General features: G+C 74.2%; 89 protein-coding genes, 2 pseudogenes and 2 riboswitches (2 of these 93 running past the window's edge). Of the genes and pseudogenes, 43 read left to right on the top strand and 48 right to left on the bottom strand.

Going from position 1 to position 115,343, the window contains the following annotated elements:
• Window positions 1-714, bottom strand: partial view of an aldose 1-epimerase gene (locus tag AC4H2G_RS02115; protein ID WP_494364092.1) — the 5' portion only. 312 nt of this gene lie to the left of the window's left edge; only the first 714 of its 1,026 coding nucleotides appear in the window; it begins with the start codon at window positions 712-714; its stop codon lies beyond the left edge, outside the window.
• Window positions 715-841: 127 nt separating this feature from the next.
• Entirely contained in the window at window positions 842-3,880 is a 3,039-nt protein-coding gene (locus tag AC4H2G_RS02110) for a UPF0182 family membrane protein (protein ID WP_494364091.1), read from the bottom strand.
• Window positions 3,881-4,015: 135 nt separating this feature from the next.
• On the opposite strand from AC4H2G_RS02110, the gene AC4H2G_RS02105 reads away from it, so the two are divergent.
• Window positions 4,016-4,603 (top strand): PPA1309 family protein, encoded by a 588-nt coding sequence (locus AC4H2G_RS02105; RefSeq protein WP_494364090.1) that lies wholly within the window; start codon window positions 4,016-4,018, stop codon window positions 4,601-4,603.
• Window positions 4,604-4,648: 45 nt separating this feature from the next.
• Here AC4H2G_RS02105 and AC4H2G_RS02100 read toward each other — a convergent pair whose 3' ends face one another.
• Both AC4H2G_RS02100 and AC4H2G_RS02095 read right to left on the bottom strand, forming a co-directional pair.
• Window positions 4,649-5,773 carry a YlbL family protein gene (locus AC4H2G_RS02100; protein ID WP_494364089.1) on the bottom strand — a complete coding sequence of 375 codons (1,125 nt, stop codon included), beginning with the start codon at window positions 5,771-5,773 and terminating at the stop codon, window positions 4,649-4,651.
• Between the two features lie 90 nt (window positions 5,774-5,863).
• On the bottom strand, window positions 5,864-6,841 hold the full coding sequence (locus tag AC4H2G_RS02095; protein WP_494364088.1) for a Rossmann-fold NAD(P)-binding domain-containing protein: 978 nt from the start codon (window positions 6,839-6,841) through the stop codon (window positions 5,864-5,866).
• A 198-nt stretch (window positions 6,842-7,039) separates the two neighbouring features.
• Here AC4H2G_RS02095 and AC4H2G_RS02090 point away from each other — a divergent pair, with 198 nt between their 5' ends.
• The gene (locus AC4H2G_RS02090) at window positions 7,040-8,593 is read left to right on the top strand and encodes a zinc-dependent metalloprotease (RefSeq protein ID WP_494364087.1); all 1,554 of its coding nucleotides are present in this window, start codon (window positions 7,040-7,042) and stop codon (window positions 8,591-8,593) included.
• Here AC4H2G_RS02090 and AC4H2G_RS02085 read toward each other — a convergent pair.
• Window positions 8,590-9,165: a YgjP-like metallopeptidase domain-containing protein gene (locus AC4H2G_RS02085; protein WP_494364086.1), complete on the bottom strand. Its 576-nt coding sequence runs from the start codon at window positions 9,163-9,165 to the stop codon at window positions 8,590-8,592. The genes AC4H2G_RS02090 and AC4H2G_RS02085 overlap by 4 nt on opposite strands.
• Before the next feature lie 280 nt (window positions 9,166-9,445).
• On the opposite strand from AC4H2G_RS02085, the gene AC4H2G_RS02080 reads away from it, so the two are divergent.
• Window positions 9,446-10,540 carry a ThiF family adenylyltransferase gene (locus tag AC4H2G_RS02080; protein ID WP_494364085.1) on the top strand — a complete coding sequence of 365 codons (1,095 nt, stop codon included), beginning with the start codon at window positions 9,446-9,448 and terminating at the stop codon, window positions 10,538-10,540.
• Here AC4H2G_RS02080 and AC4H2G_RS02075 read toward each other — a convergent pair.
• On the bottom strand, window positions 10,520-10,939 hold the full coding sequence (locus AC4H2G_RS02075; RefSeq protein ID WP_285821151.1) for a WhiB family transcriptional regulator: 420 nt from the start codon (window positions 10,937-10,939) through the stop codon (window positions 10,520-10,522). The two genes, AC4H2G_RS02080 and AC4H2G_RS02075, sit on opposite strands and share 21 nt — an antisense overlap.
• Window positions 10,940-11,460: 521 nt before the next feature.
• Window positions 11,461-13,530 (bottom strand): ATP-dependent helicase, encoded by a 2,070-nt coding sequence (locus AC4H2G_RS02070; protein WP_494364084.1) that lies wholly within the window; start codon window positions 13,528-13,530, stop codon window positions 11,461-11,463.
• Window positions 13,531-13,769: 239 nt separating this feature from the next.
• Between AC4H2G_RS02070 and AC4H2G_RS02065 the strand changes: the two genes are divergently transcribed.
• Window positions 13,770-14,036, top strand: a complete 267-nt coding sequence (locus AC4H2G_RS02065) for a mycoredoxin (protein ID WP_251153152.1) — start codon at window positions 13,770-13,772, stop codon at window positions 14,034-14,036.
• Between the two features lie 306 nt (window positions 14,037-14,342).
• On the opposite strand, the gene AC4H2G_RS02060 is transcribed toward AC4H2G_RS02065, so the two are convergent.
• Entirely contained in the window at window positions 14,343-15,476 is a 1,134-nt protein-coding gene (locus tag AC4H2G_RS02060) for an NAD(+) diphosphatase (protein WP_494364083.1), read from the bottom strand.
• A 90-nt stretch (window positions 15,477-15,566) separates the two neighbouring features.
• On the opposite strand from AC4H2G_RS02060, the gene AC4H2G_RS02055 reads away from it, so the two are divergent.
• Window positions 15,567-16,490, top strand: coding sequence for a phosphotransferase (locus AC4H2G_RS02055; protein WP_494364082.1), 924 nt, complete (start codon window positions 15,567-15,569; stop codon window positions 16,488-16,490).
• Between the two features lie 97 nt (window positions 16,491-16,587).
• Here the strand turns inward: AC4H2G_RS02055 and AC4H2G_RS02050 are convergent, their stop codons facing one another.
• From AC4H2G_RS02050 to AC4H2G_RS02040, 3 genes are all read right to left on the bottom strand, one after another.
• The gene (locus AC4H2G_RS02050) at window positions 16,588-20,205 is read right to left on the bottom strand and encodes an ATP-dependent helicase (protein ID WP_494364081.1); all 3,618 of its coding nucleotides are present in this window, start codon (window positions 20,203-20,205) and stop codon (window positions 16,588-16,590) included.
• Window positions 20,202-23,567: an ATP-dependent helicase gene (locus tag AC4H2G_RS02045; RefSeq protein WP_494364080.1), complete on the bottom strand. Its 3,366-nt coding sequence runs from the start codon at window positions 23,565-23,567 to the stop codon at window positions 20,202-20,204. The genes AC4H2G_RS02050 and AC4H2G_RS02045 overlap by 4 nt, the downstream gene beginning before the upstream one ends.
• 97 nt (window positions 23,568-23,664) lie before the next feature.
• Entirely contained in the window at window positions 23,665-24,717 is a 1,053-nt protein-coding gene (locus AC4H2G_RS02040; RefSeq protein WP_494364079.1) for a DUF3152 domain-containing protein, read from the bottom strand.
• Window positions 24,718-24,784: 67 nt separating this feature from the next.
• On the opposite strand from AC4H2G_RS02040, the gene AC4H2G_RS02035 reads away from it, so the two are divergent.
• Both AC4H2G_RS02035 and AC4H2G_RS02030 read left to right on the top strand, forming a co-directional pair.
• Window positions 24,785-25,495 carry a TetR/AcrR family transcriptional regulator gene (locus AC4H2G_RS02035; RefSeq protein ID WP_494364078.1) on the top strand — a complete coding sequence of 237 codons (711 nt, stop codon included), beginning with the start codon at window positions 24,785-24,787 and terminating at the stop codon, window positions 25,493-25,495.
• A gap of 91 nt (window positions 25,496-25,586) precedes the next feature.
• Window positions 25,587-25,811 (top strand): DUF3107 domain-containing protein, encoded by a 225-nt coding sequence (locus AC4H2G_RS02030; protein ID WP_494364077.1) that lies wholly within the window; start codon window positions 25,587-25,589, stop codon window positions 25,809-25,811.
• Window positions 25,812-25,919: 108 nt separating this feature from the next.
• Here the strand turns inward: AC4H2G_RS02030 and AC4H2G_RS02025 are convergent, their stop codons facing one another.
• Entirely contained in the window at window positions 25,920-26,621 is a 702-nt protein-coding gene (locus tag AC4H2G_RS02025; RefSeq protein WP_494364076.1) for a ferritin-like fold-containing protein, read from the bottom strand.
• A 318-nt stretch (window positions 26,622-26,939) separates the two neighbouring features.
• Between AC4H2G_RS02025 and AC4H2G_RS02020 the strand changes: the two genes are divergently transcribed.
• The gene (locus AC4H2G_RS02020; protein ID WP_494364075.1) at window positions 26,940-28,634 is read left to right on the top strand and encodes a DEAD/DEAH box helicase; all 1,695 of its coding nucleotides are present in this window, start codon (window positions 26,940-26,942) and stop codon (window positions 28,632-28,634) included.
• A 159-nt stretch (window positions 28,635-28,793) separates the two neighbouring features.
• Here the strand turns inward: AC4H2G_RS02020 and AC4H2G_RS02015 are convergent, their stop codons facing one another.
• The 3 genes from AC4H2G_RS02015 to AC4H2G_RS02005 all read right to left on the bottom strand — a co-directional run bounded on the left by AC4H2G_RS02015 (window position 28,794) and on the right by AC4H2G_RS02005 (window position 31,533).
• Window positions 28,794-29,981 (bottom strand): CynX/NimT family MFS transporter, encoded by a 1,188-nt coding sequence (locus tag AC4H2G_RS02015; RefSeq protein WP_494364074.1) that lies wholly within the window; start codon window positions 29,979-29,981, stop codon window positions 28,794-28,796.
• Window positions 29,982-30,064: 83 nt separating this feature from the next.
• Window positions 30,065-30,697 (bottom strand): MarC family protein, encoded by a 633-nt coding sequence (locus tag AC4H2G_RS02010; protein WP_494364073.1) that lies wholly within the window; start codon window positions 30,695-30,697, stop codon window positions 30,065-30,067.
• Window positions 30,694-31,533, bottom strand: a complete 840-nt coding sequence (locus AC4H2G_RS02005) for a PHP domain-containing protein (protein WP_494364072.1) — start codon at window positions 31,531-31,533, stop codon at window positions 30,694-30,696. The genes AC4H2G_RS02010 and AC4H2G_RS02005 overlap by 4 nt, the downstream gene beginning before the upstream one ends.
• Window positions 31,534-31,639: 106 nt before the next feature.
• Here AC4H2G_RS02005 and AC4H2G_RS02000 point away from each other — a divergent pair, with 106 nt between their 5' ends.
• Window positions 31,640-32,467: an alpha/beta fold hydrolase gene (locus tag AC4H2G_RS02000; RefSeq protein WP_494364071.1), complete on the top strand. Its 828-nt coding sequence runs from the start codon at window positions 31,640-31,642 to the stop codon at window positions 32,465-32,467.
• Window positions 32,464-34,134 (top strand): aminopeptidase P family protein, encoded by a 1,671-nt coding sequence (locus AC4H2G_RS01995; RefSeq protein ID WP_494364070.1) that lies wholly within the window; start codon window positions 32,464-32,466, stop codon window positions 34,132-34,134. Before AC4H2G_RS02000 ends, AC4H2G_RS01995 begins: the two co-directional genes overlap by 4 nt.
• Before the next feature lie 28 nt (window positions 34,135-34,162).
• On the opposite strand, the gene AC4H2G_RS01990 is transcribed toward AC4H2G_RS01995, so the two are convergent.
• Window positions 34,163-34,963 carry a YflT domain-containing protein gene (locus AC4H2G_RS01990; RefSeq protein WP_494364069.1) on the bottom strand — a complete coding sequence of 267 codons (801 nt, stop codon included), beginning with the start codon at window positions 34,961-34,963 and terminating at the stop codon, window positions 34,163-34,165.
• A gap of 122 nt (window positions 34,964-35,085) precedes the next feature.
• Between AC4H2G_RS01990 and AC4H2G_RS01985 the strand changes: the two genes are divergently transcribed.
• Together AC4H2G_RS01985 and AC4H2G_RS01980 are read left to right on the top strand one after the other, a co-directional pair.
• A complete protein-coding gene (locus AC4H2G_RS01985; protein WP_494364068.1) occupies window positions 35,086-36,411 on the top strand; it encodes a magnesium transporter MgtE N-terminal domain-containing protein in 1,326 nt (441 codons plus the stop codon).
• Entirely contained in the window at window positions 36,404-36,919 is a 516-nt protein-coding gene (locus AC4H2G_RS01980) for a DUF1003 domain-containing protein (protein WP_494364067.1), read from the top strand. Before AC4H2G_RS01985 ends, AC4H2G_RS01980 begins: the two co-directional genes overlap by 8 nt.
• 21 nt (window positions 36,920-36,940) lie before the next feature.
• Here the strand turns inward: AC4H2G_RS01980 and AC4H2G_RS01975 are convergent, their stop codons facing one another.
• Window positions 36,941-37,738: a maleylpyruvate isomerase N-terminal domain-containing protein gene (locus AC4H2G_RS01975; RefSeq protein ID WP_494364066.1), complete on the bottom strand. Its 798-nt coding sequence runs from the start codon at window positions 37,736-37,738 to the stop codon at window positions 36,941-36,943.
• Window positions 37,739-37,790: 52 nt separating this feature from the next.
• Between AC4H2G_RS01975 and AC4H2G_RS01970 the strand changes: the two genes are divergently transcribed.
• The 11 genes and pseudogenes from AC4H2G_RS01970 (at window position 37,791) to galK (ending at window position 50,666) form a co-directional block, all read left to right on the top strand.
• Entirely contained in the window at window positions 37,791-38,942 is a 1,152-nt protein-coding gene (locus tag AC4H2G_RS01970) for an Mrp/NBP35 family ATP-binding protein (protein ID WP_494364065.1), read from the top strand.
• A 411-nt stretch (window positions 38,943-39,353) separates the two neighbouring features.
• On the top strand, window positions 39,354-40,373 hold the full coding sequence (locus AC4H2G_RS01965) for a permuted SH3 domain-containing protein (RefSeq protein WP_494364064.1): 1,020 nt from the start codon (window positions 39,354-39,356) through the stop codon (window positions 40,371-40,373).
• Complete coding sequence (locus tag AC4H2G_RS01960; protein WP_494364063.1) at window positions 40,370-41,215, top strand: ABC transporter ATP-binding protein; 846 nt, start codon at window positions 40,370-40,372, stop codon at window positions 41,213-41,215. Before AC4H2G_RS01965 ends, AC4H2G_RS01960 begins: the two co-directional genes overlap by 4 nt.
• A complete protein-coding gene (locus AC4H2G_RS01955; protein ID WP_494364062.1) occupies window positions 41,212-42,414 on the top strand; it encodes an ABC transporter permease in 1,203 nt (400 codons plus the stop codon). The genes AC4H2G_RS01960 and AC4H2G_RS01955 overlap by 4 nt, the downstream gene beginning before the upstream one ends.
• A 128-nt stretch (window positions 42,415-42,542) precedes the next feature.
• Entirely contained in the window at window positions 42,543-43,514 is a 972-nt protein-coding gene (locus AC4H2G_RS01950; protein WP_494364061.1) for a hypothetical protein, read from the top strand.
• Window positions 43,511-45,133: a hypothetical protein gene (locus AC4H2G_RS01945; RefSeq protein WP_494364060.1), complete on the top strand. Its 1,623-nt coding sequence runs from the start codon at window positions 43,511-43,513 to the stop codon at window positions 45,131-45,133. Before AC4H2G_RS01950 ends, AC4H2G_RS01945 begins: the two co-directional genes overlap by 4 nt.
• 122 nt (window positions 45,134-45,255) lie before the next feature.
• Entirely contained in the window at window positions 45,256-45,924 is a 669-nt protein-coding gene (locus AC4H2G_RS01940) for an ABC transporter ATP-binding protein (protein WP_494364114.1), read from the top strand.
• A 65-nt stretch (window positions 45,925-45,989) separates the two neighbouring features.
• Window positions 45,990-47,222 (top strand): ABC transporter permease, encoded by a 1,233-nt coding sequence (locus AC4H2G_RS01935; protein ID WP_494364059.1) that lies wholly within the window; start codon window positions 45,990-45,992, stop codon window positions 47,220-47,222.
• A gap of 70 nt (window positions 47,223-47,292) precedes the next feature.
• Entirely contained in the window at window positions 47,293-48,066 is a 774-nt protein-coding gene (locus AC4H2G_RS01930) for a DeoR/GlpR family DNA-binding transcription regulator (protein ID WP_494364058.1), read from the top strand.
• Between the two features lie 83 nt (window positions 48,067-48,149).
• A pseudogene (galT, locus tag AC4H2G_RS01925) lies at window positions 48,150-49,352 on the top strand (galactose-1-phosphate uridylyltransferase); the annotation flags it as partial.
• Window positions 49,353-49,421: 69 nt separating this feature from the next.
• The gene (gene galK, locus AC4H2G_RS01920) at window positions 49,422-50,666 is read left to right on the top strand and encodes a galactokinase (protein ID WP_494364113.1); all 1,245 of its coding nucleotides are present in this window, start codon (window positions 49,422-49,424) and stop codon (window positions 50,664-50,666) included.
• A 257-nt stretch (window positions 50,667-50,923) separates the two neighbouring features.
• Here the strand turns inward: galK and AC4H2G_RS01915 are convergent, their stop codons facing one another.
• From AC4H2G_RS01915 to AC4H2G_RS01890, 6 genes are all read right to left on the bottom strand, one after another.
• Complete coding sequence (locus tag AC4H2G_RS01915; RefSeq protein WP_494364057.1) at window positions 50,924-51,727, bottom strand: exodeoxyribonuclease III; 804 nt, start codon at window positions 51,725-51,727, stop codon at window positions 50,924-50,926.
• An 88-nt stretch (window positions 51,728-51,815) separates the two neighbouring features.
• Window positions 51,816-53,084, bottom strand: coding sequence for an MFS transporter (locus tag AC4H2G_RS01910; RefSeq protein ID WP_494364056.1), 1,269 nt, complete (start codon window positions 53,082-53,084; stop codon window positions 51,816-51,818).
• 53 nt (window positions 53,085-53,137) lie between these two features.
• Window positions 53,138-53,509 carry a nuclear transport factor 2 family protein gene (locus AC4H2G_RS01905; protein WP_494364055.1) on the bottom strand — a complete coding sequence of 124 codons (372 nt, stop codon included), beginning with the start codon at window positions 53,507-53,509 and terminating at the stop codon, window positions 53,138-53,140.
• A gap of 47 nt (window positions 53,510-53,556) precedes the next feature.
• A complete protein-coding gene (locus AC4H2G_RS01900) occupies window positions 53,557-54,438 on the bottom strand; it encodes a bifunctional methylenetetrahydrofolate dehydrogenase/methenyltetrahydrofolate cyclohydrolase (protein WP_494364054.1) in 882 nt (293 codons plus the stop codon).
• Complete coding sequence (gene glyA / locus AC4H2G_RS01895; RefSeq protein ID WP_494364053.1) at window positions 54,435-55,736, bottom strand: serine hydroxymethyltransferase; 1,302 nt, start codon at window positions 55,734-55,736, stop codon at window positions 54,435-54,437. Before glyA ends, AC4H2G_RS01900 begins: the two co-directional genes overlap by 4 nt.
• Window positions 55,737-55,841: 105 nt before the next feature.
• Window positions 55,842-55,948: riboswitch (ZMP/ZTP riboswitch) on the bottom strand.
• 35 nt (window positions 55,949-55,983) lie between these two features.
• Entirely contained in the window at window positions 55,984-56,508 is a 525-nt protein-coding gene (locus tag AC4H2G_RS01890) for a GNAT family N-acetyltransferase (protein WP_494364052.1), read from the bottom strand.
• Between the two features lie 120 nt (window positions 56,509-56,628).
• On the opposite strand from AC4H2G_RS01890, the gene purU reads away from it, so the two are divergent.
• Window positions 56,629-57,519: a formyltetrahydrofolate deformylase gene (purU, locus tag AC4H2G_RS01885; protein ID WP_494364051.1), complete on the top strand. Its 891-nt coding sequence runs from the start codon at window positions 56,629-56,631 to the stop codon at window positions 57,517-57,519.
• Between the two features lie 96 nt (window positions 57,520-57,615).
• Here purU and AC4H2G_RS01880 read toward each other — a convergent pair whose 3' ends face one another.
• From AC4H2G_RS01880 to pulA, 4 genes are all read right to left on the bottom strand, one after another.
• Window positions 57,616-58,731, bottom strand: coding sequence for a substrate-binding domain-containing protein (locus AC4H2G_RS01880; RefSeq protein WP_494364050.1), 1,116 nt, complete (start codon window positions 58,729-58,731; stop codon window positions 57,616-57,618).
• A gap of 85 nt (window positions 58,732-58,816) precedes the next feature.
• Complete coding sequence (mmsB, locus tag AC4H2G_RS01875; RefSeq protein WP_494364049.1) at window positions 58,817-60,106, bottom strand: multiple monosaccharide ABC transporter permease; 1,290 nt, start codon at window positions 60,104-60,106, stop codon at window positions 58,817-58,819.
• A 65-nt stretch (window positions 60,107-60,171) separates the two neighbouring features.
• Window positions 60,172-61,707 (bottom strand): multiple monosaccharide ABC transporter ATP-binding protein, encoded by a 1,536-nt coding sequence (mmsA, locus tag AC4H2G_RS01870; protein WP_494364048.1) that lies wholly within the window; start codon window positions 61,705-61,707, stop codon window positions 60,172-60,174.
• A gap of 301 nt (window positions 61,708-62,008) precedes the next feature.
• The gene (gene pulA / locus AC4H2G_RS01865) at window positions 62,009-68,197 is read right to left on the bottom strand and encodes a pullulanase-type alpha-1,6-glucosidase (protein WP_494364047.1); all 6,189 of its coding nucleotides are present in this window, start codon (window positions 68,195-68,197) and stop codon (window positions 62,009-62,011) included.
• A gap of 152 nt (window positions 68,198-68,349) precedes the next feature.
• Between pulA and AC4H2G_RS01860 the strand changes: the two are divergent.
• A pseudogene (locus AC4H2G_RS01860) lies at window positions 68,350-69,732 on the top strand (DUF2254 domain-containing protein).
• Between the two features lie 38 nt (window positions 69,733-69,770).
• On the opposite strand, the gene AC4H2G_RS01855 reads toward AC4H2G_RS01860, so the two are convergent.
• From AC4H2G_RS01855 to AC4H2G_RS01845, 3 genes are all read right to left on the bottom strand, one after another.
• Window positions 69,771-73,373, bottom strand: a complete 3,603-nt coding sequence (locus tag AC4H2G_RS01855) for an ATP-binding cassette domain-containing protein (protein ID WP_494364046.1) — start codon at window positions 73,371-73,373, stop codon at window positions 69,771-69,773.
• Window positions 73,374-73,469: 96 nt separating this feature from the next.
• A complete protein-coding gene (locus tag AC4H2G_RS01850) occupies window positions 73,470-74,456 on the bottom strand; it encodes a malate dehydrogenase (RefSeq protein WP_494364045.1) in 987 nt (328 codons plus the stop codon).
• Window positions 74,457-75,124: 668 nt separating this feature from the next.
• A complete protein-coding gene (locus tag AC4H2G_RS01845; protein WP_494364044.1) occupies window positions 75,125-76,342 on the bottom strand; it encodes an NADP-dependent isocitrate dehydrogenase in 1,218 nt (405 codons plus the stop codon).
• 386 nt (window positions 76,343-76,728) lie between these two features.
• On the opposite strand from AC4H2G_RS01845, the gene AC4H2G_RS01840 reads away from it, so the two are divergent.
• Window positions 76,729-77,907 (top strand): aquaporin, encoded by a 1,179-nt coding sequence (locus AC4H2G_RS01840; protein ID WP_494364043.1) that lies wholly within the window; start codon window positions 76,729-76,731, stop codon window positions 77,905-77,907.
• A gap of 150 nt (window positions 77,908-78,057) precedes the next feature.
• Here AC4H2G_RS01840 and AC4H2G_RS01835 read toward each other — a convergent pair whose 3' ends face one another.
• Window positions 78,058-78,495 (bottom strand): DUF3017 domain-containing protein, encoded by a 438-nt coding sequence (locus AC4H2G_RS01835; RefSeq protein WP_494364042.1) that lies wholly within the window; start codon window positions 78,493-78,495, stop codon window positions 78,058-78,060.
• Window positions 78,496-78,549: 54 nt separating this feature from the next.
• Here AC4H2G_RS01835 and AC4H2G_RS01830 point away from each other — a divergent pair, with 54 nt between their 5' ends.
• On the top strand, window positions 78,550-79,929 hold the full coding sequence (locus AC4H2G_RS01830; protein ID WP_494364041.1) for an NAD(P)/FAD-dependent oxidoreductase: 1,380 nt from the start codon (window positions 78,550-78,552) through the stop codon (window positions 79,927-79,929).
• Window positions 79,930-79,963: 34 nt separating this feature from the next.
• On the opposite strand, the gene purH is transcribed toward AC4H2G_RS01830, so the two are convergent.
• Both purH and AC4H2G_RS01820 read right to left on the bottom strand, forming a co-directional pair.
• Complete coding sequence (gene purH, locus AC4H2G_RS01825) at window positions 79,964-81,634, bottom strand: bifunctional phosphoribosylaminoimidazolecarboxamide formyltransferase/IMP cyclohydrolase (RefSeq protein WP_494364040.1); 1,671 nt, start codon at window positions 81,632-81,634, stop codon at window positions 79,964-79,966.
• A gap of 72 nt (window positions 81,635-81,706) precedes the next feature.
• A riboswitch (ZMP/ZTP riboswitch) is annotated at window positions 81,707-81,795 on the bottom strand.
• A 3-nt stretch (window positions 81,796-81,798) separates the two neighbouring features.
• Window positions 81,799-83,169 carry an MFS transporter gene (locus tag AC4H2G_RS01820; protein WP_494364039.1) on the bottom strand — a complete coding sequence of 457 codons (1,371 nt, stop codon included), beginning with the start codon at window positions 83,167-83,169 and terminating at the stop codon, window positions 81,799-81,801.
• A gap of 103 nt (window positions 83,170-83,272) precedes the next feature.
• On the opposite strand from AC4H2G_RS01820, the gene AC4H2G_RS01815 reads away from it, so the two are divergent.
• Window positions 83,273-83,890: an ArsR/SmtB family transcription factor gene (locus tag AC4H2G_RS01815; RefSeq protein ID WP_494364038.1), complete on the top strand. Its 618-nt coding sequence runs from the start codon at window positions 83,273-83,275 to the stop codon at window positions 83,888-83,890.
• A gap of 49 nt (window positions 83,891-83,939) precedes the next feature.
• On the opposite strand, the gene AC4H2G_RS01810 is transcribed toward AC4H2G_RS01815, so the two are convergent.
• Both AC4H2G_RS01810 and purN read right to left on the bottom strand, forming a co-directional pair.
• A complete protein-coding gene (locus AC4H2G_RS01810; RefSeq protein WP_494364037.1) occupies window positions 83,940-84,677 on the bottom strand; it encodes a VOC family protein in 738 nt (245 codons plus the stop codon).
• A 41-nt stretch (window positions 84,678-84,718) separates the two neighbouring features.
• The gene (purN, locus tag AC4H2G_RS01805; RefSeq protein WP_494364036.1) at window positions 84,719-85,360 is read right to left on the bottom strand and encodes a phosphoribosylglycinamide formyltransferase; all 642 of its coding nucleotides are present in this window, start codon (window positions 85,358-85,360) and stop codon (window positions 84,719-84,721) included.
• Window positions 85,361-85,458: 98 nt separating this feature from the next.
• Here purN and AC4H2G_RS01800 point away from each other — a divergent pair, with 98 nt between their 5' ends.
• Window positions 85,459-86,025 carry a hypothetical protein gene (locus AC4H2G_RS01800; RefSeq protein ID WP_494364035.1) on the top strand — a complete coding sequence of 189 codons (567 nt, stop codon included), beginning with the start codon at window positions 85,459-85,461 and terminating at the stop codon, window positions 86,023-86,025.
• A 62-nt stretch (window positions 86,026-86,087) separates the two neighbouring features.
• On the opposite strand, the gene AC4H2G_RS01795 is transcribed toward AC4H2G_RS01800, so the two are convergent.
• Window positions 86,088-87,365: a cell division protein PerM gene (locus AC4H2G_RS01795; protein ID WP_494364034.1), complete on the bottom strand. Its 1,278-nt coding sequence runs from the start codon at window positions 87,363-87,365 to the stop codon at window positions 86,088-86,090.
• A 120-nt stretch (window positions 87,366-87,485) separates the two neighbouring features.
• On the opposite strand from AC4H2G_RS01795, the gene AC4H2G_RS01790 reads away from it, so the two are divergent.
• Together AC4H2G_RS01790 and AC4H2G_RS01785 are read left to right on the top strand one after the other, a co-directional pair.
• Complete coding sequence (locus AC4H2G_RS01790) at window positions 87,486-88,364, top strand: patatin-like phospholipase family protein (protein ID WP_494364033.1); 879 nt, start codon at window positions 87,486-87,488, stop codon at window positions 88,362-88,364.
• The gene (locus AC4H2G_RS01785; protein WP_494364032.1) at window positions 88,361-89,404 is read left to right on the top strand and encodes a 1-acyl-sn-glycerol-3-phosphate acyltransferase; all 1,044 of its coding nucleotides are present in this window, start codon (window positions 88,361-88,363) and stop codon (window positions 89,402-89,404) included. The genes AC4H2G_RS01790 and AC4H2G_RS01785 overlap by 4 nt, the downstream gene beginning before the upstream one ends.
• Before the next feature lie 120 nt (window positions 89,405-89,524).
• On the opposite strand, the gene sucD is transcribed toward AC4H2G_RS01785, so the two are convergent.
• The 3 genes from sucD to AC4H2G_RS01770 all read right to left on the bottom strand — a co-directional run bounded on the left by sucD (window position 89,525) and on the right by AC4H2G_RS01770 (window position 93,391).
• Window positions 89,525-90,403 carry a succinate--CoA ligase subunit alpha gene (gene sucD / locus AC4H2G_RS01780; protein WP_435738850.1) on the bottom strand — a complete coding sequence of 293 codons (879 nt, stop codon included), beginning with the start codon at window positions 90,401-90,403 and terminating at the stop codon, window positions 89,525-89,527.
• Window positions 90,404-90,441: 38 nt separating this feature from the next.
• Complete coding sequence (gene sucC, locus AC4H2G_RS01775) at window positions 90,442-91,623, bottom strand: ADP-forming succinate--CoA ligase subunit beta (protein WP_494364031.1); 1,182 nt, start codon at window positions 91,621-91,623, stop codon at window positions 90,442-90,444.
• Window positions 91,624-91,777: 154 nt separating this feature from the next.
• Window positions 91,778-93,391 (bottom strand): OmpA family protein, encoded by a 1,614-nt coding sequence (locus AC4H2G_RS01770; RefSeq protein WP_494364030.1) that lies wholly within the window; start codon window positions 93,389-93,391, stop codon window positions 91,778-91,780.
• A gap of 211 nt (window positions 93,392-93,602) precedes the next feature.
• On the opposite strand from AC4H2G_RS01770, the gene AC4H2G_RS01765 reads away from it, so the two are divergent.
• Together AC4H2G_RS01765 and AC4H2G_RS01760 are read left to right on the top strand one after the other, a co-directional pair.
• Entirely contained in the window at window positions 93,603-93,821 is a 219-nt protein-coding gene (locus AC4H2G_RS01765; protein ID WP_494364029.1) for a helix-turn-helix domain-containing protein, read from the top strand.
• On the top strand, window positions 93,821-94,390 hold the full coding sequence (locus AC4H2G_RS01760) for a Clp protease N-terminal domain-containing protein (RefSeq protein ID WP_494364028.1): 570 nt from the start codon (window positions 93,821-93,823) through the stop codon (window positions 94,388-94,390). Before AC4H2G_RS01765 ends, AC4H2G_RS01760 begins: the two co-directional genes overlap by 1 nt.
• Window positions 94,391-94,486: 96 nt before the next feature.
• Here the strand turns inward: AC4H2G_RS01760 and AC4H2G_RS01755 are convergent, their stop codons facing one another.
• On the bottom strand, window positions 94,487-97,210 hold the full coding sequence (locus tag AC4H2G_RS01755) for a UvrD-helicase domain-containing protein (protein WP_494364027.1): 2,724 nt from the start codon (window positions 97,208-97,210) through the stop codon (window positions 94,487-94,489).
• Window positions 97,211-97,331: 121 nt separating this feature from the next.
• On the opposite strand from AC4H2G_RS01755, the gene AC4H2G_RS01750 reads away from it, so the two are divergent.
• The gene (locus AC4H2G_RS01750) at window positions 97,332-97,712 is read left to right on the top strand and encodes a VOC family protein (protein ID WP_494364026.1); all 381 of its coding nucleotides are present in this window, start codon (window positions 97,332-97,334) and stop codon (window positions 97,710-97,712) included.
• 15 nt (window positions 97,713-97,727) lie between these two features.
• Here the strand turns inward: AC4H2G_RS01750 and AC4H2G_RS01745 are convergent, their stop codons facing one another.
• Entirely contained in the window at window positions 97,728-98,354 is a 627-nt protein-coding gene (locus tag AC4H2G_RS01745) for an NAD(P)-dependent oxidoreductase (RefSeq protein WP_494364025.1), read from the bottom strand.
• 102 nt (window positions 98,355-98,456) lie between these two features.
• Here AC4H2G_RS01745 and AC4H2G_RS01740 point away from each other — a divergent pair, with 102 nt between their 5' ends.
• Window positions 98,457-99,029: a TetR/AcrR family transcriptional regulator gene (locus AC4H2G_RS01740; RefSeq protein WP_494364024.1), complete on the top strand. Its 573-nt coding sequence runs from the start codon at window positions 98,457-98,459 to the stop codon at window positions 99,027-99,029.
• A 75-nt stretch (window positions 99,030-99,104) separates the two neighbouring features.
• On the opposite strand, the gene AC4H2G_RS01735 is transcribed toward AC4H2G_RS01740, so the two are convergent.
• The 4 genes from AC4H2G_RS01735 to AC4H2G_RS01720 all read right to left on the bottom strand — a co-directional run bounded on the left by AC4H2G_RS01735 (window position 99,105) and on the right by AC4H2G_RS01720 (window position 101,596).
• A complete protein-coding gene (locus AC4H2G_RS01735; RefSeq protein WP_494364023.1) occupies window positions 99,105-99,587 on the bottom strand; it encodes a DUF456 domain-containing protein in 483 nt (160 codons plus the stop codon).
• A 92-nt stretch (window positions 99,588-99,679) separates the two neighbouring features.
• Window positions 99,680-100,486: an alpha/beta fold hydrolase gene (locus AC4H2G_RS01730; protein WP_494364022.1), complete on the bottom strand. Its 807-nt coding sequence runs from the start codon at window positions 100,484-100,486 to the stop codon at window positions 99,680-99,682.
• Window positions 100,483-101,043, bottom strand: coding sequence for a PadR family transcriptional regulator (locus tag AC4H2G_RS01725; protein ID WP_494364021.1), 561 nt, complete (start codon window positions 101,041-101,043; stop codon window positions 100,483-100,485). Before AC4H2G_RS01725 ends, AC4H2G_RS01730 begins: the two co-directional genes overlap by 4 nt.
• Before the next feature lie 184 nt (window positions 101,044-101,227).
• Entirely contained in the window at window positions 101,228-101,596 is a 369-nt protein-coding gene (locus AC4H2G_RS01720) for a hypothetical protein (protein WP_494364020.1), read from the bottom strand.
• A gap of 416 nt (window positions 101,597-102,012) precedes the next feature.
• On the opposite strand from AC4H2G_RS01720, the gene AC4H2G_RS01715 reads away from it, so the two are divergent.
• The 5 genes from AC4H2G_RS01715 to cobA all read left to right on the top strand — a co-directional run bounded on the left by AC4H2G_RS01715 (window position 102,013) and on the right by cobA (window position 108,490).
• Window positions 102,013-103,767 carry a nitrite/sulfite reductase gene (locus tag AC4H2G_RS01715; RefSeq protein WP_494364019.1) on the top strand — a complete coding sequence of 585 codons (1,755 nt, stop codon included), beginning with the start codon at window positions 102,013-102,015 and terminating at the stop codon, window positions 103,765-103,767.
• A gap of 158 nt (window positions 103,768-103,925) precedes the next feature.
• Complete coding sequence (locus AC4H2G_RS01710) at window positions 103,926-104,660, top strand: phosphoadenylyl-sulfate reductase (protein ID WP_494364112.1); 735 nt, start codon at window positions 103,926-103,928, stop codon at window positions 104,658-104,660.
• Between the two features lie 8 nt (window positions 104,661-104,668).
• Complete coding sequence (cysD, locus tag AC4H2G_RS01705; RefSeq protein WP_494364018.1) at window positions 104,669-105,655, top strand: sulfate adenylyltransferase subunit CysD; 987 nt, start codon at window positions 104,669-104,671, stop codon at window positions 105,653-105,655.
• Window positions 105,655-107,073 carry a sulfate adenylyltransferase subunit 1 gene (locus tag AC4H2G_RS01700; protein WP_494364017.1) on the top strand — a complete coding sequence of 473 codons (1,419 nt, stop codon included), beginning with the start codon at window positions 105,655-105,657 and terminating at the stop codon, window positions 107,071-107,073. Before cysD ends, AC4H2G_RS01700 begins: the two co-directional genes overlap by 1 nt.
• Before the next feature lie 7 nt (window positions 107,074-107,080).
• Window positions 107,081-108,490, top strand: coding sequence for a uroporphyrinogen-III C-methyltransferase (gene cobA, locus AC4H2G_RS01695; protein WP_494364016.1), 1,410 nt, complete (start codon window positions 107,081-107,083; stop codon window positions 108,488-108,490).
• Window positions 108,491-108,556: 66 nt separating this feature from the next.
• On the opposite strand, the gene AC4H2G_RS01690 is transcribed toward cobA, so the two are convergent.
• A complete protein-coding gene (locus tag AC4H2G_RS01690) occupies window positions 108,557-109,174 on the bottom strand; it encodes a LuxR C-terminal-related transcriptional regulator (protein ID WP_435738995.1) in 618 nt (205 codons plus the stop codon).
• A 77-nt stretch (window positions 109,175-109,251) separates the two neighbouring features.
• The gene (locus AC4H2G_RS01685; protein ID WP_494364015.1) at window positions 109,252-110,640 is read right to left on the bottom strand and encodes a PspC domain-containing protein; all 1,389 of its coding nucleotides are present in this window, start codon (window positions 110,638-110,640) and stop codon (window positions 109,252-109,254) included.
• A gap of 136 nt (window positions 110,641-110,776) precedes the next feature.
• On the opposite strand from AC4H2G_RS01685, the gene AC4H2G_RS01680 reads away from it, so the two are divergent.
• Window positions 110,777-112,462 (top strand): PspC domain-containing protein, encoded by a 1,686-nt coding sequence (locus AC4H2G_RS01680; RefSeq protein WP_494364014.1) that lies wholly within the window; start codon window positions 110,777-110,779, stop codon window positions 112,460-112,462.
• The gene (locus AC4H2G_RS01675; protein WP_494364013.1) at window positions 112,459-113,022 is read left to right on the top strand and encodes a hypothetical protein; all 564 of its coding nucleotides are present in this window, start codon (window positions 112,459-112,461) and stop codon (window positions 113,020-113,022) included. Before AC4H2G_RS01680 ends, AC4H2G_RS01675 begins: the two co-directional genes overlap by 4 nt.
• Before the next feature lie 178 nt (window positions 113,023-113,200).
• On the opposite strand, the gene AC4H2G_RS01670 is transcribed toward AC4H2G_RS01675, so the two are convergent.
• Entirely contained in the window at window positions 113,201-114,094 is an 894-nt protein-coding gene (locus AC4H2G_RS01670) for a hypothetical protein (protein WP_494364012.1), read from the bottom strand.
• Between the two features lie 204 nt (window positions 114,095-114,298).
• On the opposite strand from AC4H2G_RS01670, the gene AC4H2G_RS01665 reads away from it, so the two are divergent.
• Window positions 114,299-115,343, top strand: the 5' portion of a protein-coding gene (locus AC4H2G_RS01665; protein WP_494364011.1) for a glycosyltransferase family 4 protein. Its footprint extends 107 nt past the window's final position; only the first 1,045 of its 1,152 coding nucleotides appear in the window; the start codon lies at window positions 114,299-114,301; its stop codon lies off the right edge, out of view.

The following is a 115,343-nucleotide window of genomic DNA, read 5'->3' as shown; positions in this document are numbered from 1 at the left end:
GGAGAGCGCGAGCGGGCCGATCCCGTCGATCTCCGCGAAGGTGGCGGCCCCGGGGAGCGGGATGAGGTCGGGTCCCGTGACGACCGCGCGGGCTGCCGGGACGGTGAGCTCGAGGGAGTCGATGCGCTCGTGGCCCGGGACCCGGAGGTACGGGTGCCAGCCGAGCGTCACCGGGGCGTCCACCTGGCCGGTGTTCGTCGCCCGGAGCTCGACGCGCAGACCCGCGGGACCGATGCCGTACTCGACCTCGAACACCACGGCGAAGGGGTACCCGGGAACGTCGTCGGCACGCACCCGCGTGGTCAGCAGGAGCACCGACTCGTCGGCCGACCGCACGGCGTCCGTCTGCGAGAGCACCGTCCAGTCGAGCGCGCGCACGAACCCGTGCATCGTGACGGGCTCGCCCGCGACGACCGGCGCGACGTCGTGGGTGACGCCGTCGAAGGCGTACGTGCCGCCCGCGATCCTGTTCACGAACGGCGCCATGAGCGCGGACCGGGACGCGTCGTGCGTGCGCAGCTCGTCGTCGTCGGCGAACCCGTCGACGAGCTCCTCGACGCTCACGGACCCGTCAGGCCACCGCCAGGGCGCACGCCAGGCGAGGACCGCGGCCCCGTGCGCCGCGACCACGAGCTCGGCGCCGGACGGGTGCTCGAGCCGCGCCACCGGTGTCCCTGCGGCGTCGCGCGACCACGGCCGTGCGTCGTCGGGCACCGCTCTGAAATCGTTGCTGCAAGCCGTTGCAGGGAAGGTCACGAGGAGCGATCCTCGCGCCCCGGAGCCCAAAAGACAAACGGGCGGGACCACCGAGGTGGTCCCGCCCGCCCGAGCTCCGCCGGGGTCAGCCCCCCGACGGCAGGGTGTCGAGCTCCTGCTCCGCGGCGAGCGCCGCCTCGAGCGCCTGCTGCAGGCGCTCCTGCGCCTCGCCGTACCCCGCGAAGTCGCCCTCCGCGAGCGCCGTCTGGCCGTCCTCGATGGCCTGCTGGGCAGCGGCAAGAGCCTGATCGAGCTGGGCCCGAGCCTCGCCGTTGACCTCACCACCTGCCGGCGGGGCCGGCGTCTCGGCCGGCTCCTCCGTGCCGGGGTCGGTCGTGTCGGGCTCCGTCGTCTCACCGTCGGCCGGCTGGTCGGGGACCTCGGTCTCGACGCCGCCCTCCGCGTCGCCTGCGTTAGCGCCCGAGTCGCCGCCGAACACCTGGTCCAGCGCCTCGTCGAGCGTGTTGGCGAACCCGACCTCGTCGCCGAACGACACGAGCACCTTGCGCAGGAGGGGGAACTGCGTGCCCTGCGTGGACTGCACGTAGACCGGCTGGACGTAGAGCAGACCGCCACCCACGGGGAGCGTGAGCAGGTTCCCGTTGATGACGCTCGAGTCACCTTGACGCAGCAGGTTGAGCTCCTGCGACACCGTCGGGTTCGAGTCGAAGTTGTTCTGCACCTGACCAGGGCCGGGAACCGTCGCGTTGCGCGGCAGCTCGAGGAGCCGCAGCGTGCCGAAGTCCTCCGACCGTTCGCCGTCGACGTTCCCCGGCTCGGCGTCCACGGCGAGGAACCCCGTGAGGATGTTCCGGTCGCTGTCACCGCCCGGGATGAACGTGGACATCAGCGAGAAGGTCGGTTCCTCCTGGCTCGGCATCTGCAGCGTGAGGTAGTACGGCGGCTGCAAGGGGGCGACGTTCCCGCTCGCCGTCGGGTCGGGCGGGCTCTGCCAGAAGTCCTGACCGGAGAAGAACTGTCGTGCGTCGTCCACGTGGTAGCTCGCGAGCAGCGTGCGCTGCACCTTGAAGAGGTCCTCGGGATAGCGCAGGTGGCTCATGAGCTCGCCTGAGATCTCGGACATCGGCTGGACGGACGAGGGGAAGACGTTCGTCCACGCCTGGAGGACGGGGTCCTCGGCGTCCCACGCGTAGAGGTCCACCGACCCGTCGTACGCGTCGACCGTCGCCTTGACCGAGTTGCGGATGTAGTTCACCTGCTGCGGGGCCAGGGCCTCGACCGAGTTCGCGGCGACGAGCGAGTCCGCCGTCGACTCCTCGAGGGACTCCGAGGTCGAGTACGGGAAGCCGTTCGAGGTCGTGTAGCCGTCGACGATCCACTTGACGCGTCCGTCGACCACCGCCGGGTACACGCGGCCGTCGAGCGTGAGGTACGGCGCGACCTTCGCGACGCGGTCGCGCGGGCTGCGGTCGTAGAGGATCTGCGAGTCCTCGGTCACGCGGTCGGAGAAGAGAATCTGCTCGGACCCGAACTTCAGCGCATAGAGCACCTTGTTCATGAACGTGCCCACCTCGGGGCCGCCCGCGAGATCCTGGGTCGGGAAGGTGTTGTTCACCTGCCCGGTGTCGTCGTCGACCGGGTAGTCGAGCTCCCACGGCTCCGTGCCCTCGGGCGCCCCGACGATCGAGTACTGCGGCGCCTCGGGCGAGAAGTAGATGCGCGGCTCGTAGCCGCCGGCGTCGGTGAAGGCGCCCGTCGACGGGATGGAGCCCTCGTAGAACGCAGGCCGCCCGTCCGGCGAGATCTGGTTCCCGTACGCCGCGACGACGCCGAACCCGTGCGTGTAGACCGTGTGGTCGTTGACCCAGTTGCGCTGGTCCGGACCGAGACCGTCCTGGTTGAGCTCGCGCACGGCGATGACGGTGTCGCGGCTCTCGTCCTCGATCGTGTAGCGGTCGACCGACAGCGAACGGGAGAACTGGTAGTACTGCTTGTTCTGCTGGAGCTGGCTGAACGACGGGCTGACGATCTCCGGGTCGAGCAGGCGGATCGACGCCGTCGTGTCCGCGTCCTCGCGCAGCGCGCCCGCCTCGGCCTCGGTCTTGGCGTTGTACTGCTCGGTCTGCACGTCGTCGATGCCGTAGGCGGCCCGGGTCGCGTCGATGTTGCGCTGGATGTACTCCTCCTCGAACTCCGCCGCGTTCGGTGTGACCTGGAAGCGCTGGACGACCGAGGGGTAGATCCCGCCGATCGCGATCGCCGAGACCACCATGAGCCCGACGCCGATGGCCGGCAGACGCCAGTTGCCCCGCACCGCGGTCACCACGAAGAGCGCGGCGACGAAGAGCGCGACGACTGTGAGGATCGCCTTCGACGGGATGACGGCGTGGACGTCGGCGTAGGACGCGCCGTCGAACTTCGCGCCGCCCGAGGTGAGGATCGAGTACCGGTCGAGCCAGTAGTTGGCACCGATGAGCACCATGAGGATCGCAGCGGTGACGGAGAGCTGGACGCGCGCGGCCGTCGTGGTGCGCGGGCCGGAGTCGGCGCCACCGCCGACGCGCAGTCCGCCGTAGAGGTAGTGCGTCGCGAGCGCGGCGATGCCCGAGATGATCACGACCGCCATGAGGAAGCTCACGAGGAAGCGGACCGCCGGCAGCGTGAACAGGTAGAAGGCGAGGTCGATCCCCCACTGGGGGTCGGTCTCACCGAACGGCACGGAGTTGAGTGCGAGCAGCACCGTCTGCCACTGCGACGCCGCCGCGGCGCCCGCGAAGAACCCGACGAGCGCCGGCGCGACGATCATCACGACCTTGCGCAGCGGCTCCACCGCCTCGCGGTACTGGTCGAGCGTCGCCTGCTCCGGCGTGGAGGGCGCGTAGATCGGCCGGTTCCGGTAGGCGAGCGAGAAGGACAGGAAGACGAGGCCGCCCATGACGAGGAAGCCCCCGACGAACAGCGCGATGCGCGTCCCCCACTGGGTCCACAGCACGCGCTCGTAGTCGAGCTGGGTGAACCACAGGACCTCGGTCCAGAACTGGGCGAGCAGGAGCAGCAGGACGACGAGGACGCCGACGACGGCGATCGCGATCCCGATCGGGCTCCGGCGCCGGGCGGGCCGCGCCCCGGAGGACGGCCGGCGGGGCGCTGCGGCGAAAGACACGGTGGGTATACCTCTTTGCGTCGTGACTCGGACGTGCGGCGGGCGGTCGGCAGGGACGTGCCCACCGGGTCAACGCCCACACCTCCCCCAAGGTTCCCACGTCCGGCGCCCCCGTCGCTCTGCGACGATGGGGACATGCCCCGCGCCGACGACACCACCCCCACCGGCACCCCCGCCACCCCCGCTCTGCCCGCTGCCCAGCGCTCGCTCGCGCTGGCCGTGCACGAGGTCGAGACCCACGCCGCCGACGCCGGCTGGGACGCCCCGCCTCGTCTGTTCGCCCTGGTCAGCACCGCGCGCGCACTGGCCGACGACCCGTCCCTGGCGCAGCGGCTGCCCGCGGACGTCGTCGAGGCCGCGACGACGGACCCGCACCACCTGCTCTCGGTCGAGCAGGAGGGCTTCGCGGTCGACGGCGACCTGGACGAGGCCCTGGCGCGAGTCGCTTGGCCCTCGTCGGTCGACGGCACGGCGCTCGTGGTCGAACGGGTCGTCCTCCCGCCGTCGGCGGAGGAGGGCGTCCCGGAGGACCCCGACGCCGCCCTCGACTACCTCGCGAGCCACCCGGACCGCCAGGACGTCCGCCTCGCCGTCGGCGTGCTCCGCGACGGCCCGGCCTGGTGCGCGGTCCGGTCCCGCGCGCACGACGCCGCCACGGACGTCGCGTCGGGACCGGACCTCGTGCCCGGGCTCGTCACCGCGCTGTACGCGACGCTCGAGTGACGGCCGGCGCCGCGACGCCGGACGGGTGACGCCGGGCGACCGGGGTCAGCCGGGCGACCGGGGCCCGCCGCGCGCCTCGCACGTCGGGAGCGAGTCGCCCTGCCCCGCGCCGATCGCCGTCATCGCCTCCCGCGCGTCGGCGAGCGTCGAGACGGCCGCGACGTGCAGCCCCTCCGGGACGTTCCCCACGACCTCCGGACAGTTCGCCTGCGGCGCGAGGAACCACGTCGAGCCGTCGCGCAGCGCGCCGTAGAGCTTCTGCTGGATGCCCCCGATCGGGCCCACGTCGCCCTCCACGCTCATGGTCCCGGTCCCGGCGATCGACACGCCGTTCGCCTCGTCCTCCGGGGTGAGCTGGTCGACGATCCCCAGCGCGAACATCGTCCCGGCGCTCGGTCCGCCGATGTCGTCGATCTGGATCGTCACGTCGACCGGGAAGTCGAACGCCGGGTCGATGAACACGCCGAGCAGCGCCGTGTCGCCGCCGTCGCTCGTCGTGACCGTGAGGTCGGTCTGCTCGCCGCCGCGCACGACGCCGAGGGTCACGTCGTCGCCGGGCGTGACGGCGGCGAGACCGTCGATGAGGTCCTGGTACGTCGGGACCGGGTCGCCGTCCAGCGCGACGATCACGTCGCCCGGCTCCACGACGCCCTCGGCGCCCGTGCCAGGGCTCGCGCCCTGCACCGTCAGGGTGGCGGGCACGTCGTAGCCGAGCTCCGTGAGCGCGGCGACGGTCGCGTTCTCCTGGGAGGAGATCATCTCGGCCTGCCCCTGCTCCTCCGTCTCCTCCTTCGTGCGGTCGGGCGGGAAGACCTCCTCGACCGGCCGCACCGAGCGCGACCCGTCGAACCAGCCCTGCACGACCTGCGCGAGGTTCACCGGGTAGCCGGGGCCGCCCGCGACCGACACCGTCGTCAGGCGCAGCTCGCCCGTCGAGTCGAACGTCTCCGCGCCCGTGATGGAGATCAGCGGGGCCCCGCCCTGCTCGCCGAGCGTGTCCTCCGTCGGCCCGGGCGAACGCACCGCGTACGGTGCCGGCAGCACGGCGAGACCCGCGACGAGGAGCGTCGTGGCGAGCAAGGAGATGCCGAACGTCAGGGACCGGCGGGTCACGGGGGGCGGGGCGTCGTCCTCGGTGAGGAGGTCGTCGAAGGAGGGCGTGTCGCTCACCGGGACATCATCCCCGAGGATCCTGGGATCTCCACGACGGCCGTGCCCGACGGCGCGTGCGGCCACGCGCGTCGGTCTGCCGACCCCGCGTCAACGGCGGGCGCGTGCCTGTCGCCACACCGCTGCGGTCCCCAGGACCGCGACGGCGGCCCCCGCCGCGCCGAGCGCCGCGGCGTCGCGCCCGCCGAACCGGCGCCCGCCCATCCCGAGACGACCCCGCACCTGGTCGAGCAGCACCTCGAGCGCCGCCGCGCTCGACCACGCAGGTGACCACCCGGCGTCGTGCAGGCGCGCCGCGGAGACCGTCCACGGGTAGACGACGAACGCGAGGTCGCTCGCCGGGGAGGGCAGCACGCCGACGCGGTGCAGCCGCTCCGCGGCACCGAAGGCCGTCACCGCGGGGAGCTGGACGGTCCGCATCCCGGCGACCGTCGCGACCGTCTCCGCGTCGAGCTCGTCGGGACGACCGTCGCGCAGGGCACCGGCCGTGAGCCCACCCTCGAGCCCGGCGTCCAGGACGACGCGCACCGCGCTCACGAGGTCCTCCACGTGCAGGAGCTGCCAGGTGCGGTCTCCCCCGCGGACCGTGAGCAGGCGAGGCGCCTCGAAGTGGCGCGTGAGGATCGTGTCGATCCCTGGACCCACCACGACGGCGGGCCGGACGACGGCCAGCGGGACGGGACCGAGCCCCTCGCGCAGGGCGTCCTCGGCGGCCACGAGGTCGCCCGCGACGCCCGCCGCCTCCGGGTCGGGCACCTCGTCGTCGTCGACGACCGCGCGCCCGGGAGCCGCGCCGTGGACGATCGCCGACGTCACCGCGACGACGTGCTCGATCCCGTGGGTGCGCGCGGCCTCACCGACCCACCGCGCCTCGGCGACGAGGCGGTCGCGAGCGCAGAGGCCGGGCTCCCCGCGCGGGCGGGCGGGACCGAACTCGCCCGCCGGCACGACGAGCACGACGCGACGCACATGGTCGGGCCACGGTCGCTGCGGATCGTCGGCGGCCGGCGTCCCGTGCTCGGCTGCCAGCCCTTCCCGGACCGCCCGCGCGACCTGACCCTCCCCCACGACGACGACGTCACGCAGTTCCGACGAGACCGCCGACGAGACCGTCGCCGATTCCGCCGCCGGATCCGTCGACCTGTCCGTCGCGGACGCCGGGTCGCTGCGCCGTGAGCGAACCCCGCCCTCGGACATGGGCCAGCCCCCGTTCTCGGCGCTCGATCGTGGTTACGGTGATTCCCGACGCTACCCCGAGGAGTCCCCATGAGCAGCCTGCCCCCAGACCGCACGCCCGGGCCCGACGACCCGGACGGGCCGGACAGCGGCTTCGAGGAGCTGCTCCGCTCGATGCTCGGCCCCGGCGCCGACGAGGCGCTGCGCGAGCTGCGCGCCCGCGGCTTCGACCCCGCGGCCCTGTCCGCCGGCGGCGGCGCCGCGGCGGACCCCCAGCTCTTCCAGCACGTCCTCGCGCAGGTCCAGCGCCTGCTCTCGACGCCGACGGACGGGCCGGTCAACACGGACGTCTCGCACGACGTCGCGCGGCAGGTCGCCGTCGCCGAGGGCGACCCCTCGGTCACGGGCGCGCAGGAGCGCGAGGTGACGCAGGCGCTGTCGGTCGCGGAGCTGTGGCTCGACGCCGTGACGGACCTTCCCCCGGCCGGCGGCCGCAGCCACGCGTGGAGCCGTTCCGAGTGGGTCGAGCAGACGCTGCCCGCGTGGAACGAGCTCGTCGCGCCGGTGGCGGCCTCCGTGGCAGAGGCGCTCTCCACCGTGCTGCGCGACCAGCTCGGCGACCAGCTCGGGATCGAGGACGACGCACCCCCCGCGATCGGGTTCCAGCTGCCGGGCATGCCTGCGGGCGGGCTCGGCAGCGACCCCGCGGCCCTCATGCAGCGCCTCGGTTCCGCGGTGTTCGGGATGCAGGTCGGGCAAGCCGCGGGCACGCTCTCGCGCGAGGTCTTCGGCGCGACCGACGTCGGCCTCCCGCTGCTCGACCGGCCGGCCACCGTGCTGCTCCCCACGAACGTCACCGCGTTCTCCGAGGGTCTGGACGCGCCGGCGGAGGAGGTGCGCCTCTTCCTCGCGCTCCGTGAGGCGGCGCACGCTCGGCTCTTCACGCACGTGGCCTGGCTGCGGGGGCACCTGCGCGGTCTCGTCGACGCCTACGCGCGCGGCATCACCATCGACCTCGACGCGCTCGAGGCACAGCTCACCGACGTCGACCTCACCGACACCGGCGCGCTCCAGCAAGCACTGTCCGGCGGCGTGTTCGGGCTCCAGAACACGCCGGAGCAGCAGGCGACGCTCCTGCGGCTCGAGACGACGCTCGCGCTCGTCGAGGGCTGGGTCGACGAGGTCACGGCGACCGCCGCGCTGCCGCACCTCCCGCACGCCGTGCCGCTGCGCGAGATGCTGCGCCGACGTCGCGCCGCCGGCGGCCCGGCGGAGCACACCTTCTCGACGCTCGTCGGGCTCGAGCTGCGCCCCCGTCGGTCGCGCGACGCCGCAGCGCTCTGGGCGCTCATCGCCGCGCAGTCGGGGGCCCCGGCGCGCGACGGCGTGTGGGACCACCCCGACCTCCTGCCCGACGCCACGGACCTCGACGACCCTGCCGGGTACGCCGGCCGTCGTGACGCGGCCCGCGCCGAGGAGGCGGACGTCGACAAGGCGCTCGAGGAGATCTTCCGCACGGCCGGCGAGGACCCGGCCGGTGACGCCCCGGCCGGTGACGACACGGAGAACGACGAGACGCGCGACGACGACCGCCGGACGGACGACACGCCGGGTGCGCCGGGGAGCGGCGGAGGCCCGGCCTAACCGACGGGACCGGGGGCGGCGCGGTCGACGTCGGGATCGTCCGGACCGTCGTCGAGCGCGGCGGGGTCCGTGGCGTCACGGGCGAAGGAGACCCCCTCGAGGAAGCCGCGCGCCCTCTCGGTCCGTGGATAGCTCTCGAGGAGCTTCCAGAAGCCAGGTCCGTGCCCGGCGTGCAGCAGGTGCGCGAGCTCGTGCAGCAGGACGTAGTCGAGCACCCATCCGGGCATGCCCCGCACGCGCGTGGAAATGCGGATCGACCCGTCGATGAGGGTGCACGACCCCCAGCGGCGGTCCTGGTTGCCGGCCCAGCGCACGCTCGCGGGACGGGCGCGGCCGTCGAGGTACTTCGCCGAGAGCTCGGCCGCACGCCGCTCGAGCTCGTCGTCCGAGGGGCGCCGTCGACGTTCGGAGTCGGCGAGCCGGTCGAGCATGCGCTGCACCCACTCGCGCTCCTGCTCGCGCGTGAACCGGGCGGGGATCGCGACGATCGTCCGCTCGCCGTCGCGGTACGCGCTCACGGTGCTCTTGCGCCGGCGGCTGCGCCGGACCTCCACGACCGTCTCTCGGACCACGCCAAGACCGTAGTGGTTCTCGCCATGAAATGGCAGGGCCCACGCCGAGACCCTCGCGTGCTGGCGGGCGGCAGCAGGTCGGGGCGTCGCGCTTCGGCCGGGTGGCGGTCAAGGGTTCACCAGCCCTCGGCGGCGAGGCGAGCGGCACCTCCGGGCGCCGACGGTGTGCTGCTCCGCCGAGCAGGCCTGTGGACAACCCGGTCGCACACGGTCCCCCGTGCGACGCTGCTGGTCGTCGTCCGGTCCCGCTCGGGCCGGACCCGGCGACCCAGGAGGAACCGTGCCGTCACGTCAGAGGTTGCGCCCCGCCACGCACGTGCTCCGGCGCGCCCCGGGCGAGCTGCAGTTCGGGACCGACCCGCGCTGGGCGGTCCGGTTCGTCGGGCTCGACGCCGCCGAGGAGTCGTGGATGCGGGCTATGACCGACACCGCGCGCACCCGCCGCGACGCGTCAAGCCTCCCGACGGCGCGGCGCGAGGCGCTCCTGCGCCTGCTCGACGACGCTCGTCTCCTCGTCCCACCGCCGTCGTCGGCCGCGGTGTCCCCGGCTCCTGGTGGGGGTGAGGCGGAGACGGGAGTGCTCGGTGCGCTGCTCCCGGACGGTGACGCCCACCGCGTGCTCGCGGGCCGTCAGCGCGCGGAGGTCGCGGTGGTAGGGCTCGGCCGCATCGGGGCGACTCTCGCGACGACGCTCGCGACCGCCGGCGTGGGAACCGTGACGCTGCACGACACGTCGCCCGTGCTGCTCACGGACGTCGGTCTGGGCGGGTACCGGCTGCGCGACGTCGGTGCTCGGCGCGACGCCGCGCTGACCCGTCTGCTGGGCGAGATCTCGCCGGACGTCCGCACACGGGGCGGACGGTCGTCGGGCGCGGCGGAGGGTTCCCGGGCTCCGGACCTCGTCGTCGTGGTCGAGCACCGGGCGGCCGATCCCGGGCGGGTCCGCGAGCTCGTGGGGGACGGGGTCGCGCACCTGTCGGTGGTGGTGCGGGAGGCCGACGTGCTCGTGGGCCCCTTCGTGCGGCCGGGACTGGACCCGTGCCTGCGGTGCGTCGACCTGCACCGGACGGACGTGGACCCGTGCTGGCCCCAGGTCGCTCAGCAGCTGCGCGACGTCGCCGCTGCGGAGCACGAGGAGTCGGTCGTCGCGGCGGTCGCCGCCTCCGTCGCCGCGGGCCAGGTCCTGGCCTTCGTCGACGGGTCGACGCCTCGCACCGCCGCGGCATGCCTCGAGATCCGTGCTCCCGATGCGATGCCGCGGCTGCGCGAGACGTCTCGCCACCCGCTGTGCGGGTGCGGCGAGCTGACGAGCGCGCCCCCGGACGGGACCCCGCTCGTGCGGTCGGCCCGCACGTCAGGCCGCGGCCGAGGCTGACGCCTCGGCCTCGAGGCGCGCAGCCTCCTCGGCCTGACGTGCGAGGACCTCGGCCTTGCTCGGACGACCGCGGCCGCGCTTGCGCGCGACGACGACGCCGTCGACGAAGACCTCGCCACCCCAGACGCCCCAGGGCTCGCGACGCTCGACGGCGCCGGCGAGGCATCCCTCGACGAGGGGGCACGTGCGGCACAGGGCCTTGGCCTCCTCGACCTCGGTGGCACGCTCGGCGAACCAGAGCTCCGGGTCGTTGGTGCGGCAGGGCAGGAGTCCGGCCAGGAGGCGGTCGAACTCGGCCGCGTCCTTCTCGCCCAGCGGTGTGGCGAGCGGTTGGTGGGGTGCCCAGGGGCCGGATCCGCCCTGGGCAGTGATGTTGTCGAGCAGCGCGGTGAGCCGCACGATGTCCTCCAGTGATGTCCTGTCGTGATGTGAACGTCGTCGTCACAGGACCCGAGGGACAGCGGTCCCCGTCAGTGGAGACGGGGGATGCCGGTGATCCTCATCGGCAGTCGCGCTCTGGAGAACACGAAGGCCGCGGGTCCTAGAGGGACTCCGCGGCCTGGAAGGTGCCGGTCTGTCAGACCGGACGTGTCCTGGGAGCGGAGTCGGGAGCGGGGCGATTGACGAAGGCGCCGCCGTGCACGTGCGCACGCGGACGGAGTCCTCCTGGCGTAACCGTGCAACCGGCCGCGGAATCCAGCAGGATCGTCATAGCGATCTGGTTCTTCATCTCAGCTCCCACCACCCTTCTCTGCTCGGGGACGCGCCTCTCGGCGCAGCCCGCTCCATCAGGACTCGACGAGCGTATGCCGCCCGGTGAAGGAGGCACAACTTATTTCCAAGAATTTCTCGGACGAGTTTTTTCCTGCCCTCGGCCGACCTCTCCCGAGACCCCTCCGGTGAGCGTCCGGGCCCGAGACTCAGGCCTCGGCGCGGGCGACGATCTCGAGGAGCGTCGCCCCGTAACGTTCGATCTTCGCCGGGCCGAGCCCGTTGATGCGCGCGAGCTCCGGCACCGTGCTCGGTCGCGTCTCCGCGATCGCGGCCAGCGTGGTGTCGACGAGGACGGTGAACGCGGGCTTGTCCGTCTCCTGCGCGACCTGCAACCGCCACTCGCGCAACCGGTCGAACAGCACGCGGTCGTACTCGCCGGTGAGCTGGACGCGCGCCTGGCCGGACCGCGCGCGGCGCCCGCGCGGCGCGGCGGGGTCGTCGGGCCAGAGCCCGTCGAGGAACCGGGTGCGCCGACGCGTGGCGCGCCCGCCGGGGTTGCGGGAGCGGGCGAACGACACCTCGAGGTGCTCGCGCGCACGGGTGATGCCGACGTAGAGGAGCCGCCGCTCCTCGGCGACGGCCTCGTCCGTCTCCGCGAGCGAGATGGGCATGAGCCCCTCGCTCATCCCCGCGAGGAAGACGGCGTCCCACTCGAGCCCCTTGGCAGCGTGCAGGGACGCGAGCGTCACGCCCTCGACCGTCGGGGCGTGCTGCGCGGACGCGCGCTCGTCGAGCTCCGCGACGAAGGTCGCGACGGTCGGCGTCGGGGCGTCCGACGCGACGGCCAGCCCGGCGACGTCGTCGGCGAGGGCGACGATCGCCTGCATCGACTCCCACCGCTCGCGCGCCGCGCCCCGCGCGGCGGGCGGCTGAGACGCCCACCCTGCCGAGACGAGGACGTCCCGGACGGCCTCGGGCATCGCGACGTCGGGGTCGGCGGATCGCGCCGCGCCACGCAGCAGCACGATCGCGTCGCGGACCTCCTTGCGCTGGAAGAACCGCTCGCCGCCGCGGACGAGGTAGCCGATCCCAGCGTCTGCCAGCGCGGCCTCGAACGCCTCCGACTGGGCGTTGGTCCGGTACAGGACGGCGACCTCGCTCGCCCGGGTGCCCGCGGCGAGAAGCCGACCGACGCGTTCGGCGATGCCCTTCGCCTCGCTCTCGTCGTCGTCGTACGCCGTGTACGACACCGGGGGGCCCGCGGGCCGCTGGGCGACGAGCTCGAGGGCCTGGTGCGCCCCGCCCGCACGGCCGGCGCGCGCGAGGAGCTGGTTGGCGAGGTGCACGACCTGCGGCGTGGAGCGGTAGTCGCGCACGAGCCGGACGACCTGTGCTCCCGGGTGCGTGCGCGAGAACGTGAGCAGGTGGTGCGGCGTCGCGCCGGTGAACGAGTAGATCGTCTGCGACGGGTCGCCGACGACGCACAGCTCATGGCGACCGCCGAGCCACTGGTCGAGCACGAACTGCTGCAACGGCGAGACGTCCTGGTACTCGTCCACGACGAAGTGGCGGTACTGACGCCGCACCTCGTCGGCGACGCGACCCTGCGTGGCCAGCATGTCGCCGAGCATGAGGAGCACGTCCTCGAAGTCGATGACGGAGCGCTCCGTCTTGACGTCCTCGTACGCGGTGATGAGCCGGGCCACCGTCTGGTGGTCGTAGCCCGACGGCGGGTCACGGTCGATCGCCTCGCTCGCCCGCACGTAGTCGTCGGCGGTCACGAGCGACACCTTGGCCCATTCGACCTCCGACGACAGGTCGCGCACGGCGACACGGTCCACCCCGACGCCGAGGCGCCGGGCGGCCTCCGCGATCACCGGTGCCTTGTGCTCGAGGATGCGCGGCGGCGCACCCCCGACGACCTTCGGCCAGAAGTAGCCGAGCTGGCGCAGCGCGGCGGCGTGGAACGTGCGCGCCTGCACGCCCGTCGCGCCGAGCTCGCGCAGACGGGTGCGCATCTCCCCCGCGGCACGCGCCGTGAACGTCACGGCGAGCACCGACGTCGGCGTATACGCCCCGGTGCGCACGCCATAGGCGATGCGGTGCGTGATCGCCCGCGTCTTGCCCGTGCCCGCACCCGCCAGCACGCACACCGGTCCGCTCAGCGCGAGGGCGACGTCCCGCTGGTCCGGGTCGAGCGCCTCGAGGATGGCATCGGCAGAGCGGAGCACGGGGCGGGCGGAGGCGGCTGCGGAGGGGAACGGTGGCGTGGACATCACGGCGATTCTCGCAGCCCGCGCCCACACCGGACACCCGTCGCGGCCCGGCTGTGGACCGCGCCCCACCTGCCCGCACCAGCGGGCCCAGAGCGCGGGCACCGGAGCGCGGTGCCCGAGGGTGGTGACGGCGCCGGTCGGGAACAACGGCACCTGGGCCGGACGTTCCCCCTGCGGCGCCCGAGCCGCGACCGCAGCCGGGCGCACCGTCCTGCACGTCGACCCGAGGAGACCCTCCGATGCCCACCGCCCCGACCACGCCCGACGCCGGCTCGATCGTCATGTACTCCACGAGCTGGTGCGGCTACTGCCGCCGGCTCAAGACGCAGCTCGAGTCCGAGGGCATCGGGTACACCGAGGTGAACATCGAGGAGCACCCCGAGACCGCCGCCTACGTCGAGCAGGTCAACGACGGCAACCGCACGGTCCCCACCGTCGTCTTCCCCGACGGCACCGCGGCCACGAACCCGTCCCTCGCCGAGGTCAAGCAGCGCCTCGCCGCCTGACTCCTCTCGCAGCTCAGCCCGCGAGCCGCCGTCCCCGCGGTTCTCGCGTGACCACGGGTCTACCTCGCGCGACCACGGCTCTACCTCGCCCGACCACGGGTCTACCTCGCCCGACCGGTGTCCTACCTCGCGCAGTGGTGAGCCGACGGACGAGAGGGCGGGCCGGAGCGGGCGGGGTCGCGGGTCGTGGTGGGTCTGGCGGGAGCCGCGAGGAACGAGCGGCGGATGGTAGACCCGCGACCCCGCCCGCGGAGGCCCGCCCGCGGAGGCCTGCCCGCGAACCCGCACCGCGACACCGCCCCGAGCTCAGTCCCCGGGCAGCTCGGCCCCGAACCAGTCCTCGATGAGCGCCCGCGCGATCGACGCGCGACCGGGCAGGAGCACCTCGCCCGAGCGCACGTCGCGCTCGAGCTCCGCCCGCGTGAACCAGCGGGCGTCCGTGAGCTCGACGCCGTCGACCCGCAGCGCCGTCGTGGTCGCCTGCGCGACGAAGCCGAGCATGAGGGACGCCGGGTACGGCCAGGGCTGGCTCCCGCGATAGGTCACCTCGCCGACCTCGATGCCGGCCTCCTCGCGGACCTCGCGGCGCACCGCGTTCTCGAGCGACTCCCCGGGCTCGACATAGCCGGCGAGCGTGGAGAACCGCCGCTCGGGCCAGTGCGCGGCGTGCCCGAGCAGCAGCCGCTCGCCCCCGCCGCTGCCGGCACCGTCGTGGGCCGCCTCGGCACCGTCGTCGCCCCCGTCGGCCCCCTCGTCGACCCCGCCGGCCCCGTCGTCGGCCCCGGTGCCGTCCCCGTGGACCACCGCCATGATCACGGCCGGGTCCGTGCGCGGGTAGAGCTCGGTGCCCTGCGCGACGCAGCGACGCGTCCACCCGCCGTTCTCGAGCGTCGTCGGCTCGCCGCAGCGGGGGCACCGCTCGTGCGCGGCGTGCCAGGCGGCGAGCGCGACGGCCTCCGTCGCGAGCGCGGCCTGCGTCGCGTCGAGCCGGGTCGACAGCTCGCGGAGCCCGGACCAGGTGTGCGTGCGGGCCAGCACCGCGAGCGCCTCGGCGGGGTCGACGCCCTCGATGTCGACCTCCTCGGCGTCGGCGTCGTCGGGCAGGACGAGCGCGAGGTACGACGTCGGTGCGTCCGGTCCCGTCTCCGCCCCGCCCGCTGCGTCGCGTGCCGGTTCGTCCTCCCCGAGGAAGAGCCAGCGGGGACGCTCGCCACCGCGGGTCGTGGGGACGCCGACGACCGCGCTGCCCGGGACCAGCGCGAGGGCACCGTCGGCCGCGGTGGCGAGCCGTCCGCGGTGGACCAGGAGGACGCGCGTGGCCGGCTCGGTCACGAGTCGTTCGACGAGGCCGGCCTCGGTGCGCCGGTGGGCCGCGCGGTCGACGGGGGCCGCGTCGAGCGGCTGGGGCAGGGGACGGTACGGCAGGGGCTCGGTGCTCACTCCCCGACCGTAGGCCACCGCTGCGGTCGCCCGGGTGCCGGTCGGCGTGGGCCACGGTCCGTGCGCGCGACGAGCGACTACCGTGGGCGGGTGCCTCGTTCACCGCTGACCCTCGCCGCCCTCGCGACGGCGGCCGTCCCCGGCCTGGACGCGCGGTCCGCCCGGGCCGTCGCCGACCCGGGCGACTACGACACGGCGGTGGTGACCGACGCGGAGGGCGCCCGGTGGACGGTGCGCGCGCCGCGCAGCCTGCAGGCGGGGGCGGCGCTCGAGGCCGAGTCCGAGCTCCTGGCCTCGCTCCGGCACTACGTCACGTCGGGGGTGCTCTCCTTCACGGTGCCGCGCATCAGCGGGACCGCGGTCCTGCCGGAGGGCGGACGCGCCGTCGTCCACCCCGCCGTGGAGGGCGCGCCCCTCGACGTCGAGTCGCTGCGCCCCGGGCCGGGCCTCGCGGCGGACCTCGGGCGCGTCGTCGCGTCGGTCCACGAGCTGCCGCGCGCGATCGTCGACGACGCCGGGCTGCCCGGGTACGACGCCGAGGAGTACCGCCAGCGCCGCATGGCCGAGCTCGACGAGGCCGCCGCGACGGGTCAGGTGCCGCCGGCGCTCCTGCGGCGCTGGGAGTCCGCCCTCGAGGACGTGTCGCTGTGGCGCTTCCAGCCCGTCGTCGTGCACGGGGACCTGGGGCCCGACCAGGTGCTCGTGGCGCGCGGCCGGGTGGCCACGGTGACGGGGTGGTCGGACGCGCGCGTCGCCGACCCTGCGGACGATCTCGCGTGGCTGCTCGTCTCGGCCCCGCCGGAGGCGATCGACTCGATCATGGAGGCGTACCAGCTGCGGCGCACGGAGCTGACGGACAAGCACCTCGCGGACAGGGCGCTGCTCGTGGGCGAGCTCGCGCTCGCCCGGTGGCTCCTGCACGGGGTACGGCACGGGCTGGACGACGTGGTCGCAGACGCGCTCGACATGCTGGCCGACCTCGAGGACGCGACGCGCGAGGACGCCGCGGACTGACCCGGCGGTACCGCCCCGCACTAGACTCGGCGGTGCCGCGGCGGACGGACCCGGCGGCGCAGGGCGGCCGGCACGCGCACGTCGGGCCCGAGCCGGCTCACCCGCGGAGGAGCGCCTCGATCTGCTGCTCGTCGAGGAGCCGCTCGGGGCGCACGGTCTCGTCGGACCCCACGTGGTAGAACGCCGCGTTCACCTTCTCGAGCGGGAGACCGGACCAGCGCGACCACGCGAGCCGGTACACCGCGAGCTGGACCTCGCGGTGCCGACGCGCCTGGGGGTCCGACGGCGCCCGTCCGGTCTTCCAGTCGACGACCACGACGGCGTCCGTCGCGCCCCCGGCGAGCTCCGGCATCTCGGGGAAGACCGCGTCGATGCGTGAGCGCAGGACGGTGGAGCCGACAGGGGTCTCGACGTCGACCTCGACGGCGAGCGGGGTGCGCGCCGCCCACGACGACGCGAGGAACGTGCGCTGGAGGGACTCGAGGTCCTGGTCGGGGTCGAGGTCGGTGTCGTCGGCGCCGGGGAGGTCCTCGACGTCGAGCAGCGACGCGCTCGTGAAGTACCGCTCGGCCCACAGGTGGAACTGCGTGCCCCGCCGCGCGTGGACGGTCGGCTCGCTCGGCACGGGTCGACGCAGGTGCAGGGCGAACTCGTCGCGGTCGCTCGCGAGCCGCACGAGGGCCGACGCCGAGACGTGGGCGGGCAGCGCGACGTCGCGTCCGGCGCGATCCCCCCGCTCGGCGAGCAGGACGCGCGCGAGGCCGACGAGGTCCCGACCGTCCTCGTCGACGAGCACGCCCTCCGGGGCGGTCAGCACTGCGCCGGGCGAGGCCCCTCCGGCGCCGTCCTGCCCGGACGCTCCGGCCGGCGACGACCCGCCGCCCGCCCGTCCGTCCGCCGCTGCGCGGGCACGGCGTCGCGACGCCTCCTCGACCCGCTCGGCGGTCGCCCGCAGGACGGCTCGGGCCGAGCCCGGCGCGGCGTCGTCGGAGGCCGGCCACGTCGCCGTGACCTCGACCCCCTCGAGCGGGTTCGTCGCGCCCGGCTCGGGTGCGACCGCCCACCCGTCCGCCGTGACGGCACCCGCCTCGGCGAGCTCCAGGAGGAACGGGGACAGCGCTCGGGGCGTCGATCCCGTCTGCCACCAGGACGCCGAGAGGAAGAGCTCCCGCCGCGCTCGGGTGAGCGCGACGTAGGCGAGGCGGCGCTCCTCGGCGAGCTGGTGCTCGCCGGACGCGGCGCGGAACTCGTCGCGGCGCACGACGAGGTCCTTGGTGTCCGTCGCGAGGTCGTACCGGAACTGCGGCAGGTCGGCCGCGTCCCCGCGCAGCGGGTACGGGAGCTGCGACACGTCCGTGAGCCAGCCGCTGTCCGCGCGCGTGCCCGACGCCGACTGCGCGACGGTCGGGAACACGCCGTCGACGAGCCCCGGCACGGCGACGACGTCCCACTCGAGACCCTTCGCGGCGTGCGCCGTGATGACCTGCACGGCGTCGGGGTCCGGCTCGCGCACGGGCAGGTCGAGGCCGTTCTCGCGCGACGCCGCGACGCCGAGCCAGGCGAGGAAGGCACCGAGGGTCGCGACGTCGGCCGTCTGCGCGAAGGTCGCCGCCACGTCGCGGAACGCGTCGAGGTGCTCGCGCGCCCGGTCGCTCACGGCGTCGGGGTCGGCGAGCCTCCGGGTGGCGTGGAGCGCCGCCGTCGTCGACGCCTCGACGTCGAGGCCCAGGGCGCGCTCCGCCTCGACGACGAGCTCCGGCAGCGAGAGGTACGTCAGGGATCGTAGGGAGCGCAACGTCGCGGAGAGCGCGGTGAGCCGCGCGTGGGCGGCGTCACCGAGCACCCGTCCGTCACGCGCGGCGCGGCCGGGTGCGGGCAGGTCGTCGAGCGCGTCGACGATCGAGCGGTGGTCGACGACGTCGCCCTCGACGACGGCCGGCGCCGACGGGGCGTCGGTCCCCTCGTCACCGGACGGCACCGCCGCGTCGACCGCACCCGTGGCGGTGGGGCGGGCCGGGGCCGGGCCCGACGCGCGGCCTCGGCGTTCGGGCCCGCCGTCCTGCCGCGCGAGGTCGGCGGCGCGCGAGCCGAGAGCGTGCAGGTCGGCCGCGCCCAGGTTGACCCTCGGGCCGGTGAGGAGGCGGACGAGGGCGTCGCCGCGCGAGGGGTCGTGGACCGCCTCGAGGAGCGTCACGACGTCCACGACCTCGGGGGTCGTCAAGAGGCCGCCGAGGCCGACGACCTCGACGGGCAGACCCCGACGACGCAGCGCGACCTCGACCGTCGCGAACTGGCTGCGCTTGCGGCACAGCACCGCGGCCGTCACGCGTCCACCGGGCGCGCCCGCCGGACGCCACCGCGCGGCGACGAAGTCGGCGACGGCGGCGGCCTCCTCCTCCGCCGTCGGGGCGACGTGCGCGCTCACCGCACCGGCGCCCGCCTCGGGCCGCAACGACAACGGCGGGACCGTCACCGCGGTGCCCCCCACGCCCCCGGCGTCCGCCCGAACCACGCCCTGGACGCGCAGCGGCGCCGAGATCACGTTCGCGGCGTCGAGCACCGCGGCGTCGTTGCGCCACGACGTCGAGAGGAAGCGCACGGCCGAGCGACCGCCGTCGGCGTGCCGGAACCGGTCGGGGAAGCGAGTGAGCCCGCCCGCGCTCGCCCCGCGCCAGCCGTAGATCGACTGGTGCGGGTCGCCGACCGCCGTCACGGCGTGCCCGCCGCCGAACAGGCCTGCGAGCAGCTCGACCTGCGCGTGCGACGTGTCCTGGTACTCGTCGAGCAGGACCACGCGGTACCGCGCGCGCTCCGTCGTGCCGACGACCGGCACCTCGCGCGCGAGCCGCGCCGCGAGCGCCACCTGGTCGCCGAAGTCGAGCGAGTCGGTGGCCCGCTTGCGCCGCCGGTACTCCGCGACCACGTCGAGCAGCCGGACCCGCTCGGCGACGTCCCCGACGAGCCTGGCGACCTCCTTCGTGCGCGCCTTCTGCCGCGGGCCGAGCGGCAGCCCGTCGAGCGTCTCGACGATCTCCACGAGGCGGTCGCGCGCGTCGAGCGGCTCGAGCAGGTGCTCGCCGAGCGCGCCGGAGAGCCCGAGCACGGCTGCGACCACGGTGCTCACGGCGCGGTCGGTGCCGAGGTCGTCGTCCCAGCTCTCGACGACCTCGGACGCGAGCTGCCACTGCTGCGCCTCGCCGAGGAGGCGCGCGCCGGGCTCCACGCCCACACGGAGCCCGTGGTCGGCGACGAGGGACGCCGCGTAGGCGTTGTACGTCGCGACGGTCGGGCGGTCGAGGAGCGTGAGCGCCGACGTCGCGCCGCCGCGTGCCCGCGCGAGCTGGGCGAGGCGCGCCTGGACGCGCTCGGCGAGCTCGCCCGCGGCCTTGCGCGTGAAGGTCAGCCCGAGCACGGCGTCGGGCGCGACGAGGTCGTTGGCGATGAGCCACACGACACGGGCCGCCATGGTCTCGGTCTTGCCCGAGCCGGCGCCCGCGACCACCAGCGCCGGCTCGAGCGGCGCCTCGATGACCTCGACCTGCTCGGGCGTCGGTCGGGGCCGCCCCAGCAGGTCGGCGATATCGGTCGCGGAGATCGCCTGCGCGGACGGGCCCGACGCGACGCTCGCGCCGTGCGCGTCCCCGGCGGGCGTCCCGCCGACGAGCCGGACGCGGGGGCGCGCCTCCTCCGGGAGCTCGAACAGCTCGCTGCTCATGCCACCACCTTCCTGCCCTCGGGCTGCACCGGGCACGACCTGCGGACCGGGCACATCTCGCACAGCCCGTTCTGCCGGGCCGTGAACGTCGCGGACGCCATCGCGTCGGCCGCGTCCTCGACGAGGTCGCGCGCCCAGCTCGACCCGTCCGGCTCGGGGTCGAGCGCCGGCTGCGCGACGACCGCCGGCCCCACGTGCGTGCTCCCGACGTAGACGAGCTGTGCGCCCGCGCTGCGCGTGCCGTCCGGGAGGTCGAGCGCCCCCGCCTCGACGGCGAGCTGGTACGCCCCGAGCTGCGGGTGCTCCGCGCCCTCGGCCTTCGTCGCGGTGCGGCGACCGGTCTTGAGGTCGACGACGCGGACCTTCCCCTCCCCGGCGTCCTCGACCCGGTCGATCGTGCCGCGCAGGTGCGCCCGGCCGACCGTCACGTCGAACGTCGGCTCGACGAGCAGCGGCTCGCCCGCCTCCGCGAGATAGGCCGCGAGCTTGACGACCATGCGGTCGGCGCGCCGCCGCAGCTGCCGGGACGGCCAGCCGTCGGGGAGCGCGAGCTCGGGCCAGCGACGGTCGAGCTCGGCGCGCAGGTCGGCGAGCGAACCGGAGGGCGCCGTCTCGGCGATCGAGTGGACGAGCGTGCCGAGGTTCTGGTGCGCCGCGTCGGGCGCCGTCCCGCCGGCCGCCTCCAGGGACCAGCGCAGCGCGCACGTGGTCACCGTCTCGACCTTCGAGGGCGACACGGTGACCGTCTCGTCGTCGGCGCGCAGCGGAGCGGTGCTCGACACGCCCGCCACGCCGTACCAGGTCTCGGGCCGCGCCTCCGGCACGCCGACCGCGACGAGATCGGCGAGCAGCGTCGCGGCGGCCTCCGCCTCGGGCCCCACGGTGGACGCGCCGCCGGGAGGCTGGTCGGGGCCGGTCGCGGCGGGACGGGACCCCGCCTCGTCCGCGACGAGCACCGCCCGGGCGGCCGCGACGACCCCCCTCAGGTCGAGCGGCGACCCGACCTGCACGCGACGACGTGACCCGGCGACGGAGGAGCCGGGCCCGGGGCCGTCGGGCGGGGCGTCCGGCGGGGCGTCACCAGCAGGCCCGTCGGTGGGCTCGGACGGCGGCACGACGAGGTCGCAGAACACCGACGGCGCGTCCTCGCTGTCCTCGACCGCGGTGACGACGAGGCGGCGCGACGCGCGCGACGTCGCGACGACGAACGCCCGCAGCTCGTCGGCGAGCACCTGCGCGCGCGCCTGCGGGCCGACCCCACGTGCGTCGTCGGCCCGGCCCGCGAGCAGCTCGACCAGGGCCTGCGACCCGAGCAGCGAGTCCCGCAGCCGCAGGTCGGGCCAGACGCCGTCCTGCACGCCGGCGACCACGACGACGTCCCACTCCCCGCCAGCGGCGCCCGCCGGGGTCAGCGCCGCGACGGAGTCCGTCCCGCTCGCCCTCGCCGCGAGGGAGTCCGCGGGGAGGTCCTGCGACGCGAGGTACTCGACGAACGCGGCGACGGGAGCGCCCGGCATGCGGTCGACGAACGTCTCCGCCGCGCGGAAGAGCGCGAGCACGGCGTCGAGGTCGCGGTCCGCGCGGGCACCGGCCGGACCGCCGTCGAGGGCCGCGGAGCGCCAGCGCTCGGCGAGCCCCGTCGCCGCCCACACGGACCACAGCACGGTCTGCGCGCTCGCCCCGGGCTCGCCCGCGGCGGCACGCCCCGCGGCGAGGGCCCGCGCCACCGCGACCGGACCACGGCGGACGGTCGGCGGGAGGGTCGCGGCGCGCGCCGGGTCCTCGAGGACCTCGACGAGCAACGCGTCGGACGTCCGGCCCCCTCCCCCGGCGAGCTCCTCGGCGCGCAGGGCGCGGCGCAGGCGGCGCAACGAGACGACGTCCAGGGCGCCCAGGGGCGACGTGAGCAGGAGCGACGCGGTCGCCGGGTCGAGCGCCGGCACCGCCGCGTCCACCGGGGCGACGCACGCGCGCACCGCGGCGAGCAGCGGGGCGACCGCCGGCTCGTCGCGCAGCGGCACGTCCGAGCCCAGCAGCGTGACCGGGACCGAGGCCGCGACGAGCTCACGACGCAGCGCGGCGAGCCGTCCACCGGTGCGCGCCACGACCGCCATGCGACCCCACGGCGTCCCGTGCAGCAGGTGCTCGGAACGCAGCTCGCGCGCGACGTAGGCCGCCTCCTGGGCGGCACCCGAGAGGATCGCGACCTCGACGGCAGACCGGGCGGACGGGGCGGCCGCCCCCGCGTCGGGCCCGGACCGCGGCGACGCGCCGCGGTGCACCGCTCCGGACAGGGTCCCGACCTGGGCCGTGACCCGGCGCGTCACCGCGCGCAGCGTGTCCGGCTGCCGCCAGGCCGTGCCGAGGACGGCGACGCGCGCGCCGAGCTCGCCCCGCATCGCGGCCCCGTTGCGCAGCGGGGCCGACGCGCGCCCGACGAGACCGGGGCTCGCACCACGGAAGCCCTGCACCGCGGAGTCGGGGTCGGCGAGCAGCACGACGCGCGCGCCGTCGTCGTTCAGCACGTGCAGGAGGCGGGCGGTCGCGACCGTGGCCTCCTGGTAGTCGTCGACGACGACGAGGTCCCAGCCCGGTCGCGGCGCGTCGGGCACCTCGTCGTCCCACGCGCGCAGCGCCTCGGCCGCCTCGTCCACGACGACGGCCGGGTCGAGCCGCGCCCCGACGTCGGGCGTCCCGCCGCGCAGCGCCGTGACGTCGAGGTACTCGGCGTAGAGCTGCGCCCCGAGGACCCACTCGGGACGCTCGTGGCGCCGCCCGAGCTCGCGCAGCTCCGCCGGCGTGAGGCCGCGCTCGGCCGCGCGCATGAGCAGGTCTCGCAGCTCTTGGCGCAGACCGCGCAGACCGAGGACCTCCTCGGGCAGCCCATCGGGCAGCTCGAGCGGAGCCCCCTCACCGGCGACGTGGCCCTCGAGGAGCTCGGCGAGCACGAGGTCCTGCTCCGGTCCCGAGACCAGCGTGGGCGGTGGCTCGCCGAGCGCGGCCGCGCGCTCGCGCAGGACCGCGAACGCCGCCGACGCCGCCGTGCGGACCATCGGCGCGCCCACGGTGCGCCGCGCCCGCTCGGAGAGCCGGTCGCGCACCGACGCCGCGGCGCGCCGGGACGCCGCGAGGAGCAGCACCCGCTCGGGCGCGACGCCCTGCTCGAGCGCGGCGAGCACGACCTCTTGCGCGACGAGCGTCTTGCCCGTGCCCGGCGCCCCGACGACGAGCGTCGCGCCGGGGCCGGACGCGGCCGCGACCGCCGCACGCTGCGAGTCGTCGAGGGCGACGCGAGCCGACTCGAGGTCGACGTCGGGCGCGACGAGGCGGGGTCGGCGGGGTTGCGCGCTGGTCCGGAGCACGACGCGATCCCATCACGAGCCACCGACACCTGTGCCGGCACCCTGTGGCGAGACCTGTATCGCGACCCGGTCGGCGCGCCGCGTGCCCGCCCGCCCGCTACGGCGCGGGCCAGCCGTTCGGCACGCAGCCCTCCGTCGAGATCGACTGCTGCACCATGACCGGGGCGACGGCGCCCGGCGCGGGGCACGGCTCGTGCCCGTGGCCCAGCACGTGCCCGACCTCGTGGTTGACGAGGTACTGGCGGTACGTCGCGACGTCGTCGCCGAAGTCGGGAGCGCCCTGGACCCAGCGCTCGACGTTGAGCACCGCGACGCCCGTGACCGAGTTGCCGCACGAGTACCGGCCCTCGGTCTGCAGCGGCGCGCACATCCGGTCCGTGGTGGCCGGGCTCGCCAGCACGACCCGGATCGACGCGTCGTCGGCGGCCGTGCGGGAGAACGTCACGCCGTCGGTCGCGCCCCAGCCGCGGGGGTCGTTGAGCGTCGCGAGGACCGCCTCGGCGAGCACGTCGCCGTCCAGCGGGAGACCGAGCTCGGCCTCGACGCGCACGGAGCGGACCGTGCCGGCGCCCGGTGCCGGGACCTCGCCCGGGACGACGACGAGCGTCCCTCCGAGGTCGGGGACGACCTCCGTCCCCGTGAGGCCCGAGCCGGGCTCCGGGACAGGTGCCGAGGGCGCCGCCGGCTCCGGGTCGTGCGTCGGCACCGGCGGGACCTCCGGTGCGTCGGGGACCGTGAGGGGAGGCGTCGGTGCCGGGCTCGGTGGCGCGAGCGGGGCGAGCGTCCCGGGGGGCGGCGGCGTCGGGGCCGCCGTGGAGGGTGCGGCGGGCACGGCGAGCAGGGCCCGCGCCTCCTCCGACCGGCTCACCGCGCCCGGTGCGCGTTCCGCCGCACGACCCGCGCCGTCGGGCACGACGGGACCGCTCGCCACGATCGCCGAGGGCGTGCCAGGCGGCCCACCGGGCAGGTCCCACACCTCCGCCGTCGCCACGCCCCCGCCGAAGCCGACGCCGAGGCACGTGAGGACCGCGACGACGGGGCGCGGACGACGCCCGCGCACGCGGCGAGGGTGACGGCCCACCAGGGTGACGGCCGCGGCGTCGTCCACGACGTGGGGCACGGGGTCGGTCGAGGTGTCAGGGTCGGGCACGCGGTCATCGTCCCACTCCTCGTCACCTCGGGTCGACCGCCCGCGGTTCGCCCGTATCCTCGGGCCCATGACGCGTGGTCCGGGACGCCAGGGCGGGACCGTCCCCGCGGCGCGCACGCGGATGCCCCGGACGCAGCGGCGCACCCAGCTCCTGACGATCGGCGAGGAGCTCTTCGCGACCCACGGCTACCACCACATCTCGATGGACGACATCGCCGACCGCGCGGGCGTCGGCAAGCCCGTCCTGTACCGGCACTTCCCGTCCAAGCTCGACCTGTACCTCGCGATCGTCGACGAGCAGGGCGACCGGCTCGTCCAGGCCGTGCACGCGACGCTCGACCCGTTCCGCGACGCCGCACCCGGGACCGCTCCCGAGGACTCGGACGCCCTGGCGGTCGACGGGCTCGCCGTGATCGAGGGGATCGTGCGGTCGTACGTGGCCTACGCGCACACCGCGGGTCGCTCGTCCGCGCTGCTGTTCGAGTCCGACGTCATGCGGGACCCGGTGGTCCGCGCGCGCGTGCTGGCACCGGACGAGCACATCTCCCAGGCCTTCGCGGACGTGCTCGTCCGCATCACCGAGCTCGACCCGCCGGAGGCGCTCGTCGTCGCACGGACCTGCACGGCGGTGGGCCGTGCCGCCGCGACCGAGGCGGTGCGGCCCGACGGCGCGGCGAGCGCCGACGACGTCACGCGCCTCGTCCCGCGCCTCGTGTGGCGCGGCGTGCACGGGATGCTGCGCCGTGCGCGCCCCGACGGAACCCCCGAGGGAATCTGACTACTATCGTTCGCGTTGTCGCCGGTGGGTCACCCATCGGCGGCCCGCCGTCGACCTGCCGCGTGCGCGCGGCCGCTGCTGAGGAGAACACGTGGAAGTCACGATCGGTGTGCAGAACCTGGCCCGTGAGCTCGTCGTCGACACCGACCTGTCCGCGGAGGAGGTCGCGAAGGCGGTCTCGGACGCCCTGGGCGGAGCTCCCGTGCTGGAGCTCACCGACTCGCGCGGGCGCCGCGTGATCGTCCCGACCGTGTCCCTGGGCTACGTCGAGATCGGCACGGAGGAGCAGCGCAAGGTGGGTTTCGGGTCGCTCTGACCCGTCACCGGAACGAGACGGCCCGGTCGTCCCCGTCCGCGGGAGGCGCCCGGGCCGTGCTGCGTCCGGGCGATCCTGCGTCCGGGCCCGGCGCCGCCCGGTGGCGGCTCAGGCGGCGAGGCCCAGCCGGTCCATGCGGCGCGTGTGCTCCGCGGTGAGCCGGGAGAAGACCCCGGACTGCGTCGTCGCGGTCGTCGACGACGCGTCCGCCCCCTCGCGGTTCACCTCGGCGACGAGCCGGTCGAGCGCGGGGTGACGCGCGAGCACGACGCCGACGACGCCCAGCGCCTCCCCGACGATGCGGCGGCCCCACAGGGCGAGCCGGGCGGCGAGCACCGGGTCCGCCGTCGCGGCCTCCGCGATGACGGACGCCGAGCGGTCCGCCCGGGCGCCCTGCGTGAGCGAGCCCACGACGACGTCTCGCGAGCGGTCGTCGAGGCCGCCCGCGGCGAGCAGGCAGAAGTCGTCCGCGACGCCCTGGCCCACGTAGCCCTTGAGGATGCCCTCCCACCACGTGCTCGGGCGCGTGCGCTCGTCGAAGTCGTCGAACAGGCCGTCGAACGACGCCATGCACGTCTCCGGGTCGCCCCCGAGCTCCGCGACGCGCGCGAGCACGGACTCCTGCCGGTGGAGCAGCTCCGCAGCCATGCGCGACAGCGCCTGGCGCTGGCGCAGGGTCGGGGCGTGCGCGGCGTCGCCGGCGAGCCGGCCGAAGCTCGCGAGCTCGGTGTACGCGACGAGCCCGAGGAGCTCGAGCGCGTCCTGGGTCGCGCCGGTCGTCGGTCCGGTCGGCTGGTCGACGTCGATCATCCCGCCAGGATAGTGGCGCTCGCAGTGCCGGGAGCGCCGCGGGACGGCCGTCCGATACCATGGGCGGGTACATCGGTTGCCCGGTCGTCCTGACCTCACGCGCCCGTCCCGGCCCCGGCCGGCACGAAGGGCGACGCCCGTCCCTCGTGCGACGACGGCGGTACGGGTCCGCTCCCGCGGACCCGCGCCACGAATTCCACGATCGGCTGCCGGCCACGAGGCGCGTACGACCACGTCCGGGTCCGCCCGGCAGCGGAGCCGGTCCCTGACGCTCCGCGACGAAGCGGTCGCGCGCGCCGGAACGAGACAGAGGCACCAGTGACCACCACAGACGCGACCACCACGGACGCCACCCCCGACGTGAGCGCCGACGCGCGCACCGTCGCCGCGAGCGTGCAGTCCGACAACACGTCCTTCGCCGACTTCGGCGTGCGCCCGGAGATCGTCACGGCGCTCGCCGACGCGGGCATCACGCACCCCTTCCCCATCCAGGCGATGACGCTGCCCGTCGCGATGTCGGGCCACGACATCATCGGGCAGGCCAAGACCGGCACCGGCAAGACCCTCGGCTTCGGCGTCCCGCTGCTGCACCGGGTCGTCGCGCCGGGCGAGGTCGGCTTCGACGAGCTGCCCTCCCCCGGCAAGCCGCAGGCGCTCGTCATCGTCCCGACGCGCGAGCTCGCCGTCCAGGTCGCCAAGGACCTCGAGACGGCGTCGCGGCTGCGCAGCGTGCGCGTCCTGCAGGTCTACGGCGGGCGCGCGTACGAGCCTCAGGTCGAGGCGATGCAGCGCGGCGTCGAGGTCGTGGTCGGGACGCCCGGCCGCATGATCGACCTCATGAACCAGGGGCACCTCAACCTCACGCGCGCGAACACCGTCGTGCTCGACGAGGCCGACGAGATGCTGGACCTCGGGTTCCTGCCCGACGTCGAGAAGCTCCTCGCGCGCACGCCCGCCCAGCGTCACACCATGCTCTTCTCCGCGACGATGCCGGGCGCCGTCGTGTCGATGGCCCGCCGCTACATGAAGCAGCCGACGCACATCCGCGCGATCGACCCGGACGACGACGGTCGCCAGACCGTCAAGAACATCGCGCAGGTCGTCTACCGCGCGCACGCGCTCGACAAGGTCGAGGTGCTCGCGAGGATCCTGCAGGCGCAGGGCCGCGGCCGGACGATCGTCTTCGCGCGCACCAAGCGGACCGCGGCCAAGGTCGCGGACGACCTCGCGGAGCGCGGCTTCGCCTCCGGCGCGATCCACGGCGACCTCGGACAGGGTGCGCGCGAGCAGGCGCTGCGCGCGTTCCGCAACGGCAAGATCGACGTGCTCGTCGCGACCGACGTGGCCGCGCGCGGAATCGACGTCGAGGACGTCACGCACGTCGTCAACTACCAGTGCCCCGAGGACGAGAAGACCTACCTGCACCGCACGGGCCGCACCGGCCGCGCGGGCAACACGGGCACCGCCGTGACCTTCGTCGACTGGGACGACCTCCCGCGCTGGGGGCTCATCGACAAGGCGCTCGGCCTCGGCATCCCCGAGCCGGTCGAGACGTACTCGACGTCGCCGCACCTCTACGCCGACCTGTCGATCCCCGAGGGCACCAAGGGTCGCCTCCCGAAGGAGCAGCGCACGCTCGCCGGCCTCGACGCCGAGGAGCTCGAGGACCTCGGCGAGACGGGCAAGCGCCACACCCCGGCGCGCCCCGCCCGGGGAGGCCAGGGCGGCGGCGACCGGTCCGCCCGTGACGGCCGCGGGCAGGGTGGCCGTGGCGGTCGTGACGGCGGCCGGGAGCAGGGACGTGCCGGGGACGCCGGTCGTCGTCAGGGTGCCGAGCCGCGGCGCCAGGGCGAGCACGCCGACGGCGAGAGCGCGGCAGCCGCAGCAGAGACGCCGGGCGGGTCGGCCGAGGGCGGCGAGCGCCGTCGTCGGTCCCGCAGCCGCCGTCGCACGCGCGGCGGCCAGCCGGTCGAGCGCACCGAGCAGGGCGGCGGCGCTCCCGCCGGCGAGTAGCACGCGACGCCCGAGCCCCGGCTCGCTGCCTCGGCCTTACGGCCGGGGCAGCGGGTCGGGGCTCGTCGCGCACCGGGGTGTGGGCCTGCCCGCGTCCTCCGCGGAACCGGGTGCTGCGGACGACGACGCACCTGCGCGCGTCCGGACGATCGACAGCCGTCAGCGCACGTGCGCGTCGCGGCCGGCGAACCAGACCGCGATGCCCTGCGCGACCGCGACGCCGACGAGCAGGAGGAGCGGGAGCGTCCAGGACCCGCTCGCGTCGTGCGCGAGGCCGACGCCGATCGGGCCGCAGGCCGCGAGCACGTAGCCGGCGCTCTGCGCCATCCCGGACAGCTCCGAGGTGTGCGCGGCGTCGTGGGCGCGCAGCGCCATGAGGGTGAGGGCGAGGCTGATCCCTCCGCCCTGGCCCAGCCCGAGGAGCACGACCCACACCACGGCCGCCGACGGTGCGACGACGAGCCCGAGCAGGCCCGTGCCCACCAGCACGACGAGGGCGACGCCGACACCCCGCTGCCGGCGCATCCGTCCGGCCAGCAGGGGCGTCGCGAACGAGCCGGCGATCCCCACGAGGTTGCACAGCGCGAGCAGCCAGCCCCCGGCCTCCGGGGTGCGCCCGAGCGACACGAAGACCTCGGGCAGCCACGCGTTCGTCGCGTAGAACGACAGGGACTGCGTGCCCATGACCACGGTCACCGCCCAGGCGAGCGGGCTGCGCCAGACCGAGCGGCGCCCGGCCGGTCGTGCCCCCCTCCCGAAGCCTGTCGGTGCGGGCACGGACGCGCGCAACGCGCGCGGCGCCCACACGAGCGCCCCGACGACGGCGAGGACGCCCCACGTCGCGAGCGCGCCGCGCCAGTCGAGGCCCGCGGCGTTCGCGACGGGGAGCGTGAGACCGGCCGCGAGCGCGGCGCCGCCGGAGAGCGACATCGAGTACAGGCCGGTCATGAGCCCGACGCGGTCGGCGAAGTCGCGCTTGACGAGCGCGGGGAGCAGCACGTTGCCGACCCCGATCGCGCCGCCCACGACGAGCGTGCCGGCGAACAGCCCCCACGTGGTCGGCACGAGGCGGACCGCGAAGCCCACGGCGAGCACCACGAGTGCGGCGAAGAGCGCACGCTCGAGCCCCCAGCGCCGCGCGAGCACCGGCGCGACCGGCGCGAGGAGCCCGAAGCACAGGACGGGCAGCGTCGTGAGCAGCCCGGCCGCGGTGGCGCTCAGCCCCGTGTCGGCGCGGATCTCGCCGAGCAGCGGCGAGACCGCGACCACCGCGGGGCGCAGGTTGAGCGCCGCGAGCAGCATCGCGACGACGGCCGCGACGCCGAGCGGACGACGTGGCGCAGTCATGCCCCGATCTCCCCGCTCATCGCCTCGACCTCTCGTCCACGTGCCGTCCCGCCCGTCCTCGTGCGGCCTGAGCCGCCGCCGGGCTACGCCGTCTGGACGAACTCCGTGACGGCGTCGGCCACGAGCTGGACGGCGATGGCCGCGAGCAGGAGCCCGGCGATGCGCGTGACGAGGATCGTCCCCGAGTCGCCGAGCACGCGGTTGATGACGCTCGCGAAGCGCATCGAGAGCCACAGGCACACGTGGACCGCGACGACGCCCGCCACGATGGCGACCCACTCCGCGACGCCGCCGCCCCGCTCGCCGGCGCGCTGCACGAACACCATCGTCGCGACGATCGCGCCCGGCCCGGCGAGCAGCGGCGTGCCGAGCGGCACGAGCGCGACGTTGACGCCCTTGTTGCCCGACGGCTGCGGCTCCTCCATCTTGCCGGTGAGCAGCTCCATCGCGACGAGCAGGAGGAGCAGGCCACCGGCCGTCTGCAGCGCCGGGAGCGAGATGTGCATGTAGCTGAGGATCTGCTGGCCGAACGCCGCGAACGCCACGATGACGCCGAACGCCACGAGGATCGCGGTCCGCGCCGCCTGCTTGCGCTGCTTCGCGCCCATCGCGCTCGTCAGGCCGAGGAAGACCGGGACGGTGCCCGGCGGGTCCATGATGACGAAGAGGGTCACGAAGACCTCGGTGAAGAGCCGGACGTCGAACCAGTCGCTCATCGGATCACGTCCAGCTGTCCCAGCTCCTCGATCTGCTCCAGCACGGTCGGTGCTGTCGTGTTCTCCCCGAGCCGGTTCGGTTTGCCGGCCCCGTGGTAGTCGCTCGACCCGGTGACGAACAGCCCGAGGGTGCGGGCCATCTCGTCGAGCCGGGTGCGCTGGCGCTCGTCGTGGTCGCGGTGGTGCACCTCGAGCCCGGCGAGCCCCGCCGCGGCCATCTCCTCGATCACGACGTCCGCCACGACCCGACCGCGCCCGTCGGCGCCCGGGTGGGCGAAGACGGGGACGCCGCCGGCCGCACGGACACCGCGCACGGCCGCGGCCGCGCTGGGGGCGTGGTGCGGCACGTAGTACGGCGTGCCGGGCGAGAGGATCGTCGCGAACGCCGCGGAGCGGTCGGTCACGTGCCCGGCCGCGACGAGCGCGTCCGCGATGTGCGGTCGCCCGATCGTCGTGCCCTCGGCGGTCTGCGCGAGCACGTCCTCCCACGTGATCGGGTAGTCCTCACCGAGCAGGTCGACCATGCGGCGGGCGCGGCTCGTGCGGGCGTCGCGCGTGCGCTCGAGCTCGTCGAGCAGCGCCGCGTGCGCCGGGTCGTGCAGGTAGGACAGGACGTGGACGCTGATCCCGCCCGAGCGCGCGGAGATCTCCGCGCCGCGCACGAGCGCGACCCCCGTGCGCAGCGCAGCGTCCGTCGCCTGCGCCCAGCCGGCGGTCGTGTCGTGGTCGGTGAGCGCGACGACGTCGAGCCCGGCCACGGCCGCCGCCTCGACGACCGCCCCCGGCGCGTCCGTGCCGTCGGACGCCGTCGAGTGGGTGTGGAGGTCGATGCGCACGCACCCCAGGATAGTGACGGGAGGCACGGGACCCGCACACGATGTTCACGCGGGACGCGGCGGCCGCCCACGGCCGTCCCAGGTAGGGGTGCGAGGGTCGACCACGATGACCTCCACCACAGCCACGACGACCGCCGCGCCCGCGATCGTCTTCGTCCACGGCCTGCGCACCTCCGGAGCGATCTGGGACGGCCAGCTCGAGCACGTGCGGTCGCTGGGCCACGACGCCGTCGCGGTCGACCTGCCCGCGCACGGCGCGCTCGCCCGCGAGCGCTTCACGCTCGAGCGCTCGTTCGAGGTGATCGACGACGCCGTGACCTCGTTCGGCCCGGACCGTCGGGTCGCGCTCGTCGGGCTCTCGCTCGGCGGCTACACGTCCCTCGCGTGGGCGGCGCGACGTCCGGCCCACCTCGCGGGCGTCGTCGCCGCGGGCTGCACGTCCGACCCCAAGGGCAAGCCCGTCGCCCTCTACCGGGACGTCGCGCGCCTCGTCGTCGCGAGCGGAGGCGTCGTCGGCCGCAGCGCCCGGTGGGCGTCCCGCACGACGACGGCCGCGTGGTCCACCATGGCCCGCGCCGGCCGGTCGGTACCGGGTGGCGCCGCGGCGTCGTCCACGGTGCGCTGGGCCGAGGGCGCGGCCACGCAGGGCCCCGGCTGGGGGGTCGTCACCGACGCGCTGACCCAGCTCGCCGGGCGCTCCTGGCTCGGCCACGTGCGCGACGTCGAGGTGCCCGTGTGGCTCGTCAACGGTGCGCGCGACCACCTGCGGCTCGACGAGCAGCGCTACCTCGCCGCGGCCGCGGACGCGTCGCTCGTCGTCGTCCCGCGGGCCGGCCACGACGTGAACAGCGAGGCGCCGGAGGCGTTCAACCGCGTGCTCACCCGCGCACTCGCCGACTTCGGCCGGCCCCGCGGTGCGACACTGGGGGCATGACCGACGCCACCCCCGTCACCCCAGAGTCCACCGAGAACACCGCCCCCGCCGCGGCAGACGCTGCGAGCCCGGCCGAGGCCCAGGACGTGGCAGCGCGCGGAGGCAACCGCTCGCAGCGCCCCGACTCCGCCGCGTTCAAGGCGTTCATCACGAGCGGCTGGGCGCCGCGCGCCGCGCTCGACGTCGAGCCATCTCCCGCCGCCCCGTTCGCCGCCGCACGGCGCGCCGCGCTCTCGGCGCGCTTCCCGGGCGTCCGCCTCGTGATCCCGGCCGGTCCGCTCAAGGTCCGCTCGAACGACACCGACTACCGGTTCCGTCCGCACTCGGCGTTCGCGCACCTCACGGGCACGGGCTGGGACCAGGAGCCCGACGCGGTGCTGGTCCTGCACCCCGTCGAGCCGGGCACCGGCGACCCGTCGGGTCCGGACGGCGCGCGCAGCGCCCACCACGCCGTCCTCTACGTGCGGCCGCTCGCGGCGCGCGACACCGAGGAGTTCTACGCCGACGCGCGCTACGGCGAGTTCTGGGTCGGCGCGCGCCCGTCGCTCGACGACGTCACGACGCTGACCGGCGTCGAGGCGCACCACGTCGACGGGCTGCGCGACGCGCTCGCGAAGGACGTCGGCCCCGACGGCACGGTCCTGCTCGTCGTGACCGGCGCCGACGAGGCCGTCGAGGCGCTCGTCGAGGCCATCCGCGCGGAGGCCGGGCTCGAGGACGCCGCCCTGCTCGACGAGGAGTCGCAGGAGCAGCGCACCGAGGCCGAGTGGCTCGCGCGCGCAGAGGCCGCGTACCGGCGCACCGACGCCGCGCTCGTCGAGGCAGTGTCCGAGCTGCGGCTCGTCAAGGACGCCCACGAGGTCGAGCAGATGCGTGCCGCCGTCGACGCGACGATCGCCGGCTTCGAGCAGGTCGTGCGCACCCTGCCACGCGCGCTCGGCCACCGTCGCGGCGAGCGCGTCATCGAGACGACGTTCGACGGCCACGCGCGCCTCGAGGGCAACGCCGTCGGCTACGAGACGATCGCCGCCGCGGGCGAGCACGCGACGACGCTGCACTGGATCCGCAACGACGGTGTCGTGCGCTCCGGCGAGCTCGTGCTGCTCGACGCGGGCGTCGAGGTCGACTCGCTCTACACCGCCGACGTGACCCGCACGCTGCCCGTGGACGGCGAGTTCACCGACGTGCAGCGCCGCGTCTACCAGGCGGTGCTGGACGCCGCCGACGCCGCGTTCGCCGTCGCCGTGCCGGGCGCGCGGTTCCGCGACGTGCACGCCGCGGCGATGGAGGTCGTCGCCGCGCGCCTCGAGGAGTGGGGCCTGCTCCCGGTGAGCGCCGCGGAGTCGCTGTCCCCGGAGGGCCAGCAGCACCGGCGCTGGATGGTGCACGGCACGTCGCACCACCTCGGCCTCGACGTCCACGACTGCGCGCAGGCGCGCCGCGAGCTCTACCTCGACGGGATCCTCGAGCCGGGCATGGTCTTCACCATCGAGCCGGGCCTGTACTTCAAGGCCGACGACCTCGCCGTGCCCGAGGAGTACCGCGGCCTCGGCGTCCGCATCGAGGACGACGTGCTCGTCACGGCGGACGGCAACGAGAACCTGTCGGCCGCGCTCCCCCGTCGTCCCGAGGACGTCGAGGCCTGGATGGCGTCGCTGCGCTCCTGAGGCCGGCCGCGGGCGCCTGACCGGTGTGTCAGGCCGGGGGCGTCGGGTCGGCGGGCCGCTCGGCCGGGTTCTGCGGAGCGGGCTGCTCCGGCGCGTCCGCGGTGCCCGACGTCGGGCGCATGGCCCCGTAGCGCGGCTCGCCCGAGGGCGTGGTCCAGCGCGGGTCGGGCGTCCTGGCGGGGGGCGGGGTCGGCGTGTCCTGGCCGGCCCCCGGCTGCGGGGCCGGGGGTGCGACCGGCGGCTGGGCCTGTGCGGCCGGGGGCGGCACCGGAGCCTGGTGCTGCGGCGGCGCCCCGGCCGGCGTGCCCCAGGTCGGGTTCGCGGGGGCGGCGTGCGCGCGGACCCCGCCGGCGCCCTCGGGCATGCGGGCGAGGAGCTGGCGCGCGTCCCCCGCGCGCTCCGTCGCGCAGAGGATCGCGTACCGCGACGCGACGATCTGGCTCTGCGACGTGAAGTCCCGCTTGCCCTGGGTCAGCGCGTACGACAGCACGGAGAACAGCAGGCCGAAGCCCGCGCCGATCGCGATGCCGGTGAGCACGTACCCGCCCGAGCCGGAGAACATGAAGAGCAGGAGCCCGACGAACAGGCCGAACCACGCCCCCGACGCCGCGCCCGCGAGCGCCACGCGACCGTAGGTGAGGCGTCCGGTGACGCGCTCGACCATCCGCAGGTCGGTCCCGACGATCGTCACGACCTCGACGGCGAACTTGTTGTCGGACAGGTAGTCGACGGCCTTCTGGGCCTCGAGGTACGTCGCGTAGGACGCGACCTCCTCGCCGCGCGGCAGGGTGGGCACTCGGGGGTTGACGTTCGGGCGCGTCATGCTCATTCGCCCAGTCTGTCCTACTCGTCGGTGCGGCGCTACGCCGTGCCCCTGCCGCCGGACGAGGACACGGGGCACCGCGACGGACTTCCGGCGCGCCGCGACCGGCTGGTGCGTACGCTGGCGGCGTGAGTGCAGCCACCACCGTCTTCGTCGCGCGCCTCGCGGGGACCAGCGTGTTCGACCCGATCGGCGACCAGGTCGGGCGGGTGCGCGACGTCGTCGTGCTCCTGCGGCCGAAAGGGCTGCCCCGGGCCGTGGGTCTCGTCGTCGAGGTGCCCGGCCGGCGCCGCGTGTTCCTGCCGCTCACGCGGGTCACGTCCATCGACGGCGGCCAGGTCATCTCGACGGGCCTCGTGAACATGCGTCGCTTCGAGCAGCGCGCGATGGAGACGCTCGCGCTCAGCGAGCTCCTGGAGCGGAGCGTCGAGTTCGTCGACGGCTCGGGCACGGGCACCGTCGAGGACCTCGCGATCGAGCGGCAGCGGACCGGCGACTGGCTCGTGGCGAAGCTCTACGTCCGGCGCACCGGCGAGCACAAGGGGACGCTGCGCCTGCGGCGACGCGGCGACGCGGTCGTCGTCGACACCGGCGCGGTGACCGGTCTCGCGGGGCGCACCGGGGCCGCCCAGGGCGCCGCGATGCTCCTCGCCGCGTACGACGACCTCAAGCCCGCGGACCTCGCGGACGTCATCCACGACCTCGGCGACACGCGGCGCCTCGAGGTCGCGGGTGCGCTCGACAACGAGCGCCTCGCCGACGTCCTCGAGGAGCTCCCCGAGGACGACCAGGTGGCTATCCTCTCGGGCCTCGACACCGGCCGCGCCGCGGACGTGCTCGAGGCGATGCAGCCCGACGACGCCGCCGACCTGCTGCACGAGCTGCCCGAGGCCCAGGCCGCCCAGCTGCTCGAGCTCATGGAGCCCGACGAGGCGCGCGACGTGCGGCGTCTGCTCGCGTACGCCGAGGACACCGCGGGCGGTCTCATGACGACCGAGCCGGTCGTGCTCGGGCCCGAGACCACGATCGCGACCGCGCTCGCCCAGATCCGGCGCAAGGACCTCGCCCCCGCGCTCGCGTCCATGGTGTTCGTGGTGCGGCCCCCGCTCGAGACGCCGACGGGCCGGTTCCTCGGCGTCGCGCACTTCCAGCGGCTCCTGCGCGAGCCCCCGCACGCCGCGGTGGGGTCGGTGCTCGACACGGACGTCGAGGGCATCGCGCCCGACGCGCCGCTCGGCCGGGTCACGCGCATCCTCGCGACATACGACCTGCTGTGCGTCCCCGTGCTCGACTCCGAGAAGCGGCTCCTCGGCGCGATCAGCGTCGACGACGTGCTCGACCACATGCTCCCCGAGGACTGGCGCGAGACGGACGACCTCGAGGTCGAGCACCGGCCCGAGGACCTGAGTCCGGGCACGACGCCCCGCGCACGGACGGAGGCCCCCCGTGGCTGACCGTCTCGACACGCCGAAGGCCGCGCGGCGCACGCTCCTGCCCCGCTACCGCATGGACCAGGACGCCGTGGGCCGGGCGACCGAGGGCATCGCGAGGTTCCTCGGCACCCCGCGCTTCCTCATCTACCTGACGATCTTCTGCGCCGTGTGGATCCTGTGGAACACGTGGGGCCCGGAGTCGCTGCAGTTCGACTCCGCCGAGCTCGGGTTCACCGCGCTGACCCTCATGCTGTCGCTCCAGGCGTCGTACGCCGCGCCGCTCATCCTGCTCGCGCAGAACCGCCAGGACGACCGCGACCGCGTGACCGCGGAGCAGGACCGCCAGCGCGCCGAGCGCAACCTCGCCGACACGGAGTACCTCGCGCGCGAGATGGCCGCGCTGCGCATCGCGCTGAGCGAGGTCGCCACGCGCGACTTCGTGCGGTCCGAGATCCGCAACCTCCTCGAGGAGCTCGAGGAGAAGTCGGCCCGGCCGCCCGCCGACGAGGACGCCGCGCCGCGCGACTGACCACGAGACCGACGCGGGGTCCTACTGCGTGCCCTCGGCGGCGGCGCGGCGGAGGCGATCCACGAGCGCGTCGTCGCCGGCGACGGTGAGCCCGTCGGCGTCACCCCTGCCCCACAGCCACAGGTCGAGCGCCCACGCCGGCCCGGCGACCTGGGTCGTGGTGGAGCCCGGCAGGTCGACGAGCTGGGCCGTGTCGAGGTCGTAGGCGGTGCCCGACTCGGGCCCCGTCCCCGTGAACCGCCCGAACGCGAGCTCCCAGCTCCGCGGCGTCTCCCCGGGTCCGTCGACGACCACGGAGACGGTCGCGCCGTCGGGCGTGAAGACGCCCCAGCCCGGGACGCCGTCGACCAGGACGGCGAGCACCTCGTCGACGCCGTCCGCCGCGACGACCGGGTCGGCCGGCGTGACGTCGCGGCCGGCGGTGAGCTCGGCGTCGGCCCGGTGGATCAGCGCCTCGTGCGCCTGGCGGCGCAGCACCCAGCCGACGCGGCGCCCCTCGTCGTGCCAGGACCAGCACGGCTCGTCCGGGTCGCGTCCGCGCAGCGCCGCGACGAGGCGGCTCGTGGAGCGCTGCAGGAGCGCGGGCAGCTCGGCGTCCGACGCCGGACGCGCGAGCGGCGGGACGTCGTCGCCGTCGAGCCCCTCGCCGGGCGCCGGGCCGACGACGCGGGACCAGAAGTCCTGCACCTCGGCCAGGTGGTACATGAGGTCCGCACCCACCCACTCGGGGCACGACGGGACGCGCGCGTCGGGAGGCGCGCTGCGCGCCGCGTCACCGAACAGCTCGCTGTCGCGCACCAGGGAGGCGAGGGCGTCCATCCGTGCACCGTAGTACGGCGGGCCCACACCCGCCCGCACCTACGATGGACCCATGCCCGTCGCTCCCGCCGCCCCGCTCGAGGACGCGGTCCGCGCCGCCCTCGCGACCGTCCTCGACCCGGAGATCCGCCGTCCCGTCACGGACCTCGGGATGGTGCGCTCGGTCGACACCGAGGAGCGCGACGGGCTCGGTGCGCTCGTCACCGTCGGGGTGGACCTCACCGTCGCGACGTGCCCGATGCGCGACACGCTCGTGCGCGACGTCGACGCCGCCGTCCGCGCGGTCGACGGGGTCGCCGACGTGCGCGTCGAGCTCGGCGTGATGAGCGCCGAGCAGCGCACGGAGCTGCGCACGATGCTGCGCGGCGGCGTCGGTGAGCCGGTGATCCCGTTCGCCCAGCCCGACTCGCTGACGAGGGTGTACGCGATCGCGTCGGGCAAGGGCGGCGTCGGCAAGTCGTCCGTGACGGCGAACCTCGCGGTCGCCCTGGCCGCGGACGGGCTGTCCGTCGGCGTGGTCGACGCCGACATCTACGGCTTCTCGATCCCGCGCATGCTCGGCGTCGACCGGCAGCCCACGCGCGTCGACTCGATGCTCCTCCCGCCCGTCGCGCACGGCGTCAAGGTCGTCTCGATCGGCATGTTCGTGCCCGCGGGACAGCCTGTCGTGTGGCGCGGGCCGATGCTGCACCGCGCCCTCCAGCAGTTCCTCGCGGACGTGTACTGGGGCGATCTCGACGTCCTCCTGCTGGACCTCCCTCCCGGCACCGGCGACATCGCGATCTCCGTCGCGCAGCTCCTGCCGGGCAGCGAGATCGTCGTGGTGACGACGCCGCAGGTCGCCGCGGCCGAGGTCGCCGAGCGCGCAGGCTCCGTCGCGACGCAGACGCAGCAGGGCGTCGTCGGCGTGGTCGAGAACATGTCGTGGCTCGAGCAGCCCGACGGGTCGCGGCTCGAGCTCTTCGGGTCCGGCGGGGGCGAGCGGGTCGCGCGGAACCTGTCGCGCGCCGTGGGCTCCGACGTCCCGCTGCTGGGCCAGGTCCCGCTCGACGTGACGCTGCGCGAGGCGGGCGACGGCGGCACGCCCGTCGTGCTCTCCCACCCGGGCTCCGCGGCGGCGGTCGTGCTGCACGACGTCGCGCGGAGCCTGGCCCGGCGTCCGCGCGGCCTCGCGGGTCGTCGCCTCGGCGTCTCCGTCGTCTGAGCCGTCCGACCCGCACAGGTCGCCGGACGGGACGCCCTGGTCGGCACGCCACGGGATGGTATAGCCTCTCCCCCAATTCGCCAGGGGGCGACCTTTCGAGGTCGGAAGAGGGGGTCGACGGGTGCCGTTGTCGCTGCCAGCACGTCTGCCACGTGCACCGGGACACCGCGTGCTCGACGCTGCGCACGCCTCCGACCTGCCCCCTGAGGCGCCGGGCGACCGGTCCCGGCAGCGCCCTCCTGCCCCCGCGACGTTGCCCGGGCATGACCTGGGGCGCACGTGCGCACGACGGATCTCCACCCGAGGGATGAGGACGGCGGCCTCCGGACCGCCCTAGCCTCGTGCCGGGTCGCCGTCGTCGGCGCCCCCGCACCGCCGTCCTGGCCGCCCCGTCCTCACAGGAGCCCGCTCGTGGGTATCACCCGCCGGTTCATCTTTCCCGCCCTGCGCCTCCTGGTGTGGGGGGTCATCGCGGTCTCGCTGGCCGTCATCGCGTTCCGGTCCGCGCCCGAGCCCCCGCCGGACCCGGCGTCGCCCTCCGCGCAGCTGGTCGAGCCGCAGGTCGCCGTCGCGACGGGCGACATCGTCAACACCGTGACCGTCACGGGACAGATCGTCGCCGACCCCGCGACCACCCAGAAGGTCACGCAGCGCGGGACGGTCACCGCGGTGCACGCGAAGACCGGCGACGTCGTGGCCGCCGGCGCACCCCTGCTCGAGGTGACGCTCACCGAGCCCCAGGAGCCGCTCACGAAGACCGACCCGGAGACGGGCGAGGTCACCGTCACCGAGCGGCGGCCGAAGGTCACGCGCGAGACCGTCACCGCGACGACCGCCGGCACCGTCGCGACGTTCACGGCGCTCGTGGACCAGGAGGTCGCGGTCGGCGACGACTTCGCGACGATCTCCCCCGGGACGCTGTCCGCCACCGGCTCCCTCCTGGCCGACCAGCAGTTCCGCCTCCTGCAGATCCCCACCGAGGCGACCGTCACCGTGACCGGCGGGCCGGCGCCGTTCACCTGCACGGGCCTGCGCATGGGGGCAGCCGCCTCCGTCGCCGGTGCGCCCGAGGACCCTGCGAGCGACCCGGCCGCGACGGGAGGGTCCGCGTCGGTGACGTGCGCCGTGCCGGGCGACGTGACGGTGTTCGCCGGGCTCGCCGCCCAGCTCGAGATCACCGCCGGCTCGGCGGAGGGCGCCCTCGTCCTGCCGGTGACCGCGGTCCTCGGCAGGGTCGAGCAGGGCAAGGTGTGGGTCCTCGGCGAGGACGGCGAGCCCGAGGAGCGTCCGGTCACGCTGGGCCTCACCGACGGGACGCAGGTCCAGATCGTCGAGGGTCTCGCCGAGGGCGACGAGGTCCTCGAGTTCGTCCCGGGGCAGGACGTCTCCGCCGTCGAGGACGGGGCGAGCGGCGAGGTCTTCGTCGGATGAGCCTGCTCGAGCTGCACGGGGTGACGCGCTCCGTCCGGCTGCCCGACGACCGGGTCCTCGAGATCCTGCGGGGCGTGGACCTCACGGTCGACGCCGGGGAGCACGTGTCGGTCGTCGGTCGGTCCGGCACCGGCAAGTCCACGCTGCTCAACCTCCTCGGCCTCCTCGACTCCCCGACCGAGGGCGAGCTCCTGCTCGACGGCGTCCCCGTCGGCCGGCTGTCCGGCCGGGCCAGGGCGCGGCGGCGCGGCGCCGACTTCGGCTTCGTCTTCCAGCAGTTCAACCTGCTGCAGGGCCGCACGGCTCTCGAGAACGTGGTCGCGCCGCTGCTCTACGCGCGCGGTCGCCAGTTCTGGCGCCGACGCACGCTGGCGGCGGAGATGCTCGAGCGCGTCGGGCTCGGCGACCGCCTCGACACCCGCCCCGAGAAGCTCTCGGGCGGCGAGCAGCAGCGCGTCGCCATCGCGCGAGCACTCGTCCGCGTCCCGCGCGTCATCCTCGCCGACGAGCCGACGGGGGCGCTCGACGTCGACACGGGCACCGAGGTCATGGACCTGCTCGACACGATCGCGCAGGAGAACGGTTCCGCACTCGTCACCATCACGCACGACCTCGCGGTCGCCTCACGCGCCTCGCGCCAGTTCCGGCTCGCCGACGGCGTGCTCACCCCCATCGCGATCAGCGCCCGCACCGCCGGGTCGCTCGGGGCGCTCGCCGCCCTGTCCGACGGCGCGACGCGCGGCCCCGAGGTCGGCCGCACCGACGACGACCACCAGGCCGAGCACGTCGCCCGTCCCCTGCTCGTCGAGAGCGCTCGTGCGCGCGGTGGTGACGCCGCATGACCGGGCTCGTGGGCGCCGTCATCGAGGCCTGGGAGGAGCTGCGGGTCCACCGGCTGCGCGTGCTGCTCGCCCTCGTCGGCGTCGCGGTCGCCGTGTGCGCGATCACGTCGATCTCCGCCGCGGGCGCGATGCTGCGGCAGGTGTCCGCCGAGACGACCGAGCGCGACGGCGGCCGGCCCGCCTCGCTGAACGTCTCCGCGTGGCCCCTGGGCGCCGAGCAGCCCTCGCCCGACGACTACGTCGCGGTGTTCGACGAGGTCGTCGAGCGCTACCAGGTCGAGCACACGACGCTGCGCACGTCGAGCCCGGCCACCATGCGGTTCCCCGACGGGGCGCAAGAGGTGTGGACCAACGGCGTCGAGCCCGGCTGGGCGCTCATGCACCGGTTCGAGGTGGAATCCGGGCGGTGGCTCACCGAGGCCGACGAGGACCGCCTGTCCCCCGCGCTCGTCGTGAACCAGAGCTTCCTCGACGCGATGGGCGGCGTGCGCGTCGCCGACCACCCGACCATCACGATCGGCGGTGCGAATCCGGTGGTGGCGACCGTCGTCGGCTCCTACCCGGACCCCTGGCCCGGCATGCCTCCCGAGGCCTACGTCCTCGTCAGCGCCCAGGCCCGGTGGGCGACGCCCGAGTCCCTCATGATGAGCGGGCCGCCGTCGCTCGAGCTGTGGGTCCCGCCCGACCTCGCGGACCCGCTCACGGACGCGATCCGGCGGGACGTGACCGCCGCCATCCCGGGGACGCAGGTCGAGGTCTACCGGATGGACTCCCCGGCCTACGACGTCATCGACGGCGCGATCCGATGGGTCGTGGTCGGTGTGAGCGCGATCGCGCTCCTTCTCGGGGGCCTCGGGCTCGTGAACATCGGCCTCGTCACGGTGCGCTACCGCATCCGCGAGATCGGGATCCGCCGCAGCTTCGGCGCGAGCTCCGGGCGCGTGTTCTTCTCCGTGCTCATGGAGAGCGTCGTCGCGACCCTCGTCGCGGGCGTGGTCGGCGTGAGCGTCGCCGTCGTCGCGCTGCACAACGTGCCGATCGACCAGCTCATGGGCTCGGCGGTCCAGGACCGTCCGGCCTTCCCTGTCTCGGCCGCGGTCACCGGACTGCTCGCCGCAGCCGGAGTCGGCGCGCTGGCCGGGCTGATCCCGGCCCTCGTCGCGGTCCGCGTCAAGGTGATCGACGCGATCCGCTACTGACCACGCCTTCCGACGAGCCCGCTTCGCCCCGCACGACCCGCACGACCCGCACGTCATCGTTCACGACAGCCGCACGACGGCCAGGAGCCCGGGTACCGGGACGACGGCCCTGACCAAGGAGAGCTCCCGTGGCCCGATCCCTTCCCGCCCGCCGCACCGTGACGACGTCGTTCGTCCTCGGTGCCGTACTCCTGCTGACCGCCTGCGGCGGCTCGGGCGAAGCCTCCGACACCGGCACCGACGGCCCCCTCGCGGACTTCTGGGAGGACGTCTACGGGGAGTACGACGAGGAGAAGGCGAACGCCGAGGCGATGGAGATCGAGGAGGCGACGGCACGCTGCATGACGGAGCAGGGCTTCGAGTACCAGCCCGTCGACCAGTCGCAGTCCTCCTTCTCGTTCGACGCCTCCGACCAGGACCCGGCGGAGTACGCCGCCGAGTACGGCTACGGGTTCTCGGTCTCGCCCGAGCCGACGGAGGAGGAGCAGGCCGCGATGGACGCCTACGTCGACCCCAACCAGGAGTACGTCGAGGCGATGTCCGAGTCGGAGCAGACGGCCTACTACGAGGCGCTCTACGGCGACATGGCGAGCATGGAGTACGACGAGGACGCCGAGATGCCCGAGTACGACCCGGCGCAGGCCGGCTGCCAGGGCGCCGCGCAGGAGGAGGTCTACGGCGCGCAGAACGACCTGTGGGAGAGCGAGGAGATGGTGGCCTTCAACGACGCCACGACCCAGCTCTACGAAGACGTCGAGAAGGACCCGCGCCTCGCGGACGTCACGACGGCCTGGGCCGAGTGCATGGCCGAGGCGGGCTTCAGCGGGTACGCGACGCCGCAGGAGGCGATGGACGACATGATGGAGCGCTCCAACGCGATGTGGGAGACGGACTCGCCCGAGGGGCCGAGCGAGGAGCAGATGCAGGAGATCCAGGACCTCGAGCGGGACACCGCGGTCGCCGACCACGCCTGCAAGGAGGAGGTCTCGTACGAGAAGACCTACCAGGAGGTCCAGCGCGAGCTCGAGCAGACCTTCGTCGAGGAGCACGCCGACACGCTCGAGACGATCCGCGACCTCGTCGCCGAGTCCCAGGAATGAGCACGTCCGACCAGGGCCTCGACGGATCGGGAGCGTCGGGGACGAACGGTGTCGACACCCTGGCGGCACCTGCTCCCGGCGAGACGCCCGACGGAAAGCGTCCGCGGCGCTCGTTCGCGCTCAGCGGCAACCGGCTCATCGTCCTCGTCGCGGGCGTCGCAGCCCTGAGCCTCGTCGCCGGCATCCTGCTCAGCCGGCTCGTCGTCTCCCCCGCGCAGGCCGCCGCCGACGCGGAACCGCCGGCACCCGGCGCCATCACGGTCCCCGTCGAACGGCGCGTCATCGCCAACGACGTCACGCTCCGCGCCGACGCCACGTACGACGACGCGGTGTCGGTGAAGATCGAGACCGGCGACCTGGGCGGCCCCGCGGTCGTGACGGGCCAGGTGCCCGAGCTCGGAGCCGAGCTCGGCCCGGCGGGCGTCGCGCTCGAGATCGCCGGTCGACCCGTCATCGTGCTCCCGGGCGAGCTGCCCGCGTACCGCACGCTCCGGGCCGGCGTCTCCGGGCCCGACGTGCTCCAGCTCAAGGCGGCGCTCGCGGCGGTCGGCATCGACCCGGGCCGCGCCGACGACGACCGGTACGACGCGGCGACCGCGGCCGCCGTCGAACGGCTGTACGCCCAGGTGGGCTATCCGGCGCCCTCCGCCGACGAGGAGGCGGAGCTCGCCGTCTCGTCGGCGCGCGAGAGCGAGCGGGCAGCCCAGGACGCGCTGGACGCGGCGCAGGCCGCGCTCACGGCCGCCCAGGCCGGTGCGAGCGACGTCGAGAAGCTCGAGAGCGACAACGCGGTCCGTGCCGCCGAGCGCGCCCTGACGGCGGCGACGACCGAGGGCGGGGACGTCCCCGGGGCCGAGGACGCGCTGCGCCTCGCCCAGGCCCAGCGTGCCGCGCTCGACCGGCCGCGCGAGACGAGCGCGGAGTCCGCCGCCGTCGAGTCGGCGCGCCGGCAGCTCGCCGACGCCCAGGACGCGCTCGCCGAGGCAGGCACGCAGACCCTCACCGCGCTGCCGGTGAGCGAGGTCCTGTTCCTCGCCGGCCTCCCGCGTCGTGTCGACGAGGTGCTCGTCCAGCGCGGCGGGACGATCGAGGGCCCGGTCATGTCGGTCTCCGGAGCGACGCTCGTGCTCGAGGCGTCGGCCGCGGCGTCCGACGCCGAGCTGCTGGAGGTGGGTGCACCCGCCACGGTGACCCTCCCGGACGACTCGGAGGTGGCCGCCACGGTGAGCTCGGTCGAGGCGAGCACCGGGGGCGGCGACGGCGAGGAGGGCGACGAGGGCGACGGCGCGGGCGACGCCGGCGGCCGCCGCTTCGTCGTCACCCTCGCGCCCGCGGCGCTCACGCCGGAGCAGGTCGGCGCGCTCCAGGGCCAGAACGTCCGGGTGCGGGTCCCCGTGAGCTCCACCGGCGGCGAGGTGCTCGCGGTGCCGCTGGCGGCCCTCACCGCAGGACCTGGCGGCGAGTCGCGCGTCGAGGTGCAGCGGTCCTCCGGCTCGGACGACTCCGCCGAGACCGAGCTCGTCGACGTCGAGACCGGCCTCGCGGCCGGCGGGTTCGTCGAGATCGCGTCCGCCGACGGCGAGCTCGCCGAGGGCGACCTGGTGGTGGTCGGCGAGTGACCTGGACCGAGCTGGGCCTGCCGGGCGTCGACGAGCAGGGCGGCGGCACCGGGCCGTCGACCGCAGAGCCCGCAGAGCACGCAGCGCCCGCGGACCCCGGACCGACCGCGGGGCCACCACCCGTGGTGGACCTCGTCGGCGTGACCCGCAGCTTCCCGGGCCCTCCCGTGGTCGAGGCGCTGCGGGACGTGAGCCTGCGCGTCGACCCGGGCGAGTACCTGTCGATCATCGGCCCGTCCGGGTCGGGGAAGTCCACGCTGCTCAACCTCCTCGGCCTGCTGGACCGGCCGACGGAGGGCGAGTACCTCCTCGACGGCGTGCCGACCGGCACCGCCTCCGAGTCGACGCGGTCCGCGCTGCGGGGCGGTCGGATCGGCTTCGTCTTCCAGGCTTTCCACCTGCTGCCGCAGCGCACCGTGCTGGACAACGTGCTCCTCGCCACGCTCTACAGCGGAGTGCCCCGGGACGAGCGGGTGCACCGCGCGACGGCCGCCCTCGAACGCGTCCACCTCACGCACCGGACGCAGTTCCAGCCGACGACCCTCTCCGGCGGCGAGCGGCAGCGCGTCGCCGTCGCGCGGGCGATCGTCGCCTCGCCGCACCTGCTGCTCGCCGACGAGCCGACGGGAAACCTGGACTCCACCAGCTCGGGAGAGGTCATGGACCTCTTCGACGAGCTCCACGCCGACGGCTTGACCCTCGCGGTCATCACGCACGACCCCGTCGTGTCGGCCCGGGCGCAGCGCCGGGTCCGGATCGCCGACGGCCGGCTCGAGGAGCTGGACCGGTGAGGGCGCCGTGGGGTCGCGCGCGCGACCGGAGCGGCGCGGCGCACGGGCGGGGTCGCCTCCGCGGCGTGCGCGCCCGGAGCCGGGACCGGTTCGGCCTGCGCGACCTCTTCGCGGAGGCCGCGCACGGGATCGGTGCGCGGCCGGGCCGCCTGCTGCTCACCGTGCTGGGCACGGTGCTCGGCATCGCGTCGGTCGTCGTGACGGTCGGCCTCGCGCAGACCGCGGCAGGCCAGATCAGCAAGCAGTTCGACGCGGTGGCGGCGACGCAGGTCGTCGTCGAGCCGGAGACGACGATGCTCATGTCCGGGGAGGAGCGCGCGATCGCTCGGATTCCCTGGGACGCGGGCGAACGGGTCCAGCGCCTGGCCGGGGTCGAGGAAGCGGGAGTCGTGGCCCCCGTCGACGTCTCCGGTCGCACGGTGACCGCCGTGCCCGTGAACGACCCGTCGGTGGCCGAGCAGGTGAGCCCCGACGTCGTCGCGGCCAGCCCCGGGCTGCTCGGTGCCGTCCGCGGCGACGTCGTCACCGGACGCTTCTTCGACGCGGGGCACGACGCGCGGGCCGACAGGGTCGCCGTGCTGGGTGCCCGCGCGGCCGAGCGGCTCGGCATCAACCGCGTCGACAGCCAGCCGTCGGTCTTCGTGGGCGAGCAGTCGTACACGGTCATGGGGATCGTCGACGACATGAGCCGGCGGACCGATCTCCTGGACGCCGTGATCCTCCCCGCGGGGACCGCACGGGCCGACTTCGGGGTCGTGGCCCCCGAGGAGCTCCAGATCCGCATCGCCACGGGGGCGGGCAGCGTCGTGGCGCGTCAGGTCCCCGTCGCCCTCGACCCCAACGCCCCCGAGGGCTTCGCGGTCATGGCACCGAGCTCCGGGTCCGCGTTGCAGGAGAACGTCCAGGCGGACGTCAACGCGATCTTCCTCGCGCTGGGCGCGATCGCGCTCGTCGTCGGCGGTCTCGGCATCGCGAACGTCACGCTGCTGTCCGTCATGGAGCGGGTGGGCGAGATCGGCCTGCGGCGCGCTCTCGGGGCGACGCGTCGGGACATCGCGGGGCAGTTCGTCGTGGAGTCCGTCGTCATCGGTCTGCTCGGCGGTCTGGTGGGGTCCGCGCTGGGCGTGCTCTCGGTCGTCGTCGTCTCGGTGGTGCAGGAGTGGACGCCGATCCTCGACGTCCGCATGGCGCTCGGGGCCGCGTGCCTCGGCGGGGTCGTGGGCCTGCTCGCCGGGACGTACCCCGCGCTCAAGGCCGCGGCGATCGAACCCGTCGCGGCGCTGCGCGGAGGCACCTGACCTCCGACCCGGTGTTCAATCATGTTCGATCGTGTTGGATCTATCCGTGCTGCTGGGCGATACTGTCGCCATGCTCGCCTCACAGCGCCACGAACGGATCCTCGCGGAGGTCCGCGCGAGCGGTGCCGTCCGGATCGGTGACCTGACCCGAGACCTCGGCGTCTCGGACATGACGATCCGGCGGGACCTGCTCGAGCTGGCGGACCAGGGCCTGGTCCGCAAGGTGCACGGGGGCGCGGTGGCGCCGCACACCACGTCGCACGAGCCCGGGTTCGCGGCGAAGCGGACCCGTGAGGCGAGCGAGAAGCAGGCGATCGCCGAGGCGGCCGCCCGCCTCGTCGTGCCCGCGTCGTCGATCGCGCTGAGCGCGGGCACCACGACCCACCTGCTCGCCGCGCAGATCGCCGCCACGCCGGCGCTGCGCCCGCTCACCGTCGTCACGAACTCGCTGCCCGTCGCCGAGACGCTGTACCGCGCGGGCGACCCGCGGCTCGAGACGATCCTCACCGGGGGGTCGCGCACGCCGTCGGACGCGCTCGTCGGGCCGCTCGCCGAGGCCGCCCTCGCCGGCCTGCGCGTCGACCAGACGTTCCTCGGCACCCACGGCATCGACCCGGACGTCGGTCTCACCACGCCGAACCTCGACGAGGCGGCGACCAACCGCGCGCTCATCGACGCCGCGGGTCGCACCGTGGTGCTCGCCGACCACACGAAGTGGCACACGACCGGGCTGCGCGTCTTCGCGTCGTTCGCGGACGTCGACGTGCTCGTCACCGACTCCGCGCTCCCCGCCGGGGAGCAGGACCGCGTCCGCGACCTCGTCGAGCAGCTCGTCCTCGCCTGAACCTCCGCGCGACACCTCCCCGGGACGCTGCCCCAGACCCCGGCACCCCAGACCCCGCCCCACCGACGGAAGTCCTCCCACCCATGAACCAGCACCTGCGCCGGACAGCGACGCACCTCGCCGACGGCCGCGACCTCGTCTACTTCGACGACTCGCCCGAGTACGTCTCGGGCGAGCGCACGCGCCGCCTCGACGACCCGCGCCCGCTGCCCGACCGGTTCGCCCCGGTCCCCGGACCGGACGGCGCGCCGCACCCGTACACCGGTCCGGAGATGCGTCTCGACCCGCTGACGGGTGACTGGGTCCCGATGGCGGCCCACCGCATGAACCGCACGTTCCTCCCGGCCGCGGACTCGTGCCCGCTGTGCCCCGCGCGGCCGGGCAGCGCCTACTCGGACGGCGAGATCCCCGACACGGACTACGACGTCGCGGTGTTCGAGAACCGCTTCCCCTCGCTCCAGCGCGTCCCCGGCGTCGGCGACGAGCGGGTCCAGGACGCACCCCTGCAGGTCCACGGCCCGGCGGCCGGCCGGTGCGAGGTCGTGTGCTTCTCGAGCGACCACCACACGTCGTTCGGGGCCCTCCCCCCGCAGCGCGTCCGCACGATCATCGACGCGTGGGCGGACCGGACGGCCGCGCTCGGCCAGGTCCCGGGCGTCGAGCAGGTCTTCTGCTTCGAGAACCGCGGCCAGGAGATCGGGGTCACGCTGCACCACCCGCACGGGCAGATCTACGGCTACCCGTACGTCACGCCCCGCACGCGCGCGCTGCTCACCCAGGCCCGTGCGCACCACGAGCGCACGGGCCGCAACCTGCTGCGCGACGTCCTGGACTCCGAGCTCGCCGACGGCCGCCGCGTGGTCCTCGAGACGGAGCACTGGGTCGCGTACGTGCCGTACGCGGCGAAGTGGCCCGTCGAGGTGCATCTCGCGCCGCGCCGCGACGTGCCCGACCTGCCCGCCCTGACCGACGCCGAGCGCGACGACCTCGCGACGACGTACCTCGAGCTCCTCCGGCGGCTCGACCGGTTCTTCGAGACCGCCGACGGCGACCCCATCCCCCTGCCGTACATCGCCGCGTGGCACCAGGCTCCGGCGCACGAGGGCCGCTCGGTCGAGGACGGCGGCACCGACGAGGTGACGCTCACGCGTCTGCACCTGCAGGTCTTCTCGGTGCTGCGCGCCCCCGGCAAGCTCAAGTACCTCGCGGGCTCCGAGTCCGGCATGGGCGCGTGGATCAGCGACACCACGCCCGAGCGGGTCGCCGCCCGACTGCAGGAGCTCGCCCCTGCGGGCACGGCGCGCGGCTGGGTCCCCGCCTGGGAGCAGGAGGCGGGCGCCGCCCGCGCGCGCACGGTGTTCGCCGAGGCGTTCGGCACGACCGGCGACAGCGGCCACGGCGGCGGCGACGGCGACCGCGACGACCTGCGCGTGTGGAGCGCGCCGGGCCGGGTCAACCTCATCGGCGAGCACACGGACTACAACGCCGGGCTGTGCCTGCCCATCGCGCTGCCGCACCGCACGTACGTCGCGCTGCGCCCGCGCACCGACGGCGTCGTACGCCTCGCGTCCGCGCAGGCACCGGGCGAGGCGTGGGAGACGACGCTCGACGACGTCGCGCCCGGCGCGGTCTCCGGCTGGGGGGCATACGTCGCCGGCGTCGCCTGGGCGCTGCGCGAGCACCTTGCCGCGACGGGCGCGGACCCCGCGGTGGTCCCGGGCTTCGACGCCGCGGTCGACTCGTGCGTGCCGTTCGGCGCCGGCCTCTCGTCGTCCGCCGCGCTCGAGTGCGCGGTCGCCGTCGCGCTCGACGACGTCGCGGGCCTCGGCCTCGCCGCCACTGACGCCGGCCGCGCGGCCCTCGCGACGGCGTGCATCCGCGCCGAGAACGAGATCGCCGGGGCACCGACCGGAGGCATGGACCAGTCCGCGTCGTTGCGCGCCCAGGTCGGTCACGCCCTGCTGCTCGACTGCCGCCCCGCTCTCGACCCCACTGAGTCCGCGGAGCAGGAGCCGTTCGACCTCGAGTCCGCGGGCCTCGCCGTCCTCGTCATGGACACGCGCGCCGAGCACCAGCTCGTCGACGGGCAGTACGCCCAGCGGCGCGAGACGTGCGAGGCCGCGGCGCAGGGCCTGGGGCTCGCCTCGCTCCGCGAGCTCGCCGACGCCGCGGCCTCGTCCGACGACCCGGCGGGCACGCTCGACGTCGCGCTCGACAAGCTGCCCGACGACGTCTCCCGCCGCCGCGTGCGCCACGTCGTCACCGAGATCGGCCGCGTTCGCGACCTCGTCGCGCTCCTGCAGGACGGTCGCGTCGGCGAGATCGGGCCGCTCATGAACGCGTCGCACGCGTCGCTGCGCGACGACTACGAGGTGTCGAGCGTCGAGCTCGACGTCGCCGTCGAGGCCGCTCGCGTCGCCGGCGCCCTGGGCGCGCGCATGACCGGAGGAGGCTTCGGCGGCTCGGCGATCGCGCTCGTCGCCGCGGACCGCGCCGAGGCCGTCGCCGACGCCGTGCGCGCCGCGTTCGAGCGCGAGGGCTTCGGCGCCCCGGGCTTCCTCCTCGCCGTCCCCTCAGCACCGGCCGACGTCGTCGCCTGAGCGACGGGCCGGACCGCCCGGAGAAGCCCCGCTCCCGGGCGGTCCGGCTCAGACCGGCCGTGACGCTCGGCCCGGGCGGCCGTGCTGCGTCATGGCTGTGACGCGGACGAGAAGGGCGCTCAGGGCCGGAGGGGCGGCCGTGCCGGGTCGTGGCGGGTCTGGCGGGAGCGCCGCGAGGAACGAGCGGCGCGGATGGTAGACCCGGCACGGCCGCCCCGGAGAGCCCTGAGCGCCTGTGCCATCCGAGCGATCAGAGGTCAGAGGTCGTACGTCACGACGAGCGGCGCGTGGTCGCTCCAGCGCTCCTCGTGGGACGGCGCGCGGTCGACCTCGACCTTGACGGTACGCTCGGCGAGCGCGGGCGTCGCGAGCTGGTAGTCGATGCGCCAACCCGAGTCGTTGTCGAACGCGCGACCGCGCCACGACCACCAGGTGAACGGGCCGGGCCCTTCGCCGCCGTGGACCCGGCCGAGGTCGACGAGGCCGACGTCGTCGAGCCACGTGTCGACGTACGCGCGCTCCTCGGGCAGGAAGCCTGCGCTCTTGAGGTTTCCCTTCCAGTTCTTGATGTCGGCGTTGTGGTGGGCGATGTTGAGATCGCCCGCGAGCACCGCACGGCGCCCGTCGGCGGAGAGCTCGCGCAGGCGTGCAGTGACCCGCTCGAGGTAGGCGTCCTTCTGCGTCATCGTCTCGGGCTGGGACACGGTGCCGGAGTGGATGTAGGCGCTGACGACCGTGAGCGTCGACCCGTCGGGCAGGTCGAGGTCGGCCTCGACCCAGCGCCCCGTGTCGACGGGAGCCTCCGGCCCCTCAGCCCCGAGCCCGACGCGCACTGCGTGCACCGGCAGCCGCGAGGCGACGGCCACCCCGGCGCGACCCTTGATGTCGCACGCCTGGTGCGCGACGTGCCAGCCGTCGAGCAGCTCGTGCACGACCGTGTCGGGGGCTCGCACCTCCTGCAGGAGCAGCACGTCGGGCATCCGGGTGGCGATCCAGACGTCCATGCCCCGTCGGACGGCGGCGCGGATCCCGTTGACGTTGGCGGTGGCGACGGTGAGCAAGCGGAGGTCCTTCCTCGGTGGCGGAGCGCACGCGATCACGACGGCCGCGGGCACCGGGACATCCCATCACGGACCGCCCACGGCGCGGTCAGCGTGCGAGCGTGGCCCCGCTCACGTCGGCCGCCGCGGCCACCGGCCGGAACCGGCCGGCGAGGACCGCGGAGACGACGGCCAGCACCGCGAGGACGGCGAACCCCGTACGCAGCTGGTCCGCCGTCGCGAAGACACCGGTGAGCACGCCGCCGAGCACGGCGCCGACGTACGTGAACACGTTGAGCCGTGCGACGGCGCGGTCCGTCACGGACTCCACGGTGACGGTCCCTGCCGCACCCGTCTCCGCGACCGCCTCGCGTGCGCGGTCACCCGCCGCGGAGAACGCGAGCGGAGCGACGACGCCCAGCCCGAGCCCCGTCACCGCAAGGCCGAGCACCGCGACGGGCCAGCCCGGAGCGGCGGCCACCGCGAGGAAGCCCAGCGCGCCGAGCGCGCCGCCCCACCGCACGACCCGCACGCGGCCCAGCCGCTCGACGAGCCGGTCCCCGGTGAGGCGCGACACGATGAGGGTCGCCTGGTACGCGGCGTACCCGAGCGGTGCGACGACGGCGCTCGCCGCGAGCACGTCGTGCAGGAACGTGGCGCTCCAGCTGGAGATCGCCGAGTCCGCGACGGGGAACGCGACCATGGCGACCCCGAGCAGCGCGATCGTCCCGGCGGCCACGCGCGCACCCGGCGCCGCCGCGCCGTGCTCGCCACCCGGGGCGTCCGGCACGGGAGCCGTCGCGGAGGCGCGCTCGCCCACGAGGCGTGCCGAGAGGCTGAGCGCCGCCACGGCGACGACGACCGCGACGAGCGGCAGCGCGACCGGCTGACCCTGCCCGACGAGCGCCGCTCCCGACACGGCGAGGGCCCCGAGCACGCCGCCCGCGGCGTTGGCCGCGTAGAACGACGCGAGAAGGCTGCGCCCGTACGCCCGCTCGACGTCGATGCCCTGCATGTTCATCGCCGCGTCGACAGATCCCAGCGCGAGGCCGTACACCGCGAGCGCCGCGAAGAAGAGCGGCCAGACCGGCGCCGCGCCGGCGCCCGCGATGCCCAGCGCCGCGAGCAGGAGGCCGCCCACCACGACGACCCGCGACCCGCGCCGGGCCGACACCACCCCCGACAGCGCGCTGCCCAGCCCCGCGCACACGCACACGCCGAGCACGACGAGCGTGACGACGTCGTCCCCGATCCCGAGCCGGTCCTTGTACCCGGGGATGCTCGTGAGGACGACCGCGAACCCCGCGCCCTGGACCGCGTACGCGGCGGTGACGGCGGCCCGGGTGCGGCGGGTCCCGGCCGCAAGGGCGCTGCTCATGCGGAGGATGCTAGCCGTGCGATGAGCAGGTTGCGTACGACGACGGGGCGGCACTACCCCTGGGCAGCCTCAGGGGCTGGTGCCAGCGTGGCCGCCAGAACCGACCAACCCTCGTCCGCACGCACCCAGAGGCGCGTGTAGACCAACCGCGCGGAGACCGCGGTGCCGCCCTGGATCGCCTCCACGGCGGCGACCAGCCGGGTCACTCCGCTCGCGACGTGCTCCTGGACGTCCAGCGACTCCTCGTCCAGGCGGGTGATCCGGAGCAGACCCGAGCGGTAGCTCTCCAGGTCGTCCTCCTTGGAGAAGACGGACCCGTCGGGGCCGGCACCGACGCACCGAGGATGCAGCAAGGCGTCCAACGCCTCGACGTCGCCGGCGCGCTGGGCGGCGTGGAGCGCGTGCTCTGCAGCAAGAAGACTCATCGGCCGAGTCTATGCACCGGTACCTGCCCCGCGACGGGCGTTCCGCCTCAGGCGAAGGAGCGCTCCGCCGTGTCGACGACGTTGGCCAGGAGCATCGCGCGCGTCATGGGTCCGACCCCGCCCGGGTTGGGCGAGAGCCAGCCCGCGACCTCGGCGACGCCCGGGTCGACGTCGCCGCGCAGGCGCGCCTTCCCGGTCTCGGGCTCGACGACGCGGCTCACGCCGACGTCGAGCACAACGGCTCCTCGCTTGACGTGCGCGGGCTTGACGAAGCCCGCGACGCCGGCGGCCGCGACGATGACGTCGGCGCCCTGCAGGTGCGCGGCGAGGTCGACCGTCCCCGTGTGCGTGAGGGTCACCGTCGCGTTGATCTCGCGGCGCGTCAGGAGCAGGCCGATCGAGCGGCCCACCGTGGTGCCACGGCCGACCACGACGACGTCCTTGCCCGCGAGGTCGATGCCGTGCCGGCGCACGAGCTCGATGATCCCGGCGGGCGTGCACGGCAGCGGCGAGGTGACGGCCTCGTTGACGCGCAGCACGAGACGACCGAGGTTGGTCGGGTGCAGGCCGTCTGCGTCCTTGGCGGGGTCGATCCGCTCGAGCACCGCGTTCGTGTCGACGCCCCGCGGCAGCGGGAGCTGCACGATGTAGCCCGTGCACGCCGGGTCGGCGTTGAGGCGGTCGATCGCCGCCTCGACGTCGGCCTGCGTCGCGTCGGCGGGCAGGTCCTCGCGGATCGACTCGATGCCGACCTCGGCGCAGTCGCGGTGCTTGCCCGCGACGTACGACACGGACCCGGGGTCCTCGCCCACGAGGATCGTCCCCAGTCCCGGGACGACGCCGCGGTCGCGCAGCGCGGCGACGCGCGAACGCAGCTCGGACTTGATGGTGGCGGCGGTGGCCTTGCCGTCGAGGATCTGCGCGGTCACTGCTGCAGCTCCGGGTAGAGCGGGAAGTCGGCCGTGAGCGCCTCGACGCGGCGGCGCAGGGACTCGACGTCGGCCGCCGCGCCCTCGCGCAGCGTGGTCGCGATGATCTCCGCGACCTCGGTGAACTCGGCGTCGCCGAAGCCGCGCGTCGCGAGCGCGGGCGTGCCGATCCGCAGGCCGGACGTGACGCGCGGGGGCCGCGGGTCGAACGGCACGGCGTTGCGGTTCACGGTGATGCCGACCTCGTGGAGGAGGTCCTCGGCCTGCTGGCCGTCGAGCGCGCTGTGGCGCAGGTCGACGAGCACGAGGTGGACGTCGGTGCCGCCGGTGAGGACGGACACGCCGGCCTCGGCGACGTCGGCCTGGGCGAGGCGGTCGGCGATGATGCTCGCGCCGCGCAGCGTGCGCTCCTGGCGGTCCTTGAAGTCGTCCGTCGCGGCGATCTTGAACGACACGGCCTTGGCGGCGACGACGTGCATGAGCGGGCCGCCCTGCTGGCCCGGGAACACGGCGGAGTCGATCTTCTTCGCGTACTCCTCCTTGCTCAGGATGAAGCCGGAGCGCGGACCGCCGATCGTCTTGTGCACCGTGGAGGACACGACGTCCGCGAACGGCACCGGGGACGGGTGCAGGCCCGCGGCGACGAGGCCCGCGAAGTGCGCCATGTCGACCCACAGCTTGGCGCCGACCTCGTCCGCGATCTCGCGGAAGGCGGCGAAGTCGAGGTGGCGGGGGTACGCGGACCAGCCGCCGATGATGACGTCGGGGCGCGTCTCGAGCGCCTGCTTGCGCACCTCGTCCATCTCGATGCGGTACGACTGCGGGTCCACGCCGTACGCCGCGACGTCGTAGAGCTTGCCGGAGAAGTTGATCTTCATGCCGTGCGTGAGGTGGCCGCCGTGGGCCAGCTCGAGGCCGAGGATCTTGTCGCCCTTGTTGATGAGGGCGTGCAGCACGGCGGCGTTCGCGGTGGCACCGGAGTGCGGCTGGACGTTCGCGTGCTCGGCGCCGAAGAGCGCCTTGGCGCGGGCGATCGCGAGGTTCTCGGCGATGTCGACCTGCTCGCAGCCGCCGTAGTACCGGCGGCCCGGGTAGCCCTCCGCGTACTTGTTGGTGAGGACCGAGCCCTGCGCCTGCAGGACGGCGCGCGGGACGAAGTTCTCGGACGCGATCATCTCGAGCGTGTCGCGCTGGCGCGCGAGCTCGCCGTCGAGGACCGCGGCGATCTCCGGGTCGAGCTCGGCGAGCGGGGTGTTCAGGACGTTCTGCGACGGGCGGTCAACGGGCTGGGCGCTCATGGCGTCTCCTCGCGGTCTGGGCAGCGGTGTCGTCGGTGGAGAGGCTGGACGGTTTGCCGGTGGGTGGTCCCGGTCCGCAACCGGGTACGCACCCACGACGGGGTGACCCGGGGCCCAGGCGAACGACCCGTCGTCTGCACAGCGTGCCGCTCCCCGGTGGTGATCCACCATCCCCGCTCGAACGGCAGGGTGCGCCAGTCGCGACGCGCACGATCCTAACCCACACCCCGGGCCGCCGGTCGAGCGGTCAGGCGTCCTGCTGCTCCTGGGTGGCGGCGTCCTCGCGCACCTCGGCCGCGCCGAGGATGCGGCGCAGGTACGTGTACGTGAGGTCGCCGGCGGCCTTGTCGTACTGCTCCTCGTACCCGTGCTTCGTGTACATCGCGAGGTTCTGCTTCGAGTCCTTGCCGGTGAAGACCCAGATCTCCGTCGTCTGCTCGGGCAGGTACGGCAGCACCTCGAAGAGCATCTGGGTACCGATGCCGCGGCCCTGCATGTCCGGGGCGACGGCGAGCCGGCCGAGCGTCGCCCGGCTCTCCTCGATCTCGACCCGGACCGATCCGACGAGGCGGTGGCCGAGCCACGCGCCGATCGTCACGACGTCCTCGCGTGCGAGGTCGTCGCGCAGCTCGTGCAGGGTCTGCGTCAGCGGGGGGATGTTCGGGTCGCCGTACAGCTGCGCCTCGGTGACGAACGCCGCCCGGCGCAGGGTCAGGAGCTCACCGGCCTCGGCGTCGGCGACGAGGCGGGTCGTGATCTGCGCGTCGTTCATGGGTTCATCGTGTCAGACGTGGGCGCGTCGCACGGCCCCTGTCCGGGTGATGTCCGTGCGCGACGTCCGCGGGGAGGACGACGACGGCCTGCGCCCGAGGGCGCGGCTACCCTCTGAGGGGTGTCCACGACAAGCCCCCCGGTCTCCGGCGCCACCGCCGCCTCCGACCCGACGCACTGGGTCCTCACGCTCTCCTGCCCGGACGGTCCGGGGATCGTGCACGCCGTCGCGGGGGCGCTCGCCGGGCTCGGGGGCAACATCACCGAGTCGCAGCAGTTCGGCGACCCGCTGTCGGGGCTGTTCTTCATGCGCGTGCAGGTCGAGGCCGCCGTCCCCCGCGGCGCCCTCACCGACGCGCTCGCTCCCGTGCTCGAGCGGTTCGGCATGGCCTGGGAGCTCGACGTCGTCGGGCGCCGGGTGCGCACGCTCCTCATGGTCTCGAAGGCGCCGCACTGCCTCGTGGACCTGCTGTACCGCGAGCGGTCCCAGGCGATGCCGATCGAGGTCGTGGGCGTCGTCGGGAACCACACGGACCTGGAGGACATCGCGACGTTCTACGGCAAGCCGTTCCACCACGTCCCCGTGACCCGGGAGACGAAGGCCGACGCGGAGTCGCGGCTGCGCGAGCTCGTGCACCAGCTCGACGTGGAGCTCGTCGTGCTCGCGCGCTACATGCAGATCCTCTCGGACGACCTGTGCCGCGAGATGCCCGGGCGGATCGTCAACATCCACCACTCGTTCCTGCCGAGCTTCAAGGGTGCGCGCCCTTACGCCCAGGCGCACGACCGCGGCGTGAAGCTCATCGGAGCGACGTCGCACTACGTGACGGGCGACCTCGACGAGGGCCCGATCATCGAGCAGGACGTCGCGCGCGTCGACCACTCGCGTCGGGTCGAGGACCTCGTCGCGATCGGCGAGGACGTCGAGCGGCAGACGCTCGCACGAGCGGTCAGGTGGCACGCCGAGCATCGTGTGCTGCTCGACGGCCACCGGACCGTCGTCTTCCGCTGAGCACTTCACGACCGAGGACGCCGGGCACGCGGCGAGACCCCGCCACGTCCTCCGTGGCGGGGTCTCGCGGTGGGTGCGGGGATCAGGCCCCGGACGTCACTGCTCGGTGAGCGGAGCCAGGGTCGGGTCGTTCGCGTAGACCTCGGCAGCGTTCTCCTGCGTCACGATCTGCGGCTCGAGCAGGAAGGCCGGGACGACCTTCACGCCGTTGTCGTAGGACTCGGTGTCGTTGACCTCGAAGTCCTCGCCCTGCTGCGCGAGATCGACCTGGTTGATCGTCTCGGCGACGAGCTCACGCGTGTCCTTGTAGATCGTCGAGTACTGCTCGCCCGCGACGATCGACTTGACGGACTCGACCTCGGAGTCCTGGCCGGTGATGACCGGGGTCTCCAGGCCGGCCTGCGTCGCCGACGTGAGGGCGGCGCGAGCCAGCGTGTCGTTCGGCGAGAGGACGCCGTGCAGCTCGGTGCCGTCGCTGTAGCTGCCGGACAGGATCGTGTCCATGCGGTTCTGCGCGTTCTCGGCCTCCCAGCCCTGCGTGGAGGTCTCCTGCTGCGTGACCTGGCCGGAGACGACCGTGAGCGTCCCGTCGTCGATCTTCGGCTGCAGGATGCTCATGGCACCCTCGAAGAACGGCTTGGAGTTCGCGTCGTCGGGCGAACCCGAGATGAGCTCGATGTTGTACGGGCCCTCACCCTTGCGCTCGGCGAGACCGTCCAGCAGGGCCTGACCCTGCAGCTCGCCGACCTTGAAGTTGTCGAACGCGACGTAGAGGTCCACGGCCTCCGTGTTCTTCACGAGCCGGTCGTACGCGATGACCTTGACGCCCTGGTCCGCGGCGGCCTCGAGCTGGCTACCCAGCTGCGAGCCGTCGATCGCGCCGACCACGATGACCTTGGCGCCCTGCTGAACCATCGCCTGGATCTGGTTCTGCTGCTCCGAGACGCCACCGTTGGCGAACTGCACGAGCGGCTCGTAGCCGGCCTCGGTCAGGCCGTCGTTGAACAGCTCCTCGGCGAGGACCCAGTTCTCCGAGGTCTTCTGCGGGAGTGCGACACCGATCGTCGCGCCCTCCTCGAAGCCTGCCGCCGCCTCGGCGCCGCCGGTCTCGGAGTCCGAGCCCCCGCGGCCGTTGTCCTCGGAGGAGCAGCCCGAGAGGACGAGGGCGCTCGCGGCGCTCAGCGCCAGGAGCGCCGTGGTGAGCTTCTTCATGGGTTCCACTTTCTGGTTGGGCACCCTTCGTCGGGTGCATGTGGTGGAGGAAAGTCGTGGAGCGGTCCGGCGAACGCCGGGTCTGTCAGCCCTTCGCCGCGGTCGCGCCCTCGGCGACGGGCACCTCCGGCTGCGGGTCGTCCGCGCCGGGGACCGAACCGGTGCCCTTGTCGCGGCGGTTCGGGAAGATGAGCGCGATGATCGACGGCCGGCCCTGCACCTTGTTGTAGACGTCGAAGGCGACGGCGGCGAGGAGCACGAGGCCCTTGATGATCTGGGTCATGTCGGACCCGACACCCATGAGCTGCAGGCCGTTGTTGAGCACCGCCATCACGAGACCACCGATGACGGAGCCGACGACGGTGCCGACACCGCCGGAGACCGCCGCCCCACCGATGAAGACGGCGGCGATCGCGTCGAGCTCCCACATGTTGCCGTCCGACGGACCGGAGGCGGTGGCGCGGCCGATGAAGATCATGCCCGCGACCGCCGCGAGGATCGACATGTTCATCATGACGAAGAAGTTCGTCCGCCGGATGTTGACGCCCGAGAGCGCCGCGGCGGCCCGGTTGCCGCCGACCGCGTAGACGTGCCGGCCGGTGATCGTCCGCGCTGCCACGAAGTGGTAGACGATGACGAGCACCGCGAGGATCACGCCGGCGACGGGGAAGGAGGTCCCGTACCGGCCGCTGCCGAAGAGGTAGGTCAGGTAGCCGATCACCGCGGCTGCGACGAGCACGCGGACGACGAGCACCCCGACGGGCGAGACCTCGAGGCCCAGGCGACGTGCGCTCGCGCGACGGCGGAGCTCGGACCAGACGACGGACGCGATCGCGAGGATGCCGAGGACGAGCGTCCAGTTGTTCATGCCCGTGTTCGGCCCCCACTCGGGCAGGTAGCCCGCGCCCATGGTCCGGAACTGCTCGGGGACGGGGACCGAGTTCGAGTCGCCGATGAGCTGGTTCAGGCCGCGGAACAGCATCATCCCGGCGAGCGTGGTGATGAACCCCGGGATGCCGACGTAGGCGACCCAGAACCCCTGCCACGCACCGATGACGGCGCCGACGCCGAGCCCGAGCAGGATCCCGGCCCACCAGGGCAGGCCCCAGTCCCGCATCGCCAGCGCGACGATGATCCCGGTCACGGCGGCGACCGACCCGACGGAGAGGTCGATGTGCCCCGCGATGATCACGAGGACCATGCCGATCGCCAGCACGAGGATGTACGAGTTCCCGATGATGACGTTCTGCGCGTTGGTGGGGGTCAGGACGTTCCCGCCTGTCCGCCAGTGGAAGAAGAAGATCAGCACGACGAGCGCGATGACCATGCTGTACTGCCGCAGGCCGCCGCCCGCCAGCTGCTTGAATGACGACATCGTCGGTGCTTCCTTCTGTGTCTTCGTCGGTCTGGTTGTCGTCGGTCTGGTCGAGGTGCCCGTGGTCATGCCGCGGTCCCCGTCATGAGTCGCATGAGACCCTCCTGGGTCGCCTCGGCGCCGGGTACCTCACCGGTCACGCGACCCTCGAAGACCGTGTAGATGCGGTCGCAGATCCCGAGGAGCTCGGGGAGCTCGGAGGAGATCACGACGACGCCCTTGCCCGAGTCCGCGAGCTGCTGGATCAGGTGGTAGATCTCGTACTTCGCGCCCACGTCGATCCCTCGGGTGGGCTCGTCGAGGATGAGGAGCTCCGGCTCGGTGAACATCCACTTCGCGAGCAGCACCTTCTGCTGGTTGCCGCCCGAGAGCTTGACGACGCCTTCCCTGACGGTCGGGGCCTTGACTCCCAGGGACTTCCGGTACCCCTCGGCGGCCAGGTAGGCCTCGCCCTCGTTGATGCTCCCGCGCTGGGTCACGCGTGGCAGGTTCGCGGAGATCACGGTGTCCTGGATCGTGTCCAGGAGGTTCAGGCCGAGCGACTTGCGGTCCTCGGGCACGTAGGCGATGCCGTGCTTGACCGCGGACAGCACGGTCGGCATCGCCACGGCCTTGCCGTCGATCCGGACCGAGCCGGAGAGGAAGCGGCCGTAGGAACGGCCGAAGATCGAGCGTGCGAGCTCGGTGCGACCTGCACCCATGATCCCGGCGAAACCGACGATCTCGCCGCGGCGGACGTGGAAGCTCGAGCGGTTGCACACGAGCCGGCCGGGGACCTCCGGATGCTCCACGGTCCAGTCCTCGACCTCGAAGAAGGTCTCGCCGATCTGCGGGCTGTGCTCGGGGAACCGCGACTCCAGCGAGCGTCCGACCATGCCGCGGATGATGCGGTCCTCGTCGACCCCGCCCGCCTTGACGTCGAGCGTCTCGACGGAGCGGCCGTCGCGGATGATCGTGATGGCGTCCGCGATCTCCTCGATCTCGTTGAGCTTGTGCGAGATCATGATGCTGGTCAGGCCGTGGTCGCGCAGACCGCGCAGGAGGTCGAGCAGGTGCTCGGAGTCGTTCTCGTTGAGCGCCGACGTGGGCTCGTCGAGGATGAGCAGGCGGACGTCCTTGGCGAGCGCTCGAGCGATCTCGACGAGCTGCTGGTGGCCGACGCCGATGTTCTTGATCAGCGTGTCGGGCGACTCGCGGAGCCCCACCCGCGCGAGGAGCTCCTGCGAGCGACGACGCGCCTCGGCCCAGTCGAGCCCGAACCGGCCGCGCACCTCGTTGCCGAGGAAGATGTTCTCGGTGATCGACAGCTCCGGGATGAGCGCGAGCTCCTGGTGGATGATGACGATCCCGGCGCTCTCGCTCGAGCGGATGTCCTTGAACTGGACCTCCTCGCCCTCGTAGTGGATCTCGCCCGCGTACGACCCGTGCGGGTACACGCCCGAGAGCACCTTCATGAGCGTCGACTTGCCCGCGCCGTTCTCGCCGCAGATCGCGTGGATCTCTCCCGCGCGCACCGTGAGCGACACCTCGTCGAGCGCCTTGACGCCCGGGAACTCCTTGGTGATGGACCTCATCTCGAGGATCACGTCGCCGTCCGCCATCGGACTCCTCCCGCCAGTCGTCGCGGCGCTCCTGCGCACCGCGAGCCCGGACTTCTCGTGCTGTCCGAGCCGGAGCGACGCTAATCCTGGCGGCTCCTTGGCGTCAACTCCTGAACTCAAGGATCCAGGAAACGTGACCAAACAGCGATGTTCGCGGACGAGGGCGGGTCGGATGTGAGCGCGAACACACCGGGACCGCTCCCCCGTGAACACATCGTGAACACGAGGCGCGGAGCTCGCGGCCAGCCGGACGGTGCCCGAGGGAGAGCCCTGGCGAGGCGACCAGGGCTCTCCCTCGACGTCAGGAGCAGCTCAGCGGCTCGTAGGGAGCGGCGAAGGTCGAGGTGACCTCGTCGCCGTCGACCGTCGCCGTCGCGGTGACGGTCGCCTCGCCCGCCTCGAGCACCGTCGCGCGCACCGCGAACGACTGGTAGGCGTTCTTGCCCGGCGCGACGTCCGCGAGGGTCTTCCCGCCGAACGGCGTGCGGAGCGTGACGTCCACCGGCACGGCGCCGTCGTTCGCCGCGCGCACCGCGACGTACGCCTTGCCCGCGAGGCAGCGCCCCGTGGCCTCGACCGTGACGGGCAGACCGTCCGCCGCCTGGGGGTCCACGAGCACCGCGACGGTCCGGGCCGGCACGGTGACCGTCCCGGTCTCCGTGTCCCACGTCGTCTCGCGCACGACGGCGTCGCTCCCGTTCTGCTGGACGGGCGAGAGCACGTAGTCACGTCCGGCGAGCGCCCCGACGGTGTGCGTGACCGGCTCGGGCGAGGCGTTGAACACGGCGAGCAGCCCGTCGAGCGCCGGGTCGGCGTCGGCGCCGACGAGGTCGTCGACCGACATGACGATCACGCCGGGCTCCTGGTCCGTGCCCGCGTCGGGGAACGTGACCTTCTCGCGGATCGCGTCGGCGTCGCCGAGGCGGAACAGGTCGGTCGAGTGCCGCAGGCGCAGCAGGTCGCGTGCCTGTGCCGAGGCCGTCGCGATGTCCTCCGGCGACGGCTTGAGCGCCGGGTCCGCGAGGAGCGGTGCCATGAGCGGCCACTTGTCCTCGTTGTCGGCGGCCATCGGCAGACCCTTGCCGAACCCGTTGTCCTGGCCGGACCAGTCGATCGCGTTGAACCAGTCGCCCGAGTCGTAGCTGTTGCGGTCGAGCGACTTCGAGCGGAGCAGGTCGGTGCCCGCGTGCCAGAACGACGGTGTCTGCGACAGCGCCGCGGTGGCGAGCGAGACGGTGTTCATCCGCACGCGCTCGTCCATCGGCGTGTCCGCCGGCAGCTTGAGCGTGAGCAGGTCGAAGAGCGTCTCGTTGTCGTGCGCGTCGACGTACGTGACGACCTCCTCCGGCGAGTCGGCGTAGCCCGCCGGGGCCCCGCGGTAGTCGAGCTCGTCGCCGCGCTGCTCCTCGCCCGTCGACGTGACGAACGTGTAGTCGCGCAGGTTGCCCGCGAGGCCGAGCCGCACGAGGTCGGTCTCGTGACCGAGCGTGGCGAGCTCGTCGTCGGACCCGTCGTTGACCGTCCCGGGCTCCCCCGCGCGGGCGGGCTGCCCGTTGGGGTCGGTCCAGAGGCCGGTGCCGAAACCCTGGGTGAACGTCGTCGCGCCGTCGACGGGCGACCCGCCGTGCACCGCGTCGCGCAGGCGGTCGGAGAACGTCCCGATGCCGGTGCCGCCGAGCTGTCCCTGCGTGGCCTGCTCGAACAGCGCGTTCCCCGCGACCTCGCCGAAGTCCCAGCCCTCGCCGTACAGGTACACGGACTCGCCGTCGACACCGTCCTCGGCGAGCGTCAGCTCGTCGAGCGCGGCGCGCACGTCGAGCATGTTCTGCTTCGAGTGGTGGCCCATGAGGTCGAAGCGGAACCCGTCGACCTTGTAGTCGCGGGCCCACGTGACGACCGAGTCGACCATGAGCTTGCCGGCCATCGCGTGCTCGGTGGCGACGTTCTGGCAGCACGTGCTCGTCTCGACCGCGCCCGACGTCGGGTCGAGCCGGTGGTAGTAGCCCGGCACGACCTTGTCGAGCACGGACTTCTCGGCCTGCCCGCTCGCCGCCGTGTGGTTGAACACCTGGTCGAGCACCACCTGGAGGCCCGCGTCGTGCAGCCCGCCGACCATGGTGCGGAACTCCGCGACGCGCGCGCCGCCGTCGGCGTCCACCGCGTACGACCCCTCGGGTGCCGAGAAGTGCCACGGGTCGTAGCCCCAGTTGAACCCGTCGGTGGCCTGGACCGCCGTGACCGCGGCCTGCTGCTCGGTCGAGTCGGGCGCGAACCCGCTGAGGTCACCGGTGGTGGCCTGGGCCGCACGGTCCTCGGGGATGCTCGCGATGTCGAACGTCGGCAGCAGGTGCACCGTCGTGAGGCCCGCGTCCGCGAGCTCGCGCAGGTGTGTCATGCCGTCCGAGTCCTCCTCGGCGAACGCGAGGTAGGTCCCGCGTTCCTCGGCCGGGACGGTCTCGTCCGCGATCGAGAAGTCCCGCACGTGCAGCTCGTAGATCGTCTGGTCGACGGCGCGCTCCACGACCGGCGCGGGAGTTCCCTCCCAGGTGCTCGGGCGGAACGCCGGGTCGTCGAGGTCGACGGCCACCGAGTGCGTCGAGTCGAGCGTGAGGCCGACCGAGTACGGGTCGGTCACGACGTTGGCCTCGACCTTCCCCGTGCTCGGGACGTAGACCTGCACCTCGTAGAGGTAGCGGGCACCCTTCCAGCCGACGGCTGCGCCGCCGAGCTTCTTGGCCGCGTCCTTGCCGTCGAGCGTCCACGTGCCGTCGGACTGGCGCGTGGTCGCGAACCGCTCGGGCTCGTCGTCGAGCGACGCGCCCGCGGGCCAGGCGAGGAGCGTGACCTCCTGGGCCGTCGGCGCCCAGAGCGCGAACGCCGCCCACTTGCCGTTGGCGTGCCACGTGAGGCCGAGCTCGCGGTCGGCAGCGTCCTCGGCGAAGAGGTCGTCGACCACGCCCGGGATCTGCACCCCGGTCGCCGCCGTGAGCGTCTCGCCGTCGGTGCGGGTCACGAGGAGCTGCCCGCGGAGCGCCGCCTCGACCGCGTCGCGCGCGACCGGCTCGCCGTCCGCATCCGTCACGTGCAGCGCGGTGTACGCCGCGAGCGCCGGGAAGTCGGCAGCAACCTCGTCGGGCAAGCCCGCGGGCCCGCCACCCGGGTCCACCTCGAGGGTGTACGACGTCGCGCCCTCCGGCGCGTCCACCGCACCGTCCGCGACGGTCAGCCCGCCCTCGGGTGCGGCCCACAGCGTGAACCCGTCGCCCGTGCCGAGGTCGCCCGGCCAGGCCAGGAGTCCCTCGCGCACCCAGTGGGCGGCCTGCTGGCCGGTCCCGGGCAGCGGGGGGTTCTCGACGCCGATCTCGAGCACGTGCGTCTCGAGGTCGTACGTGAAGGTCACCGTCTCGCCGTCACCGACCGAGAACTGGTAGTTCGCGCCGTCGGGCGCGCCGCCGACACCGTAGTTCTCCGCCCAGCTCAGGCCGTGCGCGACCTTGCCCTCGTACGCGCCCGCGGCGAGGTCGTCCGTCGACCACGTGTACGTCCCGTCGCCGTCGGGGTCCTTGAGCCACGTCGCGAGGCAGTCGGGCGCCCACGAGCCGGGGCAGCCGACCTGGTCCTGGAACGACCCCGCGAGCGTGACGATCGGACCCTGGGCGGTGCTCGAGAAGTCCTTGCTCACCGGGTCCCAGTAGAACGTCACCGGCCCGCCCTCGGTCGTGTACGTCGCGTTGCCGCCGCCCGGCTCACCGCCGACGCCGTAGTTCACGGTCCACGACCCGTTGATCGCGACCTTGTACTCGTACGTGCCCGCGGGGACGTCGAACGTGCCCGCGTACACGCCGTCGGCACGCTCGGTCAGCTTCGCCGCCTCGCAGCCCGGCGCCCAGTCGCCGGCGCAGCCCATCTCGGAGTTGTGGCTCCCGGGCACGGTCACGAGGTCGATCTCAGGCTCGGGCTCCTCGGAGACCGTGCCGCTCACGTCCACGCCGACGCTCGCGAACGTCGACGCGGCGGCGCGGTCGCCGTCGGCGTCGGTCGTCACGGCGCGGTACTCGACGAGCGTGCCCTCGGGCAGCCCCGTCACGTCGTGGAAGACGCGCGGCGTCGTGTCCTCGGCGGTCCCCAGCGGCGTCCACTCCGAAGCGCCCACCTCGCGCCACGCGAACGACGTCTCGGCCCACGCGTCGGCGTCGACCGTCGCGGCGACCGGAGCGACCCCGGTCAGCGCGGCTCCCGCGGCCGGGACGGTCACGGCGATGTCGCCGGACGAGTCTGCGCCGACCTGGCGGTCCGCGCGGAGCACGACGGCGGACGTGGCCGGGACGGTGAGCGTCACCGTGCCCTCGGCGTCGGCCGTGACGGGCACCTCGCCCGGACCAGCCCCCTCGCCGTAGAGCACCTCGTACGAGGCGCCCGGCGTGAGGGTGGCGAACGTCGCCGAGCGCTCCTCCGCCGCGTTGTTCAGCGCGACGAGGTGCTCGATCCTCTCGTCGCGGTCGACGCGGCTGAAGGCGTAGACGCCGGCGCCGTTCGTGACGTGGCGCTCGACCTGGGCGCCGGTCGCGAGCGCCGGGTGGCTCTCGCGCAGCGCGGCGAGCGACGCGATGTGCTCGTAGAGCGGCGCGTCGGTGCCGTAGCGGTCGACGCTGCCCGCCTGCTCGCCCGTGACCAGCGGCTGGTCGGCGTACTCGGCGACCTGCGTCGCGAAGAGGGTCTGGCGCGCGTCCTTGTCGCCGCCCGTGCCCGCGAAGCCCTGCTCGTCGCCGTAGTAGACGACCGGCTGGCCGCGCGTGAGGTACATGAGCTCGTGCGCGAGCTCGTCCCGCGCGAGCGGGTCGTCCGTCGAGGCGAGCATGTACCCGACACGACCCATGTCGTGGTTGCCGAGGAAGGTCGGGAGCGCGCTCGCCGACGAGTCGGGCGTCGTGTACAGGTCGTCGCTCGCGAAGAGCGACGCGAGACCCTTGGCACTGTTGCCGCTCGCGAAGCTTGTCGCCGCGGACTGGAACGTGAAGTCGAGCGTCGAGCTCATGTCGGTGCGCCGCACGTACGGCGACAGCTTCGCGGCGTCGGCGTCGTAGACCTCGCCGAACATGAAGAAGTCGTCCTTGCCCTGCGCGTGCGCGTAGTCGAGGACCTCGGTGGTCCAGGTCTCCCAGAACTCGAAGTTCACGTGCTTGACGGTGTCGATCCGGAAGCCGTCGATGCCGAGGTCGATCCAGTCCTGGTAGACGTCGACGAAGCCGTCGACGACCGTCGGGTGCTCGGTCATGAGGTCGTCGAGTCCGTCGAAGTCGCCATACGTGACAGACTCCCCCGTCCACGTCGAGTTCCCGCGGTTGTGGTAGAGCGTCGGGTCGTTGAGCCACGACGGGACCTTGACGTCCTCCTTGCCCGCGGGCACCAACGGCGTGTAGGGGAACGACGTCGCGGGGTCGAGCGTCGGGAAGCCGTCGGTCCCCGCGTACGTGGCCGGGTCGAAGACGTTCCCCGCGGCGTCCCGGTACGGCGACGTCGCCTGGTCGACGTACGAGTACTGCTTCTCCTCGTAGTCGACGACGTCGGCGGTGTGGTTGGTGATGATGTCGAAGTAGACCTTGATCCCGCGGTCGTGCGCCTCGTCGATGAGCGCCTCGAGCTCGGCGTTGGTGCCGAGGTGGGGGTCGATCTGCGTGAAGTCGGTGATCCAGTACCCGTGGTACCCGGCCGAGGCGTTCGCACCCTCGCCCTGGACCGGCTGGTTCTTGAAGGACGGCGTGAGCCAGATCGCCGTCGTGCCGAGCCCTTCGACGTAGTCGAGGTTCTCGCGCAGGCCCGCGATGTCGCCGCCCTGGTAGAAGCCCTTGTTCGTCGGGTCGAACCCGGACACCAGCGGCTCGTCGCCGAGGCCCGCCGTGTCGTTCGACGGGTCACCGTTGGCGAACCGGTCGGTCATGACGAAGTAGAAGCGCTCGTCCGACCCGGGCTGGCGCACGGGCGGGACGACGAGCGCGGCGTCCTGCGCGTCGTCGTACTCCTCTGCGAGACCGAGGGGGGTCAGGGCGATGCGCTGCGTCGCGTCGTCGAACGTCACGCGCACGCGCGTGTCGCCCCCGAGCACGAGCGGGGCGTTGTCCTGGCCGCCGTCGCGCCCGTACGCCTCGTCCCAGGCGTCGTCCATGGCGACCTTGTACTGCCACGTCCCGGCGGGGACGTCGAACTCGGCCGCCCAGACGCCGGGCGTCTCCGTCGGCGCGAGATCGGTCGCGGCGCACGCGGGATCCCAGTCGGCCGCGCAGCCGAGCTCGGACTGGAGGTCGCCCACGAGGGCGGCGGTGCGGTCGGCGCCAGCCGCAGGGGCGGCCAGCGCGGCGACGGTGAGCCCGGCGAACGTCGAGGTCGCCAGCGCGAGCGCGGTGACCGACGCGGTCGCACGTGACGCGCGAGGCCGGGAGGAGCGGGGTGACGCGGTCGGCCACGGTGGGCGACGACGCGGCGTGGAGGTCATGAAGGACTCCCTCGTCCGAAGAGGTTCGTGCGGAAACCACGCGAGGAGCACGCTCGGACGACGGGACCAGCAGCGGACGACGTCGGCCGAGCCAGGCGCTTCTCAGCGTACGGCTGGCCCGACTGTACTGCTTGCAGAAAGTTGCAGCAAGGGTGTCGCGACGGCCGCCGAGGTCGCGGACCGCTTCCGGGCTGGTCAGTGACGGGTGGGGAGGAGACCATGTGTCGGTGACCGTGCTGTGGCGGCAGGCCCGCGAGTCGTTCTGGTTCTACCCGGCCCTGCTCTCGACCGGTGCCGTGATCCTGGCGGAGGTGCTCGTCACCGTGGACCGGTCGCTCGCGAACGACTCGTTCGACGACGTCGCCCTGCTGTCCAGCCTCAGCGCGAGCGGCAGCCGCGCGCTCCTGACAGCGATCGCGACCTCGGTCCTGACGGTGACCGGTACGACCTTCTCCATCACGATCTCCGTGCTGGCGACCACGACGTCGACGTACGGCCCGCGCCTGGTGCGCAACTTCATGAGCGACCGTGGCAACCAGCTCGTGCTCGGCGTCTTCACCGCCTCGTTCCTGTACTCGCTGGTCGTCCTGCGCTCCGTGCGCAGCGAGACCGACGACGGCGACGCGTTCGTGCCGACCCTCGCCGTGAACGGCGCGATGCTCCTCGCCGTCCTGAGCGTCGCCCTGCTCGTGTACTTCATCCATCACATCGCGAGCTCCGTGCAGGTCTCGACGCTGCAGCACCGGCTGCGCATCGAGCTGTCGGCCGTGGTCGACCTGCTCGCACCGGCACGGTACGCGGACGGAGCAGCCGCCCCGGAGACCATCGACCCGGAGCGGCTCCCGCCCGTGCGCGACGTCGTCGTGGCCGCCGGCACCGGCTACGTCCAAGAGCTCCACCTCGACCGGCTCGTGCGGCTCGCCGAGGCGTCCGGCGGGCTGGCGGAGTGCGTCGTCGCTCCCGGGGACCACGTCGTCGCGGGCGAGGTCGTCGCCCGCCTGCGCGGCGACGACGACGCCTGGGCGGACGAGAAGGGCGACGAGGTCCGCGCCGCCGTGACGCTCGGGGACGAGCGGACACCGCACCAGGACGTCGCGTTCGCGGTGCAGCAGCTCACCGACATGGCGGTGCGTGCCCTGTCCCCCGGGACGAACGACCCGTAAACCGCGGCCGGCGCGTTCGACGCGCTCGGTGACGGGCTCGTCACGCTCGTGTCCCGGCCGCCCCTGGCGCCCGGGCGCACGGATGCGGACGGGCGCCTGCGCGTCGTCGTCCCGTGGCCGCTGGCCGAAGATCTGATCGGCGCGGTCGTCGTCGCGATCCGCACGTACGCCACCGGGGCGCCCGTGGCTCTCGACGCGGCGCAGCGCCTGGCCGGACGGCTCGCCCGTGCCGCGGACCGGCCTGCACCCAGGGCCCGGCTGCGCGACGAGCTCGAGGCGCTGCGCCCCGCGGTCGCCGCCTCGCCCGTGCACGAACGGGACCGCGACCTCGCGCTGCACCGCATCGACCACGTGCTCACCAGCCTCGCCTGAGCACCGCGGCACCGAAGCGCAGAGCCGAGGGTGACGCGTCAGCCCGCGAGATGCCCCCATCGCGCAGCGAGGTCGCTCCACGGTCCGACGTCGGCCACCTCGCCGTCCTCCAGCACCACGACGCGGTCCGCCCGCGCGAGCGCCGCGCGCTTCGACGTCGCGCCGATCACCGTGGTGCCGCGCTCCCGCAGCGACGTCCACAGCTCGATCTCCGTCGCGGCGTCGAGCGCGCTGGAGACGTCGTCCGCGAGGAGGAGCTCGGTCTCCGTCGCGAGCGCGCGTGCGAGCGCGAGGCGCTGCACCTGCCCTCCCGACAGCCGGACGCCGCGGTGCCCCACGAGCGCCTCGTGCCCGCCGGCCTCGACGACGTCCTGCTCCAGGCGTGCTGCGGCGACGGGCCCGTGCACGTCGCGCTCGTGACCGAGCCGGACGTTGTCGGCGAACGTCCCGGAGAGCACGCGCGGCACCTGCGCGACGTGCGCGACCTGGCCGGGTCGCAGGAAGGTCTGGGCGTCGACGACGTCGGTGCCGTTCCACCGGATCGCACCGGTGTGCTCCATGAGGCCCGCGAGGGCGGAGAGCAGGCTCGACTTGCCGGAACCGACCTGGCCCAGGAGCAGCACCAGCTCACCGCGCCGCACCGACAGGTCGACGTCCTGGACGCCGATCGTGCCGTCGTCGTGCAGGGCCGTCATGCCGGCGAGGTCGAGGTGCTCCAGCGTCTGTCGGGGCCCCGGCGCGGGCGCCGGGGCGGCGCCGCTGAGCAGGTCGACGCCGGGCGGCAGGTCCATGAGGTCGGCCCCGGCCGCGAACCTGCTCGTCACCTGCTGCCACGAGCGCGTCCCCGGCGCCTCGGTCACGACCGCGCCGGCGACGACGCCGAACCAGCCGAACCCGTTCACGGCGTTCGCGACCAGCAGCGCCGTGGCGAGGTCCCACGTCCCCGTGAGGAGCCCTCCCCACGCCGCGACGACGCCGAGCTGGATCATGACGAGGGGTACGCCGTCGAGCGCGGCCTGGACGCGGTGCTCGAAGACCGCGGCCCGGACCCGACCGGCGTCGACGTCGTGCAGGTGGGCGTGCACGTGCGGCGTGCGGGCGGCGAGCTTGACGGTGCGCGCGGAGTCGAGCGCGGAGACCAGCGCCCGGCCGAACCGTGCGCGCGCGGCCGACGACCGCGTGGCCGACCGCCCGGCGATCGGTCGTCCGAGCGCCGAGGCCGCGGCGGAGACGACCATCACCGCCAGGAGCACCGCCCCGGCGAGCCAGGAGCCGCTGAGGAGCGCGGTGGCGCCCGCGATGAGGAGGCCGTTGACCAGGTCCACCCACCGGTCGGCATACCGGGCGAAACGGTCGGCGTCCATCGCGCGTGCGACGACCTCGCCCGGCGGGGAGGCCGGGAGCCGGTGCTGCCTGGTCTGGCCCGACATGACGGCCAGTCGCACGCGGAGCAGCACCTCGATCCACCAGCGCGGGTAGACGTACACGGCCCGTGCGAGGCACAGCGGGGCGACGACGAGGAGGACCGCGAACGGTACGAGCAGCGCGACGGGGAAGCCGTCGTCGAGCCCCTGGACGGCGTGTCCCCAGAGGAACCCGGTGATCGCGCCCTGTGCCGAGAAGAGGCTCGCCACCAGGAACAGCACTGCCCCGACCACGCCCCAGGCGGGCCGGACGAACAGCGCGTGGAGGATGCCGCGCGCGAGGCTCGGTCCGTCCCCTGGATCGGTGAGCTCCGGGGGCGTCCCGCGCCGTCGCCGTCCACCGACGGACTCCGACGGTGCCACCGCCTCGCCCGCGGCGGGACCGCTCGTCGTCGACGCGTCCGCCGACCCGGCCTGCTCGGCGGGCACGTCGTCGAGGAGGCGCTCACCGGGCCCCGCCTGGGCCACGCTCGCCTCCAGCAGGGTGCGGTACGGGCCCTGGACTCGCGCGAGCTCGGCCCGTGCGCCCTGCTGGACGACGCGGCCGTGGTCGAGCACCACGACGAGGTCCGCACGCTCGATGGTGGACAGCCGGTGCGCGACGAGGACGCCCGTGCGCGCGGCGAGCAGACGCTCCGACGCCGCGACGACCCGCGCCTCGGTCAGCGGGTCCATGCGCGCCGTCGCCTCGTCGAGCACGACCACCTGCACATCGCGCACGAGCAGCCGGGCGAAGGCGACGAGCTGCTCCTCCCCTGCCGAGAGGGACGTGCCGCCCGGTCCCAGCAGCGTGTCGAGCCCGTCGGGCAGACCGGCCACCCAGTCGTCGAGCCGGAGCTCACGCACCGCGGCCTCGACGTCGTCGCGCGGCACGTCCGCGAAGAGGGCGATGTTCTCCGCGAGCGTGCCCGCGAGGATCTCGGTGCGCTGGGTGACCACGCCGACCGCGGCGCGCAGCGCCTGCAGGTCGAGGTCACGGACGTCCGCACCCCCGACGAGCACCGAACCGCGCGGCGGCTCGACCGCCCGGGACAGGAGCGACGCGAGCGTCGACTTGCCCGACCCCGTCCGGCCCACGAGCGCGACCGTCTCCCCGGCCGGGACGCGCAGACTCACCCCGTCGAGGGCGAACGTGCCCTCGGCGTACGAGAAGTGCAGGTCGCGCAGCTCGATGCCGACCGGCCCCTCGGGCACGTCGCGCCCGCCCGTCGGCTCCGGCGGGACGGCGAGCATCTGCCGGATCCGCGCGAGCGCCCCGAGACCTTCCTGGATGTCCGGGAGGTGGTGCACGAGGTTGTCCGTCTGCCCGACGAACATCGCCGTGACGAGGAACAGCGTGACGAGCTGGTCGACGGCCAGGTCGCCGTCCGCGGCGAGCGCCGCGCCGGCCACGGCGGTGCCGGCCAGCAACGACGCCAGCACGAGACCGGCGCGACGGACCATGCGGGACTCGACCGTCAGCACGGCCTCGAACGTCCGGTGCACGGCGGCGGAGAGCGCGGCCAGCCGTCGGACGGCGAACGACTGACCGAGGCTGGTCCGCAGGTCGTCGCGCGCGGCGACGGCCTCCTCGAACGCCGCGGCGTGGTCCGTCCAGGCGGCCTCCTCGATCACCTTGCGGCGGGAGATCTCACCGAGCATCGGCCGCACGAGCAACCAGGCGAGCAGCCCGAGCAGCGGGAAGAGGAGCCAGGCGGGCCACCAGGTCAGGCCGGCGACGACCCACATGGGGACCACGCCGACGAGCGTGCGGCCCGCGCCCCAGAGCTGGCGTCGCACGAGGGTTCCGACGGCGTGCGTGTCGTCGTCGACCCGGTCCAGCACCTCGCCCACGGCCTGCTCGGTCAGGGTGTCCAGCGGCTGGTGCAGCGCCGCGGTCAGCAGATCGCCGCGCAGCGTCCCCTCCGCGCGGTCGACGACACCGGCCCACACGACCTGTCCGGCCGTGTCGAGCAGCGCGGCGCCGACGATGCACACCGCGAGGAGCTGCAGCGTCGCCGTGGCCGGGTCCTCGGCGATCCACCCCGCCACGACGGTCCCCAGCGCGGCCCCGACCGCGCCCAGGGTGAGCGCGACCAGCGCGACGACGGCCTGAGGCCCGCGCAGTCGGCGCCAGCCCAGCTGGCGAGACGGGTCGACGTCCGTGCGCGCGGGCGCGGACAGAGGGGTCTCGCCGGGTTCCGTCGGCTGGCCGGTGGAGGCAGGTGCGTCGATCATGGCTCGTCGACCTTACGGTCCGGGTGCGACACCGGCGCAGGGAATTACGACGCCGAGGGCCGGACGGACCCTCGGCGTCGCCGGACGCTCCGCGTGTCAGACCAGCCCGAGCTCCGAGACGGCCTGCCGCTCCTCCTGGAGCTCCGCGACCGATGCGTCGATCCGACCCCGCGAGAAGTCGGAGACCTCCAGGCCCTGCACGATCTCCCACGCTCCGCCGCGCGAGACCACGGGGAACGACGAGATGAGACCGGCCGGGACGCCGTACGAGCCGTCCGAGACCACCCCCGCGCTCGTCCAGTCACCCTCGGGCGTGCCGAGCACCCAGTCGTGCACGTGGTCGATCGCCGCGTTCGCCGCCGAGGCCGCCGACGACGCACCGCGCGCGTCGATGATCGCCGCACCGCGCTTGGCGACCGTCGGGATGAACTCCTGCTGGAGCCAGGCCTGGTCCTCGGCGAGCTGCGCACCGGGCGCGCCCGCGACGTCGGCGTGGAAGAGGTCCGGGTACTGCGTCGCGGAGTGGTTGCCCCAGATCGTCACCTTGCGGACCTCGGAGACGGGCACCCCGGCGCGCTTCGCGACCTGCGTCAGCGCGCGGTTGTGGTCCAGTCGCGTCATCGCGGTGAAGCGGTCCTTCGGCACGTCGGGCGCGTTCGACGCCGCGATGAGCGCGTTGGTGTTCGCCGGGTTCCCCACGACGAGCACGCGCACGTCGTCCGCCGCGCCCGCGTTGATCGCCTGGCCCTGGGGCTTGAAGATCCCGCCGTTCGCCTCGAGCAGGTCGCCACGCTCCATGCCCGGGCCGCGCGGGCGCGCACCGACGAGCAGCGCGACGTTCGTGCCCTCGAAGGCCGCCGTCGGGTCGTCGAAGATGTCGATCCCGGCGAGCAGCGGGAACGCGCAGTCGTCGAGCTCCATCGCGGTGCCCTCGGCCGCCTTGACGCCCTGCGGGATCTCCAGGAGGCGCAGGCGCACGGGGGTGTCGGGGCCGAGCATCTGGCCCGACGCGATGCGGAACAGCAGCGCGTAACCGATCTGACCGGCCGCGCCGGTCACCGTCACGTTCACGGGGGAAGTCATGCGCTCACTCTCCCACAACGCACCCGGGGGTTCCGTCCGGCGCATGGTCGGGCTGGGTGGCCGGGGCGGCTTGCGTGCGGGGCCGACGGCGCGTGTGGGCTTGGGTGGCCGGGGCGGCTTGCGTGCGGGGCCGACGGCGCGTGTGGGCTTGGGTGGCCGGGTCGGCTTGCGTGCTCGGGCTGCCGCGCCGTCGCCCTGGTCTCTCTGCTCGCCCCTGAGGAGCGCGGCTCTGACGCCCTTCGCACGCAACCCGCCCCGTCCGGCGTCGTCCCACCCTGGTCACCGGTTCCGTTTGCGCCCGACCCACCTGTCCGGCGTCGTGCCGTGTCAGCGCATGACGGCCCCGTCGACCGGTGCCGTGCTGACAGCTTTCGCGGCCCACAAGTCGTCAGCGTTCCGAGGCCCGATGGACCGGCCAGGTGCTAACAACTTCCGTGGCGTTGCCCGACGGCGGCCACGCGGCTCGCGTGGTGACCTCGCCGCGGAGCGGGGCCGGAGAGGAGGAGGGCGCGGGTCGTGGTGGGTCTGGCGGGAGCAGGCGAGGAACGAGCCTGCGGATGGTAGACCCGCGCCCTCCTCCTCGGAGAGCCCCGCGAAAGGCGACCAGGACGACGAACGGCGACGCTCCCCGGAAGGGAGCGTCGCCGTCGAGACGCGTGCAGGGCGGGTCAGCCCAGGCGCGCCTTGAGGTTCTCGTCGAGCGCGGCGAGGAAGTCCTCGGTCGTGAGCCACGCCTGGTCCGGGCCGACGAGGAGCGCGAGGTCCTTCGTCATCTGGCCGGACTCGACGGTCTTGACGACGACGTCCTCGAGCGTCTGCGCGAACTCGGTGACCTCGGGGGTGCCGTCGAGCTTGCCGCGGTGCATGAGGCCGCGGGTCCACGCGAAGATCGACGCGATGGGGTTGGTCGACGTCGGCTTGCCCTGCTGGTGCTGGCGGTAGTGACGCGTCACGGTGCCGTGCGCGGCCTCGGCCTCGACGGTCTGGCCGTCGGGCGTCATGAGGACGGACGTCATGAGGCCGAGCGAGCCGAAGCCCTGCGCGACGGTGTCGGACTGGACGTCGCCGTCGTAGTTCTTGCAGGCCCAGACGTAGCCGCCCTCCCACTTCATGGCCGAGGCGACCATGTCGTCGATGAGGCGGTGCTCGTACGTGAGGCCGGCGGCTGCGAACTGCTCGGCGAACTCGGCGTCGAAGACCTCCTGGAACAGGTCCTTGAACTGGCCGTCGTAGGCCTTGAGGATCGTGTTCTTCGTGGAGAGGTACACGGGGTAGCTGCGCTGGAGGCCGTACGCGAACGAGGCGCGCGCGAAGTCGCGGATCGACTCGTTGAAGTTGTACATGCCCATCGCGACGCCGCCCTCCTCGGGCATCGTCACGACGTCGAACTTCTGCGGCTCGGAGCCGTCGGCCGGCTCGAACGTCATCGTGATCTTGCCGGCGCCCGGGACCTTGAAGTTCGTCGACTTGTACTGGTCGCCGTGGGCGTGACGGCCGATGATGATCGGCTTGTTCCAGCCCGGCACGAGGCGCGGGATGTTGGAGATGATGATCGGCTCGCGGAAGACGACGCCGCCGAGGATGTTGCGGATGGTCCCGTTCGGGGAGACCCACATCTTCTTGAGGCCGAACTCCTCGACGCGCGCCTCGTCCGGCGTGATCGTCGCGCACTTGACGCCGACGTTGTACTGCTTGATCGCGTTCGCCGCGTCGATCGTCACCTGGTCGTCGGTGGCGTCGCGGTTCTGGATCGAGAGGTCGAAGTACTTCAGGTCGACGTCGAGGTACGGGTGGATGAGGCGGTCCTTGATGAACTGCCAGATGATGCGCGTCATCTCGTCGCCGTCGAGCTCGACGACCGGGTTGACGACCTTGATCTTGCCCATGCGCAGATCGCTCCAACTGTCGGGGACTGGTGCCCCCGGACCGGACGGCCACCTGACGGGTCCGTCGAGGACCGTCGGTCGGTTGTCCGTCGCACGCGAGGGCGTTTGCTGACCGCCGTCCAGGATACTCGACTTCTCGATATCAAGATACTTTGCCCGACGGCCGAGCCGGCGGGCGAGAGGGCCGGCGAGAGGGCCGGCGTACGACCGACAGCACGTCCGAGCACCGACCCGACCTGTCCCGCCCACTGAGACACCGGCCGCCTCTCAGCCCTCTCCTGGCCGATCTCCACCCGATGTCCTGGTAACGGTGGCAGGATGCGCACAGATGCCGGATTCTGCCCGGCATCGTGCCGTCATCCCGACTCCGACAAGACAGGAACATCATGTCCCAGGACACCACCGCTCCCGGTTCAACGGGCGGACCCGTCGTCGAGGACGTCACCGTCGAGCGGACCGAGTCCGTCGCGGTCGTCCAGCCCGGCCTCCTCGCGCGCCTCGGCGCCGAGGTCTTCGGCACGTTCTTCCTCGTCCTCGCGATCGTCGGCGTGGCGATGTGGGCCCGGTTCTTCAACGGCAACCTCGTGCTCTCCGTCGCGTTCGCCGGCGGCGTCGCGCTGCTCGCCTCGATCGCCGCGGTCGGTCACGTCTCGGGCGGGCACTTCAACCCGGCCGTGACGCTCGGTGCCGCGATCGGTGGCCGGACGGCGTGGCGCGACGTGCTCCCCTACTGGCTGGCCCAGGTCGTCGGTGCCGTGCTCGCCGGTCTCGTGCTCCTCGCGACGATCCCGCGGTCCTCGCTCGAGGTGCTGCAGCAGAACACCCTCATCGACGAGGCGACGACGGCGGCGCTCTTCCGCACGACCGCCAACGGCTTCGACGCGCACTCCCCCCTGACGTCCACGTTCGCCGCGGCCGGCGTCGAGGTGACGGTCGGCCTCGCTGCTGCCCTGCTCGTGGAGGTCGTCACGACCGCCGTGCTCGTCGGCGTCATCCTCGGCGTCACGGACAACCGCACGCGCAGCACGGTCGCCCCGATCGCGATCGGTCTCGCTCTCGCGGCACTCCTCCTCATCGCGGCGCCGTTCACCAACGCCTCGCTCAACCCTGCTCGCTCGACCGTCTCGGCCGTGTTCGGCGGCGACTGGGCGCTGAGCCAGCTCTGGCTGTTCTGGGTCGCCCCGCTCCTCGGTGCGGCGATCGCCGGCCTGTTCTACCGCGCCTTCGCGTTCGCTCCGGCGCAGGACGACCTCCTCGGCGAGGACCAGCTCGTGACGACCGAGGAGACCGACGTCGAGCCCCTCGCGGCGCCCACCGGCACCACGGCAGGCGTCACCACCGGTGCGGCCGTCGGAGGCGCGACGTCGTCGCCGGCCACGGACGACGCGGCGACGACCGTCCCGTCCGTCTCCGAGCCGGCGACCGCCGCACCCGCGGCGACCGCTCCGACGGCAGCCGCTCCCGAGGCCACCGAGCGCTCCGAGGTGGTCGACGAGGTCGAGAACCCGCAGACCGGCCGCCCCGCGGCCGAGGGTGACGACGACACCCCGGCCCCGAAGCACTGACACCCGGCACGACGACGCGGGGCCCGGTCCGTTGCGACGGACCGGGCCCCGCGTGCGTGGGGAACCCTTGCGCCGCGGGTCCGACCGTCGCATCTCCTGCCCAGGCCCACGCCGTCGGCCGTCCTCACCCCTTCGGTCAGGGTTCACGCCTCACTCGGGCTTCACGCCCGGTGCGAACGCGAGGAACGCGATGACCACTGCCGGCGCGAGGAAGAAGAACGTGTCGAGACCGCGCGACCGGACCGTGATCCCCACGGGGCCCGGGCCGGGGATCAACGCCCTGCACACCCCGGCGAGGGCGAGGACGCCTGACAGGACGAGGCTCGCGGCCCGCGCGTCGACGAGCAGGGCCACGGCGGTGGCGAGGCCGACGCCGAGGAGGACGAGCCACATCGCGGGCTGCCGCGACGGCGCGAGGCTCACGGTGGGCTCCGGCACGGGCGGCCCTGCAGGCGTCTCGTCCCCGCCCCGGTCGGGCGCCGGACCGGCGCCGCCCTGCTGCCCGTCGTCGTGCACGTGGTGCCACGACGGGACGATCGACGCGCGAGGACGATGGGGCACCGCGCCGTGCGCGGTGACGTCGCTCACGCTCGTGCCCGTTCCACGTCCGGAAGCCTACCGTCGTGGCCTAGCGTGGCGTTCATGCCGTCCCCCGCGCGCCCGGTCCCCTCGTCGTCACCCGCGCCCGAGCCCGCGCTCCGGAGCGTCCCGTCGTCCGTCCCGTCGTCCGTCATCGTGGTGGGTGCCGGGCTGGCGGGTGCCCGCACGGTCGCGGCGTTGCGGCAGCTCGGCTTCGACGGGACCCTCACCCTGGTCGGGGCCGAGGGCGTGCCCCCGTACGACCGGCCGCCGCTGTCCAAGGAGCTCCTGACCCGCCCCGGTCCTGCCTGGCTGGCCGAGGACCTGGGGATCGACGTCGACACGCTCGTCGACGACCTGCGGCTCGCCGACCCGGCGGTCCGGCTCGCGCTGCCCGACGGCGACGCGCGCAGCTTCGCGGTCACCACCCGGTCGGGGGACGTCGTGCGCGCCGACGCGGTGGTGCTCGCGGTCGGGTCCGAGCCGGTCCGTCCGCTCGGCTGGGAGAGCGCGAGCGTGCTGCACACGGCGGCCGACGCGGCGGCTCTGCGCGAGCGTGTCGCGCCCGGGCTGCGCCTTGCGGTCGTCGGTGCCGGCTGGATCGGTGCCGAGATCGCGGGAGTGGCCGCCGGGGCGGGCGCCGACGTGACGGTCGTCGAGGCCGGCTCCACGCCGCTCGAGCGGCAGCTCGGGCCCACCGTGGGCACCCACCTCGCGCGCTGGTACGCCGACGCGGGCGCCCGCCTCGTGACCGGCACGCCGGTCGTCGAGGTCCGCCCCGACGGCGTCCGGCTCGCCGACGGCGTGCAGGTGCCGGCTGACGTCGTGCTCGCGGCCGTCGGTGCGCGGCCCGCGACGGCGTGGCTCGACGGCGTGCTGCCGCGCGACGCGCGGGGCGCGCTCCCCGTCGACGCGACGGGCGCCGTCCGCGACGTGCCGGGGCTGTGGGCGGTGGGAGACTGCGCGACGCGCGACCACCCGGCGCTCGGGCCGGTGCCGGGCGGGCACTGGTCCGCGGCGCTCCACGATCCGGAGCCCACGGCCCGCGCACTCCTGGGGATCGACGCCGACGGCGCCCCGCCGCACGCGCCGTACGTCTTCTCCCAGCAGCTCGGCCACGACCTGGCGCTCTTCGGCATCCCCGCACCGGAGGACGAGGTCGTCCTGCGCGGCGAACCGACCGGCGGCGCGACGGGCCGCGGTGCCTGGGCCGCCGTCTACGTCGAGCCGGACGACGGCACGACGACCCACCGGACGAACGACGGGGCCGATGGACCCGGACGGGCCGTGCGGCGGGTCCGCGCGGTGCTGCTCGTCGACTCGCCGCGCGACGTCGGCGCGGTCCGCCGTCTCTTCACCCGCACGCCGCGACCGGAGCTCGTTCTCGAGCAGGCGACGGACCCGTCCGTGCGCTGGCGCGACCTCGCCGCCGAGACGCCCTGAACGCCTCGGCGCGGGACCGGGCCGCCCTGAGCGCTCAGTGCGCGAAGTGGCGCGTGCCCGTGAAGTACATCGTCGCGCCGGCCGCGGTCGCCGCCTCGATCACCTCGGCGTCACGGATCGACCCGCCCGGCGCGACGACGGCGCGGACGCCGGCGTCGAGCAGGATCTGGAGGCCGTCGGCGAAGGGGAAGAACGCGTCGGACGCCGCGACGGCGCCCCGCGCCCGCTCCTGCCCGTCCGCGAGGGTGTTCGCCCGCTCGACCGCGAGACGGCACGAGTCGACGCGGTTGACCTGTCCCATCCCGACGCCCACCGCGGCGCCGTCCGCGGCGAGGAGGATCGCGTTGGACTTTGCCGCGCGCACCGCACGCCAGGCGAACGCGAGGTCGGCGAGCGTCGCCGCGTCGGCGGCGTCGCCCGTCACGAGGGTCCAGTGCTGTGGGTCGTCGCCGCCCGTGACCGCGCCCTCGGCGTCGGTGACCACCGCGTCGACGCGGTCGACCTCCTGCACGAGGAGGCCGCCGCTGACGGGGCGGGTCTCCACCGTGGCGGACGGCGCGCCGTCGACCACGAGGAGGCGGAGGTTCTTCTTCGCCTGGAGCACCTCGAGCGCGTCGGGCTCGAAGCCCGGGGCGACGACGACCTCGGTGAACACCGGGGCGATCTGCTCCGCCGCGGCGCGGGTCACGACACGGTTGGCCGCGATGACGCCGCCGTACGCCGACACGGGGTCGGTCGCGTGCGCCTTGGCGTGCGCGTCCGCGACGTCCGTCCCCACGGCGATCCCGCACGGGTTCGCGTGCTTGATGATCGCGACGGCGGGCTCGGCGTGGTCGTGCGCGGCACGCCACGCGGCGTCGGCGTCGACGTAGTTGTTGTAGCTCATGGCCTTGCCGTGGAGCTGCGTCGCCTGGGCCAGACCGGCCGGTCCGTACCCGGTCGTGTAGAGCGCCGCGCGCTGGTGCGGGTTCTCGCCGTAGCGCAGGACGTCGGACCGGTCCCAGGTCGCGCCGATCCACGCCGGGAACCCGCTGGACGTCGTCGACCCGTCGGCCTGCACGACCTCGTCGGTGGGCGCGACGACGTTGCCCATCCAGGACGCGACGGCGACGTCGTAGGTGGCCGTGTGCACGAACGCGGCGGCGGCGAGCGCCTTGCGCTGCGCGTAGGTGAACCCGCCGGAGCGCACGGCGTCGATCACGGCGTCGTACGCGGCCGGCTCGACGACGACCGCGACGCTCGGGTGGTTCTTCGCGGCGGCGCGGACCATGGACGGGCCGCCGATGTCGATCTGCTCGACGACCTCGTCCGGCCCGGCCCCCGACGCGACGGTCGCGGCGAACGGGTAGAGGTTCACGACGACGAGCTCGAACGGCTCGATCTCGAGACCGGCGAGCTGGTCGAGGTGGTCCTGCTTGCGCGAGTCCGCGAGGATGCCGGCGTGCACGCGCGGGTGCAGCGTCTTGACGCGCCCCTCGAGGCACTCGGGGAAGCCGGTGAGGTCCTCGACCCGGGTGACGGGGACGCCCGCACCGCCGATCGTGGCGGCGGTCGAGCCGGTCGAGACGAGCTCCACGCCCGCGGCGTGCAGGGCGGTGGCGAGCTCGACGAGCCCGGTCTTGTCGTAGACGCTCAGGAGCGCGCGGCGCACGGGGCGCTGCGCGTCGTCGGCGAGCTGGACGTCGGGGGCCGAGGGTGCGGACATGACGAGGGGCTCCTCTGGGTCGCGGTCGGTGCGTGGGTCCCGCGGGTGCGGGACCGGTGCCGAGTGGCAGAACCCAGGCGCCCAGGCGGTCGACGCACCAGCAGGTAGATCCGGCCGCTCCCCGGTGGTCGTTCCCACCCTCGCCAGTCGCGGCCGGACCGAGTCTACCGGCCCGACGCCGCGGGCTCCGGCTCCGCGGGAAGCTCACCCGCCGCGGCGAGGTCGCTCGCGTCCTGCGCCCAGGTGTCCGGCGTGCCGACCCCCCACAGCGAGCGCACGGTGCTCAGCACGGCGACCGTGACGACGAGGAGCCCTGCGAGGACGGAGAGTGCGACGCCGATCCCGTACCGGTCGAGGAGGCCGCTGCCGACCAGCGGGACGAGCGGGCCGGCCGCAAGGCCCGTGAGCCCGATGACGGAGGCGAGCCGCCCCTGCAGCTGGGGCGGGGTGATCGCTGCTGCGTAGCCGGACAGGCCCGCGTTCACCGCCGGGACGAGCAGCACCGCCGGCGGGAGCACGACGAGATAGGCGACGTAGGACTGCAGCGCGGCCATCGCGACGGCACCGGCCGCGAGGACCCCGAGCGCCACGACGACGAGCGCCCCTGCGCGGAACCGCGCCACGAGGCGGGGGGCGAGGACCGCGCCCACGAGAACACCAAGCCCGACGGCGAGGTTCACGAGGCCGATGAGGACGGGCGCGGTACCCGTCCGCACGAGCTCGAGGTTGATGCCGATCATGAGCCCGCCGAACGCGACGTTGATGACCACGAACAGCCCGAGGAGCGCACGGAAGAGCGGCACGGACCACACGAAGCGCAGCCCTTCGCGCAGCGCGGCGACCGGGCGGGTCGTGCGCGCCTCGGCGACGTCGCCGTTGAGCGGCTCCCGCACGAACCAGGTGCACACCGCGGTCGCGAGGTGCCCGATCGCCGCCGCGGCGAGCGGTACCGCGTGCGCGACGGCGTAGAGCAGGCCCCCGAGCGGACCGGCGAGGAGGCTCGACACGGCGTCCCGGCCCTGCGCGGCGGCGAGCGCCGTCGGCAGCTGCGGCACGGGCACCACGGAGCGGAACGCGCCGCTCGTCGCGGGGTCGACGAGCGCGCCGACCACCGAGGCACCGAACAGCACCGCTGCGAGGTGCCAGGCCGTCAGCGACCCGAGCGCGGCCGTGACGGCGACGGTCGCCCACAGCGCCGCGCCGACGCCGGCGGCGCCCACGACGAGGCGGCGACGGTCGACGCGGTCCGCGACGACGCCGGCGGGCAGCGTCGCGAGGAGCGCCCCGAGCTGGCCCACGGCGGCCACCACGCCGGCCTGGACGACCGACCCGGTGAGCCCGTAGGCGATGAGCGGCACCGCGAACAGCGCGACCCCGGCCCCGATGGACTCCGTCGTGAGGCCCGACATGAGCAGCATGTAGGAGCGGTTGCGCAGGAGACGGGTCGGGGCAGGGGTGTCGGCGACGGGTACGTCGGTGCGGTCGGTCGTCAGGGTCGGCAACTCCCGGAGGCCCGGGTCCTGGTTCGTGGTCATGGCAGGACAGTAGTTGCGCACTACTTATTGCGCAATAGCACTTGCGCGCTTTTGGTTGCGCACCGGCGCGTGCGGGAGATCGCGATGTTGCTAGCCTCGTCGTGTGCTCGACACCTTCCGCGTCCAGGACCCCGCGGCGCTGCGCGCGATCGCCCACCCGCTGCGCCAGCGGATCCTCATCGAGCTCGCCGCGCTCGGCCACGCGCGCGCCGCCGACCTCGCCCGGGCGACGGGCGAGCCCGCCAACGCGGTGAGCTTCCACCTCCGCGTCCTGGCGAAGGCCGGGATGATCGTCGAGGCGCCGGAGCACGCGCGCGACCGCCGGGACCGGGTCTGGACCAACGTCGCGAAGAGCTATGCGGTCGAGCCGGGCACGCCCGCGGCGATGCGCGACGTCGTGGTCCCGGCCCTCCGGTGGGCCGAGGAGACGTTCCTCCGGGCGAACGAGTCCGGCTCCCCCCGCGACGACCGGATCCTCGCCCTGAGCACGTTCGTCCTGGACGAGGACCAGGCGTCCGCGATGGTCGTCGAGCTGCAGGACGTGCTCGAGCGGTGGTCGGAGCGGTCGCTGGAGGCGGCACGCTCCGCGCCGCACGCACGGCGCGAGACGTACCAGCTGCTCGCGGTCCTCGCACCGCAGACCGTCCCGGGGACCGAAGGGACCCCGGAGCACGAGGACGGCGACGGCCCCGAGAGCTCCCCCACGCCCCCGGCAGCGTAGGAGCATCGCGCTCCTGCGCACGGGTGGCCGGCTCGTGCCGGACGTCGCGTCAGCCGGCGCCGAGCACGCAGAACTCGTTGCCCTCCGGGTCGGCGAGGCACCGCCACGGCACGTCGCCCTGGCCGACGTCGGCGTCGGTGGCACCCAGCGCCCGGAGCCGTTCCACCTCGGCCGCCTGGTCGTCGCCCGATCCCGGCAGGAGGTCGATGTGGGTGCGGTGCCGGGCGGACGTCGCGTCGGGCCGGCGGACGAGCTCCAGGTACGGCCCGACGCCCTCGACCGACCGCAGGCGCGCCCCGCCGTCGCTCACCTCGTGCACGACCCAGCCCGTCGCCTCGCCCCAGAACGTCGCGAGGGACCGCGGGTCGGCGCAGTCGACCACGACCGCGGCGACCGGCCCGGAGTCCTGGTAGACCGGCCGGGGCTCCAGCACGCAGAACAGGTTTCCCTCCGGGTCGGCCAGGACCGTCCACGGCACGTCGCCCTGGTCGATGTCGGCGGGCGTCGCCCCGAGCCCCACGAGCCGCGCGACGAGCTCCTCCTGATGCGCCGCGGAGGTCGTGGCCAGGTCGAGGTGGGTGCGGTAGCGCACCCTCTCGGGGTCCGGGACGGCGACGACGTCGACGCAGACGGCGGAGGGGTCCGGCCAGTCGAACCCCACCGGTTCGACGTTGGTCACACCGGGACCCTCGCTGGAGACGCCCCAGCCGAGCGCGTCGGCCCAGAACCGGCCGATCGCCGCGTCGTCGCGCGCCCTGATGTTCACCTGGACGAGTCGCAACCCCATGCGCGCGACCCTATGCCAGCGGGTCGGAGACCCGCAGGGTCTTATCCGAGGACGGCGCGGCGCCCCTCGACGCGCAGGCCCTCGCGCGCGACACGTCCCACGGTCTCGACGAGCAGCGCGCGCTCGGCGACCTTGATGCGCTCGTGCAGGCTCGTCTCGTCGTCACCGTCCTCCACGGGGACGGCCGCCTGGGCGATGATCGGGCCGGTGTCGACCCCGTCGTCGACGACGTGGACCGTGCACCCCGTGACCTTCACGCCGTAGGCGAGCGCGTCGCGCACGCCGTGCGCTCCGGGGAACGACGGCAGCAGCGCGGGGTGCGTGTTGACCGTGCGGCCGGCGTAGCGTCCGACGAACGCGGGCCCGAGGATCCGCATGAAACCAGCGAGCACGACGAGGTCCGGGTGGAACACGTCGACCGCCTGCGCGACGCCTGCGTCCCACGCGGCACGGTCCGGGAAGTCGCCCGGCTCGACGACGACGGCCGCGACCCCGGCGTCACGCGCGAGGTCGAGGCCTCCCGCGGAGGGCTTGTCCGAGACGACGCCGACGACGCGCGCGCCGTAGGCGGGGTCCTCGTGGGCCGCGAGGATCGCGGCGAGGTTGCTGCCCGCCCCCGACACGAGGACGACGACGCGCGCCGCGGACGAGGACTCGACGAGGTGGCCGGACGGCGTCTGCACTGTGCTCCCTGGGTCGGCGGCGGGCGTGGAGGGTCCACGACCCGCCCGCCCGATGGGAGAGAATGTACCCCGAGCACGCCCGCAACCGAGGAGACGCCTTGGGCAACCCGTACGCACCGCCCCGCCCGGACGCCGCGCCGCGTCCCGGACCCGGCGACGCGCCGCCGTCTGCTCCCGGGGCAGGATCGGCTCCGCCGCCACCCGACCCCGGAGCCCCGCCGCGCGCACCGGGCCCGGTCCCGCCGCCGGGGCCGACGCCCGAGCCGGCACCGGTCGACCCCGAGGCCGCCCGCCTCGCGACGCGCCGCGTCCTGCACTTCGGGCTCCTGCTGCTGCTCGTCATGGTCCTGAGCACGCTGCCGTTCCCGTGGCAGATGGTGAGCCTCGCGGTCGCCGTCGCGGCGATCGTCGCCGGGGTGCGGGCCCTCGTCGCCACGTGGCGCGCCCGGGTGCGGGGCGCGCTCGTGCCCGCGCTCGCGATCGGCGTCGGGCTCGCGGTCCTGCTGACGTTCCAGCTCGTGGGCGTGCTCCTGACGTGGGACGTCGCCATGGAGCACCAGCGGTGCCTCGACGGGGCGATCACCGTCGCCGCGGAGGACCGGTGCGAGACCGCGCGGCTGCAGGGGATCGAGAGCTGGGTGGACGGGCTCGTCCCGCAGCCCTGACGCGTGGCGGCCCAGCCCGCCGCGCCCTCGTGCTCGGGGGGCGACGCGCGCGGCCCGGGTGGTCAGGCCCCGGTGCCGTGGACCGCGTCGTCGGTGTCGTCGTCCTGGTCCGGGTGACGGCGCCCGAGCAGGTCGAGCCTCGTCCACACGATCGCCAGCGCCGCGCCCCCGCCGATCTCCGCCGCGGCGAGCAGACCCACGAGGAGGCCGTCGGCCCCGACGACGGCGAATCGCCCCGGCCCGACCGCGCCGCTGCCCAGCCAGGTCCCGACCCCGAGCAGCAGCCCGGCCGCCGCCGCGACGCCGCCGACGGCGAGCGCGACGTCCGACCAACGGACCTCGCCGTCCCCGTGGTCCGTGGCGTACGGCAGTCGGCGTGCGACGAAGGCGCCGGCCACGACCCCGAGCACGACGACGACCACGGGCAGCCATGCCGTCAGCGCGTTGGTCCAGTCGTCCCCGGGCAGCGCGCCGAGCAGCGGGATCGCGGGGAGCGCACCCGGCTCAGAACCGGACGCGGCGAACGTGCTCCCCTCCCCGACGGCGAAACCCGGCCCGACGAGCCAGGCGGCCGCCCACAGCACGAGGTTCGGGAGCACCGCGAGCTGTGCCACCGCCAGGACGACTCCGCCGACAGGACCCGGGGCGAGCCCCGTGACGATGTCGCCCGACGTCGCCCGTCCGGCGACGACCCAGGCTCCGACGACGAGCGCCGAGAGCCCGACGAGGAGGCTCACCCCGAGCAGCCCTCCGCGCAGACCGAGCCGGACCGTCGACGGGAGCCACGCGTCGGCCCGGTGACCGAGGTCGCCGACGAACGGGGCGTCGGGGCGCGCGAGCATCCCGGCCCCCAGACCGACGCCCCCGACGAGCGCGCCCCCGACGAGTGCGACGGGAAGGCCCCACACCGGGGTGGTCCCCGCGAGCAGCGCGACGCCGAGCGTCACGACCCCGTACGTCACGGTGCCCGCGACCCACGCCGGCAGGGTGGTGTGCGCGGAGCGTCGGGCCGACGCGAAGCAGCAGAACAGCGCGAGCGCGGTGATCCCCAGCGGGACGAGGGTGACGGTCGCTCCGCTCGCGACGAGGGGCACGCCGTGACCGAGCAGCCACAGTCCCGCGGCGACGGTCACGGACTGGCCCCAGCCGTCGGACGGCGTCCCGGTCGACGCCGCGACGAAGGCGGCCAGCCCGGGGAGGACGACGACGAGGAGCGACAGGACGAGAGCCTGGAGCGCCGCGACGACACCGGAGACCGCGCGCCGCGGGGCGACCGGCACGGGGGGCGCGGCGCCCTCCACGGTGCGCGGGCGGGTCCCGGTCGTGCTGGTGGTGCTCATGGTCCTCATCGTCCTCGATCGGGCGCGTGCATCGGGTGAACCTCCCCGGCGCGCCAGCGTACCCGGCGCGCCGTCTGCTCCCCCGCGCCCGACGGCACCCCCTTCCGTACGATCGTCGCCATGTCGACGACGGCGTTCGTGCTCGGTGGCGGTGGCGTCCGGGGTGCCGTGCAGATCGGCATGGTGCGCGCGCTGCTCGAGCGCGGCGTCGTCCCCGACCTCGTCGTCGGGACGTCGATCGGCGCGATCAACGGCGCGGCGCTCGCCGCCGACCCGACGCCCGGCGTGGCCGACCGGCTCGAGGCCGCGTGGTCCTCGCCGGCCGCGGCCCAGGTCTACGGCGAGGCGTGGTACCGGCAGGTGCAGCGGCTCGCGCGCACGCGGACTCATCTCGCGAGTCCCGGTCCGCTCCGCGCCCTCCTGCGCCAGGTGCTCGGCGGGCGCGAGACGTTCGCCGACCTGGAGGTGCCGCTCGTCGTGGCCGCCGCGTCGATCGAGCGCGCGGCCGAGCGCTGGTTCAGCGAGGGCCCGCTGGTGGAGGCCGTGCTCGCGTCGGCGTCCGTCCCGGGCGCGCTCCCCCCGACCCTGATCGACGGCGAGCACTACGTGGACGGCGGCGTCGTGTCGTCGATCCCGCTCGGCGAGGCCGTCCGGCGGGGCGCGACGACGATCTGGGTCCTGCAGGTGGGGCGCATCGAGGAACCGCTGAGTCCACCGCGCACGGCGGTCGAGGTCGCGAAGGTGACGTTCGAGATCTCCCGACGGCACCGGTTCGCGCGCGAGCTCGAGGACGTGCCCGACGGTGTCGCCGTGCACGTCCTGCCCAGCGGCGGCCCGCTCCCCGGGGACGATCGGCTCTCGTCGTCGCGTCGGCTCGACGCGACGCGCGCTCGGGCCGGTGCGTCGTACATCGCCGCGTGCGCCTACCTCGACGCCCTCGACCCGGCCGACCCTGCCGACCCTGCCGATCCGGCCGCCGTTCCCGGAGGTGCCGGGTGAAGGTCCCGCCACCGCCGCCGCGGTGGGTGCGCCGGCTCGTCGTGGCGCCGGCCGTCGTCCTCGTCGCGGTCCTGCTCCTGCCGACGAGCCTGCTGTTCGTGCTCCTCGTCGGTGCGGTCGTGAGCTGGGCCCTGCCGGGGCGGCTGCGCACGGTGCGGGCGCTGTGGATCGCGTGCTTCTACGTCCTGTGGGACGCCGCCGCGGTCGTCGCGCTCGGCGCGCTGTGGGTCGCGTCGGGCTTCGGCTGGGCGCTGCGGCGCCCGGCGTTCCACCGGGCCCACGTGCGGCTCGCCGGGGCGATGCTCGCGGTGCTGTTCTGGCAGGTGCGCTGGACGCTGCGCCTGCGCATCGAGACGGACCTGTCCGAGGCCGGAGGGCTCGCCGGCGCGCCCGTGCTCGTGGTCAGCCGGCACGCGGGCCCCGGCGACTCGTTCGTGCTCATGGACCGGATCCTCAACCGGGTGCGGCGCGAGCCGCGCGTCGTGCTCAAGGACACGCTGCAGTGGGACCCGGCGATCGACGTGCTGCTGCACCGCCTGCCCGCCCACTTCGTGGTGCCACGCTCGCGCAGACCCGCGGGGGCGCCGTCGGGCAGCGACGCCGTGGCACGCCTCGCCGCCCACCTGCCCGCCGGCGCCGCCGTGCTGCTCTTCCCGGAGGGCGGCAACGTCACGCCACGGCGGTGGGCGGCCCGGGTCGCCGCGCTGCGCGCCGCCGGGGACCATGCCCTCGCCGACCGCGCGGCGGCGATGCCGCACGTCATGGCACCGCACGTCGGCGGGTTCCTCGCCGCTCTCGACGCCGACACCGCGACAGGGGTCGCCGTCGTCGCGCACACGGGGCTGGAGCGCCTCGTGACCGTGCGCGACATCTGGCGCGAGCTGCCCATGGACAAGCTCATCACCATGAAGGTGTGGTCGACGGCGCGCGAGGACCTCCCGGAGGGCGACGAGGAGCGTGCCGCGTGGCTGTACGCGCAGTGGGCGCGGCTGGACGCATGGCTCGCCGCGTCCGGCGCCCCCGCCGCTCGAGCCCGCTGACCCGCGCGGCTCCGGCCGCGCGCAGGCCACGACGACGCCGCCTCGCCGGACGACGACGCCCCGCGTCCGGCGAGGCGGAGCGGGGCGTCGTGGACCGTCGGGGCGCGGGGCGCCCCGACGTCAGGAGAGGATCTCGCGCATGAGCGCGGCGGTCTCGGACGGCGTCTTGCCGACCTTGACCCCGGCGGCCTCGAGGGCCTCCTTCTTCGCCTGCGCGGTGCCGGACGAGCCGGAGACGATGGCGCCCGCGTGGCCCATCGTCTTGCCCTCGGGCGCCGTGAAGCCCGCGACGTAGCCGACGACCGGCTTCGTGACGTTCTCCTGGATGAAGGCCGCGGCACGCTCCTCGGCGTCGCCGCCGATCTCGCCGATCATGACGATGGCCTCGGTCTCCGGGTCCGCCTCGAACGCGGCGAGCGCGTCGATGTGCGTGGTCCCGATGATCGGGTCGCCACCGATGCCGATGGCCGTCGAGAAGCCGAAGTCCCGCAGCTCGTACATCATCTGGTAGGTCAGCGTGCCGGACTTCGACACGAGGCCGATCTTGCCCGGGCCCGTGATGTTCGCCGGGATGATGCCGACGTTCGACTTCCCGGGGCTGATGATGCCGGGGCAGTTCGGGCCGATGAGACGCACGCCGGCCTGCTGGGCGAGCGTGAAGAACTCGGCGGAGTCCGCGACCGGGACGCCCTCGGTGATGATCACCGTGAGCGGCATGCGCGCGTCGATCGCCTCGACGACGGCAGCCTTGGTGAAGGCCGGTGGGACGAAGATGACCGACACGTCCGCGCCGGTCTGCTTCATCGCCTCCGCGACGGAGCCGAACACCGGGACGGTCACGTCACCGGGGAACTCGACGCTCTGGCCCGCCTTGCGGGGGTTCACGCCGCCGACGACGTTCGTGCCCGACGCGAGCATGCGCGTCGTGTGCTTCATGCCCTCCGAGCCGGTCATGCCCTGGACGATGACCTTGGAGTCCTCGTTGATGAAGATAGCCATGTCTGTGTCTGTTCTCTCTCGGGTCGTCTCGGGCGGGCTCAGGCGGCGTTCGCGGCAGCCGCCGCGGCGTCCGCGCCGCCGTCCATCGTCTCGGCCAGCGTCACGAGCGGGTGGTTCGCCTCCGCGAGGATGCGACGCCCCTCCTCGACGTTGTTGCCGTCGAGGCGGACGACGAGCGGCTTGTTCGCCTCGTCGCCGAGGATGGCGAGCGCCTGGACGATGCCGTTGGCGACCTCGTCGCACGCGGTGATGCCGCCGAAAACGTTGACGAACACGCTCTTGACCTGCGGGTCGTTGAGGATGACGTCGAGACCGGCCGCCATGACGGCCGCGGACGCGCCGCCGCCGATGTCGAGGAAGTTGGCCGGCTTCACGCCGCCGTGCGCCTCGCCGGCGTACGCGACGACGTCGAGCGTGCTCATCACGAGGCCCGCGCCGTTGCCGATGATGCCGACCTCGCCGTCGAGCTTGACGTAGTTGAGGTCGTTCTCCTTGGCCTTCGCCTCGAGCGGGTCGGCCGCGGCCTTGTCCTCGAGCGCGGCGTGGTCCGCGTGGCGGAAGCCGGCGTTCTCGTCGAGCGAGACCTTGCCGTCGAGCGCGACGATCTGGCCGTCCTCGGTCTTGACGAGGGGGTTGACCTCGACGAGCGTCGCGTCCTCGGCCTGGTAGACCGTCCACAGCTTCTGGATCGTCTCGGCCACGGCGGCCTTGACGTCCGCGGCGAAGCCCGCCGCCTCGACGATCTCCGCGGCCTTGGCCGCGTCGATGCCGACGACCGGGTCGACCGCGACACGCGCGAGCGCCTCGGGGCGCTCGACCGCGAGCTGCTCGATCTCCATGCCGCCCTCGACGCTCGCCATCGCGAGGTACGAGCGGTTCGCCCGGTCGAGCAGGACCGAGAAGTAGTACTCCTCGGCGATCTTCGCGCCGGCGGCGATCATCACGCGGTGGACCGTGTGGCCCTTGATGTCCATGCCGAGGATCTCGGACGCCTTCTCGGCCGCCTCCTCGGGCGAGCGGGCGAGCTTGACGCCACCCGCCTTGCCGCGGCCACCGGTCTTCACCTGGGCCTTGACGACGACGACACCGTCGGGCCTGCCGCCCATCAGTTCCTCGGCGCCCGCCCGGGCCTCGTCCGGCGTCGTCGCGACGACCCCGCCCAGCACGGGCACGCCGTGCTTCTCGAAGATGTCACGCGCCTGGTATTCGAACAGGTCCACCCTGTTGCGTCCTTCCGTCTGATGCGCCGTGTGCGGCATGACCGATGTCTCGACATCAAGACATCCCCGTACAGGGTAGCCCTCAGGGACGACGGCTCCTATCCCCCGCCGGCGAACGGCGCCCGACCTGCGGTGTTCCGTTGGTCACGTCGGTTCAGCCGGTGACGGGCACCTCGACGAACCGCACGGGCGAGCTCCCGTCCGTGGCGGTGGCGTCGGGCACGTCGACCACGACGACGTCGTGACCCGTGTCGGGCCACACGACGGTGACCGCGGTGCCTTGACCCGGTTCGAGAGAACCGACCATGGCCTCGGCGAGGGGGTTGCGCACCACGTCCGTGTACAGCGTGGGATCGACGAGGTAGTCCGCGGGGTAGACGCGCGTGCTGCCGTCGAGCAGCGTGACGTTGCCGGCACCGAGGTGGTTGCCCGTGAGGTCGCCGCGGCCGTCGTAGGTCGAGCCGAGCACCGAGATCAGCGTGGCGTACTCGGTGCCGACGTTGCTCACCCTGAGGTCCCCCACGAGGTAGCCGCCCTCGCGGCGCACCTCGACGAGCTCGACGTCGAGGCGCTGCGTCGCACCGATGCCGTCCGGGTGGTCGAGCGTGGCCGAGCCCAGGCCGGTGACGGTCGGCCCTTCGGCAGCGGGGGCAGACCCGGGCTCCGCCTCCTCGGGGAGCGCGGTGGGCTCCGGGGCCTCCGGCGTGAACTCGACGGTCACCCGCCGGTTGAGCGCCCGCGCCTCGTCGGAGGACTGCGTGGCGACGGGCTCGGTCTCGCCCCTGCCCTCGACGGCCACGTCGAGCGCGCCGAGGTCGGCGAGCGTCGCCAGGCGGTCCGCCACGGCCTGCGCCCGGCGCTCGGAGAGCTCCTGGTTCGCGGCCTCGTCGCCCACGTCGTCGGTGTGGCCGACGACCACGAGCTCGCCACCTTCGGCGAGGGCCACCTGGCCCGCGACGACGCCCAGGGCGTCGTCGGCACCCGCTCCGAGGTCGGCGGAGTCGACCGCGAACAGCACGTCCGAGTCGACGGCCATCGTCACCGTCTCGTCGTCCTGGCGCGTGCGGACCGCCCCGGAGGCCTGCGTGCTGTAGGACTCGAGGAACGCGACGGGAGCGACGATCTCAGCACCCTGCCCCCCGTTCAGCTCGGCGGGGGCGACGGTCAGCTCGCCCGCGTCCTCGGCGTCGACCACCGGCACGTCCTCGACGAGGCCGACGGAGGGGACGAGGACGTCCGTCGTCGCGGTCGTCGGCGGGTCGAACGCGACGTAGCCCACGCTCGGCTCCATCCCCGCGGCGAGCTGCCACCCTCCTTCGAGGACCCCGACCGGCTCGCCGGACGCCGTGTGCGCGGCTTCCCGGACGGTGCCGGCGTCGAGGTCGACGAGCCGGACGCCCGAGAACGAGTCGTCCTGGCTCAGCGTGCGGTTGGCGAGCTCGTACCCGAGCATGACCGGGCTCTCGCCGGCGGTGGCCTCGACCTCGATGCGCAGGACGGCGAGGTCGCCGTGCACCGCGACGGGACCGACCCGGACGTCGGCCTCCGCCCCGTACAGGTTCACGGGCACGACGACGGGAGCGGGGTCGGTCGACAGCGCGGAGCTCTCCGCACCGGTCGGCTCGGCAGGAGCCTCCGCCCCGCCTCCCCCGGAGCACGCGGCGAGAAGGACGGCCACGAGGCCCGCGGCGACGACCGCGCCAGCACCTCGCCGGACCTCCGTGGCGACATCTCCGCGGTCGACACGTCCCTGGTCGATACCCGTCATGGCACTGCCCCCTCGTCGTCCGTGCTGCGCGCGGGCTCCGCCGCTCGAGCGTGGTGCGCCGGCCGGTCCGGCCCACCCGGGCCGCGCACGGCCCGGACGACCCTAGCTGGACGCCGACGCGACGGTCGACGTGTCCGCGTCTCGGAACAAGGCGTCGACGATGCGTCAACAAGGGTTGACACATGGTCGGCGTCAACTTAGATTGACGGCTATGGATCCCGTCGACATGGACGCCGCCAGCAGCACGGACCCGGACGTGGGACTGCGTGCCGTGCACTCGCTCCGCATCCTCGCGGAGCGGCTCGAGGCGCTGCAGGTCGAGAACGCCCGAGCGCTCGGCTGGTCGTGGCAGGAGATCTCCGACCGCCTCGGCATCAGCCGCCAGGCGGTCCACAAGAAGTACGGGTCGACCCGCAACCGGAGGTCATGATGTTCGAACGCTTCTCGTCCGACGCCCGCGCGACCGTGGTGGACGCGCAAGAGGTCGCCCGACGCCGCGGCGCCGCCTCGATCGACACGGTGCACCTGCTCCTCGCGCTCGCCGCGCAGGACGGCCCGGCGACGCGCGCCCTCACCGCGGCGGGGTTGAGCGCCCCCGACCTGGAGCGCCTCGCTGCGGCGGCGGAGACCGGCGACGTGCTGGACGCCGACGCGCTCGCCGCCCTCGGGATCGATCTCGACGCCGTCCGCGCGCGCACCGACGCGGCGTTCGGCCCGGGGTCCCTCGACCGACCGGGCCGGGGCGGGCGTCGCGGCCACATCCCCTTCACGAAGGACGCGAAGAAGGCCCTGGAGCTCTCGTTGCGCGAGGCGATCCACGAGGGGTCACGCGCGATCGACTCCGGCCACGTCCTCCTCGCGCTCCTGCGGGCGGACGGCACGACGGCGCACCGCACCCTCACGGCGGCACTCACCGCGGCGGGATCGAACCCTGCCACCCTGCGCGCGGCGATCGCCAGGGAACGCTCGTCGGGCGACAGCGGCCGCGCCGCGTCCTGACCACGCGGCGAGCGAGTCACGCGGGCCGTCGGGACACCCGGCGGTCGACCCGACCGGTCGCAGTCCGCAGCCCTCGCGAAAGACCCGGCCAGCGGCTCAGAGCTTTGTCACGGGTGAGTAGCGCAGCAGCAGCCGCTTCGTCCCGTCCGCCCCGAAGTCGATCTTCGCGACGGCGTTCGGTCCCGCTCCCTCGAGCGCCACGACCGTCCCGAGCCCGTACGCGTCGTGCGTCACCTTGTCCCCCAGCGACAGGTTCGGGATGTCGGTGTCCTGCCGCGGCGTCGCCGACCCGAACGTCGCCCCTCCCGATGAGGAACCGGACCCGGACGACCGCCCGGGCGATCCGAACGACGAGCGCGCCGAGGGGGTCGATGCCGGATCGTGGTGGGCCTGGCGGGAGGAGCCCGAGGAACGAGGGCTCCGGATGGTAGATCCGGCATCGACCCCCTCGGCGCGCGAACCCGACCCGGACCACGAGCCGCGGTATCCGCCACCCGAGCCGCGGCCCCACACGGAACCCCCGGCGCGCAACGTCGCCATCGACGACTCCCGTCGCCGCCAGTCCCACAGCTCCTCCGGGATCTCCTCGAGGAACCGGCTGGGCGGGAACTCGTTCGCCATGCCCCACGCCGACCGGACCGCCGAGCGCGAGACGTAGAGCCGCTCGCGCGCGCGGGTGATGCCCACGTAGGCGAGGCGGCGCTCCTCGGAGAGCTCGGCGTCGTCGTGCAGGGACCGCATGTGCGGGAACGTGCCGTCCTCCATGCCGGTGAGGAACACGACGGGGAACTCGAGGCCCTTGGCGGTGTGCAGGGTCATGAGCGTGACGACACCGGGGTCGACCTTCTCCTCGGCCGGGTCCTCACCGTCGGCGTCGTCGGCGGGGATCTGGTCGGCGTCGGCGACGAGCGACACCCGCTCGAGGAAGTCGGACAGCGTGCCCTCGGGCTCGAGCTCGGTGAACTCGGTCGCGACCGCGTGCAGCTCGGCGAGGTTCTCGACGCGCGTCGCGTCCTGGGGGTCGTCGCTCGCGCGGAGCTCGGCGAGGTACCCCGAGCGGTCGAGCACGGCCCCGAGCACGTCGGCGGGCGTCGCGCCGGAGTCCGCGAGCTCGCGCAGCCCGGCCATGAGCTCGACGAAGCCGCGCAGCGGGTTGAGCGTGCGGTTGGTCAGGCCGGGGATCTCGTCGATCCGGTCGAGCGCGGCGCCGAACGAGATGCGCTCGCGGTCCGCGAGCGCCGCGACGGCGCCCTCGGCCCGGTCGCCGAGGCCCCGCTTGGGGGTGTTGAGGACGCGGCGCAGGTTGACGTCGTCGTCGAGGTTGTCGATGGCCCGCAGGTAGGCGACGGCGTCCTTGACCTCGCGCCGCTCGTAGAAGCGCGTACCGCCGACGACCTTGTACGGCAGGCCGACGCGGATGAGCACCTCCTCGAGCGCACGGGACTGGGCGTTGGTGCGGTAGAAGACCGCGACGTCGCCGGGCCGCACGCCGTCCGTGTCGCCGAGGCGGTCGATCTCCTCGGCGACGAACCGCGCCTCCTCGTGCTCGTTGTCCGCGACGTAGCCGATGATCTTCGCGCCGGCCCCGGAGTCGGTCCACAGGCGCTTGGGCTTGCGGTCGGGGTTGCGCGCGATGACGGCGTTGGCCGCGGAGAGGATGTTCTGCGTCGAGCGGTAGTTCTGCTCGAGCAGGATCGTGCGAGCGTCGGGGTAGTCGGCCTCGAACTCGAGGATGTTGCGGATCGTCGCGCCGCGGAAGGCGTAGATCGACTGGTCGGCGTCACCGACGACGGTGAGCTCGGCGGGGTCGAGGGCGGGCACCTGGGCCTCGCCCGTGCCGCTCGTCGCGGGATCCGTCGCGGCCGAGTCCTCGCCGACGCCCGCGAGCTCGCGCACGAGGACGTACTGCGCGTGGTTGGTGTCCTGGTACTCGTCGACGAGCACGTGTCGGAACCGGCGACGGTAGTGCTCGGCCACGGCCGGGAACGCCTGGAGAAGGTTGACGGTGGTCATGATGATGTCGTCGAAGTCGAGCGCGCTCGCCGCGACGAGGCGTGCCTGGTACCGGGTGTAGACGTCGGCGAGGACCTGGTCGAACTCGGGCACGTTCGCAGCGCGAGCCCCGAGCCCGTCGGCCGTCGCGTGCGCCCCGGACTCGCGCGCGTACGTCTCCGGGTCGACGAGCTCGTTCTTCAGGTCGGAGATCTTGTTCGCGAGCGAGCGCGCCGGGTACTTCTTCGGGTCGAGGTCCAGCTCACGCGTGACGAGGGTGATGAGCCGCTGGGAGTCCGCGGCGTCGTAGATGGAGAAGCTCGACCGCAGCCCGAGCGTCTTCGCCTCGCGCCGCAGGATGCGCGTGCACGCGGAGTGGAACGTCGAGACCCACATGCTCCGGGCGGCCGGCCCGACGAGGGCCTCGACGCGCTCGCGCATCTCCGCCGCGGCCTTGTTGGTGAACGTGATCGCGAGGATCTGCCCCGAGCGCGCGCGACCCGTCGCGAGGAGGTGCGCGATCCGGTGCGTGAGGACACGGGTCTTGCCCGACCCGGCGCCGGCCACGATGAGCAGCGGCCCGCCGGCGTGCACGACAGCCTCGCGCTGCTGGGGGTTCATGCCGTCGAGCAGCGCGTCGGGGTCGATGTGCGCGTAGCGCCCGCGGCGCGCGGGTTCCCCCTGCGGGCTCTCGGAAGGCGCCGCCGGGTCGTCGGTCCAGCGCGGCGCGGTGGCGGGCAGGCGAGCCTCGCCGCCGTGGTCGACGCGCGGACCGTCGAACAGCGTGTCGAGGCCGGGCAGCGGGAGGTTCTCGAAGAGCGAAGCCATAGCCCCTCAAGCCTAGGCGCCCGCACCCACACCCTGCGCCGCGCCCGCCGATGAGTCTCGCCGTCGGCCACGGTCGTCACCAGCGAGGCCGCGTGCCCACGCGGCGCGAAGGAGGACAGCCATGACGAGGACGAGCCTCACGGGCGTGCACACCGTCGCCGTCCCGGTCGCGGACCAGGACCGCGCCCTGGAGTTCTACACGGGCACTCTCGGCTTCGAGGTCCGGATGGACGGCGAGCTGCGGGAGGGGTTCCGCTGGATCGAGGTCGCCCCGCCCGGCGCCGCGGCATCGGTCTCGCTCGTCGCCGCGGGTGACGGACTGACCGCCGGCGTGGACACGGGCATCCGGCTCACGACGACCGATGCCGCGGGCGACCACGCCGCGCTCACCCAGGCAGGCGCCGACACCAGCGAGCTCCTGCGCTGGGACGGCGTGCCGCCGATGTTCTCGATGCGCGACGTCGACGGCAACACGCTCTACGTCATGGAGCTCCCGGGCTGATCCCCGCCCGAACGCTCAGGCCGAGACCGAGACCGTCGCACCGGCCGTCGTCGGGTCCTCGAGGAGGTCGACGACGGCCGCCGCGAGATCGGCGCGGCGGATGGCGTAGCGCCACCGCACGTTGCCGTCGCGTCGTGACCGATAGCTGCCACGAGCCTCCCCGTCCTGCAGCATCGGGGGGCGGACGAGCGTCCAGTCGAGGCCGCTCCCCCTCACCACCCGCTCGGTCGCCGCGAACGCCGCGTTCTCCTCCCGCAGCGCCCGGGCGAGGATCGGCTTCGCGACGTACCGGCTCAGGGGGTCGTCGCCGTCGACCACCCACCCGCTCGCGCTCAGGGCCACGAGCCGGCGGACGCCCGCACGATACGCCGCCCGCACGACCGCGTCGGTCGCACGGGACTGGACGTCCCGCGGCTCGTGCTTCACGGGGCCGACGCACGACACGACGAGGTCGGCGCCGGACATCGCCTCGGCGAGCTGGTCGACGTCCAGCGCGTCCGCGACGGCTGTCGCGTCGGGCCGCAGGTCGCCCAGGCGGTCGGGACGGCGGACCACCGCCACCACGTGGTGTCCCCGTGCCTGCGCCTCCCTGACGACCTGCCGACCGGTCCGGCCGCTCGCTCCGACGACGGCGATCTTCATGATGCCTCCTGGTCTGTGCGGTGAGTAAGTGTTTACTCACCCCTAGGATGGACCCGTGCGACAGAACCGTCAAGAGGCGACGCGCGGCGTCGAGGCAGACCGATGAGCGCGCGCGAGCGGATCCTCGACGCCGCGGCGACCGTCCTGCGGACCCACGGCATCGCCGCGGCGACGACGCGCGAGATCGCGCGCGCGGCGGGCTGCTCGGAGGCGCTGCTCTACAAGAACTTCGCGGACAAGCAGGACCTCTTCCTCGCGGTCCTCTCCGAGCGCATGCCCCGGCTCGCCTCACCCGCCGACCTGGTCGGCGCGCGCCCCGTCCTGGACAACCTCAGGACGCTCGTCGAGCAGCTGCTCGGGTTCTACGTGCGCACGTTCCCCGTCGCGGCGTCGATCTTCGGGACGCCGGAGCTGCTCGCGGCGCACCGTACGGCGATGGAGCGGCACGGCGCTGGGCCCGGGTCACCGGCCCACCACCTGCAGTCGTACCTGGACGCCGAGGTCGGTCACGGCCGCCTTCCCGCCGCGCTCGACACGCAGACGGTCGCCCGGGTCCTCGCAGGGGCGGCCCTGTTCGAGGCCTTCCTCGCGGCGTACGCCGGCGCGGACGAGGTGCCCGACGCCGGGGACCGCGCGCGCGGGATCGTCGCGGTGGTCGAGCCGCGCCTCGAGTGACCCCGTCAGCAGGACCGTGGCCGCCGCTCGAGCGACCTCGTCGGCAGGACCGCAGCCGCCCCCCGGCCGGACCCGTCAGGTGAGCGCGAGCCCCACGCCCCATGCCGCGGCGGCGAGCAGCCCGCCGAGGAGCTGGACGAGGATCGTGATGCCGGTGGCCTGCATCGCCGCGACGGTCGCACGCCACGCGGCGCGGCGGTCGCCGCGGCGCACCAGCTCCGCGACGAAGACCGCGAGCACGAACCCGATGAAGAGCCCGATCACGGGGATCACGAAGAAGCCGACGACGCCCGCGATCCCGCCCCAGACGAGCGTCGACCACGGGACCTCCGCGCGCCGCATGTGCCGGCCCGCGAGGACGTACTGCGCCACCTCGGCCGCCACGACGACGAGCGCCGCGACCGCGAACACCACCCACGCCGCCGTGCCGCCCGTGACGATCGCCCACACGAGGATCGCGCCGAGCACGAGCACGTTGCCCGGCAGGATCTGCACGACGATGCCCACGAGCCCGACGAGGATCGCCAGGCCGACCAGCACTTCTCCACCCACGCTCACGCGCGCAACTCTTGCACGGGACGTCGAGAAGTCACCATCCGCCCCCGAATCGGCCGCATCAGGGGCGGAAAGTCACGTCTCGGCGGCCGCGGTCAGGCGCCGGGAGGGAGCGGCACGAGCCCGGGGTGCGCGACGCCGTCGAGCACCCAGGAGCGGATCATCGCGCTGAACAGGTCCGGGTCCTCGGCGCTCCACTGGTGGTGCATGCCCGGGGCGAGGCGCACGACGGCGTCCGGCAGGCGGCGCTCGATCGTCGCCAGCGCGCGGCGTGCAGGGCGCACGTCCCGTTCACCCGCGACGGCGAGCACCCGGGCACCGGACTCGGCGATCCCGTCCGGCCAGCACCCGCCGTAGACCTCGGGCAACAGTCGTTCCTGGTTGTCGCGACGGAGCGCGAGCCCCGAGCGCACGAACACGTCCCGCGCGTCCGCCGGGATGCCCATGGCGCGGGCCTGCGCCCTCCAGTACCAGGGTCGGTCCCACACCCGCAGCTGGGCACGGCCGAACGCGCCCGAGAGGCCGGGGACGCCGTCGAGCACGGCGCCGGAGGCGACGACCGAGGTGACGATCCCCGGATGCCTCGCCGCGACGCGCAGGGCCACGATGCCACCGAACGACAGGCCGACGACGTGCACCTCGCGCGACGTGGCGAGGCGGGCGACCGTCGCGGCCACGTCGTCAGCGACCGCATCGATGGAGACCAGGTCCTCGGCCGCCCTCGACCCGAATCCCGGAAGGTCGGGCGTCCAGAGGTCGAGGTCTTCGAGGTGCTCGACCTGCGGCTCCCACATCCACGACGCGACATTCCCGCCGTGGAGCAGGACGACGGAGACCCGGTCCGTGCCGGGCGCACCGGGCCGCACGGGAGGGTGGTGCTCGAGGTAGGCCGGCGCGCTCATGAGAGCACCTCCTTCTCGGTCTCGTCGAGCCATACGAGCTCGGCGCGCGCGTGGGCGAGGCCGTTGCGGAGAGTGGCGAGCCGCAGCGCGAGGCCCCGGGTGCCGCGCACGCCGGACGGGTCGGGCCCGTCCTCCGCCGTGAGCACCTCGATCCGCGCCGCCTCGGCGGTCAGGACGGCGATGATCTCCTCGGCGTGCGCGCGGCGGGACGCGAGCAGCGCCGCGACCCCGTCCTCGTCGAGCTGGTCGGCGAAGAAGAGCCGGCCGAGGAACGGCTCGCGCGAGTCCTCCGGCTCCAGCGGCGAGGCGAGCCAGTCGCGCAGCGCCGCGCGTCCGGTCTCGGTGATCCCGTGGACCTTGCGGTCGGGGTAGCTCTCCTGGGGCACGACCTCGACCTCGGCGAGGCCCGCGTCCACGAGACCCGCGAGCGTCCGGTAGAGCTGCGAGCGGTCGGCCGCCCAGAAGTGGTTGACCGACGAGTCGAACGCGCGCTTGAGGTCGTAGCCCGTCATGGGCTGGATCGTCAGCAGGCCGAGGACGAGATATCGAAGGACCATGCGACTAGTGGACCATGCACCTAGCCATGGGTCAACAGGCGTCACGGGTCGAGCGTCGGCACGACGTGGGATCGGCAGCACCTCATGAGATCGGCAGGACGCCGCGAGGTCGGCACTCCCGGAGTGCCGACCTCGTGTCGTCCTGCCGATCTCGGGCTCGCGTGGGCGCCAACCCGACGCGAGCTCAGTTCCAGAAGACGGCGACGAGGATGTTGACGAGCGTGAGACCACCGATGGCGTGCTTGACGCCGGGGGCGACGGCGCCGTCGGACGCCTTCGCCGCCTGCCGCTTCGCGACGAACGCGAGGACGGCGATCACGAGGGCGACGACGAGCTTGACGCCGATCTTGGCCATGTCCGGGCCGCCGTCCTCCGGCCAGACCGACGCCTCCCCGATGCCGACCATGACGACGCCCGCGACGAGCGCGGTGAGCGCGCCGTGGAAGACGCCCTTGTAGAGGCCCGGCGAGCGGAGCGAGGCGAGATAGCCGCCGAAGACGATGGCCCAGCCGACGAAGTGCAGCGCGACGAAGACGTTGTAGAGGAATTCCATGGGCACACCCTATTTGCTGACACCCCTGTCGTGAAAGTTTGCACAAGGTGACGTGCGTCCAGCCTCGTCTCGGTGCGACGACCGCCGGGCTTCCTTGTAAAACTGGATCGAAGCGGTCTAGTCTTCTCGGTTTCCCACCATGCGGACGAGGGGTGTCCACGGAGCGTGACCGGGGTTACTGTTCTGCCCATGACCACGGCAGCCCGCACCCTCCTCGTGACCTCGCGTCACGGGATGCCGGCGTGCGCGCTCACGTGTCTCAGCTGTTGTCGCTGAACCGCGCCCGACTCAGCGCGAGCCCCGGCTCGCTCCCTCCTGAGAACCGGCGCGCGCCGTCGGTCCTCAGCCCCTCGCACCCTCGCTGAGTGCTCGCCGTCGCGCGTCCCCGCCCCCGAACGAGGACACGAGGAACACCGATGACGCAGGCCACGACTGCGCCTGGCACCACCGGCGGCGCGACCGCCGAGCGCCCGACCCGTGCCGCAGGCGAGCGCCCGGCCAGACCGGCGCGCGCCGCACGCCCGAACGGGCAGTGGAAGGTGGACGGCACCGAGCCGCTCAATGCGAACGAGACGTGGAAGCAGGAGGACGGCGGTCTGTCCGTCCGCGAGCGCATCGAGACGATCTACGCGCGCGACGGCTTCGACTCGATCACCGGCGACGACCTGCACGGACGCTTCCGCTGGTGGGGGCTGTACACCCAGCGCAAGCCCGGGATCGACGGCGGCAAGACGGCGACGCTCGAACCGCACGAGCTCGAGGACAAGTACTTCATGCTCCGCGTGCGCATCGACGGCGGAGCCCTCACCACCGAGCAGCTCCGCGTGATCGCGGACATCTCGAAGGACTTCGGCCGCGACTCCGCCGACATCACGGACCGGCAGAACATCCAGCTCCACTGGGTCGAGGTCGAGAACGTCCCGGAGATCTGGCGCCGCCTCGAGTCGGTCGGCCTGCAGACCACGGAGGCGTGCGGCGACGTGCCGCGCGTGGTGCTCGGCAGCCCGGTCGCGGGCATCGCCGCGGACGAGCTCATCGACGTCGGCCCCGCGATCGCCGGGATCACCGAGAAGTACATCGGCGTCCCCGAGCTCGCGAACCTGCCCCGGAAGTTCAAGACGGCGCTCACGGGCCACCCCAGCCAGGACGTCGTGCACGAGATCAACGACGTCGCGTTCGTCGCGCACCGCCACCCCGAGCTCGGCATCGGGTTCGACGTGTGGGTCGGCGGCGGGCTCTCGGCGAACCCGCGCCTCGGCGAGCGGCTCGGCGCGTTCTGCACGGAGGAGCAGGTGCCCGACGTGTGGCACGGCGTCGTGCAGATCTTCCGCGACTACGGCTACCGGCGGCTGCGCAACAAGGCGCGCCTGAAGTTCCTGCTCGCCGACTGGGGCCCCGAGAGGTTCCGCGAGGTGCTCGAGACCGAGTACCTCGGGTACCGGCTGCCCGACGGCCCGCCCGCGCCGAAGCCCCCGGTCCCCGGTGACCACGTGGGCGTGCACAAGCAGAAGGACGGGCTCAACTACGTCGGTGCGGCGCCCTACGTGGGCCGCGTCTCGGGCACGATCCTCGGGAACGTCGCCGACCTCGCCGAGTCCGTCGGGTCCCGCCGCGTGCGGCTCACGGCGCACCAGAAGCTGCTCGTGCTCGACGTCCCGGACGAGAACGTCGAGCACGTCGTGAGCACGCTCAAGGCCAACGGCCTCGACGCGAACCCGAGCCCGTTCCGCCGCAGCACCATCGCGTGCACCGGCATCGAGTACTGCAAGCTCGCGATCGTCGACACCAAGGACACCGCGACCGCGACGATCGACGAGCTCGAGAAGCGCCTCGGCGACCTGTCGCAGATGAAGCCGCTGTCCCTGCACGTCAACGGGTGCCCCAACTCGTGCGCGCGCATCCAGACCGCGGACATCGGCCTCAAGGGCCAGCTCGTCATGGACGACGACGGCGAGCAGGTCCCCGGCTTCCAGGTGCACCTGGGCGGCGGGCTGGCCTCGGACGACCGCGAGACCGCCGGCATGGGACGCACCGTGCGCGGGCTCAAGGTCACCGCGACCGACCTGCCGGACTACGTCGAGCGCGTCGTCCGCCGGTACGAGTCCGACAAGGACGGGACCGAGACCTTCGCCGAGTGGGCGCACCGGGCCGACGAGGAGGCGTTGCAGTGAACGAAGCAGTGAGCGGCCCCAAGAGCGAGCAGGTGAGCGAGCAGGCACCGGCCGGCCACGCGCCGTCGGGCACGGACCCGCTGGCGGCGCTGCGCGCGGCCGCCCGGGCGAAGGCGGAGCAGCGTGAGGCGTCGAAGGCCGCGCACCACGCGGACCGCGTGGAGCACGGACGGGAGAAGCGCTCGCTCGACGAGCTGCGCGAGATCGCCCGGCGGGGCGCGGCAGAGCTCGCGGGCTCGGGCATCGGGGCCGACGACGAGGCGACGGCCGAGCAGGTCATCGCCTGGGCCGCACGCGAGTTCGGCACGTCCGTCGCCGTCGCGTGCTCGATGGCCGACGCCGTGCTGCCGCACGTCGTGGCGCGGCAGGTCCCGTGGGTCGACGTGCTGTTCCTCGACACGGGCTACCACTTCGCCGAGACCGTCGGGACGCGCGACGCCGTCGAGCAGCAGATGGACGTGACGATCGTCGACGTGCTGCCCGAGCTCACGGTGGCCGAGCAGGACGCCGCGCACGGCAAGGACCTGTTCGGGCGCGACCCGGCCCTGTGCTGCCAGATGCGCAAGGTCGAGCCGCTGCACCGCACGCTCGCGGGGTACGAGGTGTGGGTGACGGGCGTGCGCCGCGACGAGGCGCCGACCCGCACGAACACCCCCCTCGTCACGTTCGACGAGAAGAACGGGCTCGTGAAGATCAACCCGCTCGCCGCCTGGTCGTTCGACGACCTGCTCGCCTACGCCGCGCGGCACCAGGTGATCCTCAACCCCCTGCTGAACGACGGCTACCCCTCGATCGGTTGCCTGCCGTGCACCCGGCGCGTCGCGCCGGGCGAGGACCCGAGGGCCGGCCGCTGGGCGGGGCTCGACAAGACAGAGTGCGGACTCCACGTATGAGGACGGGCATGACGACCATCGACCTGACGACCGGCCCCACGACCGAGACCGCGCACGCGGAGGTCGGGCCCGACGCCGCTCTCCCCGTGGGACGGCGGCTCACCCAGCTCGACGCGCTCGAGAGCGAGGGCATCCACATCATCCGCGAGGTGGTGGCCGAGTTCGAGCGCCCCGTGCTGCTGTTCAGCGGCGGCAAGGACTCCGTGGTGATGCTGCACCTCGCCGTCAAGGCGTTCGCGCCCGGCCCGGTGCCGTTCCCCGTGCTGCACGTGGACACGGGCCACAACTTCCCCGAGGTCCTCGCCTACCGCGACGCCACCGCGGAGCGCCTGCGCCTGCGCCTCGAGGTCGCGAGCGTGCAGGACTACCTCGACGACGGCCGCCTGCGCGAGCGCGCCGACGGCACGCGCAACCCGCTGCAGACACAGCCGCTGCTCGACGCGATCACGGGGCACAAGTTCGACGCCGTGTTCGGCGGTGGGCGCCGCGACGAGGAGAAGGCGCGCGCCAAGGAGCGTGTCTTCTCGCTGCGCGACGAGTTCGGCCAGTGGGACCCTCGCAACCAGCGCCCCGAGCTGTGGAACCTGTACAACGGCCGCCACCGGCCGGGCGAGCACGTGCGCGTGTTCCCGCTGTCGAACTGGACCGAGCTCGACGTGTGGCGCTACATCGCGCGAGAGAACATCCAGCTGCCCGAGCTCTACTACGCGCACGAGCGCGAGGTGTTCGACCGCGACGGCATGCTGCTCGCCGTCGGGCCGTACTCGCTCCCGCGCACCGACGCCGAGGCCGCGTCCCTGCGCACCGAGACCGTGCGGTACCGGACGGTCGGCGACATGTCGTGCACGGGCGCCGTGCGCTCCGACGCGACGGGCGTCGACGACGTCATCGCCGAGGTCGCGGCCACGCGCATCACCGAGCGCGGCGCGACCCGCGCCGACGACCGCCTCTCCGAGGCCGCCATGGAAGACCGCAAGAAGGAGGGGTACTTCTGATGGGCGCCCACACCACGCACCCGACGTCCACGGACGACGCCTCGTCTGCTGACGGCGCGCTCGCGCTCGACGACGACCGCCGCGGCACGCTGCTGCGCCTCGCGACCGCAGGCTCGGTCGACGACGGCAAGTCCACGCTCGTCGGGCGCCTGCTCTACGACTCCAAGTCCGTCCTCGCGGACCAGCTCGACGCCGTCGAGCGGGTCTCCCGCGACCGGGGCCTCGAGACGGCCGACCTCGCGCTGCTCACCGACGGCCTGCGCGCCGAGCGCGAGCAGGGCATCACGATCGACGTCGCGTACCGGTACTTCGCGACGGCGCGCCGCTCGTTCATCCTCGCCGACTGCCCCGGGCACGTGCAGTACACGCGCAACACCGTGACGGGCGCGTCGACGGCCGACGTCGTCGTGCTGCTCATCGACGCGCGCAAGGGCCTGCTCGAGCAGACGCGCCGCCACCTCGCGGTGACGAGCCTGCTCCGCGTGCCGCACGTCGTCGTCGCGGTGAACAAGATCGACCTGGTCGACTACTCGCGCGAGCGCTACGACGAGCTGGCGGCCGACATCCGCGCCGCCGCCGCCTCGCTCGGTGTGGCGGACGTGCACACCCTCCCGGTGTCCGCGCTCGTCGGCGACAACGTCGTGGAGCACGGCAGCCCGAACACCCCCTGGTACGACGGCCCGAGCCTGCTCGAGCTGCTCGAGTCGCTCCCCACGGGCGACGACCCGGACACGGAGTCCTTCCGGTTCCCCGTGCAGGTGGTCATCCGCCCGCAGACGGGCCTCGCCGGGGCCGAGGACGCCGACCGGTACCGCGACTACCGCGGCTACGCGGGGCAGGTCGCGTCCGGTGTCGTGCGCGTCGGGGACGAGGTGGTCGTGCTGCCGTCGGGGCGCCGCACGACCGTCGCGGGCATCGACACGGCCGACTCGCTCGCGAGCGGCGAGGAGCTGACGGAGGCGTTCGCGCCGCAGTCCGTGACGATCCGCCTGACCGACGACGTCGACGTGGCCCGGGGCGACCTGATCGCCGCCGCGGCCGAGGCACCCGAGGTCACGCAGGACGTCGAGGGCACGGTGGCGTGGCTCGCCGACCGACCGCTCCTGCCGGGGTCGCGCGTGCTGCTCAAGCACACGACCCGCACGGTGCAGGCCGTGGTGCGCGACGTCGTCGGGCGCCTCGACCTCGACTCCGCCGAGCTTCAGCCCGCCGAGCGGCTCGAGCTCAACGACATCGGGCGTGTGACGCTGCGCCTCGCGTCCCCGATCGCGGCCGAGGAGTACGTCGTCGCGCGCCGCACGGGCGCGTTCCTGCTCGTCGACGCCCAGGACGGCGGCACCTTGGCCGCCGGCATGGTCGGCGACGCGCTCGCCGCCGTGCGCCGACCGGCCGAGCGGCCCGCCGCGTACACGATCTGAGGACACGATGACCGGGACCCGCGCCACCGGCGCCGACGGCCGTGACGTTGCTTCCGCGTCGCACCACGAGACGTATCCGCTCGGCCTGCGCGTCGCGGGCCGGCTCACCGTGGTCGTCGGGGGCGGCCCGGTCGCGGCCCGCCGGGCGCGGGGCCTGGTCGAGGCCGGGGCGAGGGTCCAGGTCGTGGCGCCGTTCGTGTGCGAGGACCTGGGCGCTCTCGTCGAGGAGCAGCACGTCCGGTGGGTGCGCCGCGACTACCTCACCGGCGACCTCGACGGCGCGTGGCTCGTCCACACCGCGACGGGCGATCGTGAGGTCGACGTGCTCGTGGCGGCCGACGCCGAGGCCGACCGGGTCTTCTGCGTCACCGCGGGCGACGCGGAGGCCGGCACGGCGTGGGTCCCGGCCGTCGCGCGCACGCGCGTCCCCGGCACGCTCGGCAGCACGGGGGCCGGCACGGGCGCGGACGGTGTCCCGGCGCCGTACGCCGAGGTGAGCGTCGCGGTCAACGCCGGACGGGATCCGCGGCGCGCGCAGAACGTGCGCGACGCCGTCGCGGCACTGCTCGAGTCCGGCGAGCTGCCGCTGCGGGGCGTGCGCGCCCCCGCGCCGGCGGACGTCGCGAGTGCCGACGCGACGGCCGCGCTCCTCGCGAGCGCCGGTTCCGTCACGACGCCGCTCGTGCGCCCGGTCGGGACCGTCGCGCTGGTGGGTGGCGGCCCGGGCGACCCCGGGCTGATCTCGGTGCGCGGCCGGCGCCTGCTCGCGGAGGCGGACGTCGTCGTGGTGGACCGGCTCGGGCCGCGCGGCCTGCTGGACGAGCTCGGCGAGGACGTCGTCGTCGTGGACGTCGGCAAGACGCCGGGCCACCACCCGGTGCCGCAGTCGGAGATCAACGCGATCCTCGTGCACCACGCGCTCGTCGGGCGTCGCGTCGTGCGGCTCAAGGGCGGCGACCCCTACGTGTTCGGCCGCGGCGGCGAGGAGCTCGACGCGTGCCGCGAGCACGGCATCCCGGTCGAGGTCGTGCCGGGCGTGACGAGCGCGGTGTCCGTCCCCGCAGCTGCAGGGATCCCGGTGACGCACCGCGGCGTGTCGCGCGGGTTCACGGTCCTCACCGGCCACGAGGACGTCGGCAAGGTTCCCGCCGCGACGGACCACACCGTCGTGCTGCTCATGGGTGTGTCCCGCCTGGCGGAGACGGCCGCGGCACTCGTGGCGCAGGGCCGCTCACCCGAGACGCCGGTCGCCGTGGTCGAGGACGGGTACGGCCCGCGCCAGCGCACGACCGTCGGCACGCTCGCGACCATCGCCGACCGCGCGCGCGACGCCGGCGTCCGCCCGCCCGCCGTCACGGTCGTGGGCGACGTCGTGCGCCTCTCCCCCGCCTGGACCAACACCCCCGCCTCCCGCTGAGTGCTGGCTATTTGTCGTCGGAACAGCGCTCGGTCGACAAATAGCCAGCACTCAACGGCGGCGCCGTCAGAGGAGGCGGCGCTGCGCGGCCCAGCGCGTCAGCTCGTGCCGCGACGAGAGCTGCAGCTTGCGCAGCACCGCGGACACGTGGGTCTCGACGGTCTTGATCGAGATGAAGAGCTCCGACGCGACCTCGCGGTAGGTGTAGCCGCGCGCGATGAGCCGCATGACCTCCTGCTCGCGCGCCGAGAGCCGGTCGAGCTCGTCGTCGCGCACCGCGACGTCGCCCGCGCCCGTCCCGAACGCGTCGAGCACGAACCCCGCGAGGCGCGGCGAGAACACCGCGTCGCCGCCCGCGACCTGGGCGACGGCCGCCGAGAGGTCCGGTCCGGAGATCGCCTTCGTCACGTACCCCCGCGCGCCGGCGCGGATCACGGCGACGACGTCCTCCGCGGCGTCGGACACCGACAGCGCGAGGAACCGCACGTCCGCGAGCACGTCCGCGCAGCGCTGGATCACCTCGGCGCCGCCGCCCCCGTTCCCGCCGGGCAGGTGCACGTCGAGCAGCACGACGGGCGGGCGCAGCGCGTGGACCCGCTCGACGGCGGAGTCCACCGAGTCCGCCTCCCCGACGACCGCGACGAGCGCCGGGTCGAGGCTCGCGCGCACGCCGGCGCGGAACATGTGGTGGTCGTCGACGAGGACGACCGGGACGGGGCCTGTCACGGGCCGCCCGGCGCCGGCCGGGCTGGGGATCGTCGTCACGTCGTCTCCTCGAGGCTCTCCTGGGCGGGTCCCGCAGCCGGTTCCGGGACGGCGCCGCGCGGCACCCGCAACCGTACTTCCGTCCCCCAGTCAGGACGACTGATGATCTCGGCCGTGCCGCCGCGGCGCTGCACCCGGCCGAGGATCGACTCGCGCACCCCGAACCGGTCGGGCGCGACGTCCTGCATGCGGAAGCCGTTCCCGCGGTCCCGGACGAACACCTCCACCGCCGACGCGCTCACCTCGAGATAGACCGAGTACGGCGGTGCCCCGTGCGCGACGGCGTTGACGAGCGCCTCGCGCGTCGCCTGGAGCAGCGCCGCGGTCTCCTGCGTGGGGACGCAGTCCCCGACGACGACGAGGTCCACGACGACGGGACCGGCGGCACCGCCGTCGGCCTGTCCCGTGCCGCCCACCGGACCGGGCGATCCGATGGCCTCGGCCCGGCGCCCCACGCGCTCGTCCTCCACCTCGGCGACGAGAGCGCGCAGCTCGGCCGCGAGCGACGTCCCCGGCGACGGCCGGTCGTCGTAGAGCCACTCGCGCAGCTCGCGCTCCTGGGCGCGCGCGAGACGAGCGACGGTGTCGGCGTCGGACGCCCGCGCACGGATGAGCGCGAGCGTCTGGAGCACGGAGTCGTGCAGGTGCGCCGCGATGTCGGCGCGTTCGGCCTCCCGTGCGCGGGCGGCGCGCTCGTCGCCGAGCTCGCGCACGAGCCGCAGCCACCACGGCGCGAGCACGATCGCGACGCCGCCCAGCACGGCGACGGACGCGACCGCGGCCCGCACGATCGACGACGGCCGGGCGTCCTGCCCGACGAGCAGCACGATGCCCACCAGGACGAGCACGACCCCGCCCGCGATGCGCAGGACACCGGCCGGCGTGCGTCCACCCGCACGGCTCACGAGCCGACCGCGCTCCGCGGCGTCGAGCTGGCTCCACGCGAGCGCCGCACCCCCGAGCGCGATGAGCACCGGGATGACCCACGACACCTCGATGTCGACGCCGGTGCGCACGGCGACGAGAAGACCGGCACCGCCGAGCAGCACGACGCCGATCGCGACGTCCCGGACCGGCATCCGCGAGACCCGACCCTGCAGGCGCGGTGCGAGGCGCGAGAGCGACGCCGGTCGCTGCTCGTCGCGCGCCGTGCGGGGGTCGCCGGTCGGGATGGTGAGCCACCAGAAGACGTAGAGCGCGAGGCCGGCGCCTCCGGCCAGCCCGAGCAGGCCCATCACGAGCCGCACCGGTCCGACGCGGACGCCGAGGTGCGCGGCGATCCCGGCGCACACACCGCCGACCCAGCGGCCGCGCTCGGGGCGACGCAGGGGCAGCACCGCGTACCCGGTGCGGGGGGCGGCGGGAGTGCCGGCTCGAGGTGTCACCCCCTGATCGTCACACGTCGCGGACCCCCTGGGCGTCGTCCGGGGCCCGAACCAGGGTGCGGTCGGGCGGGGTTTCAGGGTCGGCTCAGGGTGCCTCCCGATACCCCGCTGCCCCCTGGACGACGAGCATGGAGGCATGAGCACAACGCCCCTTCCCCCCGAGCCGCCCGGCGGCGGCTCCGGCTCGTCGGCCGGGCCCGGTCCCGACGCCGGCCCTGCCACGACGGATGGACCAGCACCGACCGCCGGACCGGCACCGGCCGCTGCACCCGGCACCGAGGTGCCGCCCTCGGCGCCCGCTGCACCGAGCAGAGCGCCCGGAGCGGGTGGGGACGGGTTCTTCGACGGCGTGCGCCGCATCGGCATCGCCCGCTCGGAGGACCGGTGGGTCGGTGGCGTGGCGGGGGGCGTCGCGGAGCGCTTCGGCATCGACCCGCTCCTCGTCCGCGGCATCCTCTTCGTCACGTTCTTCCTCTCCGGCGCGGGTCTCGTCCTGTACGGCGCGGCGTGGGCGCTCCTGCCCGAGCGCCGCGACGGGCGGATCCACCTGCAGGAAGCCGTCCGGGGGAACTTCGACGTCGCGATGCTCGGCGCGATCGCGTCGGTCGTCGTCGGTCTGTCGTGGGGCGGCGGCTGGTGGTCCTGGTGGGACTACCTGCACCTCGGCTGGCTCACGGGCCTGTTCTGGGTCGCGGCGATCGTCGTCGTGGCGGTGCTGGCGGTCTCCGTCCTGCGACGCGACGGCACGCGGGGCGGTACCCGCACCGGCTGGCCCGGACCGCAGGGCGGTCCCGGCTGGCCCGGAGCTCACGGCGGTCCGGGCTGGTCCGGCGGTCCCGGCCCCGAGGGCCCGACGACGCCCGGGCCCGTCCCCGGCGCACCCGCGACCGGGCACGCCCCGACCGACGCGCCGTGGGGCTCTCCGGCCCCGGTGCCTCCCTCCCCGGCGACGCCCGGTGGGGACGCACGAACGACGGACGCGGCGTCCGACTCGACCTGGACGGCGCACGCGAGCCCGTACGGCGCCGCCCCCGCGACGAGCGCCCCCGCGGCGCCGTCGTCCCCGGCGCCCGCCTGGGCGGCGGGCACGACCGCGCGCCCTCCCGCTCCCCCGGTCCCGCCGACGCCGCGCCCCCCGAAGCCGCGACGCCCTCGCGGTCCGGGTTCCGCGACCGTCGGGATCGTCGTCGGGCTGAGCCTGCTGCTCGGCGCGCTCCTGCTCGTCGCCGAGCGTCAGGGCGACCTGGCGTGGCCGGTCTTCCTCACGTGGATCGGGGGGTCGGTCGCGCTCGCGGGCCTCGCGATCGTCGTCAGCGGCCTGCGCGGCCGCACCAGCGGAGGGCTGGGCTGGCTCGCCGTCCTCGGCCTCGTCGTCGGCGTACCGACGGCGATGTGGCAGGACGGCTCTCCCGAGCTCGTCCTGAGCGGTGACGCGCGCACGGTGTCGGACGGGACGCACACCGTCGTCGACCCGGACGTCGCCGAGGCAGGCTTCGCGGTCCGGTGGGGCGATCCGACGATCGACCTGTCCCAGCTCGACCTGTCCGACGCGTCGGGCGCGTCCCCGGTCGGGGTGCCCGTCCAGCTGGGCGCCGGTGACGTGACCGTCATCGTTCCGGACGACGTCCCCGTCCGCGCGGACGTCCAGGTCCTCGCCGGCAGCGCCCGGTGGCGCGTCGACGGCGAGGACCGCGAGATCGGCGGCGTGAGCACACAGCCGGTCACGTTCGAGAACGCCGAGGTAGACGCCGGCGAGGACCCCCTGCTGGTCCTGGACGTCGTCGTCGGCGCCGGCCAGGTCACGATCGAGGAGGACTCATGAGCGACGAGAAGGATGCATCGGGCGGGACGCGCCCGCTCCACGACGAGCTGTTCGACGGCGACGCCACCACGCCGCTTCCCACGTCGGCGGACGACACCCAGGTGCTGCCCCCCGCACGCGCGGACGACACCCTGGCGCTGCCGTCCACGGCAGCGACACCCCCGACGACACCCCCGTCGGCGACCCCCGCGGGAGGGGCGGGCCCGGTAGACACGACTCCGCCCGCCGACGACCCGTGGTCGGCCACGGCGAGGACGCGGTACGAGAGTCCCGCACCCGGACGCACTGCTCCGTCGACCCCGTCCGCTCCGTCGGCTCCGTCGGGTCGGTCGGCGTCGCAGCCCGGCACCGCCGCAGGGCGGGAGCCGTCGCGGGGCCCGAGGGTCGCGACGATCGTGTGGGGCTTCGTGCTCTTCGCCCTCGGCGCCGCGGTCCTCGCCGCCGCGCTGGGCGCCGACGTCGACCTCGGCCTCGCGGCGATCGTGGTGCTCGTGGTCGCGGGTGTGACCCTCGTGGTCGGGTCCGTCGTGACGAGCGTGCGGCGGCGCGGACACGGCTGACGGTCCGGGCAGAGAAAGGCCGAGGGGTCGTGACGAGTCTCGTCACGACCCCTCGGTTCGTCCGAGCGACGGCCGGTCCGCACGCTCCCCCCGGTGCGACTCAGCGGGAGCGGGTCTCCGGCGTCCGGACGGACGTCTCGACCAGGCGCGCGGCGGGTCGGCGCGCCCGGCTCGCCGGTCAGCTCGCGGGCGTCCCCGGGCGCTCGTCGGGCGGGGTCTGCGACCGGAGCGGGGCCTGCGCCGGGTCCGTGGTCGTCGGGTCCGTGGTCGTCGGGTCCGTGGTCGTCGGGTCCGTGGTCCTCGGGTCCGTGGTCCTCGGGTTCGGGGTCCTCGGGTTCGGGGTCGACGGCGGGGTGGGGTCGTGGGGCGCAGCTTCCGGGCTCGCCCCCGGGGCCGACGGCATGCTCGTCCCCGGTGCGCCGGTCGGCTCGGCGGTGCTCGCCGCCGCCGCACGCGCCTCGGCGGCCGGCGTCGAGAGGGCCGACGTCCGGGCAGGACGGTCAGGTGCTGGCGTCGGCGTGACCGGTGGCACGGTCGGCGACGCGGGAGCCACGGGGGTGGAGGCGGGATCGACGTGCCGGCCGAGGCCGGACAGGTCACCTCCCGAGGTGTACGCCGCCGGGGTCTCGACGGCGACGCTCGGACCGCCGGCCAGCTTGCGGAGCGCGACCCCCAGGAGCAGGAAGAGGATTCCGAGACCGACGACGAGCGCGGCCACGCCGAAGGCCACGACGGACGTGAACAGCGACGCCCGGAGGAACGACGCCGTCATGACGGTCTGGCGCGTGGGATCGTCCTGGTCGAGCTCGGCGTACGTCGCGCCACCGGAGGCCTCCAGCGCGTGCTTGTTGATGACCTCGGCCTGCGCGTAGGCGGTGAGCGGTCCGTTGACGTGACGCCCCGCCATGAACGACGCGTCGTCCGAGACGGTGATCTCCTCGGCGGACAGCTGGTTCGCGACGACGATCCACGTGCCGATGCCCGCGAGGACGAGGATGATGCCGGCGATGATCGAGACGAGGCCGATACCCCGGGCGCCTCGTGCCGGCGTGATGGTGACCGTGCTGGACATGTGGCGCTACTCCTTCGTCAGGACCCACCTGGCCCGTCCGGCGCGCCCCCGCCCGCGAGGCGTGGCCGCCGCGGGACGGTCGAACCACCCATTTCGAGACCACCGTAGCGACCGGGGAAGCGTTGTGCCTGCGCAGACGGCGCGTGTCGCCGCAGGTCGGTGCGCGTGTCGTCGGGGCGCGGGGCCGGGTGGGAGGATTCCGGGGTGCGCATCACCCACGTCACCGACTGCTACCTGCCGCTGCTCGGCGGCATCGAGACCCAGGTGGCGCGGCTCGCGCAGCAGCAGGCGGCGGCAGGGCACGACGTCGCCGTCGTCTGCACGACGCCGGAGCGTCCGGGCGCGCACGGTGTCACCTCCGAGGTCGACGAGGGCGTCACGGTGCACCGCCTCGCGGCCCGGGTCCCGGGCGGCTACCCGGTCCATCCCCGCGCCCCCCACCACGTGGCGCGCCTGCTGCGCGAGGCGCGGCCCGACGTCGTGCACCTGCACATGGGCGTGCTCACCCCGTCCACGCAGGCGTCGCTGCGGACGGTCGTCCGGGCAGGTCTGCCCGCGGTGCTGACCGTCCACTCGGTCTGGGGCGGCGCGGAACGGGCGTTCGCCGCGCTCGACCGCGTCGTGCGGTGGTCGCGCTGGCCCGTCCTGTGGTCCGCCGTGAGCGAGCTGACGGCGGCGCCGCTCCGCCGCCTCGTCGGCGTTCACGGCGAGGTCGCCGTCCTGCACAACGGTCTCGACCTCGACGCGTGGCGCGTCCCGCGGACCGAGCGCGGCGAGCGCATGGAGGGGTCCGCGGTGCATGTCGTCGCGGCGACGCGCTTCGCCCCGCGCAAGCGCGTGCTCCCGCTCCTCGAGATCGTCCGGGACGCCGCGGCCCGCGTGCCCGACGGCGGGCTCCACGCCACGATCGCCGGCGACGGTCCGGAGCTCGACACCGCCCGCCGGTTCGTCGCCGAGCACGAGCTGCGCGACGTCGTCTCGCTCCCCGGCCGGCTCACCGCGACCGAGCTCAAGCGCCTCTACGCGCGCGCCGACGTGTTCGCCGCCCCCGCGGTCGAGGAGGCGTTCGGCATCGCGGCGCTCGAGGGGCAGGCGGCCGGGCTCGCCGTCGTGACACGCTCCCAGTCGGGCGTCGCCGAGCGTCTGACCGACGGCGTCGACGCCCTCCTCGCCGACGACGATGCCGGCCTCACGGACGCGCTCGTCCGCCTCGTCACCGAGGACGGCCTGCTCGACCGGATCGTCGCGC

This window comes from Cellulosimicrobium sp. BMG9.23 (assembly GCF_059159985.1).
This window is presented reverse-complemented; position numbering and strand designations above follow the sequence as displayed.

What these genes read in the sequence shown, in the direction of transcription:
- AC4H2G_RS01810 (WP_494364037.1), bottom strand. Translation starts at nt 84,677, where the DNA reads ATGGGGTTGCGACTCGTCCAGGTGAACATCAGGGCGCGCGACGACGCG.
- AC4H2G_RS01795 (WP_494364034.1), bottom strand. Translation starts at nt 87,365, where the DNA reads ATGAGCACCACCAGCACGACCGGGACCCGCCCGCGCACCGTGGAGGGC.
- AC4H2G_RS01975 (WP_494364066.1), bottom strand. Translation starts at nt 37,738, where the DNA reads ATGGACGCCCTCGCCTCCCTGGTGCGCGACAGCGAGCTGTTCGGTGAC.
- AC4H2G_RS01740 (WP_494364024.1), top strand. Translation starts at nt 98,457, where the DNA reads ATGAGCGCGCGCGAGCGGATCCTCGACGCCGCGGCGACCGTCCTGCGG.
- AC4H2G_RS01790 (WP_494364033.1), top strand. Translation starts at nt 87,486, where the DNA reads ATGTCGACGACGGCGTTCGTGCTCGGTGGCGGTGGCGTCCGGGGTGCC.
- AC4H2G_RS01990 (WP_494364069.1), bottom strand. Translation starts at nt 34,963, where the DNA reads ATGAGCATGACGCGCCCGAACGTCAACCCCCGAGTGCCCACCCTGCCG.
- AC4H2G_RS01970 (WP_494364065.1), top strand. Translation starts at nt 37,791, where the DNA reads ATGCCCGTCGCTCCCGCCGCCCCGCTCGAGGACGCGGTCCGCGCCGCC.
- AC4H2G_RS02025 (WP_494364076.1), bottom strand. Translation starts at nt 26,621, where the DNA reads ATGATCGACGTCGACCAGCCGACCGGACCGACGACCGGCGCGACCCAG.
- mmsA (WP_494364048.1), bottom strand. Translation starts at nt 61,707, where the DNA reads ATGGCGGACGGCGACGTGATCCTCGAGATGAGGTCCATCACCAAGGAG.
- AC4H2G_RS01715 (WP_494364019.1), top strand. Translation starts at nt 102,013, where the DNA reads ATGACGCAGGCCACGACTGCGCCTGGCACCACCGGCGGCGCGACCGCC.
- AC4H2G_RS02105 (WP_494364090.1), top strand. Translation starts at nt 4,016, where the DNA reads ATGCCCCGCGCCGACGACACCACCCCCACCGGCACCCCCGCCACCCCC.
- AC4H2G_RS01690 (WP_435738995.1), bottom strand. Translation starts at nt 109,174, where the DNA reads ATGTTCCGCGCCGGCGTGCGCGCGAGCCTCGACCCGGCGCTCGTCGCG.
- AC4H2G_RS01755 (WP_494364027.1), bottom strand. Translation starts at nt 97,210, where the DNA reads ATGGCTTCGCTCTTCGAGAACCTCCCGCTGCCCGGCCTCGACACGCTG.
- AC4H2G_RS01670 (WP_494364012.1), bottom strand. Translation starts at nt 114,094, where the DNA reads ATGTCCAGCACGGTCACCATCACGCCGGCACGAGGCGCCCGGGGTATC.
- mmsB (WP_494364049.1), bottom strand. Translation starts at nt 60,106, where the DNA reads ATGTCGTCATTCAAGCAGCTGGCGGGCGGCGGCCTGCGGCAGTACAGC.
- AC4H2G_RS01960 (WP_494364063.1), top strand. Translation starts at nt 40,370, where the DNA reads ATGAGCCTGCTCGAGCTGCACGGGGTGACGCGCTCCGTCCGGCTGCCC.
- AC4H2G_RS01880 (WP_494364050.1), bottom strand. Translation starts at nt 58,731, where the DNA reads ATGAAGAAGCTCACCACGGCGCTCCTGGCGCTGAGCGCCGCGAGCGCC.
- AC4H2G_RS01945 (WP_494364060.1), top strand. Translation starts at nt 43,511, where the DNA reads ATGAGCACGTCCGACCAGGGCCTCGACGGATCGGGAGCGTCGGGGACG.
- AC4H2G_RS01760 (WP_494364028.1), top strand. Translation starts at nt 93,821, where the DNA reads ATGTTCGAACGCTTCTCGTCCGACGCCCGCGCGACCGTGGTGGACGCG.
- AC4H2G_RS02000 (WP_494364071.1), top strand. Translation starts at nt 31,640, where the DNA reads ATGACCTCCACCACAGCCACGACGACCGCCGCGCCCGCGATCGTCTTC.
- cysD (WP_494364018.1), top strand. Translation starts at nt 104,669, where the DNA reads ATGACGACCATCGACCTGACGACCGGCCCCACGACCGAGACCGCGCAC.
- glyA (WP_494364053.1), bottom strand. Translation starts at nt 55,736, where the DNA reads ATGAGCGCCCAGCCCGTTGACCGCCCGTCGCAGAACGTCCTGAACACC.
- AC4H2G_RS02065 (WP_251153152.1), top strand. Translation starts at nt 13,770, where the DNA reads ATGCCCACCGCCCCGACCACGCCCGACGCCGGCTCGATCGTCATGTAC.
- AC4H2G_RS01675 (WP_494364013.1), top strand. Translation starts at nt 112,459, where the DNA reads ATGAGCGACGAGAAGGATGCATCGGGCGGGACGCGCCCGCTCCACGAC.
- AC4H2G_RS01700 (WP_494364017.1), top strand. Translation starts at nt 105,655, where the DNA reads ATGGGCGCCCACACCACGCACCCGACGTCCACGGACGACGCCTCGTCT.
- AC4H2G_RS02090 (WP_494364087.1), top strand. Translation starts at nt 7,040, where the DNA reads ATGAGCAGCCTGCCCCCAGACCGCACGCCCGGGCCCGACGACCCGGAC.
- AC4H2G_RS01840 (WP_494364043.1), top strand. Translation starts at nt 76,729, where the DNA reads ATGTCCCAGGACACCACCGCTCCCGGTTCAACGGGCGGACCCGTCGTC.
- AC4H2G_RS01750 (WP_494364026.1), top strand. Translation starts at nt 97,332, where the DNA reads ATGACGAGGACGAGCCTCACGGGCGTGCACACCGTCGCCGTCCCGGTC.
- AC4H2G_RS01765 (WP_494364029.1), top strand. Translation starts at nt 93,603, where the DNA reads ATGGATCCCGTCGACATGGACGCCGCCAGCAGCACGGACCCGGACGTG.
- AC4H2G_RS01890 (WP_494364052.1), bottom strand. Translation starts at nt 56,508, where the DNA reads ATGAACGACGCGCAGATCACGACCCGCCTCGTCGCCGACGCCGAGGCC.
- AC4H2G_RS01745 (WP_494364025.1), bottom strand. Translation starts at nt 98,354, where the DNA reads ATGAAGATCGCCGTCGTCGGAGCGAGCGGCCGGACCGGTCGGCAGGTC.
- AC4H2G_RS02050 (WP_494364081.1), bottom strand. Translation starts at nt 20,205, where the DNA reads ATGAGCAGCGAGCTGTTCGAGCTCCCGGAGGAGGCGCGCCCCCGCGTC.
- AC4H2G_RS01770 (WP_494364030.1), bottom strand. Translation starts at nt 93,391, where the DNA reads ATGACGGGTATCGACCAGGGACGTGTCGACCGCGGAGATGTCGCCACG.
- AC4H2G_RS01680 (WP_494364014.1), top strand. Translation starts at nt 110,777, where the DNA reads ATGAGCACAACGCCCCTTCCCCCCGAGCCGCCCGGCGGCGGCTCCGGC.
- AC4H2G_RS01830 (WP_494364041.1), top strand. Translation starts at nt 78,550, where the DNA reads ATGCCGTCCCCCGCGCGCCCGGTCCCCTCGTCGTCACCCGCGCCCGAG.
- AC4H2G_RS01855 (WP_494364046.1), bottom strand. Translation starts at nt 73,373, where the DNA reads ATGATCGACGCACCTGCCTCCACCGGCCAGCCGACGGAACCCGGCGAG.
- AC4H2G_RS01905 (WP_494364055.1), bottom strand. Translation starts at nt 53,509, where the DNA reads ATGAGTCTTCTTGCTGCAGAGCACGCGCTCCACGCCGCCCAGCGCGCC.
- AC4H2G_RS01910 (WP_494364056.1), bottom strand. Translation starts at nt 53,084, where the DNA reads ATGAGCAGCGCCCTTGCGGCCGGGACCCGCCGCACCCGGGCCGCCGTC.
- AC4H2G_RS01845 (WP_494364044.1), bottom strand. Translation starts at nt 76,342, where the DNA reads ATGGGCAAGATCAAGGTCGTCAACCCGGTCGTCGAGCTCGACGGCGAC.
- AC4H2G_RS02010 (WP_494364073.1), bottom strand. Translation starts at nt 30,697, where the DNA reads ATGAGCGACTGGTTCGACGTCCGGCTCTTCACCGAGGTCTTCGTGACC.
- AC4H2G_RS01725 (WP_494364021.1), bottom strand. Translation starts at nt 101,043, where the DNA reads ATGGTCCTTCGATATCTCGTCCTCGGCCTGCTGACGATCCAGCCCATG.
- AC4H2G_RS01820 (WP_494364039.1), bottom strand. Translation starts at nt 83,169, where the DNA reads ATGACCACGAACCAGGACCCGGGCCTCCGGGAGTTGCCGACCCTGACG.
- AC4H2G_RS01995 (WP_494364070.1), top strand. Translation starts at nt 32,464, where the DNA reads ATGACCGACGCCACCCCCGTCACCCCAGAGTCCACCGAGAACACCGCC.
- AC4H2G_RS01850 (WP_494364045.1), bottom strand. Translation starts at nt 74,456, where the DNA reads ATGACTTCCCCCGTGAACGTGACGGTGACCGGCGCGGCCGGTCAGATC.
- AC4H2G_RS02070 (WP_494364084.1), bottom strand. Translation starts at nt 13,530, where the DNA reads ATGTCCACGCCACCGTTCCCCTCCGCAGCCGCCTCCGCCCGCCCCGTG.
- AC4H2G_RS01730 (WP_494364022.1), bottom strand. Translation starts at nt 100,486, where the DNA reads ATGAGCGCGCCGGCCTACCTCGAGCACCACCCTCCCGTGCGGCCCGGT.
- AC4H2G_RS02015 (WP_494364074.1), bottom strand. Translation starts at nt 29,981, where the DNA reads ATGACTGCGCCACGTCGTCCGCTCGGCGTCGCGGCCGTCGTCGCGATG.
- AC4H2G_RS01720 (WP_494364020.1), bottom strand. Translation starts at nt 101,596, where the DNA reads ATGGAATTCCTCTACAACGTCTTCGTCGCGCTGCACTTCGTCGGCTGG.
- cobA (WP_494364016.1), top strand. Translation starts at nt 107,081, where the DNA reads ATGACCGGGACCCGCGCCACCGGCGCCGACGGCCGTGACGTTGCTTCC.
- AC4H2G_RS02035 (WP_494364078.1), top strand. Translation starts at nt 24,785, where the DNA reads ATGACGCGTGGTCCGGGACGCCAGGGCGGGACCGTCCCCGCGGCGCGC.
- sucD (WP_435738850.1), bottom strand. Translation starts at nt 90,403, where the DNA reads ATGGCTATCTTCATCAACGAGGACTCCAAGGTCATCGTCCAGGGCATG.
- purH (WP_494364040.1), bottom strand. Translation starts at nt 81,634, where the DNA reads ATGTCCGCACCCTCGGCCCCCGACGTCCAGCTCGCCGACGACGCGCAG.
- AC4H2G_RS01955 (WP_494364062.1), top strand. Translation starts at nt 41,212, where the DNA reads ATGACCGGGCTCGTGGGCGCCGTCATCGAGGCCTGGGAGGAGCTGCGG.
- AC4H2G_RS01930 (WP_494364058.1), top strand. Translation starts at nt 47,293, where the DNA reads ATGCTCGCCTCACAGCGCCACGAACGGATCCTCGCGGAGGTCCGCGCG.
- pulA (WP_494364047.1), bottom strand. Translation starts at nt 68,197, where the DNA reads ATGACCTCCACGCCGCGTCGTCGCCCACCGTGGCCGACCGCGTCACCC.